A 115343-nucleotide genomic window follows, 5' to 3' on the forward strand; every position below is an offset into this window, starting at 1 on the left:
CCTCGAGACCATCGGCGACGGCACCTACCGCGGCAGGACGTCAGCGCCGTACAACAACATGGTCGGCCCGTTCGGTGGCCTCACTGCTGCAACGTTCGTTCGAGCCATCGAACTGCACCCGGAATGCCTCGGATCACCGGTCTCGCTCACGGTCAACTTCGCCGGTCCCGTCTCCGAAGGCGAATTCGAGATCTCCGCACGTCCGGTGCGAACCAACCGAAGCAACCAGCATTGGTATCTCGAACTGACGCAGAACGGTGCGGTGGCCACTACGGCTACAGCGGTGTTCGGGGCACGACGTGACACCTGGGACAACATCGAGGCGACGGTCCCTGACGTTCCCTCACCCGCCGACACCAAGCAAGGCGGTCTACCCGACGCCATCGCGTGGGCTCAGAACTACGAGATGCGTTTTGTTGCAGGCGCACTGAGCGATCAGGAGTCCGCAGACTCGACCGAAACTCTCTGGATCCGCGATACACCGCCGCGGCCGATGGACTTCGCAGCCTTGACCTCGCTGAGCGATGTGTTCTATCCACGAATCTTTCAGCGGCTGGGCAAGTACGTTCCGGCGGGCACCATCTCGTTGACGACCCACTACTTCGCGACGCCCGAGGATCTCGAGCAGCACGCCGACGGGTACGTCCTCGGCACCGCACGTGCACGCCGATTCCATCAGGGCTACTTCGACCAGACCGCGGAATTGTGGACCGAGGGTGGGAGTCTGCTGGCCACCAGCCACCAGGTGGTCTACTACAAGATCTGAGCAGCCGACGACTGCTCCAGCACCCGACGCACCGCACCACGCGCACCGCTGTCCTGCAGCGAACGCTTGGCTCGCTGGTACGCGCCTCGTAGTCTCGGGCTGCCCGCAAGATCCCCGAACACCGCCCGGTTGGTCAGAAACGCGCCCGGGTTGTCGTGGTCTTCCCACGACAATCTTTGCAGGCGTTCGGCATCGGCGTCGATCATCGGAACGTCCCCGCGCTCGTACACTGCACACCAGGCGGCGAGCACCAGAGCGGCATGATCGACCGATCGATCCTCGGCAAGCCGGTCGCGGATCACCGGCAGAACGAATTTCGGGATTCGCGCGTAGGCGTCGACGATCTGACGTTCGAGAGTGTCGCGAACTGCCAGACTCGAAAATCGTTCCAGCAGCTGCTCGATATAGGCATCGAGGTCGATGCCCGGTACCGGCGCGAGCGTCGGAGCAGCCTCGGCACGCATATACGACGCGACGAATTCGCGCAGGTCAGGACTGGCCATGACGTCGTGCACGTGGGTGTAGCCGGCCAGGATACCGAGGTAGCTCATGGCCTGATGAGAACCGTTGAGCAGGCGCAGTTTCATGTGCTCGTAGGGGCTGACGTCGGTCACGAGCTGCACGCCGACGTCTGCGAAGGGTGGTCGCCCGAACGAGAAGGAATCTTCGAGTACCCACTGCGAGAACGATTCCGACTGGACAGGCCACAGGTCCTCGATGCCGAAGTCGCGTCGCAGGTCGTCGACGACGGTGGGCGTTGTTGCCGGGGTGATGCGGTCGACCATCGAATTGGGGAATGCGGCCGTGGCATCGATCCAGTCGGCCAGGTCGCTGTCGTGGTGGCGAGCGAAAGACGTCAGCGCGGTGCGAGTGACCGTTCCGTTGTGGACGATGTTGTCGCAGGACATCACCGTGAACGGCGGAATTCCGTGGAATCGGCGGGTGGCGAGGGCAACGGTGAGAAACCCGAAGACACTCGACGGCGTGGAGAGGTCCTCGAGGTCGGCGAGCACCGCGGGATCGGTCGGCTCGAACACTCCGGTCACATCGTTCACGCCGTAGCCGGCCTCGGTGATGGTGAGCGAGACGATCATCGTGGCGGGTGAGCTGAGCACGTCGAGCACTCCCTGCGGATCGTCGGGTGCAAAGACGAAGTCCGCGACCGAACCGACAACTCGCGCGTCGCGTCGGCCATCGGGGTCCACGGTCACGACGGTGTAGAGATGATCCTGAGCATCGAGGATCTCCCCGATTCGCCTGTCTCCCGGCAGAACTCCCACTCCGCACAGCGCCCAGTCGAGGTGACCGGCAGCGAGAAGGCGATCGAAGTACACGGCCTGGTGTGCGCGGTGAAACGCGCCGACCCCGAAATGCACCACTCCGCAGTGCAGTTCGTCCGCGTCGTACTCGGGCTTCGCAACGCCCGCAGGCAGGTCTTTCGATGTGGTGCGACGAAGCTCGATCATGACGGGTCCTCGGGGTCGGACGAACGTGGTGAGCGGTGGCGCTCCCGGGCATGTTCTGCCACCAGGAGCACCACCGCAGCTGAAGGGGTTACACGTCGGGGATCAGCAGGACGACTTGTAGACGTACTGCGCACCCTCGCCGTCGATGTTGTCGGCGGTGATGACATGGAAGCCGGTCGAGATCTCGGCGGTCACCGGCTGGTCGTCGATGGCGGCCATCGCCTGCGCGACGCCATCGGTACCGATGGTGTCGGGCTGCTGCGCGATCAGTGCCTGCACCGTTCCTTCACGAAGCTGCTTGACCTGCGCGGGGCCTGCGTCGAAGCCGATGATCTTGACCTGATCCTGCTTGCCCGCCTGCCGAACTCCGGTCGCGGTGCCCTCGGCTGCGAACGTGTTCGCGGCGAAGATGCCGGTGATGTCGGGGTCCTTGGCCAGGGCGGCCGAGACCAGACGAGCAGCTTCGGCCGGGTCGTTGTGGCTGTATTGCACGCCGAGGTAGTCGAAGGCCGGGTTGGCACCGACAGCTTCCTCGAAGCCCTCCACTCGGGCGTCGGCAGTGGAGATCCCGGGATCGGTGGAGATGACGAGCACCTTGCCGCCGGCCGGGCTCAGCCGCTCTATCGCGTTGAACGCCTCGGCCCCACCGCCCTTGTTGTCGGACGAGATGGAGGAGACCGCGATGGACGGGTCTTCCAGGGTGGTGTCGACGAGAACGACCTTGATACCCGCCCTGGAGGCTGCCTCGAGGGGCGCCTGCATGGCGGCCACGTCGGTGGGCGCGATGAGGATCGCCGAAGGCCGTGATGCGACAACCGAATCCACGATCGGCTTCTGCAGGGTGGGATCGAACTTGACCGGGCCCTGCGTATCGACGGTGACGCCTGCATCCTTCGCCGCAGCTTCGATTCCGCACTGCATGCTGATGTAGAACTCGTCGCCGCTGACGCCCTGAATGAAGGCGATGTTGCCGCTGCCGCCACCGCTTCCGGAGTCGGACGAACAACCCGCCAGGAACATGGCGGAGACCGAAGCGACACTCAGTGCAACGACGGCGGTGCGTGATGTGATCATGGTCGACTTTCTTGTAAGGGGTGTGCGATAGAGGGAGTTTCGAGACCGGCCGAGGCTAGGGACTTCGGGACCAGAGTTTCTTGAGTGAGCTGGGCGATTGACCTCGGCTCGCTGCGTCACGTCGACGCTGATCGAAGTAGACCGCTGCGATGAGGACAGCACCGACGGCGACCTGCTGCCAGAACGGCTGGACTCCGACGATGACGAAGCCGTTCTGCAGCACGGCAGGGATGAACAGTCCGACGACGGTGCCGAACATGGTGCCAATGCCGCCGAACAGGCTCGTTCCACCGATGACCACTGCCGCAATGACATTGAGGTTGGTCTGCGACTGCCCGGCGATGGCGGTGGTGCCGTACTGGGACAGCGACAGAATCCCGGCAAACCCGGCGAGGGTACCGGAGAGCGCGTAGACCTTGACCAGGTGCATGTCCACCTTGATGCCGACGCGTCGAGCAGACTGCTCCTTGGAGCCGACGGCAAAGGTGTACAGACCGAACTTGGTCCGATGCAGCACGATTCCGAAGATCACCACGAGCACCAATGCGATGCTCGAAATCAGGGGAATGGTGGTGGCCGGGAAGTTCCCGTAGCCGATCGTGTCGACGAGAACCGGTGGTACGTCGCGGATGTCGACGCCCCCGGTGATGACCTGCGAGAGCCCGAGAGCGCCACCCAGGGTCCCGAGAGTCACGATCAGCGGAGGCACGTTGGCCTTACCGATCAGGAAACCGTTGAGCAATCCCCAGCAGAGGCCACACCCCAGTGCCACCACGATTCCGACGGCGGCTACTCCCCACCCGTCGCCGCCGATCGCGGCCATGGTCTTGGCCGAGACGACGCCGGAGAAGACGAGAACGGAGCCGACCGACAGATCGATGCCACTGGTGACGATGACGAACGTCATGCCGATTCCGAGAACGGCCAGGATGGATACGTTCTGGATGATCTGGCGGATGTTGCCCCACTCGGGGAAGCTGCCGGGAGCCATGATCGAGAACACGAGACAGATCGCAGCCAAGACGAGCACGATCTGGAACACCTGAACCCGGGCCAACTTACCGAGCGCTTCGACGAGATCGAAGGAGTGGCGAGACGGTTTGTCGCCGGGCGGCATCGGCTCGAGGGAGGGGCTGATGGTCTGGTTGGTCATCGTGTGGCTCCGGTGGTTGCGCCGGTCATCGCGCCGACGAGTTCTTCCATGGTCGTGTTCTTGGCGTCGAGGGTCGCCACGCGCTTGCCCATTCGCAGCACCTGAACCCGGTCGGCAACTTCCATCACGTGCGGCATCGAGTGACTGATGAACACCACGGCCACTCCCCTGTCCGCTACGCGGCGAATGGTGTCGAGCACGTTTCGGGTCTGCACCACGCCGAGCGCTGCGGTCGGTTCGTCCAGAAAGACAACACCTTTGGCCCAGGCCACCGCACGCGCGATCGCAATGGCCTGCTGTTGGCCACCCGACATGGCTCCGACCGGAACGGTGAGGCTACGCACGGTGGCTCCGAGTTCGTTCAACGCGTCCTGCGACTGCTTGCGCATCGTCGAGACATCGAGAAAGCCGAGATGGCCGAGCAGCCCTTTCGCGGGAAGTTCCCGGCCAAGGAACATGTTCTGCTGCGCGTTCAGGTGCGGCGCGAGAGCGAGATCCTGGAACACTGTCTCGATGCCGAGTTCGGCTGCGACGGTGGGGCTGTCGAGATCGACCGCGGTGCCGTCGAACAGGATCTCGCCGGTGTCGACGGCCAGGCTGCCCGAGAGTGCCTTGACCAACGTCGACTTGCCTGCACCGTTGTCGCCGATGAGGGCGACGACCTCGCCGGGGTAGATGTCGAAATCGGCGTCGTCGAGAGCACGCACGTTTCCGAAGCTCCTCGACAATCCCCTCGCTTCGAGGATCGGTGTCGCAACAGGTGCAACGCTGGCCATGGATACTCCTAGGTCGAATCGAGAAGCTTGGATGCGGGATGTCCACCCCCACCGGTGCCGGTGCAGCACGGTCGGTGACGTGGTCTGCGAGGCAGGTCGAGCTCCCTGCGGGGCTCGTTGTGTAAACGAGTGTGACCCACGCAACCCGCATTGTCACGTGTTTCGCGAAAATTCATGTCACCGGTGACATGACACAAACTCTGCACACCGATCGAGCCGCACTGCCGGCCGGCTATCGGACCGAGCGGTACCGTCTCTGAACTGCAGGTATTTGCGATATGGCCGATTTCTACGCTGACGCAACCGGGCTGGGGTACCGTCCATGACACCGATGACATACACGGCCTCCGAGAAGCCGATGACATCGATGACATGACCATTCGGAAACAGTGAAGGTAGAGCCCCATGGCGAAGTTCGACGGCCGGAAGATCTTGGTGACAGGTGCCAGCGGAGGCATCGGGTCGGCGACTGTGCGGCGGTTGATGGCCGACGGTGCCGACGTCGTCGCCGCGGGCCAATCGGTCGATGCACTGAACAAGCTGGCCGACGAAACAGGCGCAACGCCCCTGGCCTTCGACCTGACCTCCGAGGACAGCGTCCGCGAGGCTGTCGAAGGCCTCGAGCTGTACGGCGTGGTGAACTGCGCAGGATTCGGCGGCGAGATCGCCACGCCTCAAGACACCGACATCTCGATCTTCGACAAGGTCATCGCCATCAATGCGCGCGGCGCACTGTTGGTCATCAAGTACACCGTCCCGGCCATGATCGCGGCGGGTACCGGTGCCATCGTCAACGTCTCGAGCCAGGCCAGCCTGGTTGCACTCACCGGCCACATCTCGTACGGCTCGTCGAAAGCGGCTCTGGACAACATCACTCGTGTCTCTGCACTCGAGCTCGGCCGACACGGAATTCGAGTCAACGGTGTCAATCCGACCGTCGTGATGACGGAGATGTCTGCGTTCTACTGGGGTCGCCCCGAGATCGAGGAGCCCTTCCTGGCTCAGATGCCGCTGGGACGGTGGGCCACCGAAGACGAGATTGCCGCGCCGATTGCCTTCCTGCTGAGCGATGATGCTTCCATGGTGACTGGAGTGTCGTTGCCGGTCGATGGCGGCTACACCAGTCGCTGACGAGACGATGACGAGCGGACGGGGGTAGATCATGACCACCATGCAAGACGTCGCGGCGCTGGCCAAGGTCAGTGCCAAGACCGTCTCACGGGTGTACAACAACGACCCTCACGTCGACCCCGATACCCGTGCCCGCGTCACCGAGGCCCTGAATTCGCTGAACTACGTGCCCAATACGATGGCCACGTCGTTCCGCAACGGTCAGGCGGCGGCCATCGGAGTCGCCGTCCCCGATATCGACGATCCCTTCTTCTCGTCGATCGCACGAGCCATCGAGGAACGCGCCCGCGAGGACGACATGGCCGTTCTGGTCACCAGCCTCGGTCATGACGGCGATCAGGAGCAGGCTCTGGTGGAGTCACTGCTGCGTAGGCAGCTGAGTGGTTTGATCATCGCGCCGACCGGTGCACATCACTCCTACCTGGAGCGGTGGATCGACAAGACCCCCACGGTGTTCGTCGATCGGGCTCCCGATGGACTCAAGGCAGACAGCTTCGTCGACGACGATCACGGCGGGGCGGTGTTGGCCACCGACCACCTCCTCGACCTGGGACATACCCGCATCGCGGTCATAGGTGACAGCGCCGGCATCCCGACCAGCCGAAACCGGCTCGAGGGTTATCGGGAGTCGTTGCACGCACGCGGAATCGACTTCGACGACACTCTCGTCGCTCTGGGTGTGTTGGACCGTGAGGATGCCCGGGTGGCATTGACCGACCTGACCGCCCTCGAAAGTCCGCCTACCGCACTGTTTCTGTCCAACGCGCGAGTGGCGATGGCATGCGTACCTGTTCTGCAGCAGATGAATTTGCTGCATCTGGCGTTCGTCGGATTCGGCGACTTTCCCCTTGCCGATGCAGTGATGCCACCGGTGACGGTGATCGATCAGAATCCCGCTCGTCTCGGCCGATTGGCCATCGAGCGACTACTGGGACGGATCGAAAATCCGACCAAGCGCTACAAGCGCCGCAACATCCTCGGCGTCGAGCTGATCGAGCGTCGATCCTGCACGCCCGGAAACGATCACCGCTGCGACTGATCCTCGAGGGCGTGCGCGACCAGGTCGACCTGCAGCGGGGTCGACAGTTCAGCATCGACCCGCAGATGGGGAACGAGCGGCTTCTCTGCCGGGGCGTCCAGCGACCGATGTGCATCGCGCTCCGCCCCACGCGCAGCGCGCCTGCGCGCCAACAGCTCTGGCGAGCCGTCGACGTGCACGACCAACGTCGCAGCGGGGGCGAGCTGCACGACCAGCCGTTCCCACTCCGCGCCTGCGGTCAATTCGCGGGTGAAGGGTGCGACCAGAACAGGCCGCTGACCGATCTCCACGAGGTCGTGCGCAGCAGCGAGCAGCACTGCGTATCGGCCGGCTCGAATACGTTCCGAGTGCGGGCCCGCACTGTTCCAGTGCGGGCCGTCCAACACCGAATCCAGCTCGTCGAGAAGCGGATTGGTGAGACTATCCAAGTCGAGTAGGGCGGTTCCGAACCGTCTCGCCAACTCTCTACCGAGTGTCGTCTTGCCACTTCCCGCAGCACCGGCAACGACCAGAACCGGCAGCCGTTCGCGATCGATCACGGAAACGTCTTGACAGACATGAGGCATAGCGGCAATCATACAAGACAACGTTGTCTCGCACCCACCCCAGAGCGGACACACCCCCTCCGATCGAGAGTTCACGTGACCGAGCGCGCAAGCATCAAAGACGTCGCCGCATTGGCAGGCGTCAGCTTCAAGACCGTCTCACGCGTCGTCAACGGTGTGGATACGGTCTTGCCCGAGCTCCGCGAACGCGTCGAAGCCGCTGTGCAGACGCTGAACTACGTCCCCAATTCGGCCGCACGGTCACTGAAGTCGGGATCGGGCAACACCATCGGTATCGTCGTCGACTCCATCGACGATGTGTTCTTCGCTTCCCTGGTCAGTGCCGTCGAGGATCGAGCCCTCGAACACGGACTCGCGGTGATCGTCGGCAGCACCGGGTTCGACGCCCAACGCGAACGTGACCAGCTCGCGTTGCTGGCCGGCCAGCACGTCCGCGGCATCATCCTGGCGCCGGTCGGTGACCACAGCGATTTCCTCGTGCCGCGTCGTCGAACACTTCCCACGGTGACCATCGACCGTTCGATCGAAGGATTCGATTCGGTCATCGTCGACGACTACGGCGCTGCCAAGCGCGCCGTCGAGAAACTGGTCGAGGGCGGCCACACCCGAATTGCATTGCTCGGCTTCGACGATCGACTGCAGACGGCACAGTTGCGTCGTGAGGCCTACTTCGATGTTCTCGCGGACCTCGGCCAGAAGCCGGACGCAGCACTTGCTCCCCCGGTGTCCCACGCCGCGGATTCGGTGCGGCCGGTGGTCAAAAAGCTGTTGGCACTACGTAACCCACCCACCGCCTTCTTCGTCGCCAATGCACGACATGCCACGGCCGTGGTCTCGGTGCTGCACGAGATCGATCGCACCGACGTCGCGATGGTGTCATTCGGTAACTTCTCGCTCGCCGACGCCGTCAGCCCGTCGGTGACCTGCATAGACCAAGACCCGTATCGCATCGGCACACTCGCGTTCGATCGCCTGGTCCAGCGGTTCGACGATCCGTACCTCGAACCGGAACAACAGGTCGCACCGACCACGCTGGTGGAAAGACTCTCGCATGCACTCCCCCTACCCGTACAGAAATGAGACCAACTCCGTGAACCCCAGACTTGTTGCGGGACTGGACCTCGGAAGCACCGGCGTCAAAGTACTCGTCACCGACGATGCCGGCACCGAACTGCTCATCGAGCAGAGTCCCACACCGTGGCGACACGGCCCGGGCGGAACCACCGACCTCGCTGCCGAGGACTTACTGACCACCATCGGGCAGTTGCTGTACGCCGTCGCGCGTCGACTGCCCGACGTAACCGGTGATTCGGCTGCCCGCATCGACGCCATCGCGGTGTCCGGAATGGGCGAGACGGGCTTCCTTCTCGATGAAGACAACGTTGTCCGCGCGCCGGCCTTCGCTTGGTTCGATCCGCGCGGTCAGCAGCAGGTCGACAACCTGCCGTCCGGATTGCGCGATCAGTTCGCCGGCAAGACTGGCCTTCCCGTCGGCGTGCAGGTCTCCGTCGTCAAGATCGCACACCTTCGCGACAACGGACTGAGCTTGAACGGACTTCGCTGGTTCAACTTGCCTGAGTTCGTCGTACTGTCCCTCGGCGGGCGTGCCGTGGCCGACTACTCGCTGAGTTCGCGCACCGGACTACTGGATCAGGACACGGGTGAGCCGTGGGCAGAGATGTTGGCACACTTGGGCGTCGGTCCCGACTTCATGCCGCCGCTGGTCGACGCCGGAACAGATCTCGGAACTGCCGACGCGACAACACTTCCCGAGACGATCGCCGGCGCTCGATTGACCGTGGCCGGTCACGATCATCTCGTCTCCGCCGTATCCGGCGGAGCGATCCCCCACGACCGGTATCACGTGTCGATGGGTACCGCCGAGGTTCTACTGCGGGTACTCGACACCCCGTTGACCACCGCCGCACGGAGCAGGCTGGCCGAACATCTCATCAATTCGGTGCGCCACGTGGTGCCGGGCCAACACGTCCTCGTTGCCGGAGTCAAGACCGGACTGTTGATGCGACGGGCATTGCAGCTGTGCGACATCACCGACAGAGCCGGGCGCGATCTGCTGGATCAGCGAGTGTGCGCCTTGCCTGCGGGTGGGCCGTTCACCGACGGCGGTATCGACATCGCGGGTGCCCGCAACGACGACGGCGTTCTGTCCATCACGGTCCGCACCGACGGAATCGATTCGGCCGAGCTGTTCCGTTCGATTCTGTTGCACGGCAACGATGAAGTGGCTCGACTCATCGAGACACTGGACGCAGAGGTGCCGCCCGCCCGGACGACATTGCTCACCGGCGGCTGGGCCGGGATGGCCAGCGTTCGAGACGCGCGAGCTCAGGTGTTGCCCGGCGTCTCGGTCTCGACCCGTTCGCAGGACACCGCCTACGGGGCAGCACTGTTCGCTGCCCGCCTACTGACGCTCATAGAAATATGAGCCCACATTTCTGCAGTGAGACAACGTTGTCCCACCTGCGCTCGACCCCAACACCCACCAGGAGAAGAAGATGAACGAACTCACCACACTCGAACGTCGCGGAATGGCTGCCATCTCCACCGCAGACGGCAACATGCTCATCGTCGCCGGAGATCAGCGCAACGGCATGAAGGCCGTCATGAAGGACGCCACCGACGGACCGGGCTCGATCACCGTCGAGCAGCTCGCCGAAGCCAAGGCCGATCTGGTTCGCTACCTCGGCAATCACGCACCGGCGATCCTGCTGGACCCGGAGGTGGCACTGCCGAAGATCGTCGACGACGGTGTGCTTTCGCGGGGCACCGCTTTGGTGGTCGGCATGGATGCATCGGGCTTCGAGGAGACCGATGGTCTGCGCTACACCCGCTTCGTGGACGGCGTCACCCCCCGCGTCGTGCGTGACCTCGGCGGCGACGTCGCAAAGATGCTGTTCTACATGCGCCCAGAGAAGCAGGGCGTCGATTCCCGCGTGGCCGAGGAGATCCGCGACCTCGTCAAGGCGTGCTCCGCCGAGGGTCTACTCCTCATCGTCGAGATCCTCACCTACCAGCTCGAGAACGAGTCCGACGAGGACTACAAGGCCGGATTCGGCAAGATCATCGCCGACTCCACGCGCATCTCGGTCGAGTGCGGTGCCAAGGTACTCAAGCTCCCCTACCCCGGTTCCGCCGAGGCCTGTGCAGCCGTTACCGAAGCAGCACAGGGTGTTCCGTGGGCCGTGCTCTCGGCGGGCGTCGATCACGAGACGTTCATCGAGCAGGTCCGCATCGCCGTCGCCAACGGTGCCCGCGGAGCGATGGCGGGCCGGTCGCTGTGGAAGGACAGCATGGCGTTCTCCGCCGAGACCCGCGAGGATCTACTCACCAACCGCGCACTGCCCCGACTGCGCGAACTGAACGAGGCCGTCGACAACTGATCCACGTTCTTCGACCGAGCCCGGACACCCCGTCTCGGGCTCGGTCGACGCCGTTCTGGGTAGCGTGAACCCATGAACGACGTCTCGAAGCACATTCATATCGTCGCCGCGCCTGGCGTCTTCGCCGATCTCGCGACGGCGCAGGAATTGGCAAATCGGGCTCTCGCTGCTCGTGGTCTGACCGGTGAAATCGTCGATGCCGCAACCGGACCCGATGAGGTGATCGTCGTTCCCGGTGACGGAATCCCGATCGACATGTCTCCGTACAACAGTGCAGTTCGGGTCGATCTGGGTCAGTGCACACCGGACAGATCACCGGGCATCCGCACGCACATTCGCGGCCGCGGACTCGACGGTCTGCGGTTCGCGATCGACAGCGTGTACTTCCACCGCTTCCACCGCGGCACGATCCTGTCCTACGGAGACCACCCCGAGCAACGCGTCGAACTTCGGGTGCCCGAGGGCGACGGCCCGTTTCCTGTTGCCGTGCTGATCCACGGTGGATATTGGCGGTCGCGGTGGGAATTCGACCTGATGGACGCGATGGCCGTCGATCTGACCGCGCGGGGCTACGCCACGTCGAACGTCGAATATCGTCGCCCCGACGAACACGGGTGGGATGTGATGACCGGCGATGTCGCGTCCGCGATCGCAGCGTTGGAGACGGCACCCGGCGATCTGGATCTGTCCCGCGTAGTCCTGTTCGGACATTCGGCGGGCGGTCAACTCGCACTGCGAGCCGCGGCCGATTTGGTTGGAAAGCCGGTCGTTCCTGCCCTAGCGGTCGGCTTGGCCGGCGTGCTCGATCTGCGGGTCGGCGATGAGCGCTGGCTCGGCGAGGGTGCGGTGTCGAATGCGATCGGTGCGCGATTCGCCGGTGCGCAGGAGACGTACGAGGCATCGTCGCCGATCTCGAGGCTTCCGCTCGGCGTCCCGCATCTTGTGGTGAGTGCCCTGGACGACGATCCCAATCTGCTCGAGATCAGCCGGGCGTACTACGCCGCGGCGTCGGCCGGTTCCGACTCGGTCGCCTCGATCGAGGGCCCAGGCGGCCATTTCGCCGTTATCGATCCCGCGTCGGACATCTATCGTGACACCGTTCGCGAGGTCGACACCCGAATTCGAGGTACCCGCGACCACGCGTCCGAGTAAGTCCGTATCGTGCAGGGTGTGACGCGCAGCACACCGATGTGATGCCGAGACTTCAGGAGCGAGATCGATGAAGAGCACCATGCAGGACACCCCACTGTCCATCGGCCAGCTGGTTCGATTCGGGACGTCCATTCACTCCTCGGCCGAGATAACCACCTGGACCGACAGCGGACCCACCACGGTGACCTTCGGGGAGTTGGGAAGGCGGGCAGCGCAACTCGCGCACGGTCTCCGGTCGATCGGCATCGACGACGATCAGCGCGTCGGAACCTTCATGTGGAACAACGCCCCGCACATGGAGGCCTACATGGCCATTCCCGCGATGGGCGCAGTGCTGCACACGCTGAACATTCGGCTCTTCCCCGAGCAGCTCACCTACATCGTCAATCATGCCGAGGACCAGGTGATCATCGCCGACGCGAGCCTGCTCCCCCTGCTGACGCCCCTGCTGCCGACGTTCGAGACCGTGCGACACCTCGTTGTCGTGGGGGCCGATCCGGCGCAGGTCACAGCGCCCGACGGTATCGAGGTGCTGGGCTACGAGGATTTGCTGAGGAGTCAGCCAGAGGAGTTCGACTGGCCCGAGCTCGACGAACGATCAGCTGCCGCAATGTGTTACACCTCGGGCACGACCGGCGACCCCAAGGGCGTGGTGTATTCGCATCGCTCGATCTACCTGCACTCGATGCAGGCCTGCATGACCGACGCGATGGCAATCGCGCAGTCCGACAAGGTGTTGGCAATCGTGCCGATGTTCCACGCGATGTCGTGGGGTTTGCCCTACGCAGCGCTGATGGTCGGTGCGTCTCTGATCATGCCCGACAGGTTCCTCCAGCCTGCCCCGTTGGCGGAGATGATGTCGACTCTGCGGCCGACAGCCGCTGCGGCCGTTCCGACCATCTGGCAGGCTCTGCTCTCTCACCTGGACGAGCACCCGGCGGATCTGTCGAGTCTGCGTGACGTGGTGGTCGGCGGTGCCGCGTGCCCACCGAGCCTGATGAAGGCATTCCACGAGAAGTACGGCGTGCACATCTCGCAGGCGTGGGGCATGACCGAGACCTCGCCGCTGGGCACCTCCGGCAAGCCCGACGCCGGCCTGTCCCCGGAGGACGAGTTCGACTTGCGCTGCACGCAAGGACGATTCGTTGCCGGCGTGCGAGCACGACTCGTCGGCGATGCCGGTGAGGTGTTGCCGTGGGACGGCAAGACCGTCGGCGAACTCGAGGTGCGTGGCCCATGGATCACCGGCAGCTACTACCGAGCCGATGCGGACGACAAGTTCGACGACGGTTGGCTGCGCACCGGTGACGTGGGAACCATCTCCGAGGGCGGCTACCTGCGCCTGACGGATCGCTCGAAGGACATCATCAAGTCCGGTGGCGAGTGGATCTCGTCGGTGGAACTCGAGAACCAGGTGATGGGCCATCCCGCCGTACGCGAGGCCGCAGTCATCGGCGTGCCCGATTCGAAGTGGGACGAACGGCCTCTGGTCGCCGTCGTCGTGCGCGAGGGTGCGTCGGTGACGGCCGAAGAACTGAGAGAGTTCCTCGACAGTCGCGTCGCGCATTGGCAGTTGCCCGAACGTTGGACCTTCATCGACGAGGTCCCGAAAACCAGTGTCGGCAAATACGACAAGAAGAGGCTGCGGAGTTCCCATGCCGACGGAGCGTTGGAGGTCATCGAGTTGGTGTAGCGACATCACCTCACTCTTGTGCGACAAGCCCGGTCGATGCGATGTGTCAGCAGCGACCGGGCTTGTATCGTGTCGAAGACTATCCGGTCACTCCGGTCAGTTCGTTGGGTGTGTGAGCGAGTTCGCCGGTGGCCGTGACCGTTCCCGTAGCCAGGTCCACAGCATGCACTGAGTTGTCGGCAGGCTCGGACACGTAAGCGGTGTCGCCCTGGACGAACAGAGCCGGCCGCGGCTCCTGCCATTCGGTGGGCTCTTCCCACGCGTCGACCACCGGAATGGTGCGTGTGACGGCCTTGGTGTTCACGTCGATGACGTGCAGCGCACCATCGGTACCGAGGACGATGGCCTCACCGGCCGGGCCACGCCCGAGAGAGCGGAACGTGTAGCTGGTGCCGAGGTCGACGAGCGACAATTCGCCGGTGACCGTGTTCGTCAGCGACACGCGGGTGGGACGCTCGAGTTCTGCATCGGGATCGACCTTGTAGTCGCCGAGGAGGATGGGTGACTCCTCGTCGCCGGCCTGGTTACCGATGCGGCCGTAGGCATCCGGGCTCTGCACCTTGGTGATGGCACCGTTGCGGTAGATCAGCAATCCGTCCTCGCAGCCGACTACGACGGTCTCGTCGGCGGCCACGGCTTCGCCGTGCACGCCGGGGCATTCTTCGTTGCGAGCGATCTCCTTGCGGTCGGCGTCGAGCACGACGATGCCGGTGCGCTCGTCCTCGTTGCCTACTGTCGTCAACAGCGATCCGTCCGAGAGCTCCACGGCCACGCCGTGATGCGCCTCGGGCGTGGTGTAAACCTCGGTCTCGGGCTTGCTACCCGTGAGCAGTGCCGCGGAATCGAACGCCTCGACCTTGCCGGTGCCGTCGTCGAACAGGACGGTCTTACCGTCGTGACGGACGACGTGTCCCGGAGTTGTGGCATCGAACGCGATGTCGGTCAAGGCGGGGGTCGAGGTGTAATGCTCCGAGCCTTCGGTCCAGGTGCCGGCATCGAGCGCCGTGAATGCGCCTGAACCGCTGACGAACACATGGCGGCCGTCTCCAGCCGGGTTGAGACGAGTGAATCCCTCGATACCGCTGATGTCCTCGACGGTATCCAGAGTCTGGGCGTCGAGAATCAGTACTCCGCCGTCGTAGCTGGTGGCAATACGCGGCGTCGTTTCCGAGACGCTCTGCGCTGCTGCGGTTTCGGCAGTTGTGGTGGCTTCTGCTTCGGTGGCCGAGTCCGACGAGCAGGCCGCAAGGAGGGCCACCGAGGCGCCCAAGGCGATGACTGCGCCGACAGTTCGTTGAGTGCGATAGTTCTTCATGACTCAAAGAAGTACAGGTTTTTGCAAACGATTGTCAAAGAGCTTGATGCGCACGATTGCATGTGTCACAACGCCTTTCGACTCTAGGACAGACCGATGGCGATGGCGGCAGTGTTGAACTCCATCATGTCGAGATATGTCGGAGCCTCGGAATTCTCGTCTCCGAGCGATTCGGTGTACAGCGAGACGACGTCGATCCGAACCCCCGCCTCCGACGCCATCACCTGCGCCAGTCGATCCGGTTGCGAGGTGTCGACGAAGATCGTCCGAACGCCTGCCTTCCGTACGGTGTCGGCGAGCTCCGACAGGTCGGATGCACTGGGTGACGCAAGAGTGGTCCCGCTGGGAATCACAGCCCCCACCACCTCGAATCCGTAACGCTCCGCCAGGTAACCGAACACGTGATGATTGGTCACGAGCTTGCGCTTCTCGGGAGCAATCGCATCGAACTGCTCGGCCATTCGGGCGTCGAGTTCGACCAGTCGCGAATCATATTCGGTAGCAGCAGAATCGACATCAACGCCGTCGATGTTGTTCGTGATCGCGTCTCGGATCAATGCGACCACGTCGCGCATCCGTTCCGGGTCGGTCCAGATGTGCGGGTCCTGCGTCCCAGTCGATTGCCCGCTCACATACGGAATCGGGTCGGCGGCCGGGCCGGCCTCGACAATCGGGATCCCCTCCGCGCGGGCCGCATCGACAGTCGACACGATGCCCTCCTCCAACCCCAGCCCGTTTGCTATCACCAGATCGGCTCGCGAGACGCGCGCGGCGTCCGAGGCCGAGATGTCGAACGAATGTGGGTCGGAGTTCGGCGGCATGAGCACCATCACCTCGGCCTGATCGCCGACGATGTTCGAGGTTATGTCGCCGAGAATGTTGGTGGTCACCACTATCGTCGGTGCCCCCGAGGTCCCGGAATCGGAGCACGCGCTCAGCAGCAGAAGCACCGGCAATGCCAATACCAGAGCCCGTTTCACGATCCGACCACACCGATCGAGGCGGGCATGAAATCGAAGTCGAATGTGCGCGCAACGCGGCCGCTGTCTCGATAGTCGATTTCGATCACGGCCTTCCCAGCAGGGTCTGCGACGTAGGCGCGGGTGCCTGCCACGTGAAGCGACGGCGCGGGGTCGGCCTCGTCGTAGGGTGCCGACAGCACTGGCGTCGAGGACATTTCGGCCCCGGTGATGGCGTCGAACACTCGAAACGTGCCGTCGGCCTGCAGAGACAGAATGGTCTTGCCGTCGCTCGACACACCGGTCGAGAGCGACTCGAGCTCAATGCGGGCCTGAACCCACTCGCCGGTTCTGGTGTCGAGCACCAGCACGCCGGTCTCGGTCGGGGCCGCGACCAGCGAGCCGCGCGTTCCTTCGGCGAAGGTGAACGCGCGAGCGTCCGGGTTCGGATACGCGAACTTCATGGTGGAGAACTCGTCGTTCGTCGCGTCCACCTTGACCACGCCGTCGGCGCAGGCCACCACGAAATAGCTCGAGAACACCGCCTCGCCGTGCATCTCGGGGCACGAAGCATCCAGCGCACGAACAGGATTGCCCGCGGAGTCGCGTAGCTCGAGCCCGGTGGGCAGATCGTCCTCGGTGCCACCGGTCGAGACGACCACGTGATCGGACAACGGGACGGCAATGCCGTGGTGGGGATCGGTGTCGACGGTTGCTGCGACCGCCGTGTCACCTGCACCGAGAGAATCGAAATCGACGACATCCGCCGTACCGGCACCGTCGAAGAAGACTGCAACCTTCCGATCTCCCGCGATGACGTGGGCGGGGCTTTCTCCCTCGAGTGCCCCGAGATCGACGGGATCCTTGGTGTACGAGTGCGAGTGGTCGCCGTGCTCGATGGTCCACGAACCCGGGTCGAGAAAACGTGCTCGGTCATCGTCTGTCGCGACGATGTAGCGGCCGTTGATCGTCGTGACGCGCGATGCATTCTCGACGTCGAACGAATGCACGGTCGCTTCGGTGGCGAGATCGAGCACATCGATCTTGCCGGAATCCGCATCGGCCACAACGAGCCTCGGCTGGGGACCTTGCACTTCGGTGGACCCGGCCTCGGCCGCCAGGTCGCTGCCCGGCTGAGCGGAACCAGTCGACTCGACGGGCGAGTCCTGGGCGGTGTCGGTACTGCCGCACCCGGCGACGACCAGTCCGACGACTCCGAGGGTCAAAACACTTCTACGCACGCGCACCCACTCCAAACAATTTATTGATAACGATTGTCGTTTACGTTAGACCATTCTTCGGCTTATTTCCGAATCGACTCCCGAGCCGATCGAGCAGCGGCCACGACGAAGAACTGCAGCACCGCAAGGCCGGCGATTGTCGCACCGGCCGCGGTGTCGGCGTTCCAGGACACGAGTAGGCCGAACACCGTGGCCGACCATCCGAGGAGCGTCGCGATGATCATCGACACGGCAATGGACCGGCCGAACAGATATGCAGTGGCAGACGGGGCCACCAGCAATCCGAACACCAACAACGTCCCCACGATGCGGAAGGAGGCGACAACCGCCAACACCACCAGAGCCAGCAGCACGATATGCGCGAGGCGAGGCCGGAACCCGAACGTGTGAGCTTTGCGCTCGTCGAACACCAGAGCAACGAACGGTCGGTACGCGAGCACCGACACCGCAAGTGCAACCGCCGATGCCACGACCAGGAAGACCAGGTCGGCGTAGGTCGCCGACAGCACATCGCCGAACAGGAACGACGTCAGATCGTTGGCGAACGACCGCGCCCGCGAGACGATCACCACCCCGAGAGCCAACATTCCGACGAACAACAAGCCGATTCCGGTGTCCTCGGACAATCGCGAATTGCGCGTCACCCAGGCCACTCCCCCGATCATCGCGACCGCGCTGATGGCGGCTCCGACGAGGAGGTTGGCACTGAGAAGATACGCGACGGCGACCCCGGGGAGCATGCCGTGCGACACCGCCTCGCTCAGAAATGCCATGCCGCGCAACACAACCCAGGTTCCGACGAGGGCGCACAGAATCGAGACGAGCATTCCCGCAACAAGGGCACGCTGAACGAACGAGACAGCGAAGGGGTCCAGTAGCCAATCCACGAGACCGAACCCTATGCGATAATGATTATCGTGAGCGAATCAGTAGTCGTGCAGTCCCTTTCCGTTCGGTATCGAAACACGACCGCTTTGCACGACGTGAGCGCCCTTTTCGAACCCGGTTCTCTCACAACTCTTGTCGGACACAACGGCTCTGGAAAGTCGACGCTGCTGCAAGTTCTGGCCGGAATCGTGGAGCCATCGACAGGGTCTGTGCATACCGGCATGCGACGCGTCACGTACGTACCCCAACGCAGCGAGGTCGACGACCGGATGGCTCTCAGCGTCGGCGAGGTCGTCGCCATGGGCACCTGGCCTCGGCGCGGCCTGCTTGGGCGTGCGTCCGCCGATGATCGCCGATCCGTGGACCTCGCGCTCGAGCGACTGGGACTGACCGCGCTGCGCTCACGACGACTCTCGGCACTTTCCGGCGGGCAACGTCAACGCGCGCTACTCGCTCAAGCACTCGTCGAGCAGGGTGAACTCGTACTGCTCGACGAGCCCACCACCGGCCTCGATGCCGAGGCGCGACAGATCATCGACGGAGTGATCGACGAGGAGGTCGGTCGCGGCGCAGTTGTGGTGGTCGCGACACACGACGCAGACAGTGCGGGCCGCGCCGATACGACCATCACCCTGGCACGCGGTGAGGTCTTGTCGATCACTCGGTAGTGTCGCGCTACCCGCTCCAACCCCAGTTGTAGGGGTTCACAACGATTCGGTACCACGTATCGGTGTTCTCGACGTTGGTGCACGGCACCACGATGTAGGACTGTGAGGCCTTTTCGAGCGACAGCGCCTTGTTGCAGAAGTACTGCCCACCTTCCCCGGACTGCTCGGCGCGATAGACGGGACCGTAGTGCCACTCGGCGGCACCGGCGGTCGCAACTCCCATCGTGGCTCCGGCTGCAATCGGAAGCGCGAGGAGTCCGGTCATTACTGCAATGCGTCGGCTGGTGCGGTTCATGGAGGGCCTTTCGTCGGCGGTACGGGCTGCACAAACGTCGGAGGCCGTATTCGGTCACCGACTCGATCCCTTCATGGGTGACGTCGCGCAAGCAACGAGTCGCGTTACCACTTCCGAGTGAGGAAGGTCAGCTAGCTGTCGACCTCGACGCCGTAACGCACAGCCAGTTCCGCCAATCCGTCGTCGTAACCCTGGCCGATGGGCCGGAAGCGCCAACCGCTCCCCCGGCGGTAGATCTCGGCGAGCAACATCGACTGTTCGGTCGTGGCCGCGTCGAGCACCGCCGTGGCGACAGTCGACTCGACTCCATCGAGCGATACCGACACGGCACCGACGTCTCCGAACGTCTTGTCGCCGTCTATGGCTGCGGCAATGACGATGCGGGCGCAGTCCTCGGGAACGAGTGCCAGGTCGATCCGCACACCCTGCTCACTGTCACCGTCGATCGACATCGACACAGCACCATCCGAAGTGGCCGGAGCGTTGTAGAACACGAAATCCTCGTCACTGGACACCAATTCGTCGTCGTCGACCAGGAATGCGACGACGTCGACGCCGACCTGATCGGAGTCCTCGGCGCGCCAGGAACTGTTGACCGTCAGCATTGTCTGATCAGGGTCGAGGTCGACGACGCCACCCCGTGGCACCAGCGGGGCAATTCGGGACCGCCGCGCCGGAAGCGGAGCAGGCACCTCGATATTCAGCTCTCGGTCTATCGCCGCTGGTGTCAGCAACGTGAGATCCCGTTCTTTCACTTTCGGCATCCGGGGGTCCCCATCGCCGCCGTCCAGAATCAGGATGTCGGTCACGCCCGCGCTGAGGTTCACAGCCGGTGTCGCACCGAGTTGAATCAGACGGGAACGCATCAGCACGGACTCAGCGTGCGAACCACCCATGACCAGGATCCTTCTGGCCTGCCAGGGCCTGGCGACGGGATCGGGCTGCTGCACGGGTGGCTTCGGCTGGACTTGCGGCCGAGTACCTTTCGACGTTCCTGGTTGCACATCCCGTAGTAGGTCGAGCAGTTCGGACTCCGAGAGTATCCGAAGTCCATGGGCCCGAGCGCGCTCGACCTTCCGGCTTTCCGTAGCGGGATCCGAACACACCACCACACTGGTGAATCGGCTGACGGAGTTCATCACGTCCAAGCCCGCTTCGGTGACCTGAGCGGCCAAACGCAACCGCGGAATGCGCGTGTCGCCGCTGATCACGACTCGCATGCCCTGAATCAGACCGCCGTCCTCGGTGAGTGGACCGGGGTTCTCCCACGTGCAATGCGTTCGAGGAACGGTATCCGGATACAGCGTCAGACGCTCGGTGCACGTGACGACGGGTAGGGGAAGTTCGAGCGACCTGGCCAATCGAGCACTGTGAGTGAAAATCTGCGCCAGCACGCGGGCATCGTCGTAGGCGTCGTGCGCATTGGACTGCAGCACTTTCCAGTGCGCGGCCAAAGTGGATAGCTTGTGGTTGGGAGTGTCGAGTTGCAGTCGCCTCGACAATGCCACGGTGCACAATCGTTGCTTCGTCGGCATGTCGATGCCCGCACGCATCGATTCGAGCTTCAGGAAGCCGTGGTCGAAACTTGCGTTGTGCGCGACCATGGTTCGACCGTCGAGCAGATCCATGAGCTGCGGGGCGATCATGTCGAACGTCGGCGCGCCGGCAAGCCGTTCGGGCGTCAGTTTGTGGATGTGTACCGGACCCGGATCGCAGCCCGGGTTGACCAGAGTCGACAGTTCGCGTCCGACGCGTCCGTCCTCGTCGACCGTCATGGCGGCCACGCTGAGCACCCGATCACGGGATGCCTTCAGACCCGAGGTCTCGACATCGACGACGACCCACTTGTCGCTGCCGCTTCTGAGCGCGTTCCTCACAGAGCTTCCCCCTTCGACCGCGTCGGACAATGGAGGTCACTATGCCGTACGGACTGCTCGTCACGAGTCGAATTGGGCTGGCGCAGCCAGTGTGAGCAGATCGCGCCTTAGGCATGGGAACGCATGCATAAGCACCCGGGATGCATGTCCGATGCCACATTCTGCTTGCTTACGCCTTAGACAGAAGGCATAAGCGCAATCCACGCTGCACCGAGCTGTCCTGACCCTGACGCCTAGAACACCGACTCGTTCTTCACAGACCCAACATGTCGCGTAGTCGACGCACGCTCATCGCACCAGCTCGCTCTTCTTCCGGGAAAGAGTCGAGAAGGCGCGAGCCCCCGCGTCTTCCATAAGATGTGCGTGTGACTCCGCACCGCACAGATCGCGACCTCGCCGAAGTGATTCCACTGTTCGGTCGCCGGGAATCTCGTACCACCACGGCGGACTTGGCCGACGATGTCGAGCCAGCAGTCGAGTCCCCGGTCGAACGGGTGACGCCCCACGGCATCGAGCCCGCAACGCCAGACGCCGACGAAGAGTTGGCAGCGCTGACCGCGTCGAAGCCGATAGCGCAGCTTCGCTCGCTTCTCGTCTGGCTCGGTACGTCACGACCGATCACCGGCACGGGTGTTCCGCGGCCAGGGTCGGTTCGCGAGCTCGCGAAAGCCGTCGGCGTGGAGTTGGATGGGCGGGCATCGAGGTCGAGATCGATGCTCGAGATCCCAGGGTTGATGACACTGTGGGATGCGGCGAAGGCGGCCGGACTGATCGAGTTGACCTCCACCACAGCCGTTCCCGGTCCACATGCCCATCAGTTTGCCCACTCACTTGCCAGCTCCCTGGCCGCTCACCGAACGGCACTCTCGCACGTCATCGGTCGTCACTTCTTCAGCGAGGATCCCCTCCGTCCGTCCCCGGCCGTCGATGTCGTTGCCGGACAGATCGTTCTCGCCGCGATGACGAGCACTCCGCGGACGCGGCTCCCGGCAGTCGGCCCGGTCGGTGCCGGGGATCTGTACGAACACATCGCGGCGTTGATACTTCGCGGCATGCTGGAGCAATTCATTGCCGACGGGTGGTTGGTCTGCGACGGCAAGTACACAGTGCCGCACCCTTTTCGCCCGGCAGTTCTGGATGCGATGACATCACTTCCCTACTACGAAACGGATGACACCAGCCGATGATCATCACCGGGTTGTTTTTCGCGGAGTACGCACGGGTCAGCGAAGACATGCTCGACATTCTCGGCGGCGTCTGGGATACCTGCACGGTTCCACGCGACACCCGCATGCTCGAATGCCGACTGGTCGCGCTGCTGCAGACGGGACCCGACGACATCGGTAAGGACTTTCCCGCGACACTCGAAGTGCTCGACGCGAACGGCGAACACATCGTCAATCAACGTGGCCTTCAGATCCCCGGTGCCGGCTTCACCGGGGAGAATCGCTTCTGGTTCCTACCGATGCAAATGGTGTTCCGCGACGAAGGACGGCACAACTTCATCCTCAGCGCCGGTGGGGCCACCGCGAGCGTCGGGCTTCGCATCGCCTTCGGCTGACGTCGGAACGCAATGCTCATGGCCGCGCCGACATCCGATCTCGATCGCATTCTCGGTACCCCTTGCTATGGGAGGCACCCAGGTCCTTTCGAGGACACGAATTGAATACGCTGTTTTTGAACACCGAGGAGAGCATGTGAACAGTCCATTGCGCGGAGACCAGTACTTTCTCGCACTTGCACTCGAACAGGCGAGGATCGGTTGGGAGGAGGGCGGGGTTCCCATAGGCGCGGCACTCGTTCACGATGGCGAAGTTCTTGCGGTCGGTCGGAACCGCCGAGTCCAGATGGACAGCGCAATCCGTCATGGAGAAACCGACTGCATCGAGCGAGCGGGGCGGCTTCCGGCGTCGGTGTACCGAAAGTCGGTGCTCTACACCACGTTGTCGCCATGCTTCATGTGCGCGGGAACCGCTCTGCTGTACGAGATTCCTCGGATCGTCGTCGGTGAGAACCGCTCGTTCGAGACATCGGAGAGCTTGCTACGCGAGCACGGCGTGCAGGTCGACGTCGTCGACAACGTCGAATGCATGCAACTGATGGAACGCATGCTCGCGGAGCGCCCGAGCTTGTGGCTCGAGGACATCGGGGAGGACGCATGAGCGGTGCCGCCGAACCGGTTCCGTCTGTGCTCGGGTGACTCAGCGAACCAGCGCCTGCCAGGTCGCCTCGCCCGCGCGGTACCCCGCCTCGAACAGCCATCGCCACTCGGAGAAGTCCTCGGGATCGACCACCACAGTCTCGACACCGCCGTTCCCTCGCCGCTTCGGCATGTTCTCGGGGTGGAATGGGAACCGATCCTTCAGGTACGCGGGCTCGAGACTTTGTCGGAATATCATCCACGTCTGCGGCGTGAAGCCTACTGCTTCAGCACGTTTCGCAAGGTCGATCCAGGCTTCGGCATTGGCGTACCTGCCTTCGAGCACCAGCCTTCGCGTCTCGATCATCGGGAGCACGCCGTACCAGATCGGCGGGTAACTCAATAGCGTCTGGCACCAAGTACGACGGCGCTCCGGCGGAATGGGTTCCCACTTCGCCTGCGCTGCTTCGAGTTCGTCACTACCGGACATCGTTCACCTCGCCCCGGAGGTGCAACCCTCCATCGACTTGCACGCCTGCGGTTGCGGGACGCGCCGGTTCTTCCCCTGGGGCACCCTGTCGATGGAGACGGGGTTGCCGAACAGCCGGCCAGGTACCTACGGCTATTGCTCTTGAACCTTCATCGACAATAGCCGAGGGATACGGCTTGGACAACGAATTTCCATCACTGTCGACGTTCAGCTCGAATACCGATTCAGCGTCTGGACAGAATCTGCTCAACCACCCAGCGGCACCGATCGACTCGGACCTCAGCACGAGATTTCACTTGCCCAGACCCTCCGCGATCTCCCCGATGGACTGCAATGTCCGCTGATCGGCGTACTCGGCTTCATCGAAATAGCGCTTGAACACGGACCGCATCAGTTCGATGACCTCGATATGTTGTATCAACACGACGCGCAGTGATCGATCACCACTGAAGGCAATCCTCTCGAACTTTTCACCGAGCTGCCGGGCCGAATCCAAGGTGCCGAACGCGGTGACGTCGACCAAGTACTCCGTCTTACGCGCCATGTCTCCTAAATGCCTGATGTAGGCAGCGCACACCTCGTCGCACTGAAACGCAACACCTTCGGGAATCTCGAGCTGCCCGGACTCGGCCTGCATCGACAGCGACTGCCACTGCTGCATCGAAGCCGCCAGCTCGTTCGTTTCTGACCCCATCAGTTCCTCCCCAACTAATTCGATGAAGGCATGGATGGCCGGAGCGAACGCGCCAACCGTTCAACCTCGACACACGGATCTCCAAGGGGCTCGGTCGCCAGAAAGCCGTCGAGGACGAGGTAGAACACGCCATTCGCGTGTTCGAAGGCGATGCCGCAGTTGACCTCGTCGTACTGAGTAGTCCGGCGGAACCGCAAACCGTCGAGGCCCTCAGTCGGCTCGAACTGCCCGAAACGTCTACTCCCACGTAGATAGTCCAGGCTCTCAGTGGACGAGAAGATTCCGAGGTGATACCACGGCGTCGGCAGAGGGTTCGTCCAGATACACGTCATCCAGTCCTCCGAAATCGGCAGATCCCCCACCAAGTTCGAGGACTTCGTCTCCACGGCCAACCCCGCGTCTTCGATGGCAGCGTCTGGGATGGTGCACGGATCCCACGCCCCGTTCGCCGGAGCGGTTGTCATCACCGATGTCGTCGACGGTGCCGCAACGGGTATGCCTTCGGTCGCCCCTCCGCATCCGGTTGCCACCAGCATCACGCCGACCGCACTCCCGATCAGCAATCGCATGTTGCTCACAGCACTCCGTCCATCGGAACCCATCCTTGATGTTGGACGCAGCTACCGATACATCGGTTCCATCGGATCGGACGCAGTTGCACCTGGCGTTTCCCGATCGGTGCGACGATTGCCCCGCTCGAGTGAACACCGTGCCACCCCAGGGCGAATCCGCGGCAGGGTAAAAACCATCCTTTGGCGACCGGGCAACACTCCGGCCGAATTCTCTGCGCCGATCGGACATCCGTCATCATTGACGCGTGATCAAACAGGGAAGTGGTTTTGCTTTGCTCGGCGCGGTGATTGCGGTGCTGGGTCACTCGGCGACCGCGACTGCGGGGTACTCGGCGTACGTCTCCGGCGGGTCGTTCTATGGTCCGGACACCACGCTGGGGCCGTGGGTGCAGCCCATTGTCGCTGCGTCAGTCGGCGCGGTGGTCGGCATGCTCGCAGGCCTGGTGCTGTACCTGTCCGGCTTTCGATTCGCCGTCGATCCCTCTCGGCGAGTAGGGCTGGTCGCCGTTGCCGGTCTGATCGGAGTGACGCTGGGGATGACGCCCGTACTGATTCTGGTCGGAACAAGCTTTTCCGGTCTGAACTCGAGCGTCTCGACCGAGTACTTGCTGCCGATATACGCAGGCACCGGAGTTTTGGCCTACGCGCTCGGAGTCGCCTCGGTTCGGTTGCTGCTCAGGGTAAGTCACGATCCGTTGTCGTCCCGGACGACCAAAGTCGTGGCTGCGTTTCTCCCGGTAGGAGGTGTCCTCGCCACTCTCGTCGGAACGGGGACTGCCTGGATTCGCGGATTCTCCACGACGGCTTCGACCTTCGTCGCCGTGATCGTGGCGGTGCTGTGCGTACTCGTGGCAACCTTTGCGCTCGCGCGGGCGTGGGCATTGCGGACGACAACGTAGAATCTCGAGTGCTTTTATCTCGTTCGCAACTTCTTGGGCGTACGTGCCTGTCGCAAGCTGAATGTGGCGATGTGGTTCTGGGATGCTGGATTGATGGCGACTACGTACCGGGACTACCTATGGTTCAGAGACGAAGAATTCGGCGGATGGCGATCCAACGGACATGTCGTGAGCTTGATCCGGGATGCCACCGCCGACGGTGTTCTGGATGCATTAGGTGCCGTCGGTAGGCGGCGCACCGGTGTGGGCTATGCCGGCTTCGATCAACGGTCGACGGAATTCGAGAGGCTGGGGCTGGTCCGACCGGACCCGAGCGCGGATCAGACCGTGCAGACCGTGGGCGTTGCCGACATCGGGAAGGGGTGGGTGCTGTTGATCCAGCAGAACAGTGACTACCTCGGTGTCGATGACAAGCTTTTCGGCCCCGTGACCGAGCACCACGAGGTGGTCAGCCATTTCAGCAACGTCAACGCCCTCACAAGGTTCATGTGGTGGCGTGATGGGCAGCTCAAGGTCTCGTTCGAGCCGATGATCCCCACGGGGGACCTCGAGCGTGCTCGCACAGCTTCACCCGCCGAGGCTGCGACCGTGCTGGCACTCATCACCGAAGTCGGTGGCATCGATCTCGACGACTATTACGGAACCAGGACCGAGTTCTTCCATATCGAGGGATCCTTTGCCCTCGCTGAACGACTCACCGGAGTCGAAGTGAGCAAAGAACTACTCCGATCCGCCGTGTTCACCGTCGCCATGGTGCCTACCAGCGCCGAACCGGAGGACCCATACGCTCACGAACTGCCCCCCACGAACCCCGCTCCTCGGGAACCACACAACCTGGGATGAGGTACATCGGCTCTACCGATCCACGGCCGACGCGACTGTTCACGCAACGATGGTGCTCTCCGAAACCCAAGGCGGTGCCGAGGAACGCCACGAAGTCGAGTTCTGGTATTCGCCCTTCGACGGCACACGCCAAGTCGACGCTCACGGACTGCTGTCGGTCGTCAGCAACGCCGACCACTGGCACCGCGGCCCCTTCAACCCCGTCACCTCGCCCGAGGACCTCCTAGCCATACACCGTCGCTGGGAGCCAGAAGCACCATTTCACGTCGTCATCGACCCCACCAGTCAGGCGACGCCCACCAAGGTCAACGGCAAACGAGCGTGGGAGTTCGTCTTCCCGCCCGGGTTCTGGGGCGGGCCACTCACGATCGCTTTCGACGCCCACACCGGCATCCCCCTACGCGCTGAAAGCACCCATCGCACCGAAGAACTCAGCAATGTGGTGCTCTACGAATCATTCAGCAACGACCTGTTCATAGTTCCCGACTGACACGCAATGGCCACCCGCACAACGGAAGTCGCCACCGCTGGTTGCACTGGTCGCGATCAAGCGGCAGAGAGCGTCGTCGAAACAGACGAACTTTGCCGGGCCCACTGACACCCTGGATCGGTTCGCATCACGATCTCAGGATTGCCTCGGTCGAAGCGGGCGGCCAGGCCGTTTTACCTCAAGACAATTCATGAACGAGAGAGGAAGCCGATGATCATCACCGGGTTGTTTTTCGCGGAGTACGCGCGAGCCTCCAACGACATGCTCGACATTCTCGGCGGCGTCTGGGATACATGCACGGTCCCTCGCGACACCCGTATGCTCGAATGTCGGCTGGTTGCGCTGTTGCAGACGGGACCCGACGACATCGGTAAGGACTTCCCCGCGACGCTCGAAGTACTCGATGCGAACGGCGAACACATCGTCAATCAGCGCGGCCTTCAGATCCCCGGTGCCGGCTTCACCGGCGAGAATCGATTCTGGTTCCAGCCGATGCAGATGGTGTTCCGCGACGAAGGAAGACACAACTTCATCCTCAGCGCCGGTGGAGCCACGGCGAGCGTCGGGCTTCGCATCGCCTTCGGCTGATTTCGGCCCACCATGCTCATGCCCGCGCCACCATCCGCTTCCGACTGCGTTCTCGGTGCCCCTCGCTATCGGACTTCTTGTGCCAGACGCCGTCCAGCGTCGATCAACCACCGTCGTGGATCCGCCATGGCTGCCTCCCCACTGCCGGCAAGGTCCGTCAGCGACACGGTCCGCACTTCGACGTCCGAATCCACCGCCCCGGCGACCACCGCCACCGGAACCGAAGCGTCCGAACACATCTGGACCATATGTCCGACGAGTTTGCCCGTCAGCGACGTGCGGTCGAACTTGCCCTCACCCGTCACCACGAGGTCCGCTGCAGGAACCGCAGCCGACAGTCCTGTCAGCTCCGACACCCGTTCCGCCCCGCCGGATACACGAGCCCCCAACGCGCACAGCCCAAATCCCACTCCGCCCGCAGCACCGGTCCCCGGCATGAACGGGTCGGCCGGCAAGCCGGCGTCGGCGAGCAACCCGGCCCAGCGCTGCAATGCCCCGTCCAGCATCTCGATATCCGCGGCCGACGCACCCTTCTGCGGCCCGAATACCTGCGCGGCACCGTCGGGTCCGAACAACACCGCGCGCGTATCGGTCAGCAATTCGATGTCGGACGGCACTCCCGCGAGGCCCGACGCATCCACCGATCGGGCGGCCAGCAGACCGGCACCGCCCTCCGGAACGTCCCGACCCAATTCGTCCAGCACCCGAACACCGAGTGCCCGAAGCACTCCCAGTCCGCCGTCGGTGGAGGCCGAGCCCCCAAGTGCCACCGAGATTCGCTCCGAACCGCTTTCCCTGATCACCTCTCCGAGCCCGCGCGTCGTCGCAGCCAATGCATTCAGCGACTCCATAATCGCGATACCCGAGGACTCCGCCAGCTCGATTACCGCCCGGCCGTTCTCGAGCGTCAACCATCGCGCGTCGACGGGCCGACCGTCCGGGCCGCAGACACCGGACACCGACGACCACGTCGAGCCCGCCGAGCACGCTGCGAGCACGTCGAGCGTCCCTTCGCCCCCATCGGCCTGCGGCATCGACACCAGGTCGTCACCGCTGCGGACAGCCGCCCACCCCTCGATCAGCGCCGCGGCGGCATCGACAGCGTCGATGGTGCCTTTGAAGGAATCGGGGGCGAAGAGAATTCTCATGCGATCAGACTGGGCAGAACCAGATCGCGGTAGCGCTGCTTCATCGTCTCGATCACCTGGTCCCCGTCGGTCGCCCACACAGCAGCGTTGAAGATCTCCACTTCCACATCACCCCGGTATCCAGCGCCTCGAACCCATCGGCCGATGGACTCGAAGTCGATCACACCATCGCCCATCATTCCGCGCGAGAGGAGGGGGTCGGCTTCCATCGGCACCAGCCAATCGCACACCTGGTACGAGCTGATGCGGCCACGCTCACCAGCAATTCGGATCAGTGACTCCAGATCCGGATCCCACCACACGTGGAAGGTGTCGACGACGACGCCCACGGCCTCCACCGGGTGCGGCTCGGCCATCGACAATGCCTGTCCCAGTGTGGAAATGACCGCGCGGTCGGCCACGAACATCGGGTGCAAGGGTTCGAGCGCAATGCGCACCCCACGCTCGAGTGCGTACGGAACGAGCAGAGCAAGCCTCTCCTCCCCCCGAGCCCGAGCTCCGACGAGGTCGCGATCGGGGATGCCGCCCATCACCATCACGAGCTCGGGTGCCCCGAGTTCGGCGGCTTCGTCGAGAGCGCGACGGTTGTCGTCGAGGCCGTCGTCGTCGATCGCCGTGAGGAACCCGCCGCGACACAGGCTCGACACCCGCAGACCGGCGTCCGAGATCAGCTTGGCCGACTCACTCACACCGGCTTCCTGAATTCGATCCCGCCACGGACCTATTGCACCCAGTCCGGCTCGAGCGGCACCGTTGACGGCTTGCTTCAGCGTCCAGGCGTTCGTCGTCTTGGTGTTGAGAGATAGTGCTGCGTAGGGGTTGTCGAGGTCGAACGGTGCGATACTCACGACGCTGCCCCGTTCAGTTCGAGGTAGAGCCCCATGCGGTGCGCGGCCAGCGATGGATCCGCCAGCAACCCTGCGCGATCGGCCAGGACGAACAGCGTCGTCAGATGCTTCACGCTGCGTCCGGATGCCAAGCCGCCCACCATCGAGAACCCAGGTTGCTTGCCGTTAAGCCACGACAGGAACGCAATTCCGGTCTTGTAGTAATACGTGGGAGCGCCGAAGATGTGCCGGCCGAGTTCCTTTGTCGAGCGCAGAATATCCTCGGCGCGAGCGGTATTGCCGAGGTCGAGTTCCTGCAACGCCGTCGACGCCGCGGGGTATATACCGGCGAAGATGCCGAGCAGCGCATCCGAATGATGCTGTCCGTCACCGATGATCAGCTCGGGGTAGTTGAAGTCGTCGCCGGTGTAGAGGCGGACGCCGTCGGGCAGCCCGGCTCGCAGGACGATCTCGTGCTGGGCGTCGAGCAACGACACCTTCACGCCGTCGACCTTGGCTGCATTCGAATCGATCAGCGAGCGGAACGTGTCCGTTGCGGTCGAAATGTCTGCGCTCCCCCAATACCCGGCGAGCGCCGGATCGAACATCGTTCCGAGCCAATGCAATACGACTGGCTCATCGACCTCGTCGAGCAGGGTCGAGTAGACCGACAGATAGTCGTCGGCAGACGTCGCGACCCGAGCCAGAGCGCGTGAGGCCATGATTATGACCTTCGCGCCCGACTCGGTGACCACCGCGATCTGCTCGCGGTAGGCGTCGAGCACAGCAGCGAGACCGTCCTTGCCCGACGGAAGCGAATCCAGGTCGAGTTGGTCCGTGCCCGCACCGCAGGCGAGTGACCCGCCGACGCCAGCGGCTTCGGATCCGGAGCGGCGGATCAGCTCGGACGTCGCGGCCCAGTCCAGGCCCATGCCACGCTGGGCGGTATCCATCGCGTCGGCGACGCCCAGTCCGTAGGACCAGAGTTCGTGGCGGTAGGCCAGGGTGGCGTCCCAGTCGATGTCGGCGGGAGCCCCAGGAGTGTTGTCCCCCATCGCACTAGGGATGACGTGTGCGGCGGCATAGGCGACGCGTGAGGTGATGGGTGCGGTGGGTTTGATCCACTCGCCCGGTTCGCCGAGCGCGTAGAACCCGTGGCCGGGGAGGGTGATAGACACCCGGGAGTCGACGGCGGTCACAGCGCGATCTCCGGGACGTCGAGGCGGCGGCCCTCGGCGGAGGAACGCAAACCGAGCTCGGCCAACTGCACACCGCGGGCGGCGGAGAGCAGACCGTAGCGGTGCGGCCGTTCGGCGACGACGTCACGCAGGAACTCTTCCCATTGCAGCTTGAAACCGTTGTCCAGGTCGGCGTTCGCGGGGACCTCGAGCCACTGTTCGCGGAACGGTTCGGTGACGGGCAGATCTGGATTCCACACAGGCTTGGGGGTGTGCGAACGATGCTGGGCGACGCAGTTGCGCAACCCCGCGACCGCCGATCCGTGCGTGCCGTCGATCTGGAATTCGACCAGTTCGTCTCGGAACACTCGCACCGCCCACGACGAGTTGATCTGGGCGACAACGCCGTTCTCCATCTCGAAGATGCCGTAGGCGGCGTCGTCTGCGGTGGCGGCGTATTCGTTGCCCTGCTCGTCCCAGCGCGTCGGGATGTGAGTGGCGGTCTTGGCGGTGACGGTCTCGACCTTGCCGAGTATGCCTTCGAGCACGTAGTTCCAGTGGCAGAACATGTCGACGACGATGCCGCCGCCGTCCTCGGCCCGGTAGTTCCAGCTGGGGCGTTGGGCGGGCTGACCGTCGCCCTCGAAGACCCAGTAGCCGAATTCGCCTCGTAGGGAAAGGATGCGGCCGAAGAATCCTTCGTCGACGAGCCGCTTGAGCTTGACCAGTCCGGGAAGGTAGAGCTTGTCGTGCACGACGCCGGCCGTGATGCCCGCGTTCTGTCCGATGCGGGCCAGTTCGATGGCTTGTGTCAGTGTTTCGGCGGTCGGCTTCTCGGTGAAGATGTGCTTGCCGGCCTTCATCGCCGACGAGAGTGCCTCGGCGCGACGCGAGGTGACCTGAGCGTCGAAGTAGATGTCGATGGACGCGTCGTCGATGACGGATGCGCTGTCGGTGGTGTACTCGGCGATACCGTGCCGGGTGCAGAGCTCCTGGAGCTTGGCTTCGTTGCGGCCGACCAGGATCGGCTCGACCTGGATGCGCGTGCCGTCGTCGAGGAGGAGTCCACCGGCGTCGCGGATGGGCAGGATGGACCGAAGGAGATGCTGACGGTAGCCCATGCGGCCGGTGACGCCGTTCATGGCGATGCGCAAGGTACGGGTTGGTGTGGGCATGAGAGATTGCCCTTTCTGTGCACTGATGACGAAGGACGTGGGACGACGGCGCGCCATGACGGATGAGGCCGTATCGACGGTGTGGCGGAAAGTCCACTACGCGTCGTGGGGGAAAGTCAGCTTCGGAATGCGCTTTCCAAGCTATGCTGTCGGAGTCGATCGGTCAAGAGGTGACCGTCGATCGCAATGATTTCGCAGGGGGTGAGTGTGCATGGCCGCAGTACGACTCAGCGATGTGGCCGCGGCGGCGGGCGTCTCGCAGGCCACAGCGTCGCGGGTGCTCAACGGCTCGTCACGAGTACCCGGCGAGGGTGTGGCCGATCGCGTGCGCGCAGCAGCGGCCGATCTCGGCTACATCGCCAACGCTCAGGCCCAGGCGCTGGCCCGGTCGTCGACGGGCTTGATCGGGCTCGTCGTGCACGATGTGGCCGACCCCTACTTCTCGTCCATCGTTCGCGGCGTGCAGAACGAGGCTCGCGCGGCCGACAAGCTGGTACTGCTGGCCAGTACCGAGCGCGATTTTGCTCTCGAACGGCAGTCGGTCGCCACCTTCATCTCGCACCGCGCCGACGCCATCATCCTGGCCGGCTCGAGGCAGAGTGGCGACTTGGACCGAGCGTTGGAACAGGAGTTCGCGGCATACCGCGACAACGGCGGCAGGGTGGTGGTGATCGGGCAACCGGTGCCGTTCGCCTCTGCGGTCGAACCCGAGAATTTCGCCGCATCGGCGGCTCTGGCGCAGGCCCTGCACGAACACGGCCATCGCCGCTTCGCGATCATCGGCGGACCGGGAAATATCCGGACCTCGACCGATCGTCGCAACGGCTTCGTCGAGACACTGTGCACACATGGCGTCACACCGGAAATCGAAGTGGCCGGGGACTTCTCGCGAGACGGTGGCTACAGCGCCGCTCGACGCCTGGCGGCTGCGCTCGAGCTCTCCCCCGGCCACGGCACACCTCCCTGCGTATTCGCGGTCACCGACGTCATGGCCATCGGGGCAATCGCAGCGTGGCGTGAGCTTGGCCTGAGCGTGCCGGAGGACGTCTGCGTCGCGGGATTCGACGACATCCCCACCCTGCGCGATCACTCCCCGAGTCTGACGACAGTCGCTCTGTCGTTGGTCGACATCGGCGAACGAGCCGTGCAGCTCGCCCTCGATCCGCAGAGTCGTCCCGGAAGCCGGGAGTGGGCACCGGGCACCGTCGTCCTGCGGCGCAGCACTGCCCTGAACAGCTGATTGTCCGAATTGCTTGACACTGTGGGCGCAATCACACTACGTTGGGCGACAGCTTCGGAAAGCGCATTCCAGCGGGAGTAGACGGACCCGCTCTCCTACTAGCTCGAGGACTCCTTATGACGACAACATCGTCGGTCGAAGTCCGTTCTGCCACTGCGTCGGTTCCTCAACCCGCACCGACCCGTCGTCGACGGTTCCCTTCGCTCCGCAATACCTGGTCCGGTCTGTGGCGACCACTGGCCCTCGTGGCTGTGCTCGTCGCCGCCTGGTGGGCCGTCACCGCCTCCGAACTCGTTGCGCCCTACATTCTCCCGTCACCCGGTGACACGTGGTCGACGATGGTGGACAACGCCTCCTACCTCGCCGGCCACACCTGGGTGACCACCTACGAGACCATTGCCGGCTTCGTCATCGCCTCGGTGGTCGGCATCGCCGTCGCGGTGGTGATGATCTATTCGTCCTCGATCGAGAAGACGATGTATCCGCTCATCCTGTTCGCACAGGTGATCCCGAAGATTGCCATCGCGCCGCTGTTCGTCGTGTGGCTTGGCTTCGGTCCGAGCCCCAAGATCCTCGTGGCCGTCCTGATGGCGTTCTTCCCCATCGTCATCGCCGGAATGGCGGGATTGCGTTCCGTCGATCCCGAGATCCTCGAACTCACCTCGACGATGGGTGCGAGCAAGTGGAAGACGTTCTGCAAGGTACGTTTTCCCGCGTCGCTGCCCCAGCTGATGTCCGGCCTGAAGATCGCCGCAACACTCGCGGTGACCGGAGCGGTGGTCGGTGAATTCGTCGGCGCCAACGAAGGTCTGGGGTACGTGATTCTCCAGGCCAACGGAAACATAGACACGGCAATGCTTTTCGCTGCACTCATCATCATGTCTCTGCTCGGCATCGTGCTTTTCCTGATCATCGAGATCGCCGAGAAATTCCTCATTCCATGGCACGCATCGCGTCGCTCCACCGCGTCCGTCGGCGCTGTGTGACCCGCATGCTCTCCCTACATCGAAGGACACATTCCATGAAGCTCAAGAACGTTCTGGTGGCGACCGTCGCGTCGTCCGCTCTGGTACTCGCCGGATGCAGCGGCAGCGGTGGCGGCGAGGAAAAGGCCCCTGGCACCGACGGTGAGACCACCGCAACCTCGCTGATGCTCAACTGGTATCCCTACGGCGAGCACGCCCCGTTCTACTACGGCGTGCAGGAAGGAATCTTCGCCGAGCACGGTATCGACCTCACCATCACCGCCGGCCAAGGATCCACCAAGACCGCCCAGGCAGCGGGCTCGAACCAAACCGACTTCGGCTGGGCCGACACCGCGGCCGTGATGTCCAACATCGACAAGGGCGTGAAGGTCAAGAGCCTCGGCGTATTCCTGCAGACGACGCCGTCGGCTGTGCAGGTCTACGCGGACGGACCGATCCAGACCACCGCCGACCTCGCAGGCAAGACCATCGCCGTGTCCGCCGGTGACGCCCCCACCACCACATTCCCCATCTTCCTCGACCGCGCCGGCGTTCCCGAGGACCAGGTTCAGCAGCAGAGTCTGGACTCCGCAGGCAAGATCGCCGCGATGCTCTCGGGTCAGGTCGACGGTCTCATCGGCTTCGCACACGACCAAGGGCCCAACATCGCGAACAAGTCCGGACGCGAGATGCGCTATCTCCGCTACTCCGATGAGGGGCTGAACTTCTACAGCAACGGCCTCATCGCCAACACGTCGACCATCGAGAACTCGCCGGAGCTCGCTCAGGCCATGGTCGACGCCACCCGCGAGTCGTTCGAGGCAGCCATCGCCAATCCGGAAGCGGCCGTGGCGTCGATGGTCGGTAAGGACCCGCAGACTCCGCCGGAGTCGGTGCTGCTGCAGCAATGGCAGGAGACGATCCCACTGCTCACGACCGAGAACACCGAAGGAATGGCACCGGGCGTCAACAGTGACGAGGACTGGGCCAACACCATCAGCATCCTCAGCGACGCCGGACTCACCGAGACCGGAGCCGAGGCGTCGACGTACTGGGACTCCAGCTTCACCTCCAACGAGGAATGAGACGCAATCATGAACACCATCACCAGTGAACGGCCGACAACGATGACCGACACCGCGGTATCGGTGGACAACCTGACCGTCCAGTTCTCCTCCAAGCGAGGTGACGTCACCGCTCTCTCCGACGTCGACCTCCGAGTCGGCAGGGGCGAATTCGTTTCCATCGCAGGGCCGTCCGGCTGCGGCAAGTCCACCCTTCTCAAGGTGGTCGCCGGCCTGACCGGTGCCTCTCGTGGTTCGGTGGAGCTGGCAGGCAAGGAGGTGCACGGCCCCCAGCGCAACATCGGTTACGTCTTCCAACGCGCGGCCCTGCTGGAATGGCGGACGGTGCGGAAGAACATTCTGCTTCAGGGTGAGATGCGCGGAATGAACCGGAAGGCCGCGGCCGCGAAAGCCGATCAGCTGATCGAGATGACCGGTTTGACGGGCTTCGAGGGAGCTCTCCCCCACGAGCTGTCCGGCGGCATGCAGCAGCGCGTATCCCTGTGCCGTGCCCTGCTGCACGAGCCGGAGGTGCTGCTCATGGACGAGCCGTTCGGCGCTCTGGACGCTCTCACTCGCGAGAAGATGAACGTCGAACTGCACCGCATCTGGCGAGAAACCGGCACGACGGTCATGCTCGTCACCCACTCCGTCGCCGAAGCGGTCTACCTCGCCAACCGGGTCGTCGTCATGAGTCCGCGGCCGGGTCGGATAGTGGACATCCTCGACGTCGACCTTCCTGTGCATCGGGACTACAGCGCCACGATGGAGAAGCCCGAATTCATCAGTGTTGCAAACACTGTGCGTGATCTGCTGGGAGCGACGACGAGCGCGGACTGAGCGCCACCGCAACAGGCCCTGCAGACCTCGATGGTCTGCAGGGCCACTTGCCTTCGTGACAGCCGGATTTCACGTGTGACTTGTTCTCCGACGTCGAGCTTGTCAGCTCCGCGCCATCGTCTCCCGCACGGCTCCTCGCTCCACCACTCGGCGAGCAGTTCGGGCAACGGCCTCGTCGATCAGGAATCCCTTGCTGTCCACGGCCACACCCGAGGTGGCACGTTCCAGGTCGGCCAGCAATTCCTCTGCTTCCCGTACCTGGTCTTCGGACGGCACGAACACCGTTCGCACCGACGCGAGTTGAGCCGGATGTATACACGCACGTCCGACGAATCCGAGACCGGCCAGAGTGCGAGTATCGGCCTCGAAGGCTTCGGCATCGCGGAAGTTTCGCGACACCGCCGCAGGCGGCGGATCGATTCCTGCCGCCACGCTGGCTGCCACCACCTGAGCACGCACGAACGACAATGACTCCGCGGAGCCGTCGACGCCGAGATCGGCGGCCAGGTCCACCTCCCCGATCTGCAAAAACTTGACCCGAGGCGCACGGGCAATCTCGAGAGCGGCGAACACTCCGGCGGCCGTCTCGATGAGGGGCGAGACCACCGCGCCGGTGCCACTCAGTAGAGCATCGGCCTGCTCCACCTCGCGAGCCGACGACACCTTCGGCAACCAGATACCGGTCAGGTTCGGGTGCAGCACCGCGCGAATATCTTGCTCCTGCAACGGCCCTGGGTTCACCCGCACCCAGATCTGCACGTCACCAGGATCGCAGGACGCGACCCACTCGGCCACCGTCGCGCGGGCGTGATCCTTGTTCGCCGCAGTGACGGCGTCCTCGAGATCCAACACCACCGCGTCCGCGCCCGATGCCAGTGCTTTGTCGAAGCGCTCCGGCACGTCCCCGGGAACGTAGAGGTACGTCAGAGCCGTCCTCATCCGATGACGCCCGTGCCCGCGACGAGAGACTTGGCGATCACGGTGCGCATGATGTCGTTGGTGCCCTCACCGATGGCCATGAGCGGGGCGTCGCGGTAGAGGCGCTCGACGACGAACTCGGTGGAGTAGCCGTAGCCACCGTGGATACGCATGGCTTCGAGGCTGGCGGTGATGGCGGCTTCGGAGGCGAAGTACTTCGCCATGCCGGCCTCCATGTCGACGCGCTTACCCGAATCTGCCTGTGATGCAGCCCAGTACGTCATCAGGCGTGCGGCCTGCAGCTGGGTCGCGATGTCGGCGATCTTGAGCTGGATGGCCTGGAACTCGGCGATGGGCTGACCGAATGCGGTGCGCTGCTTCGCGTATTCGAGCGCAGCATCGTAGGCGGCCTGTGCGATTCCGACGCTGCGGCCGGCAATATTCAGACGACCGATTTCGAGACCGGACAGCGCTTGCTGCAGACCACGCCCCTCCACACCACCGAGCACTGCGTCGACGGGAACACGCACGTCGGTGAACGTGATCTCACACGATTCGGTGCCCTTGTAGCCGAGCTTGCCCATGTCGCGCTGCACCTCGAAACCGTCGGTCGTGGTGTCGATCAGCAGCAGCGACATGCCCTTGTGGGCCGGCGTGGTCGTGGTGTCGGTCTTGACCAGTACCGGAAGCACATTCGCGTGCCGGGCGTTGGTGATCCACGTCTTGGCACCGTTGACGACGTAGTGGTCGCCGTCGCGCTTGGCGGTGGTCTTGATGCCCTGCAGGTCGGTGCCGGCACCGGGCTCGGTCAGACCGACGCCCGTTCGCCATTCACCGGACGCGAGCTTGGGCAGCAGAGTCTTCTTCTGCTCCTCGGTGCCGTGCTTGCCGATCATCCAGCACGACAGGTTGTGGCTGCCGAGAATGCCGGCGACGCCCATCCATCCGCGGGCCAGCTCCTCGTACACCAGGGTGAACGAGACCTTGTCGAGGTCGAGGCCGCCGTACTCCTCCGGCGTCGTGATCCCGAACAGGCCCATGGCCTTCATGTGCTCGACGATCTCGGTGGGGTATCGGCCCGTCTTCTCCCACTCGTTCGCGACGGGGATGATTTCCTTGTCGACGAAGGTGCGCAATGCTTTCCGGAAGGCCGTCTGCTGCTCGTCGTACGTGAAGTCCATGATGATGTCCTGTCGGTTGAAGTGTCAGGGTGCCGGCGCGATGGCTGCGGCGAGGTCGAGGATGGCGGTCAGGTCGGTTTCGTCGACCAACCCGAGGACGCGGTCGGCCAGCTCGGTGGCACGAGAGTCGTTGCCGCAGTTGCCGAGGAACTTCTCCAGCAGACGGTCGTCGCTCAGCGGGAACCCGGCGCTTCCTTGGCTGCCGCCGACGGAGGCGTCGAGCACTCGTCCGTCGGTGAGTGTGAGAACCGCCCTGCCCGACGCGGCCGCCGCGGGAACCTCGGACGGTAGGTTCGTCACCCGTACCTTGCGGGCGGTGACGAGGACGTTCTCGCGTGCGATGGATTCGTCGGTGTACGTCGAGACGGTGATCGCTCCGTCGTGCAGCAGAGCTGCCACACTCCACGGCAGGTCGAATTTGCCGTCGTAGGTACTGCGCGGTGACGCGACGCCGGTGTTGGGTCCGCAAACGAACGGACTCGAATCGGGGTGGACGAAGACCTCGATGTCGGCGACCTCGCTCGCCTGAACCGCACTGTCGCCGAGCGCCTTCGTCACTGCGTCGAGCGTGACGTGCATCAGCTGGCAACTGGGGTACGGCTTGATGCCGATCCGGGTGGCTTCCCACCGCGTGCCAAGTCCTTCGGTCAGTGACGCGAAGTTCGTCGGCCGGTCGGTCAACGCTGCGTAGATTCCGCGTCGACCTTCGAGAACCGACGACGGGCCGGTGGCTCCGGCGGCCGCGAGCCGAGCGGCAAGCACACCGTTCATGCTCGCCGATCCGGGATGCAGCGCCTTGGTGTCGGCGTCGGTATCGAGAAACTCGAGCAGCCCCGAGCTGGACGACCCGGCGATGCCGAGGGCGTTGACCAACGTCTCGGTGTCGAACTTCGACAGATGTCCGGCAACGAGCGCGGCCGTCAACGGTCCCACGGCTGCCGTGGCATGCACGCCCCGAGCGTGAAATCCGTGCGGACTGACTTCACCGAGGCGACAGGCGGTTTCGAGCCCGAGAGCCGCGGCGGTCAGCACATCTGCACCCGATGCCGACACTTGCTGTCCGACGGCGAATGCCGCAGGAAGAGATACCGCCGTCGCGTGCACCAGAGCGCCCGCATGCGTGTCGTCGAAATCCAGAGAGTGCAGCATCACCCCGGTCGCGAAGGCGGCTGCCGGTGCAGACAGCCCGCGGGTTCCGGTGAGAGGCCGCGCCTCCGGTGGGCCGCCGAGGGCGTCGGTCACTGTCCAGCCCGGTCGGCCATAGCCGAGACGTTGGGCCGCAACGGTATTGCCGACGCCGTCGAGTAGGTGACGCGCGGCCGCGTGCCGGACGTCCTCGGACAGATCGGCGACGGTGACACCCGATGCCCACTCCGCCAGGATCGTCGAGGTCACGCCCGCACCTCGTCCTTCGCCGTACCGAACGCACCCTCCGCCTTCAGTTTCGCGACCCGTTCGTCGTCGTAGCCCAGTTGGTCACGCACGATGTCGTCGAAGTGCTCGTTGCGCTGCGGCGCGCGGCGGTACTGCTTGGCCTCGGAACCGAAGTTGACCGGGGACGCGACCTGACGCACCGTGTCGTACACCGGATGCTCCGTCTCGACCACCAGATTGCGGGCGATCGTGTGGGGTTCGGTCAGCGCATGCTCGACATCGTTGATCGGCCCGGAAGGCACCCCGGCCGGGCCGAGCTTCGAGAGCCAGTGATCGACGGTGTTGGTGGCGAACACATCTTCCAGGATCGGCAGCAGCACGTCCTGATGCTTGCCGCGCAGCGAGAAGTTGCTGAACCGTGGATCGGCACCGAGGTCCGGGCGATCGATGGCAACAACCAAACGGTCCCAGAACTTCTCCTTCGCGCAACCGACGATGAGCCAACCGTCCGTTGCCTCGAAGGCCTGGAACGGAACCAGAGACGGGTGAGCCGAGTTCTTCGTACGGATCGGCTCGAAGCCGGCGTTGAGATGCCAGGTCGCGGGATAGGTGAGCAGAGACATCGCCGTGTCGTACAACGAGACGTCGCAGTCCCCACCGATGCCGTCGCGTCGGGCAGCGTGCAATCCCGAGAGCAGCGAGATCGCGGCGACGAATCCACCGGAGTAATCGACCAGGGACAGTCCGGATTTCGTGGGCGGGCCGTCCGGGTCGCCGGTGACGCTCATCCAGCCGGCGAGGCCCTGCAGAATGTAGTCGTAGCCGGGCTCTTTCGCGCGAGGGCCGGTCATGCCGAACCCGGTGAGGCTGCAGCACACGATCGCGGGATTGAGGTGCTTGAGCTGGTCGTAGGTGATGCCGATCTTCTCGGGCACGTCACCGCGGAGGTTGGAGTAGACGGCGTCGCTGGTGCGGACGAGGTCCTCGAACACCGCTCGACCGCTCGGGGTCGAAAGGTCCAGTGAGAGAGAGCGTTTGTTCCGGTTGAAGCTCTCGAAGAACAGAGAGTCCTCGCCCTCGTTGTACGGCGGGACGTAGCGGCCGACGTCGCCGCCGACACTCGGGTCCTCGATCTTGATGACATCTGCGCCCAGATCGGCCAGGTGCAAGCTGCCGAACGGGCCTGCGCCGTACTGCTCGAGGGAGATGATGCGGACGTCTTCGAGTGGCCTCATGCGTCGGAGTCTTTCGTCTGTAGTTCAATGTCGGTGGGGAGTTCGAGCGGTCCGTTCTTCGCTTCGGGGAAGTAGTTCTGCCCGATGCCACTGTCGCGGGTGGCGACCATGACCGAGCGCTTCCACGAAATGACCTCCACGCCATCCTGATTGAGGCCGCGGGTGATCATCGAGACGATACCGGCGTAGGGGCGTGACTCGGACTTGCGCAACCCGGTGCAGATGCTCTCGGCGTACAGGGTGTCGCCTGCATAGACGGGGTGAGACATCTTGATGTCGGTGAAGGCGAGGTTCGAGATCGCGTTCTGACTCATGTCGATCACCGAAAGTCCCAGCACCACAGAGACTGTGAAGCCGGAGTTGACGATGACCTTCCCATCGGTGATGGGGTTCTGCGACGCCAGATGCGCGTTGAAGTGGTTCTGGTTGGTGTTGAGCGACAGCAGTGTGACCCACGTGTTGTCGGTCTCCGAGATCGTCCGCCCGAAGGGATGTTGGTAGACGTCCCCCACGGCGTAGTCGTCGAAGAAGCGCCCCAGAACGGCCGGATGGATTGCCACCGTGTCTCCTCGTGTCAGTTTGGCGAGTGCCTTACCTAGACCATAAACATCAGATGTTTATGGCGTCAAGGGTTCGACGAAACCGGTCGACGACAAGTTTTGCGGCAGATCGCCCCGTAAAGAGCAGATGTTTCAGGAGGTGCGCAGTCGGTCCATCTGTCGGTACGAGTCGCCGAGGTGGTCGAGGTGCTTGCGCATCAGGTCCATCGCAGCCATGGAATCCCCAGCTGCCACCACGTCCAGCAGACCGCGATGGTCGCTGTCGACGCACTGCCAGAAGCCCTCGGGTGCGTGGTCGCGGCCGAATCGGCCGGACAGCACTCGGAACACGGGAGCCGTGATGAGCTCGAGCAGCGGGTTGTGCGCTGCACGGAGCAGGACCAGGTGGAATTCCTGGTTCTTGGTGAACGTTTCGGGGCCCTGCACGTCGTTGGGGTCGAAGATCGACGCGTTGAGCTGCTCGAGATGCTCGTCAGTGCGACGGAATGCAGCGATGCCGGCGGCCGGCACCTCCATCAGGTTGCGCACTTCCATCAGCTGATCGACCGTGACGGTCTCGGCGGCGGCCATCAACGCCACACCGGTTTCCAGGTGCTCGCTGATGTGCCCGACGCTGGGGACGGCCACGAAGCTCCCCCCGGTCACTCCCCTCGTCGTCTCGATCAGATTTTGGCTGGCCAGCGACCGAAGCGCTTCTCGGATGGTGCTGCGTCCGACGCCGAATTCGGCAGTCAGCTCTGCCTCGCCGGGTAGCCGCTCACCTGGCTGCAGTTCACCGGACAGAATGCGGGTACGTAGATGTCCCGCAAGAACCGCATACGCGGGGACGCTCTTGGCTGTTGCCTTGAGCGGTGCCGATTGGGCCACGTCTTCCCCCTGGTTGTCGCTCGACTGCTTCTACTGACCGGTGGGTACTGGTCGGCTCGAGCTTAGCCTGGCCGATGCTCCGAGATGCGGGGATCTCGACCGTCGATACATCCGCTTTTTAGCGAGGATTCGTCGGCATGGGCTCGGAACAGGCCGCGAATCCTGAGAATTCAGCCCCAATACATCAGAGGTATTGCTTTTCTGGCCGATCATCAGCACTATGACTCATGTCACCTCAGCCGTGACCACAACGACTTCGTAGGACAGGCGGAGCACGCCTTCCCGCTCCACTCGGGCACCGACAGAACGGACGCAACATGAAACGAATTGGAGTCGACGTCGGCGGCACGTTCACCGACCTCGTCCTGTGGGACGACGACGGCACCGTCGTCGTGCACAAGACCCCGTCCACCAACCACGACCCCTCGATCGGCACGATGGACGGAATCAAAGTCCTCGCCGAACGCGCCGGGATCGACCCGTCCGAGATCGACATGTTCTTCCACGGCACCACCGTGGCCACCAACATCGTGCTCGAGCACAACGGCTGTGACGTCGGCATGATCACCACCGAGGGTTTCCGCGACCTGCTGCACATCGCGCGCAAGAAGCGTCCGCTCAATTACTCGAATTACCAGGATCTTCCGTGGCAGAAGTGGCAGCTCGTGCCGCGACGCAACCGTCGGGTGGTCCCCGAACGCATCGATGCCGCGGGAAACATTCTGACCCCGCTCGACGAAGGTGCTGTGCGCGAACAGGTTCGACTGCTGCGCGAGCGAGGCGTGCAGGCCATCGCCGTCGCATTCCTGCACGCGTACCGCAATCCGACTCACGAGCAACGCGTCAGAGCCATCATCGAGGAGGAGTTCCCCGGCGTCTTCATCTCCCTCTCCAGCGAGGTGGCCCCGCAATACCGGGAGTACGAACGCTTTTCGACCGCAGCGCTCAACGCATTCATCGGACCGAAGACCTCGAAGTACATCGAGAACTTGGCGGGTAAGGCCAAGGCCGCGCAGGTCGGCGAGGACGTGCACCTCATGACCTCCGCGGGCGGGCTCGTCACCTCGCGCAGCGCCAGCGAAATCCCGGTCTCGCTACTGACCAGCGGTGTGGTCGCCGGCCTTCTGGGCGGCTGCGCCATCGGCAAGGCGTCCGGGTACCCCAGTGTCATCACCCTCGATGTCGGCGGCACCTCCGCGGACGTCGGTGTGGCACCGGACGGCGCGCTGCGGATGAAGCATCTGCTCGACACCCGAATCGGCGACTACCACGCGATGGTGCCGATGGCCGAGGTCGACACCATAGGTGCCGGCGGCGGTTCCATCGCCGTGGTCGACGACGGGGGCATGTTCCGCGTCGGACCACGTAGTGCGGGTGCCGTTCCCGGTCCCGCCTGTTATGGGCACGGCGGCACCGAACCGACCTCCACCGATGCCATGGTGATGATGGGATGGCTGCGCGAGAAGAGCTTCCTGTCCGGAACCATGGAGGTCAAGCCCGAGCTGGCACGTCAGGCGATTCAGACGCACATCGCCGACAAGCTCGACACCCCTCTCGACGACGCCGCCATGGGCATCTTCAAGATCCTCGCCCATTCCATGACCGAGGCGATCAGCCTGCACTCGGTGCGCAAAGGCTATGACCCGCGCGACTTCTCACTGATCGCCGAAGGTGGTGCCGGTCCGCTGTTCGCCTGGCAGATCGCCGACCAGCTCGGCATCCCACGCGTCATCGTGCCCGGTCACCCCGGCATCACCTCTGCCGTCGGGCTGCTCACCACCGACATCCGCTACGAGGAGCCGACGACGGTGTGGACGTCGTCTGCCGACCCGAACATCGAACTTCTGCAGGAGCAGATCGAGCGTCTGTCGGTCCTCGCCGTCGCGCAGCTCGAGAAGGACGGTGTTGCAGCCGAGAACATTTCGCTCGAACGCAGCGTCGACTGCCGGTACGTCGGCCAGGGCTACGAACTCCGCGTCGCCGCGCCGGACGGCAACATCGACGACGTGTGGGTCAAGACCGTCGCCGAGGCATTCCACGACGTGCACGGACGTACCTACTCACAGCGGTTCGACGACAAGCCCGTACAGCTGATCAACGTCCGTGTCACCGGCGTGGGTGCGGTCCCCCACGTGCAGATCGCCGACATCGCCGTGGGTACCGCCGACTCCTCGGCCGCGATCAAGACGACCACGCAGGCGCTGTTCTGGCAGGACGAGACGTCCGCGCCGCAATGGGTGGACACCCCGGTATACGAGCGGTCGTTGTTGTTGGCGAACAACGAGATCGACGGTCCTGCGATCGTCGAGCAGTTCGATTCCACCACGATCATCGGCATGAACCAGCACGCCACCGTCGACGCCGTCGGCCACATCATCATCGAGAGGAACCCCGCATGAGCAAGGCGCTGATGCCCACCACCGGAGTGTCACTGGCGGGCGAATCCACTCGAACCTGGAACGACGTCGAGGTCGATCCCATCACGCTGCGCGTCATCGGCGGAGCACTGCAGTCGATGGCCAAGGAGATGGCCCAGGTGCTCTACCGTATGGCGTACTCCTCGCTCATCCGAGAGTCCGAGGACCTCGGCGCGGGCATCTTCGACATCAACGGACGTGAACTGTGTGAATCGGATTCGACTCCGATGCACTGTGGTTCGATTCCCGCCTACATCAAGGGTGTCAACCGTCGTCTCGCCGGAACGTACAAGCCCGGAGACGTGGTGCTGCACAACCATCCGTACCACGGTGCGGCTCACTCCCCCGATTACGGCGTGATCATTCCGATCTTCTGGCAGGGCGAGCACATCGGCTTCGCCGGGTGTACCGGTCACGTGTCCGACGTCGGCGGCAACTTCCCCGGCCTGTGCATGGACGTCGTCGACGTGTGGGCCGAGGGCAAGCTGATGGACTCGATGAAGATCTACGAGGCCGGGGTCCGCAACGACTACCTGATCCAGCACATCCTCGACAACGTCCGTACCCCGGAGCAGAACCGCGGCGACCTCGAAGCCTTGATCGCGTGCTCGCGAATCGGCGAGAAACGATTCACCGAACTCCTCGAGAAGTACGGCCTCGACACCGTGATGAGCGCGGGCGAACGCTGGATGGACTACTCCGAATCCATGCTGCGCAAGAAGATTCGAGAGATTCCCGACGGCAGCTACACCGCACCCATCGGGTATCTCGACGACGACGGCAAGAACCGCGACGAACCGCTCAAGGTGGCCGTGCGGGTGCAGGTCGAGGGCGAGGACATCCTTATCGACCTCACCGGCTCGAACAGCCAGGTGCCCACCGCGTTCAACGTCCCGTTCGAGGGTTCGGTTCTACCGGTGGCCGTCTCGGCCATTCGCACGATCCTGCTTGACGAGGATCTGACCGAAGAATTCGTTCCCCAGAACGACGGGTGCTTCCGACCCGTCAAGGCCTATGCCCCCGAGGGCACGATCTTCAACCCGGATTTCCCCGCATCGTGCTTCGCGCGGTTCTCGCAGGTGAACCGCGTGTTCGACTCGATCAATCTGGCTCTGGCCCCGGTACTTCCGGATCACGCCATCGCGGGATCGTCCGCCGCGCTGTGCGCCATCGCCTACTCCGGTATCGCGCCGGACGGCGAATCCTACTGGGTCTACATCGAAATCAACGAGGGCTCGTACGGCGGCCGCAACGGCAAGGACGGCATGGACGCCGTCGACGCCCTGATGGCCAACACGCGCAACAACCCCATCGAGGAGCTCGAGCTCAACCACGCCATGCGCGCGTTGCGCTACGAGCTGCGCGACGAAGCTCCCGCACCGGGGAAGTGGCGCGGCGGTATCGGCAGTGTCCGCAAATGGTTGATGGAGACCGATACGTTCCTCGGCTCCGAGGCCGACAACCGGTCGGATCCGCCGGCCGGAGCCCTCGGTGGCCACAACGGTGTGTCCGGCTCGTTCACCAGGAACGCCGGGACCGACCGCGAGGAAGTGTTGTACTCCAAGGTCACTCAGGAGACGATTCGTTCCGGTGAGACGCTGGAGATCAAGCTGCCCTCGGGCGGTGGCTTCGGAAACCCGTTCGAGCGTGATCCCTTCCAGGTACTCAGCGACGTCTGGGACGAGTACCTCACCGAGGACGATGCTCGACGCGACTATGGTGTGGTCGTGAACACCGATTCGTGGACGGTCGACGAGGACGCGACGGCCGAGCTCCGCGCCCGGAGCGCAGCCTGATCGAGGACGGGACCTTCGGCGGTGTAGTCCGGTGGATCGACGACCGGAACGACACCCCGGGGCCCCTGTCCGGCCTGCGCATCGGCGTCAAGGACAACATCGACGTGGCCGGCGTCGAGACCACCTGCGCGTCGGAGTTCTTCGAGAACAACGTCGCCGACGCTGATGCAGAGGTCGTCGTCCGCCTGCGTCGCGCGGGCGCGTCGGTGGTCGCGAAACTGAACATGGCCGAGTTCGCCGTCGGCGTCACCTCGCAGAACTCGGCCGCCGGCCCGTCGTACAACCCGTGGAATCGCACTCGGGTGCCCGGCGGGTCGAGTGGTGGTTCGGGGATCGCCGTCGCTGCCGGGTTGGTCGACGCGTCGCTGGGCACCGACACCGGCGGGTCGGTGCGCCTCCCTGCCGCGGCATGCGGAATCACCGGCCTTCGCCCCAGCTGGGGATCGATCAGCAACGACGGCGTGTTCCCGGTAAGCGAGCAATTCGACACCGTCGGCCCGATGGCGCGGTCGGTCACCGAGGTGAAAGCCCTCTTCGATGTCCTCTCCTCCAGCCCATCCGAGCCCTCGGAGGTCACACGCATAGGCGTGCCCACCGTGTTCCTCACCGCGGACGTGGACCCCGGCGTTGCGCAGACCGTCGCGGCCGCGGTGCGCACGTTCGCCGAACTCGGGTACGAGATCGTCCCCATCCAACTCGAGCACGCCGCCGACGCACAAGACATCGTCTACACGATCGTCTACAGCGACCTCGCCCGCTGCCATCGACATCGGCTCGACACCGAGCCTTCCCGCTTCCAACCCGCCACCCGTGAGCGAATAGCGTTGGGCCTGGGCATCTCCGACGCCGATCGCGCTCACGCCCTCACTGGCCGCGACCGCTTCCGCGAGGCCACGGCCGCGACGTTCGAGATGGTCGACGTGGTGTTGACCCCGGCCATGCCCGTCGACGTTCCACCGAGGGACGGGGGTGACGACGTTGTCGCTCTCTCACGCCGGATGGGTCAGTTCACGTATCCGTGGTCGTTGCACGACGGTCCGACGCTGGCTCTGCCGGTCGGGTTTCACCCGTCCTCGGGTATGCCGGTGGGAGCACAGCTGACGGCCGCATCGCGCCGCGAGGGCGCACTGTTCGCCCTGGGTGAGCGCTACCAGTCGGAGACAGACTGGCATCGGACAACTCCGCCGCATACATCAGATCTTTAACCAACATGCGGGACTGATTCCCGGCGATCCAGGCTGAACTAGGCCGTCTTGACGCCCTAAACATCTTATGTTTAGGTTGAACACAGTTGTTACGTACGTCTCACCATGAGTGCTCGTGCGACAGCCGCCACTCCCACTTCGGTAAGCGCTAAGCCGATCATCCAGCGAGGACGCAGATGCATTTACGCCGAGCCACGTCCATCATGGCAGCACTGACGCTGTCCACCGCATTGGTGGCCTGTGGATCCGATCCCGGTCCCGACGCGGACCCCGCCAATCCGGTCACGATCGACGTCACCGTCTCGGCAGCGGCCGAAATCTACAGCATCCCTTGGCTTGTCGCGCAGCAGCAGGGATTGTTCGAGAAGCACGGTGTGATCGTCGAGAACATCGTCCCGGGCAAGGGCGGCAGCGCGACAATGCGAACCCTGCTCGACGGCAACATCCCCATCGGCGAGGTCAGTTACCCGTCGATCGTGCAGGCGGATGCGGCCGGCTCCGAGCTGCGCATCGTCGGCGGCGGCACCCAGGGGCCGTATCCGATGAACTTCTATGCGCTCGCCTCGAATCCGAACATCAACACCATCGAGGACGTGCGTCGCTGGGCCTACACCCGGCCCAACTCGGCGTCCGATGCGCTGACGCGGTTGCTTCCCTCGATCGCGGGCGTCGATCCGAGCCGGATCGAGCGGGTTGCCTCCGGCGGAATCGGCGAGGGCTTCGCACTTCTCGAAGCCGGCAACGTCGATATCGCCCTCGTCCCCTCGATCGTCGCCGAACAGCGACCGGAGGACTTCAAGCTGATCGTCAGTAGTCCCGACTACATGTCACGGTTCCTGCAGTCGACGATCACCACGACCAAGGACTACGCCGCGAGCAACCCCGGGGTCGTGCGCGCCATCAACGCCGGCTACACCGAGGCGGTCGCGTCGATCGAGGCCGATCCTGTTGCCGCTGCCCAGATCTACGCGAACTACACGGGATTCGACGTCGAGTCGGCCACCGCAGTGGTCGAACGCGCGTCCTCGGTCGGCACGTGGGGCGGCGGCTTCGACACAGCGTCCGTCGAATCCGCCCAGGACGGCGTCGAAGCGTCGGGGAGCGATCGCGTACCCAATTTCTGCACCCTGTTCGACCCGGAGTTCCTCGCCGAAGGAGTCGAGAACGATGTTCCCGGCGACTGCGACTCCTGACAGCATTTCCCACCACCAGAAGGTAGCGACGTGACCCAAGCAGCGACTCGACCCCGCCCCGACACCACCTCCGCCATCGCCGTCGCATCGTCAGTGTCGCGGCGCTTCGGTGATGTGACCGCCCTCCACGAGATCGACTTGTCCATCGGCCGAGGCGAATTCGTCTCCGTCGTCGGCCCCAGTGGCTGCGGTAAGTCCACTCTCCTCGAAGTGTTCGCCGGATTACAGGATCACGACGGCGGCACCGTGCACGTCGACGGCCAACCACTGACCGGACCTCGGTCCAAGACAGCAGTGATCTTCCAGGAATCGGCGACGCTGCCCTGGCGGACCGTCCGCGACAACGTCGCGTTCGCTCTCGAAGTCCGCGGCGTCGGTAAGAAGGAACGTCGGTCCCGCGCCGACGAGTTGCTGAACACCGTGGGGCTGAGCAAGTTCGGCGACCACTACCCCACCCAGTTGTCCGGCGGTATGCGCCAACGTGTGGCCATCGCGCGCTGCCTGTCCATGGAACCCGATCTGATTCTCGCGGACGAGCCGTTCGGTGCACTCGACGAGCAGACGCGACTGGTGATGTCGTACGAGCTACTCAAGATCGTCGAAAAGCTCACGTGCGGAGTCTTGTTCATCACCCACAGCATCCAGGAAGCGGTACTGCTCTCCGATCGGGTGCTGGTGATGAGTGCGCGGCCCGGCCGATTCATCGACGAGGTGGACATCGACCTCCCGCGTCCACGATCCGAAGACGTACTGGCCAGTCCCGAGGCTGTGGCTTTGCACGAACGTATTTGGTCGCGGCTGCGGGACGAGGCCAAGAAGACGATGAGCATCGAGCCATGAGTGCCCCCACGCGCGAGAGCACGCGCGCCTCTGTGGTTCCCGGGTACATCCGGCCTGCCCCCTCCAGACAACTCGGTCTCCCCGCATGGGGATGGACCGTGCTCATCCTCGTCGCGGCACTGGTGGCCATCGACATCTCCGCACGGTTCTTCGCCTCACCGCTGGACATCGTTCCGGTGACCGACATGATCTCGACGTCGCTGAGTCTGCTGACCGACCCTGACTTCCTGATCGACGAGTTGGGACGGACGCTCGGGATCATCGTTCTGGCGTTTGTGCTCAGCTCTGTGCTCGGTGTCGCCGCCGCCTACGTTCTGTGGCGGTATGAATTGTGGGACAGGGCGTTTCAGCCTTATCTGAACGTCTACTACGCCGTCCCGACGTTCGCGCTCTACCCCATCATGGTGGTGTTGTTCGGTGCCGGCGTGGCCCCGATCGCCATTCTGTCCACCATCTTCGCCTTCGGCGTAGTCGCGTTGAACGCACGTACCGGCTTCAATGCGGTGTCGCCGATCGTCACCAAGCTCGGCAAAACACTGATGCTCACACGGTGGCAGTACTTCCGATCGGTTCTGCTTCCGTATGCGTTGCCGAGCATCGTGACCGGACTCAAGCTGGGGCTCTCGTACGCCGTCATCTCGGTGTTGGCCAGTGAGTTCATCCTGTCGACGCAGGGGCTCGGGCACTTCATCTCGATCGCCTACGACGGGTTCGACATCGCCGACATGTATGCCGGGATCCTCATCGTGGCGCTGATCGCTCTGCTCTCGACCTCGCTGATCTCTCTCGCGCTCAACCGATTCGATTGGAGGCGCCGCTGATGAGCAGCACCTTGGACAGAGTAGCCACCGCTCCCACCACTCCCGCAAAGGAGACCTCGTCCGCGGGCCGCGACAACGCCCGACGGTTCCTACCTCCTCTGGTCGTGGCCGTCGTCGCGGTCCTGATTTGGTGGGTCGCGGCCGTTCTCGTCGACAGTCTCATCTTCCCGACGCCGGCCGAGGCCATGGCCTCGCTCGTCGAAGACCTGGGTAAGGCAGACTTCCGAGCCAACGTCGGTGACTCGCTGCGCATTCTCGTGCTCGCGTTCCTGGCCAGCACGATCGTGGGTTCCCTGCTGGGTCTGACGCTGGGACTGAGTCCGTTCTGGACCCGAACCATCGCCCCGATCGTGTACTCGATCAACAGCATTCCGAAGATCGTGCTGTACCCGATCTTCCTGTCGTTCCTCGGCATCGGCGCACTGAGCCGATTCGGCTTCTCCTTCTACGCCGCCTTCATCCCGATGTTCCTCGTCGCGGTCGAGGCGACGGCATCTGTCCAGAGAATCCACCTGAAGATGGCGGCCTCATTGCAGGTGAGTTGGCCGCGCCTGATTCGTCAGATCGTCATTCCCGCAGTGCTCCCGGCGCTCGCAACGGGTATGCGCATGACCTTCGGCTTGGCGTTCCTGGGACTACTTCTCGCCGAGATGTTCTCATCCTCCAGCGGCATCGGATACGAACTCCTGCGCAACGTCAGCCTGGTGCGCATGGAAAACATCATGGGCACGGTTGTGCTGATCCTGGTGATGGCACTACCGCCAACCATCGCCCTGCAGTGGTTGGAAACTCGCATTACCTCGAAATACGGCGGTCGGTGATCTCCCTAATCAGGGAACCTGACCCGAGGTCCGGAAGACTCGTCCGTTCCGAGTTCGGATTGGCACCGTTGGGCAAGTAACTGGAACCTACCGCCTAAACCAAGTGCCTGGTCCCGGTGTCGAATTCGGTGTGGGCAAGTCCTTTGCTCACACCGCCAATCGCCCAGCCCGTGCGCGATGCCTCAGGCCTCTGCGGAGGGTCTTCGCGTCGACCCGAAAGAAGATGCCAGTGTCACCAGAATTGTTGCCGACGTAGAGAACATCATGGTTGTTGTGCGGGCCCCAACCCGAGCTCGCTGTCACCGCTAGCAGGTCGCCGACTTCGGGATAGTAGAACCACATCCAGGCATCTCCTCCGCCGCCGCGGCTGAGATTCGTAAGAACCACCTTGCAGCCGCGTCCATTGCGCGCTCGCTGGTAGACCAGTTCGACTCGGACTACGTCCACCTTGTTCGCCGCTACGCACGCATCGAATTGATCAAGAGTTAAAGCACTGCGTCGGTCCGCTTTTCGCCAAAACATGCAGCACAGACTATAGGACGACGGGGCTTTTCGAGCGTCAGATCTGGCGGTCTGTGGATCTACGGCAACGGGGTGATTCCATCCCTCCCGCTTCGCCTTCCGACGGCTTCACGGGCCGAACGCTCCGAGCTCACTTGCTGAGGCCATGCATCGGGACTTCGGCGCATTCGATACGAAACACCCCCGCCGGTCCAGCTTTCTTCAGTCCCAGACTGTGAGCCCGCCGCCGGCCACACTGACCGCCTTGAAGCCTTGGGGTGCCGCCACAGTCCAGGCTTCGAAATCGGGGTCGAAAGGAACTACAAGGCTTGCACGGTCGGCAAACTCGATTCGCAGGTCGCCGTCGTCGGAAGCGTGCGCACGCGCAACCTGTCTGCCCTGGAGACGCCTGACAGCGGTGTTTTCGGAGAGCGATGCGTCCGGCACACCTCGGAACCCGTCGGACCCAGGCTCATCGAGCCGAAAAGTCGATTCGATACGCAGTTCGTAGTCATGATTCGTACGCAGCGCGAGGGAGAACCCGAACTCCAGAGACGCGATCACTTGACCTACCAGAGGAATGTCCACGTGCTACCACCCTCTCGGGACTGAAAATGAGCCGTCCAGCTCGATGGGAAAATGGGTCTTAGGGTTGAGCCCCGGTTTGCCGTCAATGTTGATTGGCTGACCGTGTTCGTTGTAGTAGCGAACATACCCGTTCGGGTACCGCGCAGTCGGATCCATGATACGCATTGAATCGGTGCGTCGGGCTTCGCATCACGTTCGGCTGACACCAGACATCGGCCATCTGCCTCAACTCCGCAGGCACTTATCAATCTCGGACTACGTATCCGATCACGATGTCAGTCAACATCTTTCGCAGACGTTCACGATTCTCGGGAGCAACGGGGTCGAACTGGAACAACCAATCGAAGGTGTACTGATTGGAAATTCGGAAGAAGCTGAAGCTCGTGATGGTGAAGTGCAGATCCACAGCGTCGACGTCATCTCTGAATTCTCCCGATTCACGTCCGCGCTGCAAGATGCTGGACAGCAGATCGAGCGCTGGGCCTGCCAGCTCGCTTCGATCTCCCGATTGGCCTAGATACGCAGCCTTGTGAGTATTCTCGCTTGCCATCAGGCGTACAAAATCCGGGTGACGTTCGTGGTAGTCGAACGTCAACTCGACCACACGCTTGAGCGCGTCCACCGGACCCAACTCGCCGACGTGCACCTGTTGCTCCTCGGCGCGAATGTTGATAATCGCACTCTCTAGCACCGATCGATACAGGCCCTGTTTGTCCCCGAAGTAGTAATAGATCATCTTCTTCGTCGTCTTCGTTTGCAACGCGATGTCGTCCATTCGAGCACCGGTGAAACCTTTGGCCGCGAACTCCGCCGTCGCCACCGTCAGAATGTTTCCGCGCACCTCACCACCGCGCGCCCCCCGGCGCCCCCCAACCTCGGACGCTGTCGACATGAAATCCAACCCCTTCAACAATCCGTGGCGATTAACACCAGACAGTGAATCATAGGTCGGTCAACGTTCGAAGCTTATCGCCGTTCAGTCGTGATCTGCAGCGTCCACTGCCACCGAGTATTGACATCGACCGATTCAATCTCGGTATTACTGCACTTCAGTAGGTTTGCACATTGCCACCTGATTGGAGCATTCACCTCACACCCCTCGCCTCCCCTGGACGTGTCCTCGATCACGTTGTACGGTTCGCTCAGTTCACCAAACAGTGACATTGTTGTTCATCGACAACGAAACTGACGACGACCGACTGACACCCGGCGGCGCTCAGAAGAGCCGCACAACCATGTGGAGCGGGCGAATCGACCTGCCTTCGCCCCACCAACACCGATCAGAACGCCGATTTTGCCTCGGCGAGCCAGCCTCGTTGTCCGCCGAGCCGGCCGACAACCGACCTCAATCCCCTCACCCAGGATGGATCGTCATGACAGCATCTGAGATGCAGACAACCCCTTCAGTTAACGAACCTCCGGCCACGAGTGAACCCACTCATCACGTCACCCGCAGGCTGTGGCCTCGTCGCGACTCTCTGGTCACCGGCATCAAAGCAGTCGTCGGCATCGTCGGCTTGCTGGGCCTGTGGGAGCTGGCAGTTGTGGTGACCCGCCCTCCCGAATACATTCTGGTCGGGCCAATTGCAGCCTTCGCAGAGCTGTTCGCCCGTTTCGACTACTTCACGACAAACGCCTGGGTCACGATCGGCGAGGCCTTGGCCGGCTTCGTCGGCGGCACTCTGCTCGGCGTCATCTGCGGCGCACTCCTGCATTATTCGCCGACGATACGATCCTTCCTGTATCCGGCTTTGGTCGCCATAGACACGATTCCGAAGGTCGCTCTGGCACCGCTGTTCATAGTGTGGTTCGGGTTCGGGTTCGAGTCGAAGGCGTTCGTAGCCATGGCAATAGCCTTTTTCCCGCTCGTCATCAACACATTCGACGGGCTCAGCACCGTCCCGCACGAACTGAAGGAACTAGCGCGAATCAACAGGGCGTCGACGTGGAAACGGCTGACAAAGATCGAGTTCATCTACGCGCTGCCGTCGATCTTCTCCGGTGCCAAGATCTCGATCTCGCTGGCCGTCGGTGGAGCTGTCGTCGGAGAGTTCATCGCCGGCTCCAAAGGCCTGGGCTACGTGATCATGCTCGCCAACAGTCAGGTGGATCTGGCAGCGATGTTCGCCGCCTTCTTCGTGCTCGCAGCGATCGCGCTCGTTCTCTTCTTCATAGTCGATTTCGTCGGCAAGAAGCTCATGCCATGGAAGTCCCACGCTAAATGACCACCCGACCGGGAGACCACCATGTCTAAGACTCACATAGCTCGGGTAATGATGGCAGCAGCTGTGCTTGTTCCTCTGACAGCCTGCAGCGCAACAGATTCAGAGAACTCGATGTCCCTGATGGTCGACGTCGGCTATCTGCCGAAGCATGCACCGTTCTTCGCCGCGGTCGATCGAGGATTCTTCGATGAGGAAGGACTCGACGTGACGGTCATGCCCGGTTCCGGTTCGGGCAACACGGTCGCGGCGGTCGATACCGGCAAGGTCGATGCAGGCTGGGCCGATTTCGGTGTCACGGTATTGAACCAGGGCCGCGGTGCCCAGGTCACACAAGTCGACCTCCTGCAGGCCAGATCCGCATACGCGGTAGTAGCGATGTCGGACGGAAACATTCACGCCTGGGCAGACCTCAAAGGTAAGACCATTGCCACCGAGGGTGCCGGTGCCATGACCGCCATGTGGCCGTACGCACTCAGCAAGCTGGGCCTCGCCGACCAGGACGTCGACATCATCCATGCCGCGAGCAGTGCCAAAATTCCAGGTCTGCTCTCTCAACAGTGGGATGCCAACTTGGCTCTGTCGGTCTCCGACGGCCCAGCGATCGACGCGCTCGGCAAAGTGCCGGTGGTATTGAAGTGGTCCGATCTCGGCATCGACCTGTACGGCAACGGCATCATCTTCTCCAACGAGGAGTTGGAGACCAATCCCGACAAGGTCAAGCGATTCAACCGGGCGATGCAGCGGGCCTACCTGTGGTCGTGCGACAACCCCGAAGACGCTGCCGACTCGTTCCACAAAGAAGTTCAAGGATACGAAACGAGCACCGTCGTGCTTGCACTCGACGAGCAGTGCGCGCTCAACAACCGCATCGGCGAGGAATCCGAGCCCTTCGGACTGATGACCGACGCCGGCGTTCAGCAGATGATCGACGTGTCGCGCGAGTTTCTCGGACTGGATCCGAACTCGACGATCACACCTGCGCAGGTCTACAGCAACGACTACATCGACCCACTCCCCACCGACGAGATCGCCGCACCATGACCGCCTATTTGACTGGGAGACAACGATGAACAACAACGCAGTCGAAGTCAACAACGTCGGAGTCTCGTTCCGATCTCGCGACGGTGACACCAACACAGTGTTGAAAGGCGTCGACTTCGACGTCGAGCACGGACAGTTCGTATCCATCGTCGGCCAGTCCGGCAGCGGCAAAACGACACTGCTGAAAACCATTTCGGGACTGCAGATACCCAGCGAAGGCGAAGTACTCATCAAGGGTGCGCCGATTTCTGCCGGTGTCGAGGAGATCGGCATGGTGTTCCAAAGTCCCGTACTCCTACCGTGGCGCAACAACCTGGACAACGTCCTGCTGCCACTCGAATTTCGTGGCACTCGCGACCACGCATCGAAAGCGAGGGCGCTCGAGCTCCTGGACATGGTGGGACTGAAAGGCAAAGCCACGCGATATTCCTACGAGCTCTCAGGCGGCATGCAACAACGTGTGGCCATCTGTCGAGCCCTGGTCTCGGACCCGGAGCTGCTGCTCATGGACGAGCCCTTCGGCGCACTCGACGCAATGACCCGCGACACGATGAACTTCGAGATTCAGCGCATCTGGCAGAAGGCCGGTTGCAGCGTCGTTTTCGTCACCCACAGTATCTCCGAGGCCGTCTGGCTCGGAGACCGCGTGGTCGTGGTCGGTGACCGACCAGGGCGCATCATCGCCGACATCTCCATCGACCTGCCTCGACCGCGCGCCAAGGAACACCGCTATACCCCAGTGTTTGCCGACTACGTCAGTGAAGTCGAATCGCACATTGGTGTCACCGCCGGCATCAGCTGACCTCACGCACACACCCGTTCTACGACAGGACTATTTATGTTGCGACTATCCGCAAATCTCGACACGCTGGCCACCGACTTCGCCCTGTACCCGCACACAAGCTTGCTGTTCACCGCCATCCGGTTGGATTCGCATCCACTCGTGCGACCGCTGATCGCTCATTCGGACAGTACCGATCCGGTCTTGTTGGTGCGTCAGCAAGAGCAGGGCAACGTTCTATCCGCGGGGGTCGCGGCCGAACGAATTCGCTTCTACGCCCCGTGGGTGACACTGGATCCGCGACCGGTTGCGGGAGTCGAGGTGGCGCAGTCGTTGACCTCTCTGGTCGGCGAACTGGCTCGGGGGGAGACGGTTCGGCTCGACGCAGACGTGGTCTACAGCCACCAGATGACGCTAGCCGAAACCCTCACGGTGGAGATTGAACCTGCGATTTCGAGTCCTGTTCGAGTGCATACTCTTTCGACATCGGAGATCGTCGCCCGTTTCAATGAGTGGCGTCGACGCGGCGCTCGGGCGGCTGCAGACCTGATCTCCGAAGTACCGCATCTGCTGGGCCTCGCCGAACACTTCGGGACTTCCGACACCCGCTTCACAGGTCTCGAATCCCTGGCTGCCGAACGCGGTATCGATGGGCTCGTGCTGCTCGCCCCGCCGAACTTCTCCGAGGTGACCGGTAGAGCCGGCATCGGCGATTGCGCTGTGTGGATCCCGGGGAGCGATCAGGTCTACGTCTTGACCAACGACGCCGTCCACGGGGGCCGATACGGCGACGCGATCGGCGAGTACCCATCGCTCGCCGATGCCGTCGCTGCACTCGCACCAGGTGAAAGGATCGGAATCGAAGAAGAGTTCATTTCAGTCGGTGTCGCCGGACAGCTCGTCGACGCAGGCCTCGATTTGATTCCCGCTTCGATCGATCTCGCGCACTGGCGCGATATCCGCGACCACGAAGACCTGCCCTTCCAGGTCATTGCGGCCCGAACGAGCGTGTATGCGATCGAGGAAGCCCTGTCCTGGGCCGAGCGAAAGATCGATGCCGGAGACGAGTTCACCGAGTTGGACATCTACCGCCGCTACGTCGAGTTCATCGATGAGTTCAAGAGCGACAACAGTATCGACCTCGAGATCGAGCCGTATTTCACCAATCTGCACTCATCGAACCGCATGCTGTTTCCGGGTCCTCCCGTCGACTTTCCGATCAACGACGAAACCACGTGCATCCAGCTCGACGCCGGTGTGCAGGTGACAATCGACGGCGTCGTCGTCGCGACGTCGGACATGGCTCGTTCGCTGCCGCGCACGCCGGCAGCGAAGGAAGCGTACGAATTTTTCTTCACGGTAGTCAGAGAGGGCATCATTGGTCAGCTCAGGCCCGGCGTCGTCTGCGAAGACGTGCACGAGGGAACGCTGCAATTCCTCGCCCCTCACCTGCCGCGCATGATCGAGATCGGAATGCTCGGACAGGACACGGATTTCGACGGCATCTACCGAGGCCGCAACGTAGGACACTTGATGGGCAAACAGGAATCCTTCGCGAATGAGCTGCGTCCGGGATACAAGCACACACTCGACATCGGGTCCTTCGGGGCGGCCGAGATTCCCTGGCGGTACGGCGACGTCGCTATCGGCACCGAAGATCTGTGGTTCATCGGACGCGACCGAACTTTCATTCTCACCCAACGCGACAGGACTCGATCATGACCGACATCAGCCTCGTCGACCCGAAGACCCGCCTGTCGGCGAGAAATTTGACCCTGCCCAACCTCGGAGCCCCCGCCTACTCCTACGATGCCTGGACCCGGCACCGAGACGTTCTGTACTTGTCCGGGCAAATATCACGCACAGCAAACGGCGACGTAGTCACCGGTCTAGCGGGTGAGGACGCCACGACCGCTAACGCGGCCGCTGCTGCAGAAATTGCTGCTCTGAACTTGCTCGCCAGAATCGACCAGGCCGTCGGACTCGAAAATGTAAAACAGGTTCTAAAACTGAACGTGTGGATTGCCAGCGGTTCCGATTACACAGATCAACCCACCGCCGCCGAATCCGCATCTCAGCTGTTGATCGACGTCTTGGGTGACGCAGGCCGACATGCGCGAACAACTCTGCCGACCCACGTGCTACCGAAGAACGCGTTGGTGGAGCTGGAAGCTGTTGTTGCCGTAAAGGAGTAGGGAACACGCACGCAGGTACGGCAGCACCGGGAGCTCGATGTGAAAACGACACCACTCGCCGCGATGCATACCGGGCCGCACTACTATGCACAAGCGCTGAACCCCCATCGGTTGTCGAGCACGAAACATACTGTTCGACAACCGATGTCGAACTCTAACCGGAAACGGGATGCAATGCCGGTTGAGCTTGCCGCACGTCGAGGCCGCCGCCACGCAGGCATCGTCCGTCTCACCTACTCCCCTCGCGCGCGTCTGCGGTCCTCCGGGGTGAAGGCCGACACCGAGCACGCATCGACGCCTGCCGATCGCTTTCGATCCTGGTAATCCGCCACCGAATCGAAGGCTGCCGTCACACCCACCGACGTCGAGACGTATGTCATCGACTTGCCGCGCTGGAAGCCCAGATCGGCACCCACCTCGACGGCGTCGTGTTCGATCCCAAGAAGACGAAGTCCCAGCTGTACTCGGATTCCTGCTGCTGGATCAGCTCCCGCACAGCAGCATTCGTCCACTCTTGGCTCGAATTCTCGTGACCGTCGGTCATCACGAGAACGGTCACCGAGCCGGGACGCTCGTCCTCCGGTGTCGCAGCCAGACCCGCCCCGACCTCGCTGACGAGCCGGCCGATCGCGTCGTTCAACGCGGTGCCACCCCGCGGCTCGAGAACGAGCGGAGCGACGTCCTCGATGGGCGCGTTGTCGTAGACCCGCTCGTACCGGTTGTCGAACTGCGCGAGCGTGACCACGGTCCGGCCGTCGGCCTCACGTTCCTTGGTGATGAACGAATCGAATCCGCCACGGGTGTCGTCGGCGATGGAATGCATCGAGCCGGATCGGTCGAGCAATGCGGCCACGAGAGAGAGCTTCGGGTTGATCATGTTTTCCTTCCGTAGGACGCAGCCGGAACTGCGTCCAATGAATTTGGTTTGAGAGAACGGAAGAACGATTGGCGACGGCTACCGCAGCGCAACCGTCGTACCGCCCGAGAACGCCGAATCATGCAACTCGATCTCGGCAGGCACGGTCCCGACAGGGACGTCGAACACGACGGTTGTATCCAGCGCATTGCCTGGGTTGATCTGCTCGTAGCCGATGCCCTCGTCGAGATAGGCAGTCGCGAGGCTGTCGACCGAGTACTGCTTGCCGTCCGCGTCGAGCAACTTCTGCGAGGACGCGTCCAAGCTCTGGGCACGATCGCCGATGTTGCGCACGGACATCGTCACCTGGACGTACTCACCCTGCGCAGTCTGCGTCAGGTACTCCGAACCGACGGTCGCGACGGGTGGTACGACGGCGGTGACGACGAACTCGAACTTGCCGTCACGCACCGGGACACCAATCCCCGGCTGCGCCGGCTCGGCCGGTGCTGCAGGAGCCGCTTGTTCTGACGACGGGGATCCGGCCGGCGCGGGAGCTGTCGGGCTCTCCGACGAACCACCACCGATGAGCCGAATGAGGACACCCAGCACGACGATCGCCAGGATGGCCGTCAGGATCTTGTGGCGGGCAAACCAACTCTTCTTCTGCTCGGGAGCGGGCGGGGCGTACTGCTGCTGGGGGTTCGGGTTGTGGTTGGTCATGTCGATATTCCTCTCGTTCGGCGATGCATCAACCACACCGCAGTCGGCCCGGTCCGCGCCTCGGCTGACTGGTCGGTGCCCCTCCTCCTTTTGGTCGCATCCGATCGGCCATGCGGGCCGTTCGGACGATTCGCGGTGTCGGTGCTCGGCCGTACGCTTGCGTCCGTGAGCACCCACCGGACAGGCACCCTGCGCCGCAAAGCCTGGACAACGGCGGCGGTGGCCTTCAGCCTGTTCTGCTCGTTGATGACCGCAGGCTTGGCGGGTGCGTCCGGCACACCCGGGTGGAACCTGGGCCTCGGCGTCGCGCTCAACCTGATCGCTGGCGTCGCCTTGATCTGGCGACACGAACGGCCATGGGTGGTTCTGGGACTCGCGTTGGCCGGGCCACTGTTCTTCGCCACCGATGCGACGGCGGCGTTGATTGCCCTGTTTGCTGTCGGTGCGTTCGCACGCACCAGGCCGCTCGTAATTGCTGCCGTCGCTGTGTACGTCGCGTGCGGGGTGTCGTTGACGTACGACGCCCATCGCAGTCGGTACTACTCCGTCCTGACCATCGGTTCGACGAAGGCCGAGGATGGGTCCGTGCCGGTGGAATGGGACGTCCCGGCGTGGATTCCGTGGGTCGTCGCGGCGGTACTGGTCGGGTTGGTCGTGGGCGGAGCACTGCTGCGCCGCACCCGATCCGACCTGACGGAGGCTGTGGTCACGCGAGACAAGGTGACGGTGGAGTCCAACGCTCTTCGTGAGGAGATGCTGCTGAATGCGGAACGTGCCCGCATCGCCCGCGACATGCACGACACCCTCGCTGCCAGCCTCAGTCGCATCTCGTTGTTCGCAGGCGGAATGCAGGTCAACAGCACCGATGGACCCGAGAAGGTAGCCCAAACTGCGTCGATGATTCGGCAGACTGCGCACGACGCGCTCGATGAGTTGAAGCGCATTATCGGCGTGCTGCGGGGATCGGCCGATGCTTCGAGCGGTGGCCGGCAGAGTGTCGAGGGCATCTCCGATCTTGTGCACTCGGCGCGGGACGCGGGCTTGCACACGTCACTGATGCTCGACGTGACGCCCGGTGAAATTGGTGCTGCGAGCAGTCATGTGGCGTATCGGGTAGTGCAGGAGTCGCTCACCAACGCGCAGAAGCACGCTGGCGGTTCCACCATTCGGGTGGCGGTGTACGCGTCCGATCAGGCGGGCGTTCGGGTGGAGGTGCGCAATCAGCTGATGGGGCAACCGGCCTTTGCGCATGGGTCGGGTGCGGGTTTGGCGGGATTGGCCGAACAGGTCCACGGGGTGGGCGGCACGTTTAGTGCCGGTGCTCAGCCGGGCGAGTTCGTAGTGGCGTGCTGGTTGCCGTGGTACTCCTGACTGGCATTGTCGGAGTGGCGTTCTAAGCTCAGCGAACCATGACAGCGCCAGCCGTGATCACCGTTCTGATCGTCGACGACGACCCCTTCGTTCGGCGTGGAGTGACGGACATCTTCGCCAAGACACCGGACATTTCGGTGGTGGGCGACGTGGAGGACGGCGACCAGGTGCCTGCTGCGGTGGCGGCGTTCCGGCCACACGTGGTGCTGATGGATCTTCAGATGCGCCGGGTCGGCGGATTGGATTCCACCCGCGAGTTGATGACGCTGGCCCATCCCCCGAAGGTCATTGCGATGACGGCGATGGATGTGGACGATCTGGTGGTACGGGCGATCGAGGCAGGGGCGCACAGCTTTCTGAGCAAAAGCGAGGCACCCGAGACGTTCCATCAGTCGGTTCGAGCAGTGGCATCCGGCAACACGTTGTTCAGTGAGGATTCGCTCCGGAAAATTGTGGCGACGTCGATGTTGCCGGCAGCTCCGGCAACGGTGTCGATGGACGTGCTGAGCCCGCGGGAGCGAGATGTGCTGCGCATCTTGGCTACTGGTTCGACCAATGCGGATATCTCCTCCGAGCTGTACCTCAGCGAGACGACGGTGAAGACCCATATCTCCGGGATCTTCGTGAAACTCGGTGTGCGCAATCGAGTCGAGGCGGCACTGGTTGCCTTCAGAGCGGGAATGGTCACGTGAGCGAGCCGAGCCAGAACCGCTAATCACCAATTGAATTCAGTGTCCACGTATCTCGCGTCCTTATTGGTACCTTCACTCTGCCCGTATCAATCTGCACGAGGAGCCACGTGACCACACCGGTTACCGACCAGACCACAACGAGCACGCTGACCGGACATGTGTTCGTAGTTCGCGGTCTTCTCGAATCCATTGCGTGCGATGCGGTCATCGTGCCCACCAGCTCCAGCTTTCGCCCGCGCTACACGTGGTTCTCGGTCCTCGGTGTCGAGGACGGCACGGCACCGTCCGGCGCAGTCGACGATCGAGTCAGATCCTTCCCCACCGACTCGAATCACGGCCCCGCGTGGCTGCTGAATGTGGCTCACGACGGTCACAGATCGGTCGACTGGTTGGTCGACGGTCTCAGAGCCGCGTTCGATCGAATCGCGGCCGAACTCGCATCGCGCAGCCTCGGTGATGGTCGGGTTCGTCCTCTCATTGCTCTTCCCACTTTGGGCGTAGGTCAAGGCGGGTATGAGGGTGTCCGAGGACAAGTGATACGCGCTCTTCATTCGACGGCAATGGGCTTCGTCGCTCATTCGGACTTCGACGTCGTGTTCGTGGTCGAGAATGCAGCCGACTACGCTGCCTTCCAGTCCATACGCAAGGCCGCATCGAACGAAGGGCGTGATGAAGCCCGACGGCTGGCCGAGCTCATCGCAGGCGGTGACGTCGCACTACTTCTCGGCGCAGGTGTCAGTATTTCCGCCGGTCTGCCGACCTGGGACAACCTGTTGGGCCAGCTCAAGGACACACTCCTTCCCGATCTCGATCCGAAAGTGTTCTCAAAACTCGGAGTGCTCGATCAGGCACAGCTGCTCGCGAACTCAAGTCCGTCGAAAACGCTGGGGCACAGCGTCTCGCAGCTGATCAAATCGGGTGGAGTCAAAAAGCCGACGCTCTCGCATTGTCTGTTGGCTTCGCTGAATGTCGCCAAAGTCGTTACCACAAACTACGACTCGTTGTACGAGGACGCATTCAATGCAGCCCACCGATCTGCATCGATCTCCGTTTTACCTCGAGGTGACGTGGTGGCACATCAGCCGTGGCTCTTGAAGATGCACGGCGACGTCGAAGATCCGGACAGCATCGTTCTCAGTCGGCGCGATTTCGTGCTGTACGACGCGGAGCGCCGCCCTTTGGGTTCGATCGTCCAGTCGCTGATGTCCACCGGTCATCTCGTGGTCATCGGTGCGTCGATGACCGATGACAACGTGCTCCGGCTGGCGCACGAAGTGCTGGCCATGAATGCCAAGTACGACCAGGAGAGAGTTCTCGGAACAGTAATCACTCTGCGGCCCGACGCGATCCGCAGCGCGTTGTGGAAGGGCGACTTCGACTTCATTCCCGCGTCGACGGCTCCGACTGACAAGATCGCCGCGCGCGACCTCGAATTTCTGCTCGACCGAGTCGCCATGCACGCGAGCGAACAATCTCGCTATCTCTTGGACCCCAGGTACGCCGAACTCCTCGGAAAGGACGAACAGCGTCTCGCCCGCACACTGAGGGAAGTCGCCGGTGCAATCGACGGACTGTCGACAAAGTCGAAGAACCGATGGACGGCACTCAGCACCGTTATCTCCAAACTCGGGCACACACTGAACAGAGACGAACAGCCGTAGCGCGAAGCGTTGCATACGCGGACACGGATGCGCGAAATCAAATCGCCGTCGGGTTCAACGTCAACTTTGCCGACTTTGTCGACAACTTTAGAAGGTGAAGTACCTCAACAACGAGACCACACGATGTCCTCGGCAGGGTTCTGCTGCAGTCCGCGAAGTTCTCCATCGTCCGATACTCCAAATTTACGGCGAGCGGGATTATTCGGTGAGAGTGCCTCGTTCACTGGGGACCAACGAGTCTCTACGAGATCCTGAAGGTCACCTGGACAGATCGAGTCGTGGAATACTCGTGTGCCGCAAGCACAAGGCAGGGCCACCGAAAGTGCTCCGAGCTATTCGTGCAGAATCTGGGTATGAGTGACTTGGTTCCGGCAAATCAAAGCCCGGATGACATGGTGTTCGTGTCGGAGGACGAATTCGGCACGGTGGTAGCAGGGTCGAAGTCAGCCGTCGCAGAGTTCGTCGCAGAATGGCAGGCCGACTTCTCGATCACGCAGCGCGAAACAACTCTGACTTCATCGGCACTAGACAAGGTTCGGTCGGCATGCGCCGGGATCTTGAGGTCACCGGACTCCGCGTCCTTCCTACTCCGAAGTGAGTCCTCACTCCGTGCACCCGTCGAGAGCGTGAGCTATCGACGGGTCACGAAGTCATTGGAGACCGGGCGGTTCACCAGCAACACACCCATTCCACCCGAGTTGCTTGCTGGCAGTCCACAAAGCGCTCTGGCAGCCGCCATGGTAATTTCTGCGCTCGAGTCCATGATCGAACCTCTGCAGCAGAGCCTCGATCGAATCGAAGATATGACCGCCGACATCCTCAGGCTTGCCGACGCTGAGCGGACCGGCGATGTGTTCGGGCGCAGACGTGTCCTGCGACGCTTGACCGGCGAGTTGGACAACGGGGCGGTGCTGACGGAGACCGATTGGGACAGTGTTGCCGGACTCGGACCCGACCTTGAGATCGGAGTAGAGCGTCTGCGGCACTACAGCACACGCCTGTTGCTCGACTTGCGGGCCGACGTCGCAGCGGATGATCGCGCGGACCTTCTGGCGAAGGCTGTTCAGAAGGATCGCTTGGGTGAGACCCTTCAACTGCTGCTGATTGCCCAGGAGTCTCTCTTTCTCTGGCAGCGAATCAGGGTAGAACGAGTCGAACTTCGCGAGGCCGAGTATCTCCCACAGGTTTTGGAGAGCGCAAAGGCAACTCTGAGAGAGCATCTTGCAGCGGACGTCGCGCTGGTCGCAGATCTACGCAGCACACTCGACACGTACGGAACCTTGCGAGTCTCGGAATTCCACAGGAAGCTATCCGCTCGACGCCTCAAGAAAAACCTCACGCCACTCCGCACAGACATCGATTCGTTCGTCACAAACCGAGCACTCCAGGTCGCCCAATGGAACGAACCCAAGAACCCGGGGGTACTGGATGCTCTGCGTGCGTTGAAGGTTGCAGGGGAAAATGCAGTCGATGCAAGCGTTGAAACAGTCGGCAGAGCAGCTGAGTTGGTACAGCGGAGTACCGAGTCTTGGTCGGAGCGAAGGGCACAGAAGTCTCATCAAGAGGGTTCGGCCGGTGACCAAGACATTGAGAAATAGTTATCGAACGTTTGCAGCGATAGCCTTGGCTTGTTCCCACTGGACAGGGCGGGAACCTAGATTGAGTTCTGATGCTGTTGGAGACGAAGTTCGAGGACTCGGGCAGACGAGCAGTCCCATGGACAGCGGAGTTCACATTTTTAGGGAATACAACGCTTCCTGCTGCGCGGAGACGAATCTGGAGCAACCGGGCCAGCGCGGCAATTTCAGTCGCCTAGTCGGCGGGTCACCAGACCTGCAGCGGCCTCGATCCGCTGGCACCCCAGCGGTCGAGCAAGACTTCTTTGATACTCAATCCGCTGTCCATCCTGGCGGTGGAGCAATGCTGGCGATCACGCGTGCAGTTAGATGCTTTCACCGTCAAAACACCAATTTTGTAAATGTCAACCGACCTGGACAAGCAAGAATCAGTCAGTTGAACAACTCGGCGAACCCGTTTTCCACGGAGCGAAGTAACGATGCCGAACCCGATCCATCAGGATAGCGGATGAGCGCTCCGTTTGCATTCGCAGTGATAAAGCCAGTTGCAGCGTGGGTCGCCCGCCTCGTCGCGAGGATGATCAAGTCTGCATTGCGCGCATGGTGCCTCAGGGCGGGATTGCCGTCCTTAGCTGACGATAGTTCCACTTGAACGTTAGGCCACTGAGACTCAAGTGTCGTCTTCACTCTTGCAAGTGCCCCGAGATCGAGGCTGTACAGCAAGACTCGGCCACTCACGACTGCTCGGCTATCAGACTTCTCGACAGCTTCCGATGTAGCAGCGGACCAGTCGTAATCAAGTTTGATGTCTTCTGTAACCAGACTAGCTAGCTTACGGAGCGACTCAGATAATCTGTGCCTTTGCTGGTTGAGAGGAGACAGCAGTGCCGTTACGAAATTGGCTCGTGCGGCGGCGTCACCCCAAGGACCACATACAACCACGTCTGCAAGGTCGATTGCGCGCGTTGCGTTCCCTATCGCTACCCATCTATCCGCGAAATCCTGGACATCGCCGAGTAACTCTCGGTAAGCGCCAGGCGGCGGACCACTACGCAGGAAGATTTCGAGTAGCGCGCAGATTGCTCCCAAATCAACAGGACTAAACCGTTCCGCTACGAGATACCGACGCACGAGCGCAGATGCCGTGCGTGCAGCAGGGCGGTCCAGTTCGTCGGCTTCGAGAAGTGCTGCTACACCGGACAAGAGATCGTCCGTGGCGACTTCGGGCAGGGCGTCGACCGCGTCAGCCAACTCGGCATCGACTTGCCAAGCCGGTGCCCAAGCCAACGCCTGCCCAGCATCAAGCGGCACCCCCTGATCAACTGCGAGACGACCTACCCAACTCAGCCAGGAGTCGACCGGTGTCACCGCCGGTGCGGGCACTTCTGGTTCCGGTTCCGGTTCCGGTTCTGGTTCTGGTTCTGGTTCTGGTTCTGGTTCTGGTTCTGGTTCTGGTTCTGGTTCTGGTTCTGGTTCTGGTTCTGGTTCTGGTTCTGGTTCTGGTTCCAACGATTGTTTGGAGACCAGCGTTTGGGTGACGGGCACCGAGTCGGCTGTCGAACCTTGCGAGTCAGTAAGCAGGCGCAGGCGTACGTTTGGGTCGACAGTCGAGTTAGCTGCAAGCACGGACTCCAGGGGTGGATCTCGGCGGGCTATCGCGACGAGGGCGCAAACTGTGCTTACGTCAGCATTATTGGTCGTCGCGACCACACCGTCGACGAGCATGGCCACATCGGGTCGCGCGTCCGCGATCGCCGTCAACGCAGCATCGACGTCACCCACAGCCAATGGAAGTGAAAGATTTACTCTTGCCCATGCTGCCAACACGCCTTCGCGGACGAGCCTCGGAGGATCGACGTATACCAGGGTCGGCAGCGAGCCATGCGCGAGTAGTTCATCGTCCCTACCCAATTGAAACAAGCGTCGAATCTCAAGAAAAGCGACGTTCTCATGCGAAACTCCGCCAAAGGCCTTGATCTCTCGCAGGAGACTTTCGGATGATTCGACCGCCCCAGATGCAAGAGCAAGATCGAACTCACGGAGCATACGGCCAATCGGCCGGGGCACCTCAGGGATACGCAGCGGAGCGTCGCCGACCGCTGCGGCGAGTCTACGGAGCGCGGTGAAGGTTCCGGTTTCGGTATTTGCCGACGGCCGTAGGACAAATGTGGTCCCCGGGCCGACTAAATCCAAGACTGCGCGATCGACAGCATCCTCAGGATCGAGTCGCGCGACCCGCCCGTCGAATTTACACCAGTGATGGGCGACTGCCGCCTCGAGTAGAGGCCGGACACGGCCGGCATGTGCGACGTCCCAACACACCACGTAGATCACAGTTGGCTTCGCTCTATCGCGACTCCGTGGAACTATTACCGGGCATTCTCCGCGATCTGAAAGGGATACGAGAAAGGGTTGGATGGTGGCGGCGACGGAACTGGCGGGATCAGTGTTCGGCCAAATTAAGTTCGGCGGCGCGAAAAACCGCTCAAGAAACACCTCGGAGGATATCGCCGCGGTCACGTGAGATCGCCGATCCATCGAGTTCGCAACTCAAGGCGGTGCCGGGCCGCTTCCTCTTGGTCAAGTTGTAATTCCATACTCTCCTCGTTCACCTGGGTTCCATTCCAGGTAAAATTCATCGAACCAGTAAGTAACCAGTCTCCGCCAACCAAGAGTTTCTCGTGGAGGTACTCGCTGGCGTACAGGTGAAGTGATGTGTTAACCGCCGATCGGCGCAAACGTTGCACGAATACTTCATTGTGATCGACCTCGCGCACAGCCACATGAATCTCGGTCCCGCGGCGCGAGAGTTCTCCGAGCACCGCGCTCAGCGTCATGTCCGATGGCGGGTCGACGCCGAGGACAGCGTCGAACTGTCCTGTCCCGTTATCGATCACAACGACGTCGGAAACCCATCCACTGACAAGCCAGAACTCGTCACTCGGCGAGCACAACTCAGACAGCAATGCGGTCGCCAGCACATCACGGATAGCCAGGCCATTACGTGGTTTTGTTCGGATGGTTCGCCGCGCTGTCACTGCAACTCCTCAGCTAACGAAACCGCGGCAGTCATCTGGCCACGGCGCTGCGAAATGGCTTTTAGCCGGCCAAATACTCGAAGCCCACCACGCTCGATTGGCCTGGTCGTCACTTCCCTTAGCGCTTGGGCCAGATCTGCACGACGCGGGTACGGCGCTGTCAGCAGAACCCGCGCGTCCCCGCCAATTGCCCGCGCATAATCGTCAAGCCATCCAGGCTCCGTCACGTCGATGATGGCGGCCCCGTCCCGAACAGCCTCGTTGAGCATCAAGCGTTCGATAACCACGTTCCGGCGGTACGGATGCCAGTGGTTAAGGCGTTGCGAACGTGCCTGGGCACCGCGTAGCCACAACAGCGAGAATACCGAATCGACGGAAAGTGATTTTAGATCGATTCCTAGTCTTCCCTGGGAAGCATGATAGGCAATTGTACGAGCGTCAATTTCGACGCCCAGCCGTGCCTCTAAGTCCACCCAGGCAGTGGCCAGATCAGAAACGACGCGATCGATCTCTGGCCTGGACCCGGGCCGCATAAATCGTGCTGCGAAGGTGGATATCAGCAGATGATCTGGTGGGCCGTCGGACTCAGTCCATATGGCACGAACACGTTCAAGGGAGTAGTCCATGGCAGCGACACCTTCGGCGCTTCGGAACTCAGCGACAGCCGTCGAAAAGTCCGAGCCTGGGGTGACCAAATTAGCGAGTGCCTCTCGCATCGATTCATCGACCTCTTCAGCGTCGGTTGGAGAGCACGCGCGCGCAACTGCATCCCAGAACCGTCGCGGATCCAGTCCGTACTCCCTGTGCAGCGATTCGATCAGACCGAGGCCACCGATAGCCGTCTCCGACACGAAAATTCGGTAGGCCCGGGTGTTCTCGTCGAATTCCACGTCGCAAGCCAAGTCAGCTTCGTTTGCATCAGAGAGAGATTCGCTCACCGCAGCAAGTAGCGCGTTGGCAAACGTATCGAGGAATACCCGATCGAGCAGGTCGCCGGTTTCAACCCGTAACTCATCGACACCAAGCAGGCGGCCGTGGTCTTCGATCACGGTCCGAACCAGTGGATCGGTAGCTAGTTCTGCCAGAGTGCGCTGCATTCTGCTCTCGTCCTCGTCCTGCCCGTCCGTGCGATATGCGACTGCAAGAAACTCAGGAAGATTGATTGCCCAGATGCCGCCAGCTAGTTGGTCGGGTATGACTTCGACAGGGCTGCCCCCTAATCCTCTGGCCACAAACGCTTCAAGATAGACGCTTGACAGCCACTCGCGCTGAAAAACGTTAGCCAGGTCGTCTAGTCGTTCGTCTTCCAACACCCGCGAGCGAAAGGCGAGCGTCCTCCACGGCGGGGACGATGTGAAGCCTTTCAAAAAAGATGGTCCACCCGCGGACAGTCGACCGGTTACGACCATCGCGTCAACTTCGAGTTCAAATCCGATCGCAGCAGGCGCGCCATCATGTTCGTATCGGACGTGAACCGGAGTCCGTTGGCCCGCAAGGTAAGCCAGTTCGCCGTCGGAGCCAATAGCCATCCGCCGGACCTTCAATGGGCCGCCGCCGAGATGCAGCGCGAAGGCACAGGTTCCGACAAGCGTTGCCCAGATCGACGGTGTAGGTATATCCACGTGATGCAGGGCCTCGTCGACGTAATCGAACGCAGACCTCCACAACGGCATCGCACTAGAACTGTCGGTGATGTCGGGCGGTGGACTACAGAGGCGAAGGGCAAGTGGCCGCACCACCGTGTACTGCTCGCCGGCAGGTGTGTCCCAGATACCGAGGCCATGGCCGGCGGCGATCACGTCGGTCAACTCAAGTCCGCTATCGTTGTCTGGCACAGGGAGCCACGTACTCAGCGAAGCGTGGGCATGGCCGAACCTGCGACTCACACGGCCCGGTACCGCCTCGCGCAACGCCTGCATGATCGGCATTCGCGGTGAATCCTCCCCGAAGTTGGTGGGCAACTCAAAAAGAACGTCCGGCGTGTTTAGCGAAGCAAACAACGTGTCCGACATGAATTCAGGGAGAGGCTTACGATCTTTTGCTCCTGGGTCGACTTCGTCGGGGATGGTCGTCCACTCCGCTTCGAGGCGGCGCAGTGCTGTTGGCACCACTGACAGAATCAGAGATCGTGGCTCCTCCCACAATGCGGCACTAACCTCATCTGCAGGTAGGGCCATCGACCGTCGCAGGTGGTCGGCTAATTCAAGTTGGGTCTGGCTTTCGGAGAGGACAGCACGCAGCACCGAAATCACCTGGGCGGTCTTCCAAGGCACCTTGCCTCTCCAAGGCGGAGACAGTACTGAGCGAACGTCGGCACCTGTCTTGCGGGCAATCCAGTCCAGCAGAGAGTGTGTCGCCTGCATCTTTACGACAAACCGATTATTGATGGGCAAGGACCGGGTGTCGATTTCGGGGTCCAAGAGTTTCTCGTACGTCTGGTATGCAATTCGATCTCGCCCGTAATCGGACAGCACGACGACGGTCAATGGCCGCATCTCCAATCGTCGCCCGGCACGGCCCCGTCGCTGCAGAAAGGATGCGAGGTCACGCGGAGCCTTGTGCTGGATTACAGCGCCGACCCTAGGGTCGTTGAAACCCACCTCCAGCGAGGAAGTCGCGACGATGACGTCCGCGGAAGTGTCGACTCCGGAATCCTGAGAAGATGTGCGTGCAATTCGGAGTGGCTGGTTCATCCGCTGCAAGCGGTAAGGCATATCCCAAGACTGCCCATCCGGGTAGCGGGCCCCAGATTGTGGTCCCGCCGGACTACGAAGGTCGGCAAGCACTTCGCCGGCCATCCGTCCGCGGGGTTGCGCCCCTTCAGCGTCCCTAAGGTTGTCGTATAGCCGATTGATCACGTCTAGGTCGTCGGTGAACGCGAACGAAACCGACCCATAAATACCTGGATTGGTGTCCAGCACGCGACCAAGTAGCATCGCTGTCTGAATGGTCGTCGACAGTAGAGGACTGCCCGATACAGGGTCGCCGCGGAGCACGATTCCGTACTCTCGACTGATCGGCAGTAATTCATCGGGGCTCGGGGCAATGACCTCAACGTAGTGCCGTTCTGCCCCCGTCAATGCCGCGAAGAAGTCACCGGCGTCGCGCAGCGTTGCTGACAACCCCACCATGATGGGGCTATCGACCCCCCACTGACGATTTGCGTGGCGCCAGCGCCGGAGCATTAGGGCGACCTGCGCACCATGCACGCCGGTGTAGGTGTGCACCTCGTCGAGGAGCACCATTTTGGTGCCGTTGGGGCCTTTCCAACCCAGAAGTGGTGCCAGCCTTAGGTTCGTTGACTGCTGACTCAACATCTCCGTCGAGCTGAAGAGGATATCGGGCGGATCCTTTTCCATGGACTCCCGTGTGAGCGCGATCGTTCCAGGCAGCGTATTAAAACTGCACGTGGAGCATGCGAGTCGCTCGCGTCCGGCCGCCCGGTCTGTGTCCGACCAGACGAGGCTACCCTGGCAGTTCTCGGTCAGGCACGGGAAATATGGCGCAGACCACCCGTAACTTCGCCGCTTCCAGGCGCGCCAGTCGTGATCACTATCAAGGTCACGAGCATGCGGAGTCTGACCGTAAAGAAGTCCGATACGCGCCGATCGCCCACCCGGCCTCGCATTGAGTGGACCAAGATCGATGACGACCCGAAGCGCCTCCCGGGCCTGGTCTCGCAGCAACTCGTTGCGCGGATACAGTGCAAGGGTGTGCGGGCCACTGCGCTTCTGCCCATGGGTAGCAGCGATGTCCAACAGGGCAGGTATGTAGAAAGCAAGCGTTTTGCCTGAACCCGTTCCCGAGGTCACAATTCGGCCTGTCAACTGAGGTTCTCCGAGCGCGGACAGAATAGACTCTGTGGCGTGGATCTGAAAGCGTGCGAGTTTGTTATTGCCCACTAGTCGCAGGAACACGTCGGAGTGCCGATCCGTCCATCCTGTCAGACTCCTGAGTTCCTCGATTGCAGCTTTCGGCGTAGTTTCACGACGGGGGTAGCGTCGCGGCCCAACCTTAATCCGATAATCAGCCACCAAAGTTCTCGAATGCCGCCACCAACCAGGCGAAGATGTGTCTTTCTGTGGAAAAAGTTGACGAAGGTAGCGCAACAGTCGCATTGTCTCGCCCAAACGAGTGCGGTACTTCGGTGTCGATTCTGGGAGACGATGCAGCAGATTGTGGTTAAGCAAGTAATCGAGGTACTCCTCGACGGTAGCTAGTTCCGCCTCGATCTCCTCTGCGTCCTTGTCGAGTTGGACGTCGATGGCATCTTCAACCTCGGACTGACTCAAAAAGCCGTCGACAACGCCCCATGCAAGCAGTCTAAGTTCTTTGTCCTCCAATCGGCTGAGTAGATCCGGCACACCCGCCCACCTGACGCCGGTCATGGGCGGATACGAACGTACAACTGGTCGGCCAGCGATAAATCCCCTCGCAGCATCTGCAATTCATCGTCTGACAGATCGGCAAGCAAGATTTGGCCATCACTGAACCGATTCAATAGTGAGTCAATACCGGAGTCGCCAACTTCGCTGAAATCATCTTTGACACGGTCCAAATCCAGTAAAAATTGGATGATGTCAGGGATGCTTGGCTTTTTTGCGCTCAGCGTATGCATCGCAGAGATCCGTTTCTTCGTCGCATCACGACGAGAAAAATGAACCCGTGGAAGAAGGGCCACTGGCAGACCGTCGACTATCCGACTTGACCATATACGCCATGCACTATCGTTGGCGGCATCGATAGCGACACGCGCCGCGTCGACATCTCTGAAACGTACCTGAAGAAATTGTGACGTCGGTCGTCCCAGTTCAACCTGCTCCTGCAGTCTTCTGACGGATTGCTCCAGATCGACCGCAGTATCGACAGGAACGCCGACATCTCTGAGTTTGCGACGAGTACTCAGCGTGCTGCCGAGCGAAACCAATCCCTGATCCAACCGATTCAAAGCCGTCTGGACCTGACCACGGGTTTGCGACTCGTCGCGACCGTCCCTCTTCACACGCGCAAGGGCGGTCAGCTGTTTGGCCCGTGTCGCGAGACTGCGGGTCTGTGCGTCGGGGTTCACAAGTTTGGCTCCTTTACGATGTTAAGCCAGTTGTTGATGGTCTCGGTTAGCTGAGTGTCGACGTCGGCTATGGTCCGATCACTACTCTCCGCCGCCCGGATGCCGGCCTCAACCCATTTAGAACTTGACTCAAGGAAGCTCCCAATTTTCACTAAATCTCCGCCAACTGTTGCGCCAAGGCTACTCAACCGCGCTGTCCCTCCGAGGTCGTCCGCGGTCGCAAGTATTCGCTCCACCTCTTTGATGCAACGCGAGTCCCAACTTCGAGCTTCTGTGTTTAGCGCACCCAAGGCCTGCAAATCGTTCACCGGAATTAGACCAAGGTCCTGGCCGTTCTTGACGCATTCAGTAACAGCGTCAACAGTCTCGGTGAAACTAAACTCTTCCGGCAAATAAGTTCGAATTCGATCAATCTCATTTTTCCAAAATGCCATCTGCCGGCTATTGGTACGCAGCAACGCTTTCAGTTTCCGATGGGCATCAACACACCATTCGGGAACGTCAGGATCATCCTCGGAGTTTACGATCTTCTTGGCCCGACGTACAACCGAAAGCAACCTCTCGAAGTCGATGGCGTAGACGCCACCACCACCTTGTGCCGCACCGATACCGTCTAGGAGGACGTCTACCGCTTTACGCCGCGCCGTGACGTAAGTTTCATAGGCCGAATTCCATTCGGGCGCACGTACCATTGCGTCGCGGCGCACGGATTCATTCCGCCAGAGGCACGCGTTCACGTAGTCAATGTCCCTCGAACTGCTGGGCAATTCTCCGCATGCCGCGGCACCGTTGATCAATGATGCAACCGCTTGAGTAAGAGCGTCATCTCCAACAGATAGTTCGGAAATTATGCGCTGTTTGGCCTCGTCTACACTTCCTGCCACTAGGGCGCTAAGTCGGGCAAGTGTGTCACTACCTTCCGAGGCGTGGCCGCCCTCAATAAGCGCAAGGCCCTTAAGCGTTGTTGCGTTTCGGGGTGTGCGCTCGATCCGCACAAGGGGAGGCAAGACCAGAGGGAGGTTTTCGTTCGCGCCTTCGATCGACACGCCGCGAGATGAATCAGGCACTGCTCGAGAGAGGATAGCCGAACTGGGCTCCTTTATGACCAAGTCATACCAGTCAATGCGCGACACTAAGGCATCGCGAACGACTTTCCTAAAGAAGGGTGCCAAATATTGCGGCAGGACCTGTCCACGCGACCACGCGTCAATTTCGTCCAGTTTCTTCTGAAGCGACCGCGAATGGCCCGTTTCCGAAGTAGATCTCTTCGCATTACCTGCCCCGTCATCGCTACCCGGCGAATCCTCCTGCCGCGATTGGTACTTGATTCCGGAGAGATCGGGAAGAGAAAACGCGGTCACGATATCATCGCTTATCCTCTCCGCCCCGGCCCTGCCCCAAAAGTCAAGAAGCGATATCACACGGCCCTCATCCTCTGCCGAATAATCTTCCGCGATATTCTCCACGATGTGGTTTGCGAGTCCCGGTAGACGCATTGAAGTAGACTCCTCAGCCAGAAATTTCGCCGGAGGAAACTGACCACGTTCGATGACCTCGATGTTGTTGTTAAGAGCATCCCGAACGGCGCGTGATAGAACCTTTCGCGGGTTGAACGACACTCGTTCCCCGTCGCGAGTCGCACAAGCACGAATCGCACGCAGGATGGCGTGCTGATTGTACGGATAAAGTCCATACTCCGCGTCGCCCGACCCTGAGGTCCCGAATGTTGCGTGGCATGACGCACGGAATTCGCATGGTTGGCACCCGTTCGGCACGCCCGGCGTGCTTGACTCTAGAGCGAGTTTACCAACGCGTGCCGCGTTTAAATAACGACCGAAAAAGTCGATGAGCAGTGCGTTTTGTTCGCTGTCTTCTCGTTCAAGATCGAGGTCGAAGTCCACTTGGTAGATCGGCGAAGATGCCTCCGCCCGAGTGCGAAACGTGTCAGGAAGATCTCTGTAGTAGCCCGAAGTCACAGCCATCATGGTGCGGACCGTCGCGTACTTCTCCTGGCCCTGAATGACCCCGATCTCAATGATCGCATCGAGCAGGTCGCGTCTCACCCCTTGAATGAGCGCGACATCCTCGATTAGTAGAACTATTTCTTGACCAACCAGTTTCTCCCGGATCTTCTTGAAGGCCTGGCCGATATCACCGACATTTAAGCTCGCCGCCTTCGTCACCGCCACGTCAAGATACTCGTTTAGAAGGCGCACCGCTTCGAGTTGCATCGGCGCACTCGCGACCAGGCGACTGAAGAGTCTCCGCGTCGCTGCGGCAGCGTCGTCGATATTGCCATTATCTACGATATCGAGGGGAAGCTCTTCGGCGGTAAATTCAAGTGGTATGTCGGACTCGTCAGTCTCCCGGCCATGCAACGCATGCCTAGCACGACGTTTGATGAACGATCCTGGCCTTAGCAGATGCTGCTCAAACAGCGGGTCGGTAAAGAACAGGCGTAGCCCGTTCTCGCCAACAAGGGCTTTGCTGTATGCGTTGTCGGCCTTCGCAGTTCGGAGTGCTTCAGCTAACTCCGCGAGGATCTTATGCTCCATCTCATCCACGGTGACGCCGGAACCCAAGCTTGAGACCTTGCGTCGGAGTTCATCCAACTCGGGGTCGTGCTGGCCGATCAGCAAAGCTTCGATAACATCTCTGAGACTGGTCTGAGTTTTTTGCAGATAGATTACGTGTCGTCCGACTTTGTCGGCGATCGTAGCGTTTACCCATCGGATCAGATGTGACTTGCCCGCCCCGGAGGCGCCTAAAACCGGTGCGACCACAACACCATTGCTGGAATCGCTGTTTAGAAACTCGTTCAGGACGCTCAGTTCGGTGACAACGTTTACCGAGGCATCGTCTCTCGCATCGGTCTGTCGTCGGATACGAAGCGGGGCGTGAGTTGCGAGCAGGACCGCGTCAGACGGTGTGGCCGCTTCTGTAGGAATGGTGGCGGTCACATTCTTGGACGTCCAGCATGCGTAGTTGACCTGAATACTCATCGTCGTCATACCTTAATAGTTACGTGAGAGACATAACGGTTGATACGAAAATTTTGCGCGTCCGGTAACGCGAGGACGCCAGAAGGGTCCGACTGATAGCCCATCGTCAGAAGTTGATGCTGCTCCGCCGTCGACAAGGCCAACCCAAGAGCAGCGTTTGCCGGTTGACCATCTTCCTGGAAGCCGTCATACGTCGCGCTACTGTCTCCGGGGAGAACGGGGATTTCCGAACGTAAGAATTCTAAGACCGTCGCCACCGGTATCTGCTCGCCACGCGGAAGTCGGTCGCCAAACGGATGCTGCAATGCGTCTATCACTGCAACCGACGGATCAGGAAAAATCTTCGCTTTCGAGTCGTGAGTGGGATCGAGGATCTTGATAGCCTCCCGCCCAAACCCGAGTGCTTGACTCCACCACCGGAATCCATTCCATCGGGTGTCGTTGATGAATAGACCCTCGGGCATGTTGGTCTGCACATTAACCGCATAGTGCAGGGCGGTCATTGGGGGTTGCCGCATCAACCAGACTAGAGCGGATCGCAGGTCTGGCGCACCCACAAAATCTTCACCGATCGAGGATGGAGGCAGTACCAAACGCCTTCTCAACACACGCAGAAACGACCGCGCATCGGTAACCTCGTCGGCCGTGTTAAGACAACCCTTAGTCTCATGCACCATCCCAAATTCTTGCAATGCTGCCAAAGCACGCTGGGCATGCGCCCCCTGCATGGGCGCAGCAGATCGCATCGACCTTGGCGTCACTAGATCAAGAACATCGTCTCGCCCGAGGTCCGACTTTGCCTTCACGACGCGATAGACAAGCCACATGGCCTGGGGTAGACAAAGCGCTGGAGACGGATTGAGAACGTCCACGTCACAAACTCCTTATCAGGGCATCCGCAGATATGCTGCGATCACCGGTATCACGCAAGAGATGACCAGGCTTGTAAGGGTTATCTGTTGAAACTGGCCCCAAAATATAGGAAATTAGGCCGAAATTTATTCGGTCTTGAATCGCACTGCTGATCTCTCCGTTCTCAACGATAAAAACCATAGGGCCCTGATACGTCTCCGCCAGTGTGTGAACTGCATTGGGGTCATCGAGAATGATTGGAGTCTGCGGCACAGAGCGTTGAAGTCTGTTGGCTCGATCCGTTTTCAGTCCGGCGAACACCCGCAGGTTGCGTTGGGCCAAGCGGACAAGGAGTGGTTCGAAGTCGGCACCGTCTTCAAACCACACAAATAAGGAAGGTTTGCCTGCGCGCCACTCTGCCAGCGGATCCTTCAAAACGTGCGGAGTCGGCAGTAGCGGACTTGGCTCTACGGGTTGGGTAGGGGACGTCTCCGGCGCACGGCGACACGATGGGCAACCGCGACAGACCGGGAGAGTTCGCAATATTCCACCGGCGTGCGAGACCTGATAGTGACGCGCGATCATCCTGCCGATACATTGGCTTCCGTCAAGCAAATCTAGCGCCGTACTCAGCGCACGTCGCTGTGCCTCGTCGACCTTGTTTCGGACATCTCCAAGTTGTCGAATCCAAGCGTCATGCGACAAGAAATTTCCGTTGAGAAGTTCAAACTCGAGCAAATCCTCAACTTCACTGTAGAACGCATCGCGTGACTGCTCGGCTTCCTCTGGGCTGGCACCATCCGTCAGACTCCACTGCGGTACTTTAAATTGAATAATCCCAGCTTGCGCCATCAGGGTCAGTGTTCGAATATTCCAGCGTCTGCTCCTTCCGAATCCTTCCGATAAATACTTCGGGAGGGAACTCTTACGTACACGGTATCGAAGACCACCTAGTTTCTCCCCCGTGCTGAGAAGGCTTTGCCAGCGCTCCCACCCACGTTCGTTGCCGATCATCGTGATTGAGTTCAGCGTCTTCGCGATTTCTCGGTCGCCAGGCCCGCTGCACAGGTAGGCGACGGATGGCCTCCCGTCACGCCCGCCGCGACCAACTTCCTGATAGTAACGATCGATCGTCTCGGGTAGACACGCGTGGATCACAGTGCGCACATTGGGCATATCAAGACCAAGACCAAATGCCGACGTGCCAACAATGACATCCAGGCCCGTCCTGGAATATTGCCCAGAAGGTTGCACGCCACGCCAGCGTTCCATGACGGTACGTCGGGCATTCTCGCCCGTCTTACCAGTCACACTGGCTACCCGAAGCATGCCGTGAGTGCGGAGTCGATCGGCCCAGTCCTCGGCATCAGCGACCTTGCTCGTGTAGAGGATCAATGGCCGCGGCAATTGGCTGACGGCCTCCAACACGGCATCCCGGCGTGACTGCTCGTCTTCGTGCGAGGCAACAAAGTAAGCGGGTTCCGTGCGCAGTTCCGAACCCCACACCAGGTCTACCTCAGCGCCTCCGACACTAAATAGCTTAGATATCACATCGACTGCGCGTTGGGCGAGCGTGGCACTCAGCAGCAGCACGGATGGTTTTTTACCCTCCGGTGAAGACGAGTGCGCGTCCCTTATCAGTCCAGGCATGGTTTGGAACTCTGAACGGAAGTCAGATCCCCATTGATCCACGAGGTGCGCCTCATCGATCACGATCTGTTGCAGATTGCCGGCACGTGCACAATCCAGGATGGCCGGTGCAAGACTCGACACGAAGGCCTCCGGCGAGGTGTACAGGAGTCGCTGGTTTCCCGAACGAACTGCTTCGCGAAGCTGCTTTTTGTCGTCAGGGTCCAGCGATCCGATGTAGGCGTACCGCGCGTGGGGGCTGAGTCTACGATTGAGACGTTTGGCGGTATCCGATGTTCGCCGCTCCATGTCGAGGGCGAGCACAATCGTGGGAACCACAACGATGGTCACCCCTGAGGTCGTCAGCAACACCTTGGACCAGGCGATCGCAGTTTTGCCGCGCCCAGTCGGTAACGAGACCAGCACTGCGCCACCGTCATTCAGAACCGCAGCACGAGCTGCTTGACGCTGCGTCTGACCGCGGTACGTCGAGTAACCGTGCGCCTCTTTCCAAAACGGGTCCGGGTCGAGCAATCCAGTTCGTTTGATTTCTACGTCTCGGTACAGGTCAAACACCTGCCGCGCGGCCAATTTTTGCTCGTCCTCGGTAGGATCCATCGAGGATGGTGGGCTCCACTCGAGAGCGCGGATGGACCAACCTCCGCCATCCAACGGCGAAGACGTGCAATTGATCTCTTCCCACTGCTCTGGACTTGGCCAAATGGCATCGTTCGGGACGGCGAGGGACGGATTCCCACCGTATGTCACTCCGCTTGTCAGCAGTACCTGGCGAACGAGAGCAGCCACGTCCCGCCAACCAGAGTTGTTGTCGGTCATGCCGCTTATAGCGTCGAGAAGACGACGACAAGCGTCGCTGATCACCCGGGAGGGTTGAAGCGGAGCCTCCCCCGGCCAGGCGGTCAGGGCAGCCTGGGCGGATACCATGTCGTCTCTAGACATAATCGACCCACGACTTCGGCGAAACCACAACACAACTCACGCCGCTCAGGCTGATCGCGGGTTCCGAAACGCCGGCCTCGAGTGCACGCCCGATGGCAACCTCATCGTCGAGTGAAGATGTATCAGCGACTAAACCGCCCGCTTTAGCGCGCGCCCGACTTTGAGCAAGAACCACCTCAGTCTCCGCGCGAATTCGGTGCGTAGCGAACTTGGCCGCTCCAGCAGCATCTATCACCTTCCCAACATTCTCCCTCGCCGCCGTGAAGCAACTATTGGCAACGGGTTCCAAATTGCGCTCGCCGCCCAGTAGAGAGTGCAACGCGCGAATCCGGTCCGAGTTGAGATTCTGGTCTGGACCCTTCTTATAAGGTCGCGATAGATATTCTGCAAATTCTGGATCAGACACTGGTGCAAGGGTATGAGCAGGAATCCAAACACGGCGACGTTGCGGGGCCAGTGCTGCATCCGCGCGACGCCGCGCGATGGGTTCGACCTCAAGTTGCCCTTTCAATAGTTCAAGCATTGGTCGCAGGTCCGCCTCGATGAGGAAATCGAATCCGAAGAAAATCATGGGATCAGCAGTCCAGCGCTGGTTTAGGCGCCACATCGCCACGGCTTGCCCTCGGTCGTCGATACCCAGAAGTTCCTCAAGCCCATCAATGAACGGGTTGCCTCGACGAAAAATCCTTCGCGACGGCTTCTTCACGACCTCCCCACGGTCGAAGAAACCTGTGCGACTCTCCATAGATGTGTCGATTTTCCCTTGCAATCGAGGACTCAACAAAGGCGTGTCTCGAACATCGCGATCAAACGTCGAACTGCCGTCTGCATTCGACTTTTGCGTCAAACGAAAACCTTCCGCCCCTACAATCAATTTCGTGAAATTCGATTCAATAGCCAGCGTGTCGTTCTCGTACGAACCTATTGCAAGTGCCATCTGCTCGCCGTCGGTACGAACTCCATACCCGGACTCCAAGGCATCCAATTCATTGACGCGCCGCTTCTCCAGACGCAATACCTCGACTATGGAATTCTGCTGGTCAGCGAATCCCTCAAGCCCGTCCGTCAACGCCGATGTCCACAGACCGCCGGCGAGATCATCGACCGCCTCCTGCAACGCCGAGATGGAAGTACTGAAGACCTCAAATCCGGACGCGAGGAGTTTGGCCCAGGCAGTCAGCAGTCCGTCCGGGTCGAGATCCGCGATGATGAACTGTTGAGCGGGTCTGTGGCGGCCATACCGGTCGACGCGGCCTATCCGCTGCTCGAGGCTGTTGGGATTTGCTGGCAATCTGACGTGGAAAACACGATCTGATTCCTGAAAATTACGGCCAACTTCCCCACTCTCGTCGACGACAAGTACGCCACCATTGGCGCGCCATCTGGCGGTGGCGACTTCTCTCTCCATTTCAATCTGGTCTGCAAGATGGCCGTAGGCGCTGATTGTCCTTTTTTGCAGCTGGCCGACCAGTGCAGCAGCAACAGTGCCTCGACCGCAGAATACGACTGCGCGAAGTTTCCCGCGACATTGTTTTCCAATGGCATCCGCGAGCACCTCGACCGCGTCCGGACTCACGCTGCCGAGTGTATTGAAGATGTCGGCCTCGAATGCGAAGACTTCCGTCGAATTGAGGATCGCCCTTTCCTGGGGCAGGAGGTTGTCGTCGTTAGCTCCAGTGAGTCGATATCGCAAAGCATTCCGGAGGTCCTCCACCGAACCTCCGACACGGGAGACAAGCACGCTGAGGATCCTGCCGTAGGGCACCGGATCGAGTGAATTGTCGATGATTTTGGCAGCACAAAGGTTCAACCAATCGGCAACCGCATTCGCACCCGCCGAGGCTTCCTCACTCTCAAGGCGTATGACCTTTGGGCGAGTTCTTCCAGTTAGTTCGAACGGTGCGAGTAAGCCCTCGTCGTCTAGTTTCTGCTTCTCAATCGCGTGCCGGCGGTTCCTGATAACACGGTGATGTAACCGGTACGTCTCGGAGATGTGCGTTCGGACCGCGACGACAGCACTCTTCAACGCCTCCAGATCGACGGCGTCGGGATTCCCGCCTGCCGTACGCGCCACCATCAGTGCTTGTTCCATACCATCTCGCAGTGTGTCATCCGAGGGCAGCAGTCTCTGAACCTCCTCGAACTGCAGCTCCAGCAGTTCTATGTTGTCGGGGTCAGGTTCCTCGTCGAGGCCGAAGACTGCGAGGGCAAGTTCGTGCCGAGCAGTGAGTAGTTTCTCGAAACCCTTTTTGTCCTCCCACCGAAACAATCGCGGGTCCAGCAGGTGCAGCAAGGCAAGATGCGTTGTGACTCCACGAGAAAAAGGTGTCGCTGACAGCATCAGAACGCGAGGAATCGCGTGTGCCAAGTCTGCGAGTTCTACGTAAGGCGACTCAGTCCGCGACTCGGTTCGGACTAGGACATGCGCCTCATCAACTGCTAGCAAGTCCACGCCCTGTAACTGTTTCCATTGGTGTGGCGCGCTGTGGGGAAGTATTTCAAATGGCAATTCCCCAGCCTCGTCCGCAAAGTCATCTAGGTAAAATTTCCCGAGCAACTCCGAACGCCATTGGGTAATTAGGGCATCCGGAACGATGATGCCAATCCGGCGTCGTGGGTCGTCGATGAGCAATTGTCGCATCACTAGACCGGCCTGGATGGTCTTGCCCATCCCCACCTCGTCTGCCAGTAGGTAGCGCTGCACGGGGTCTCGAATGATCCGCAGAGCAGCACTGACCTGATGGGCGTGGATCTCCACACCCGACGACATGATGCCGGTGGCCGAACCTGTTGCTGCCCGCTCGGCCAGCAGCAATCCTCGAACTGGCTCGCGCGCATCGCGATATAGCGGGGTCTCGTTTGCTCCGCTCAACAGAACCTGGAGTGGATCCTTCGGCGGAATTTCCCAACGTACCCGCAGGTCGCTCTCTGGAATATCAATATCCCACTGACGATTCGGCACTCGAACGTAGTAGACACCCAGGTCGTCGTCACCAACAACACGGCCCGTTCTCCACCGGCCGTCGCTGGACTCAAAATAGACACGGGTCTGCTTGCCAAGGCGCACGCGCCGAACGTCTGCCACGTTTCGCCACAGTGATCTGGCAACAGGCTCAGCGGCGGACTCGAAGTGCTCAATCTTCGCTTCGGTCCCGTTCACTTCGACGACCCGGCCGATGCCTGGAGAAGTGGGGTAGGTGACCATCTGTCCGATACGCAACGCCAAGATTCGATGCTCCTTCTGGACTGCTCGGGCCTTGGTTCACACCCTATCCGTACGGTTAAAGGATGTTCTCGAAACAAAGCACTTTGGAAGGAGTTCGGCGACAACGTGGCATTCGTTACAAGCGGAGGCGAGGCCTGGGATATCAGATCCAAATGCCTCGAAGCCGAGGACCAGGGTCTCGACTCAGGCCACGTCTTGACCACTGGCAACACCGGGACTTGTGGACAAGCCTGTGGAACTGTGATAGCCCTAAGGGAATCCATTCAGTGCGAACGTCGGCTTCGCTGCGGACGGTTTCCTATCCGCTACATCTCATTCGATCGCAGCACCGGACAGAATTTTGCGGCCTCGCAGCAATCCGAGGACTCGACGTGCCAGAGATTCACGCCCCGGCGGTTCCGATATTGAGGACCTAGCGACTAATCAGGACATCTATCACTCCGGTGATTTTGCGCTCTAAGCTCCCTAGGAGACCCGCCAGACGTTCGGTCAGCGGTTGCCCAACTCTCCGCGCAGTAACCGACCCGGTCGAATGCGCATACGTTCTGCCAGTTAACGAAGCGCCCTAAGCAGTAGATTCGTCAACAATTTCACGTCGTTAGGTGTGTTCTGGAGACCGTTCCACCTGCGCTCGTCCTGTGGGCCAAGTTTCCAGGTGCCACTGGACCACGCGACGACCTCGTCCAGCAAAGCGAGCGTTTTGTCAAGACCCAAATCTACGACCATCTCGACGGGCGTTCCTTCGGTGGTCGCGTCCATGACATACCCGAGTGACTGGATGCCGACGCCGTGAGTAAGTCGCGACTTGCGAGGCTGCAACTTCCATTCCACCGGCCACGTGTTCTCTACGATTGTCCAGAACAGCTTGAGATGGAGCACCATCTGGTCCACATCGCCGAGTCCGGTCTCGGAATCTCGGTACTGGTAGAGAGCCCCGTCGTACAGGCTGTTCTCGATCATCTTCAGGACGCTGTTGTCCTTGATGTAACCGTCCGGCGATGTGGGTGTCGAGATCGTTCCCCTGAACGGCGAGTCCTCATCGACGTTCAATCGAGTCATAACCTGAGCAGGGAGTTGCCGCTTAGCCAGGCGGGGCGGCAAGTGTCCGACTGCGCCGGGCAGGAGTTCGTGGATCAGTCCCTTCGGTAGCGGCTTGGTGTTGTTCACCAAGATGAACTGCGAGCGTTGCTCGTCATCGCCATCCGCCAGGAAGCCCACAGCCGCGACCGGGAAAGACTCAACATCTGCGTCGCGTATCGCGGCCGTGCGCTGCTGGCCGTCGACAAGTAGTGCTGGCTTCTGTGACTCCGACTCAGTGAGGTCCACCGGTATGACCAGTTCGCCCGGGGTCGAGTACGCAACAGGACTGCGCCTGCGATAGGGCGTGAACTCCACACGTTTGTCGAAGGCCAGCACGACTGCGTTCGGAAGCATCGCCCCGGGGGACTCAAGGTAGCGCTGAATCGCGCGAATATGGCTGAGCACTTCTGGTCGCTGGTATCCCCGCAAGATGCCCTCCGACCGTCCAATGCGTGACACAGCCGTGAAGTCGAGCAGGTCTTTACCGTCGACCGCGAAGCAATAGATCTTTCGATCTCCTTGGTTGATTTCAAGTGCGGGGACGGTGATCTCGTATTGATCAGACACTGGTCGTCTTCCTCTTAATGGGCTTCGGGAGGGTTTTCATCTTGGCTGCGAGGACGGCCAAGTTATGAAATCCCCGGCGCTTGTTGCGTTCGGTTCCGCGGAAAATGGCGATGTCGATTCCATGCTTCTCGCACAGACCACAGGGGCATGACTTCCAAGGAGCACTACTGAGAGTCTCCTCGTAGAGCGTCAGGTAACTTTTCTTGACTGCGATCACTTCCTCGTACTCTGCAAGCGCTTCTAGCGCGTGGTGCAGAGTGCATGTACCGACGTCGAACTCGCGCAGTGCTTTCAGGGCGGACCTCTCTGACCGTATTGCCTGCGCCTGAGAAACTTGTCCGGACAAGATTGCACGCTTGAGCATCAAGTTGCCGTCGACCTGAGGGACCCGAATCGCAGTGAACGCACCGGTATCGGTGTGATAGTTGTCCCGGTCGTCCATGAATGACTGACGAAACGCCGACGTGCTGTCGAAACTCGTGACTCCAAGGCGAGCAAACTTGCTAATTGCCTCGAACCGAGTGACGCCGAGGAGATGCAGTTCGACGTCTGTGCTCCTGATTTCGTCGATACTCATCAAGCAGTCGAGTATGTCTGGCGTCTTCAGCGGAACCATGCCGCCGAGCGCGATCCGCTTGTAGCCGAACGACTGAAGTTGTTGCACACTATCGGCGTAACTCTCAGGATCCCATCCCTGCGCGGCGCCGACTGGTTCGACAGTCGACTTTCGAGCGCGCGCGTTGTCGATGAAGTCGAGACCGTTCTTGAGGGATATTTCTCGTCTCTCGACCCACTCCGGCGGAGGCGGCTTCGCGATCATGGCCGGCCTTTGGTAGCCCAGAATGACGTGATCGATGCTCACGCCCGAGTCGAAGCCGCATTCCTCGTAAAAGTCCAAGACCTCATCTGTGGTGTACGGCGGAGTGTGCTCGTTCACGTACGAGAACGCCCCGCAATCTCCGATCGTCGTAACGTCGTCGGGCAACCGGAAAAAACCTCGCACGCCTAGTCTGAACAACCGCTGCCGCTGAGCACCGGTGTATTTACCAACACCGCCAACCGAACCGTCCACGATTGCTTTTGAGACAAGGAGACCCTGGTAGGCCGGCTTCGTCAGGACCTCGTGCGCGTACTTGTCGTCACGTTGCCTGACCCTGAGTGGCGAGTACTCGTCGCGCTTGAAATCATAGCTCGGGCTGACCAGATCCTGGCTGTCCGGGAAATAGAACTTCACTGGTCGACCGTCCTTGCATCCACGTACACGCGTGCCAGGTAGTTGGACAGCGCGGAGATGTGACGAGGAGTGTTCTGCAGTTCGTTCCAGGGCAAGCCCAATTCCTCCCACGTTCCAGATATCCAGTGACACTTGTGCGCTACGCGCGCGATTTCGTTGAAAGCTTGGTCCTGAGCACTTGGTGACTTCAGATCGACCTGCGGCATCACCCGGTCCATCAAACGGGCCATCGCCCTGATCCCGACTCCGCCCATGAGTCGAGACTTGGTTGTAGGTTGCCCCCAAGCGGAAGGAAATGTCGCCTTCACTGCAGACCAGTAGGTCAGCAAAAGGTGCCGAATGCCCTCTGTGTCGGTCTGTCCGGTTGCAACGTTCCGGTACGGGAATAGAACACCAGAGGGGCTCTCCAGGGACTCTTTCAGAGCGTCAACCAAGCTGGTATCAGTAATGACGCTGATCTTGCGAGTCTCCGAATCTGTCGAAGCTCGCTTGACCAACCCACGAAAAGGAGACGCCGGGTCTTGGTTCAACATGTCGACCAGGGCAGACGGGAGGCGTTTCGCTGACAAGCGAGGAGAAGGCGCGGCGAACACCTCCGGCAGGAGTTCGGTTACCAGATTCGACGGAAGTGGCGCGACAGTGTTGACACGGAGAAACTGCTCTCGCTGCATGGCGAGCGACGTCGCTACAAAGGCAGCAACAGGTACCGGCAACGACTTGTTCGACGTCCGAGAAAGCGCGAGGCTCCTTTGTTGGCCGTCGACGATCCACGCGGGCCTCGGGTCGTTCTTGTCGGCCGGTATCGGAATCTCCAACGTCCCTGCTGTTGACAGGCCATCCGTCGCGCCCGGGCCTCGGCTCGACTTGAATCGAATCGAGTCAGGGAGCGCCATAATTATTCCGTTGGGAAACAGAACTTCTGCACCGTTGAGGTAGTCCAATATTTGCTTGACATGAGTCTTCCGCTCCGGCCGTTGGTAACCGATCAGTTTTCCAGCATCATCACGTGAGATGCGTGCAACATCGGCAACAAGATCGATGTCTTCGGCGGCCAGCGCGAAGAGGTAGACGGACAGACCTGGGCTTTGCTCGATTTTCAGAGCACGGCGATGTATCCACTCGGGGGCCTGATTACCCATCACTGAACTCCTGCCGAGTGGAAGATTTGGCCAAAGCGCTTTTGCTCGCAAGCGATCCCCGAGTCTCGCACCACTCGCAGCGCCCTTGACGCCGACATGGTCGGGTCGCTCTCTTTGAGGGTTGCAGCAAGGTCTGACAATTCTCTGTCTGTCGCGGGGCGACGTCCCCATGACTCGACTACCCGAACCGAAGTACGCCACCTGGTCCATGTTTCGTGGTCGTCTGGTCCAACGAGCGCCGAAGACTTTCTCTGCGCCCACCAAGATCGCGCCATACGGAGGTTGAGGCTACTGACTGTCCCTCCGAGAGCTGACCGCAGCGCTCGGTCTGCCGGAACTCGCGACATGCCATCTACGTCCTTCCAACCGCCGACGATCAAGCAGTCAGCGCCCTTCCTTGCGACACGAACCAGATCCTGATGAATCGCGCGCGCATACCCATCAGAGAGTACAAACAGAACCGGACTCGAACCGACCTCGTTCAACTTGGAGGCCGAGTCAAGTGAGTTGATAAGCGCCCACCAGTCCTGAGACTCCGCCGGGTTGGACACAACCGAGTCAGGCTGGCTCGACGCAAAGGTCGCTGCATAGGACGGAGTTCGATCCGCAACAGATCGCAAACCCAGTCCAGCGGATGCGACCAGCAGATCGACCTCGACGCCGCTGGCCGTTATCTCTCGTCGTAGTTCCTTGACCTGAGCCCACGCTTCGCCCTTGTAGAGGTCATCCAGTGACGATTGCGCTGGTTCGGACCTCAGTCGCCGTGACCACTCTTCGACCCGTTCGGTGACAGACCCTGCCGGTAGGTTTCGAACGCTCGTGTTTGCGCTGGGGCGAACCGACTTACGTTCAGTGCAGTTGACGACGAGTGTCAGTTTTTCCACGCCACTTCCGATCTACCGATGCAGAAACTACATGCTTTCGCGATATGCTCATGATGTAGTTAAGATAGGCCACACATCAAGATGGGACAACAAGGGAGCCACATGGCAAAGGCAGCAGTCGTACTTCTGAGCGGCGGACTCGACTCGACAACGGTACTGGCCATGGCTAAGCACCAAGGTTATGACCCCTACGCACTGTCTTTCAGTTACGGCCAGCGGCACAGCATCGAACTGGAGGCATCCGCACGTGTCGCCAAGGTATATGGCGCGGTCAGGCATGTGGTGGCGAACATCGACCTCCGCGTATTCGGCGGGTCGGCGTTGACATCTGACGAAGCCGTCCCCAAGCACGACTCCCCCGAGGAACTTCCTGACGACGAGATCCCGTCGACGTATGTGCCAGCAAGAAACACAATTTTTCTGTCCTTCGCCCTTGCTTACGCAGAAACTGTCGGGGCCAAAGACATCTTTATCGGCGTGAACGCACTGGACTACTCCGGTTACCCTGACTGCCGTCCCGAGTACATCGAGGCCTTCGAGACCATGGCCAATCTCGCCACGCGTGCCGGAGTTGAAGGTAACCTCCTCAAGATTCAAGCGCCGTTGATGAAAATGACCAAGGCTCAGATCGTCGAAGCCGGTCTGGCTCTTGGAGTCGACTACGGACTGACCTCGTCTTGCTATGACCCGGACAGTGCAGGGCGGCCCTGCGGGCACTGCGACTCTTGCCTGCTCCGACTGAGAGGGTTTGCAGATGCCGGTTCTAGCGACCCACTCGAGTACCAGGCGGTCTAGCGTGGCATACAAGGTTAAAGAAGTCTTCTACACACTCCAAGGCGAAGGCACCCACGCGGGCAGGCCAGCGGTCTTCTGTCGCTTCACCTCGTGCAATTTGTGGACGGGCCACGAGAAGGATCGCGCTAGAGCGATATGCCAATTCTGCGACACAGACTTCGTTGGAACGGATGGCCCGGGCGGCGGCAAGTTCGCCGATGCCGACGCGCTAGCCGACTCGATCGCAAGCCACTGGCCAGAGGGTGCCGGCAACCGCATGGTGGTGTGCACCGGCGGTGAACCGCTCTTGCAAATGGACACACCCCTAGTTAACGCGCTACACGACCGTGACTTCTATATTGCAGTTGAAACGAACGGTACGCAGACCCCGCCCCCAGGCATCGATTGGCTGTGCGTAAGCCCCAAGCTTGGCGCTCCCCTTGTTGTTGAGGGTGGTGAGGAGTTGAAACTCGTTTATCCACAGGTTGGTGACGATCCAAGCAGATATGAACACCTCGGTTTCACAAGCTTCAAACTTCAGCCTATGGACAGCGATCAATCTGCCGAAAACACCGCCGCCACAGTGCAATACTGCCTGGATCACCCGAAATGGCAACTCAGCTTGCAGACACACAAGTACCTAGGGATCGCCTAAATGACTACTGAAATCTACCGCGAGTTCAATTTTGAGGCGGCGCACCGTTTGCCAAATGTCCCGGAGGGGCATAAGTGCTCGCGCTTGCACGGTCACTCGTATCGATTCGAAGTCCACGTGACTGGCCCAATCGACGAAAAATTTGGTTGGGTTGTTGATTTTGGAGACATTAAGGCAGCGGTCAATCCAATTGTTGCCCTACTAGACCACTACTACCTCAACGAGGTTGAGGGCCTTGGGAACCCCACCAGCGAACTCCTGGCGGAGTGGCTTTGGATTCGGATTGAGCCGGAACTACCCCTCCTCAGCAAGATAGTCGTTCGGGAAACGTGCACTTCGGCTTGCACTTACACTGCACTACCTCGGTGAAGAACCTGATGCGCTGAACCATCCATCCGGAGACGTGCGGTCCCCACTCGCCTCTGCAAAGGATCTCTCGATCGTTGAATTAGCAATTCGGCGCGACCAACCCGTTTCTTTACTATTTTCGACTGATGATCAGTGCAGCATGCCATGAGATTGTCAAAAATTGAAGAGCCTCCCTCTGCTGCTGCAACAATCATCGTTGGTATTAGCTCAGAATTTTTTACGGTTGCCGAACATTCATGGAGTTCGCAACCACCAGCAGCTCTCGCTAGGACGCAATACCTCAACCTCGATGTCATACGTCGCTCAAGGTAGGGTATCCCCATTTGCCATAGGGGCAAAGAGCCCTTCCCGAGGTTACATCCTTGGCACAACAACTGTAGGTTGTCGAGTGAATCTTCACCACCGAGGGCGATCGGCCATCGGTGATCCACATGAGGCTTGCTTTCCGCGTCGAGAAAGCGACCGCAAACACCGCACCTGTCATTCTGTTGCCGCTCTAGAGCAACCCGTTCTTCGTCTGAGATATTTAGCGTTCGCGGTTGTCGACGCGTAGATTTAATTTGACGATCAGTGGGTTCACAGCCGAGCACTAAGTGTTGATACGCCCGGGCCTGCTGCTCCGAAAGATGATGCGCTGGAATCAACCGAATGAACGCTCGCCCCTGAACCTCCACTAACTTTTCAGTCAGAAAATCATCGAGCGAATACCCAATCTTTGCGGCACCCTCCGCTATTAAATCCAAAATCTCAGGGTTGACCATTGTCAGCCATTCCGGGCGGCCGTCATATCCAACGTAACACTTTCACGAGATAAGAATTGCGATAAGGCCAGAATGTCCTGGTTCGTGTTTTGCTTCCCAGATATTTGCTCACGCCAGTTCTTCTTCTGCGTCGCCGTACCCGCAGCAGAGGCTGTGTCCGTCCAGACAACCCGAGTCGCGAGCCTGTTAAGGCTTTGGTTAAGGCGGACTTCAACATCCGGGTCATCAAGTTCGATACCTGAGGTTAGGTACAAGGTCAGTTTGTCGATCAGGACCTGGGTAACTGCACGCAGTCCTGCACCGTGCATAAGTTTGGAATCGGCCGGCCTAAGCCCCCAGGAATCCGACCACACATCTCGCACGACATTAAAAGCGTCCCCTACGATATTCGCCAGTTTGACTGCAGTGTCAGTGAGGTCATTAGGTAGCTCCTTACGAAAAGACGTGACAATCCCGAACAAACTGTTATAAACAACGACGGCACCACTCCCCCGAGACCCGGGGTAGCGAACGATACCGTGAAACGGCGAGTCCGTGTCGTCCAAGGACAAAATGCGCACCGCCTCGGCCGTAATTTGCTCATTCTTAAGATAACCAGGAGCAGATTCCATCGAAGCCAGCAGCGCTTTCGAAAAGTCCGTCGAAATCTTAATCGAGTCGTTGGCGACTTGAAATACGCGCTTCGCTTCCTCTTCGGATGCCGAGACAGCACTGACGCCAATATCGATGAATGGGACTCTCTCGACACTGATCAGACTGAGCGCGGCTGTGCGTTGCTGTCCATCGACAAGAAGAATTGACTTCTCCTCATCAAAAGCAGCTTTTCGCCACGGGAATGAGATTTCCACGATCCGCGAACGCTGAACAACCGCATCGCGTTCATTTAGCACTGGTTGGAACTCTTCAACCGGTCGAATAACTACAAATGACTGCGGCAAGTCATCAGGTACCGACTGGCCAACATCGAGAATCTGAGTTGTACCTTCGAGTAGGACAAGCAGGACGGGATTCGGCACCTGAGTGCCGGCAGATATTCCATCTCGGATTCTAAGAACATGACTTTTTATTTCGTCGCGCTGATTTCCAGTTCCAGCTAAAGAATCAAGTCGATCGATACGAGCTAAGCCTCGGACTAACCGGCCCTCCATCGAGAATTGGTAACGACTATCACCGGACTCAGTCTGCGATTCGATCGCTGTAAGCCGCAATGTTTGACTGGAATTCACTGCCCGACGAAAAAGCTCCGTGCCTACAGGATCGAACGGCCGCTGGGTCCTTACCGAAGTTTCGAGATACTTATCTTCAACCAGCGATTTCAACGCATCCCTGATTGCCGCCTTGCGCGCACCGTCCCCCCACAAAGATGCCACATCCTCGGCTGAGAGAAGGGGATCATCCAGCACATCGAAAATAGACCTGCAGAAGTCGGTCGGCGTGACAGACGTGTCTTCGCGAAGTGCGGCAGCCAAACCGCGTTCCTCGTCCGTCAACGTTGCCAACAGATATTCGCGCACTATAGGTCTCCTGGTCGTATGGATCGATTACATCGATTGTTACACGTATATCGCACAATTTTCTTCAAGGCATGCTTCTTGAGAGTACCTAAGCACCTTCCTTCGACGCGTCACAACTCCAACCAGGCTGGGCTGGACTGACCACAATGACCCCGATGACGCCACTTGACCCAGTTTCGCAGGACTTTCGCAGCCTCCCTCCCCAGCAACTTCACCCCCACTTTCAACAGTGCCCAGACGCAATACGAGTGCTGAGGACTCTGTCGGTGCCCGATGCTTCGATGGCGGTATGTCACGACTCGACGAGGGGTTCCCGCCGCCCACGGCCTGTGTGCAGTGGTGTCAGCACCGCAGCTACGACCTACACGTCCTCGACGACGGTGTGGAGGTGGACCTGGATTGGTGGAACGGCCACCTCGACAGGGCAGGCCACGATCTCCGACTGCGCGGTCGCAACCTCGACGGCGAAATCGTCGAGTACGGCGGTGCCACGGTGCAGCGCAACGATCTTCGGATCGGCACCGATCTGGCTGTAGGCGAACACGATTCGCTCGGACTGCTGTTTCTCTGCGCAGCGTGGCAAGGCAGCCACCGGCACCGCCGAGCAATGCGACGGTTCCCGGACGTCATGAATCCGCACCTCAGCCGTCCCGACGAGAACCCGTCGCGAAGACTCTTGCGGTGCTCGACAGCTGCGTCAGAAACCGCGCAGTGCCCGACCACCCGAACTCGACCTGGTCCGGCTGGCCCGACGCACCGGGCGTCGGGATGTCCCTGATGGCCACGTTCCTGTGGGCGGTCAAGGCGTCGGTCTACGGCGGCCCGGCGCAGCTGATCGACCAATACGGAGTCTCGACACTCATCCACGAAGGATGGCTCGAAGACCCGTCCGTCACCGGCTTCACCCGTCGCCGATACGACCGCTACGTCAAACTCATCACCGCATGGGCCACCGACATCGGCACCAGCCCCGAGCTCGTCGAAATGTGGCTCGTGCAGCGCTGGAGCGCCCGACTCAACGAAGCACGACACGGTCGCTACACCGCACCCACGTTGTTCTGAACGGTCGAGTACCCACGCACCTCAGACCGACGTCCGCCCGCTCGCGACGACGTCCCCGCCGGCGAGCGGCCATGATGTAGCGATGAGCATGCAGTTGCACGGGCGACTCGGTCAGGTGCATCCCACATGGTTCACCACGGCATTCTGGGTGATCCTCGTGGTTTCCACGTATTGGTTGGTCTTCAACTCGGATTGGCAATGGTGGCTTCTGCTCGCCGCATTCGGCGGAGCGGCCAACTACTGCTGGTGGCGGGTGCGACGGCCGCAAAAGCTGCGCACACTGTGGGCACTGGCCTGTGGCCTGATCGCTACTGCCGCCCTGCTTTCCGCCGGGTGGGCCCTGCTGACTCCTTTCTCGGTGTCCACCGAAAGCGTAGGAAACAACCGAGTCGTGTGCGGCTCGATCGTCAACAGGATCCAGGGCGACGACCTCCGCGAAACCGACGGCACGTCGGGAGAACTCATCGTGCGGGATCGACCGATCCCACAGAGCGAGTTCGTACGCGTATGTGCCAACAATGCGGACTACCGCACGAGCGACGTAGTGGGGGCCACCGTCATCGGGCTGTTGTTCGCCGTTCGCGCGACCGGCCACCTCGTTCGGCGAGCTGACAGCGCGACGCACGAGGCGGCACAGTCGTTCAGGTCGTGAACCGTTCACGGCGTCCTCGGCAGCCTCACTTTCCTCACCCGACTGGCATCAACAATCGGTACAACATCTCGCGCGAAAGCAGTCCGTACGGAGAGGGTTTCGACAACACGACACCGGCGGACGTGGCTGCGGGTGTTACCACGTAATCCCCACCGATGCTCTGTCGGCGCTGACCGGCATCGGATGGAGATCAGAAGCGGGGTTGTCAGGACACTCGACCATCTTCTATGGTTATCCGTAATTACGGAATAACGGTAGGAGAACTCGATGCGACGCTCGATCTGGATCTCGACGACCTGCGCGGCCGTGCTGTTGGTGAGCGGATGCGCCACCGCCGCCGACTCGAATGCCGCCACTCCAACGCCGGAAAACTGCACCCCCGTCACCTCGACGGACCTCACCACCGAGGACGGGTGGATCGGACTGATCGATCAAGCACCCGACACCGTCAGCCTCGTCATCGACGACGGCCGCGGCAGAACCGTCGAACATCGTGCCGACGAGGAACAGGTGCTCGCATCGGCGATCAAGGTGGTGCATCTCGCCGCCTACGCCCAGGCGGTCGCGGACGGCACCCTCGACCCGAACGAGCAAGTGCCGCTCATCGATTGGGAACGCTGGTACGTACCCGGTACCGATGCCGGCGCACACCCGGCCGCGTTGGACAGGCTGGGCATCGCGAACGACGGCATCGCGGCCACAGATCCCGGGGCCACGGTACGCATCGACGACATGGTCACGGCCATGATCCAGGAGAGCGACAATTCGGTTCCCGACTATCTCCGGTATCGACTCGGCGACCAAGCGATCGTCGACGCCGCCGCGACCGGAGGGTGGGAGAACTTCCAGGTACCGAGTCTGGTGACCGACATTCTGTCGCTGTACGACCCGGCCGTCGCCGACGGTGACCGATGGGAGACCGCGCAGAGGTGGGCGTTCGACCCACAGTTCCGGGCCCAGGTCAGCGCCGCCATCCAACCCTCGACCTACGAGGAACAGGCCAACCGAGTGCAGAGCACCTTCCGCGGCGGCTCGGCAGAACAACTCAACGGGATGTATCGCGCCTTCACCGACGGCACCTTCGGCGATGCGTCCGACACCATTGTGCGCCAATTGGAATGGCAACCCGCGGGCGACAGCGTTCTCGGCATCGGCTTCAAAGGCGGCAGCCTCGCGGGCGTTCTGACCCAGGGATTCGAGCTGCGCCGCGACGACGGAACGGTAGCGACGGCAGTGTGGCTGATCGATGGCCTCCCCGCGGACAGATTCGATCAGGCCACGACTCAATTCGGCGTACAGCAGCAACTCATCGTCGAGGCGATGCTCTCGCCCGAGGTTCTCGACCGGATAGCCTGCGTGGTGTGAGCGCAGAGTTCGAGTCGAGACTGGCAGGGCTGGAGGCGCGCGTCGCCGAGCTGGAACGACGCGACGCTCCCCAGCAGCTCGAGGCCGCCCCGTCGACGGGCGGCATGATCGCCTACCAAGGCGACGTCCATCTGCACGGCACAGTCCGCTGGGACATCGGCTACTCCCCCGACGCCATCGTGGAACTACCGGTCCCCTCCGCATCCGAAGTGCTTGCTGCTCTGGGGCATCCGGTGCGACTGCAGATCGTGCGGACACTGCTACGAGGCCCCGCGAACGCGGCAGATCTACACGCAGCGGTCGGAGTCGGCTCCTCCGGCCAGATCTATCACCATCTCAAGACGCTGAGTTCGGCAAATATCGTCGAACAGCACGGCCGCGGAGAGTATCGAATCGCCGCCAAACGAGTTGTGCCGCTACTTGTCTCGATGCTCGCCGCCGCGGATATCGCTGGCGATCTGGGTACGTGACCCCGTCACGCAACCGTCGGGTCACGGCACGAACAACACACCCAACCCGGGGATCAGAGCGTTCGATGCCGGCGGGGCTTGCCACTGCTCCCGATTGTGAGTGACCGTCACGACCACCGGGCCCGCCCCGGTCTGCGCGGTCACTTCGAGAGGCAGATTGACCGGATATCTCGGCTCCGCGTTGATCGGTAGCGATGGGTTCTCGAGGGCTTCCCAGTGCCGTAGATCGACTGCTCCGACGGCTCCGGTGTCGAGATTGCGCCAGTTCACCGTCAGGAAGCGGTAATTGAACTGGTAGTAGTACGGCCTGATGGCGGCGGCTGCGAAGCGCACCTCACCCGGCTTCTCACCTACTGTCGCCTTGATCGGAATCGTCTGAACGAGTCCGCCCGGGACACCGGCCGGACCGAACTCCGGCCCGGTGACGACAGGAACCAGAAGCTCGGACGTCGTGGGTGCCGCCGTTGCCGTACCAGCGCCGACACCCAGAACCAGTGGCACGGAGAGCGCCAGCGCAACTACTCCGCGTCGTAAAGATGTTCGCATTGTGTGCCTTTCGATACGCGTTCGGATCAGGGGACGTAGATCAGACCCTTGCCCGGGATCAGGGTGTCGGCGTATGGCTCGCCGTAGTGGTAGTCGCGGTAGTGCGTCACGGTGATCTCGACCCAGCCACTTCCGGTGGGCAGAGCTACTTCGCGCGGGTACTGCTCACTGTGTAGCGGCGGCAGGTCGTTGGGCGGGCCCGGGTTGGGGTTGTCCTGCCAATGCCGCAGTCCCGCGCTTCCACGGAAGCCGATGTCCCAGTTTCGCCAGTTCACACCGAGACTTCGGTACGGATACTGGTCTGCATACGGCGCGATATTCGCCGCGGACAACAGCAGAACACCCGGCTCGGTACCGACCGTGGCCTTCATCGGAATGGTCTGAAACAGCCCACCGGGCACTGCGCCCGGTGCGATCTGAAAACCGGTGACCACCGGAATCTGGAGCAACGTGGTCTGCGGCGCTGCCACGGCCGTTCCCGCGCCGAGACCCAGAATCAGGGGAATCGTCAGTGCGATCGATACGACCGCTCGCCGCAATGACTTTCGCATTCAGCACACCTTTCGCTCATGTCGCACAACGAAATACCGGATCGTTCGTGACATCGAATAAAGAACCCCAGGTTGAACCTGAAACATCAAGTGGTTGTTGAGTCTTTACCCGACCCACCCTCGCAGCCAGAGCGACAAATGGACCGCTCGTATACCGATTCGTGACGGGGTCGTGACACGAACGACGTTAACAGACCACTTGGCCCGTTCGATTCAATGATCAGAGGTGATGCACTCCGCAGCCACCGGTGAGGACTATCGAATGAGGCAAGTCCGCACAATCGTGGCCACCTCCGCAATGATTGCGGCGACTGCATTCGCAGTCACCGCCTGCGGCTCCGAGGAGCAGCTGAGCGCCGAAGCAGCGCCGGTCACCAGCTCGGCTGCTCCGTCGGCAAACGGGTACTCCGACTCCGACGGTGGAAGCGGCGCAGGCGGAATCGCACAGGCTCCAGACGTAGTCACCCCAGCACAAGCAACACCCACCGCCGCGGGCACACCAGCTGTACCGCCCGCCCCGAACCGCGACGACGTCAACGTCGATGCACGCGACTTCGAGCAGGCCGGAGGGCAGTACTTTTTCCAGTCCCCCAGCGGGAACGTGTTCTGCGGATTCAACTCCTCCAACGCACCGGGGACCATCGTGGGCTGCCAGGTCCGCTACTCGGTGCCGGGCAACACCGGCCGCGAGTGCCTCAACACCGAGAACAACACCTACGGGGTGAAGATCAACCAAGACGGCACCGTCGATCAGATCTGCACCAATCAGGGCATCTTCGTCGGCGGACCTGAACGCCCTCGAGTCTTGGAATACGGCCAGGTCATCGGAGTGACCGGCACATTCTGTCGCTCCACCGAGGCCGGCATCACCTGCTACGACGGCGACCGAGGCTTCATGATCTCCCGCGACGTCAATATCGCATTCTGATGAGGAAGTTCTGGAAACTCACGCTGACCGCAGTGCTCACCACTGCGGCACTGACGGCATGTGGCAGTCAGGAAGCACCCGCTGCTGATCCGGCCCCATCCACCAGTGTGGCCGTGGAGATGCCCGCGCCTCCGCAGGTGACCATTGCTGCGCCGACCGACTCCACCGATGGCGACGCGGAAGGTGTGACAGAAGCACCACAGGCGACCGAATCGAACCCGACCGTCGCCGATACCGCGAACAACACCGCACCCATCACCCCCGTCGACCCTGCCCGATACAGCGCGTACGGCAATCAGGTGGGCTGGAAATCGCCGTCGGGCAACATCTATTGCAAGATCGGCGACAGTGAATTTTCGTCCGGTTGCCAAGCAGCGGATGCGCCGATACCCGATGGCGCGAACTGCGTCACCCCGTCGTTCACCATCGACCAACTCGGTAAGGGCTTCTACATGACCCCGGGGAAGGTGACGCCGACCTGCTTCAACCAAGGCGAGTTCGGGGTCGAGAACGCACAACCGTTGGAATACAACACATCCATCACCTTCAATGGGTTCACGTGTTTCTCCCGCGTCGAAGCGATGATCTGCGACGCGGGCGGCGGACACGGATTCGTGCTCTCGATGCAGCAGGCGACATCCAACTGATCAGCGAGCCTCATCCAGACGGGGCTCCACGACGAGGTCGCGGCCCGCCGCGTCCCAGTAGTCGATCTACCCGACCGCGGTGCCCTCGAGTTCGACCAGCAAACTGGGGATCGCGAGTCGGGTGACCCCGAGCAGGGTGCTGGTCGGCTTGACGCCCGCCGAACCCAGTCGCGCTGCCAAGTCGCCGTAGTGCGGCAGCAACGCGTCGACATCGGTGGTGTAGACGTTGAGCCGAACGAGGTTCGCCAGTGACATATTCGCTTCGGCGAGAACGGCTTCCAGGTTGTCGAGGCACAGGGACAACTGTGCGCCCATGTCGTCGGGGTGCTGAGGCGAACCGTCATCGCTCGTCGCTGTCTGGCCGGAGAGATAGAGAGTCCGAACCTGCCCCGAGACGACCTCCCCCTGGTTGAATCCCATGTCCACCGACCATCGCACCGGGTTGACTGCCGTTCGTTCCATCGCCGCGCGCTCCATTCGATCGTTCGGGTGAGTGTGCACCGCCGAGCCTTGCATGGAATCCGGACATCGTCGGCGTTATAGGCCCATACGGTCTCGGGTACCAATGGCGTTCAGTCGACATCCACCCGATCAGCGAGCCTCGTCCAGTCGAGGCTCCATGACGAAGTCGTCGAGATCAGCCCGCCGAGTCATCTCCCAGTAGTCGACGATGCGCCACGGCAACGTCGAGACCACGCGTCCGGCGTCGTTGCGGTACCAGTTGTCCATGCCGCCGTGCGACCAGATCATCTTCGCGTGCGCCTCGTCGTGCTTTCGGACGTACTCCTCCTCCACGTCGGCCTTGCACTCGATGGCTCCGATTCGCCTGTCCACCATGTCGATCAGCACATCTACGATGTAGCGCACCTGACATTCGGCGATGGTGATGTAGCTGCCCCCATGCCCCAGCACCGTGCCGGGTCCGCAGGTGATGAAGAAGTTCGGGAAGTCGGGAACAGTAATGCCGAGATACGCGTGCGCATCCTCCGGGCCCCAGATATCGCGTATGGACTCACCCGATCGTCCGCGCACATCGATCGGCGTCAACAGCTTATGCGTCTCGAAGCCCGTCGCGAGGATCACCACATCGACCTCGGTCGCCATACCATTCTGCGCGACAACCGAGTTGGCGGTGATGGACGAGACTGCGTCGGCGATGAGGGTGACGTTGTCGCGCTTGAGCGCTGCGTACCAGCCGTTGTCGAGAAGCATTCGCTTGCCGAAGGGCGGGTAATCGGGAAGCGATTTCTCGATGAGGTCGGGTCGGCCGTCGAGCTCGGCTTCGATGTAGCGAGTGAAGACCCGTCGATGGGCGTCGTTCATCGGGTTGATCGAGCGCTTCGGATGCTCCCATTCGGGGTCGACCTGCAGCGAGCTGTGCACCCGATCGTTGAAGTTCCAGGCGAGCCGGGTCCGGTACCAAAGGCGATACAGCGGAACGACATCCATCAGGTAGTTGGCGTCGTCGCCCATCTCGGTGAAGTACACGTCACTCGACGACACCCATTGCGGCGAACGCTGAAAGACCGTCGCATGCCCCACCGTCGACGCGATGGCCGGCAGCACCTGCATGGCACTGGCCCCGGTTCCGACGATGGCGACGCGCTTGCCGGTCAGATCCAGATCGGCCGGCCAGTTCGCCGTGTGGAAGATCGGCCCGTCGAACGACTCGAGCCCGGGAATGTGAGGCACCTTCGGCCGATTGAGCTGACCGGTCGCGGTGATCACCACGTCGGCGGTCAGGGTTTCGCCATCGACGGTACGGACGGTCCAGCCCTGCCGCTGCACGTCGTACTCGGCGGTCGCCACCTCGGTGTCGAAGCGAATACGTTGGCGCAGATCGTGTTCGGACGCGACATCGCTGAGGTACTGCCACACCTCGTCGCGCTTGCCGAAGTGGGTGCTCCACGCCCGCGGCGCGAAGGAGTAGGAGTACAGGTGACTGGGGGTGTCGACGCCGGCACCGGGGTAGGTGTTCTCGAACCAGCCGCCGCCCACGTCGGAGTTCTTCTCCAGCACAACGTGGTTGATGCCTGCCTCATGCAGCTTGATGGCGGCGAGCATTCCGGAGACGCCGGCACCGATCACGATGACCGACAGATCGTTCGGCGCAGCCACTGGAGTGTCCGCGGCGGTGAAGCCCATGTCCTCGGCGACCATGACGCCGAACTCGGGCGGAACCTGCTCACCGACGGCCACGCTGATCATCTCGACGAGGTGCTCCGAGTCGGGTGAGGGCACCGCCATGGGCGTGCCTTCGTGGAATGCGCAGATCGCGTCGAGTGCTGCGGAGCGGATGCGGTCGGCAACTGCGTCGTCGAATCCTCCCGTGTCATTGTTGTCCATCCCCCGACTGCGCGTGGGGCGATATGGATCGGCGAGCCACATGGGGTCGCCGGTCAACTGATAGAGCACCGCCATCAGCGTGGGCAGGTTGGCCGCGGTGAGAGCCCGCGAGAGTCGATCCCGATCGACTCCACCCACGGTCTCCGCTGCCGTTGCTGCGTCTGTGGACACCGGTACCTCCTGTTGCGCGCTGCTCCATCCGACTCCGACAGCTCAACTAACCACGGTTAGGCAATACGGCGCAAGGGATTGGTGGTCTCGAAATTCGCAGCACTTGAACCCTTGACAATGTGGCCCGCGCCACACGATGCTTCATGGCACTACCTAACAGCGGACAGGCGAAGGGAAACACCCATGGAACTCACCGAGGCGATGCGCACCACCGGCACCTGCAGGCGGTACCTCAGCGATCCTGTTCCCGACGAGGTATTCAAGGCCGCGTTCGACGTCGCCCGCTTCGGCCCGCAGGGCGGGAACCGTCAGCCCGTGCGGTGGATAGTCGTACGCGACGCCGCCCGCAAGCAGGCCCTCGCCGATCTCTACCTCCCGATGTGGGACGCCTACTTCGCCGGCATCACCGGCGGAACCGTCGCCGTCGGCGCATTGCCCAAGACCGTGCAGGACGCCGACTACTTCGCCCGCCACCTCGCCGAGGTGCCCGCCATCGTGGTGGTCTGCGCCGCGTTGGACGGACTGCACCCCACCGACCACGAACTCGGCCGACTCTCCGTCGTCGGCGGCGCGTCCATCTACCCGACGGTCCAGAACCTGTGCCTGAGCCTGCGCGATCAGGGCGTCGCCACCGCGGTGACGACATTGCTGTGCCACGAGGAGCCCGCCATTCGCGAACTGCTCGGCATCCCGGACGACTACATCACCGCCGCGCACATCGCCGTCGGGTATCCGGAGAAGTCGTTCCCGCGCAAACTCACCCGTGATCCGGTGGAGCAGATCGTTGCGGCAGAGACGTTCTCGCAGCCGATGTTCGACACCGCTGCTCTCTCGCCTGCACTGTAAAACCACAGCATCTGAAGGAGTCCGCCGTGCCCGGTACCGCCATCCACCACCGCTCCCCCATCGGCCGCGCCACCATCGGCGATCAGCTTCGTCGCCATGCGCGCACGCAGCCGAACAAGGTTGCGTTCATCAGCTACGCGGCGGACGGCACCCGCGAGGTCACCACGTACGGCGAACTCGACTCGCGGGCAAACCAGTTCGCCAACCTGCTGGTCGATCTCGGAGTGCGCTCGGGTGACCGCGTCGCATCGATGGCTCGTAACAGCGTCGACGTGGTGGTGGCGTACTACGGAACCCTCAAAGCGGGTGCGGCCTTCACCGGCATCAACGTGATGTATCGCGCCGCCGAGGTGAAGCACCAACTCGAACACGCGGAACCGACTGTGGTGGTGGCCGATCCGACCTACACCGAGATCATCTCCTCGGTGAAGCCGGACACCACCACTCTGGTGACATTCGGGTCCGAGTACGCCGCACTGACGGCGAACACCCCGTCCACCGAGCCCGACGTCGACATGGACGAGAACGACGTTGCGATGGTCATCTACACCTCCGGAACCGAAGCGGCGCCCAAGGGCGTGATGATTCCGCACCGCAACTTCCTGATCTCCACCGCGCCCGCGTGGAGTTGGGGCCTGCGCACCGGTCCGGAGGACACCTGGCTGTTCGTCATGCCCTTCCACACCATCGCCGGACTCGGCTCGATGACCACGCTCACGTTGATGGGTGCCACCCTCGTCCTGCCCGCGACAGTCGATCCGGCTCAGTCACTGCGCATCATCGCCGCCGAGAAGATCTCCGTCATCGCGCAAACTCCGACGTTCTACCTGGCCCTGGCCCGTGATGAGCAGTTCGGCCCCGAGACCGTCAGCCAGGTCCGGCGCTGCCTCACCTACGGTGGCCAGGTGTCACCGCACACGATCAGCGCCTGGGCCGCCGCGGCACCCGAGGCCATCTGGGGCACCTACTGGGGACAGTCGGAACTCTCCCAGCTCGGCTCGGTCGGCTGGTTCTCGACCCTCGACGACATTCCCGACGGCGACGCGTCGTGGATCGGCAAGCCCGTCACCCACCTGGAGATCAAGGTGGTCGACCCCGCGGGCAACGAGAGCGAGATCGGTGAATTGCTCTGTCGCACTCCGTCGGTGATGCTCGGTTACTTCAAGGACCCCGAGCGCACGGCCGAGGTCTTCCGGGACGGCTGGGTACATACCGGCGACATGGTGCGCATCGACGCCGACGGCAACCTGTTCTTCTACGATCGGATGAAGGACATGATCAAGTCGGGAGGGATGAACGTGTCGTCGCAGGAAGTGGAACGCACCATCCACACTCACCCGGACGTACTGCGTGCCGCCGTCGTCGGAGTGCCCGACCCGTACTGGTCCGAGGCCGTCACGGCCTTCGTCATCGCGCGCGACGGGGTGACCGCCGACCCAGCCGCGATCATCGAGTTCTGCCGCACCGAGTTGGCGTCGTACAAGGCTCCGAAGTCGGTGCACATCGTGGCCGAACTACCCGTCGACCCGCAGGGCAAGATCCTCAAGCGTGAACTGCGACTGCTGGCGGCGGTCGAGGAGACGGTATGACGCAGCCATCCGAGGTCACCGCTCTCCCCCGACAGCAACGTACTCGCCAACGGCGAGACGACATCGTGGCCAACGCCGCCAATATCTTTGCGCGTGAGGGCTACTCGAACGTGGGGATGCGCGATATCGCCGACGCCGTCGGTATCAAGGGTGCCAGTCTGTACCACCACTTCCCGTCCAAGGAAGACATACTGTTCGCTATCTGTCTGACGGTCACGCAGGAGCCGGCCGAGGAGAACCTGCCGCTGCTCGACGCGGCCGGAACGCCTACCGACCGCCTGTCGTCTCTGGTGCGTGCGCACCTGGTGCACCTGAACCGGCGACGGGTGGAATACATCGTCGGCCTGCACGAGCTCGCCTCGCTCACACCGGAGCACCGCACTGTTATCGAGGATTACCGTCGCCAGTACCAACGACGCGTCCGCGATGTCATCACCGCCGGAATGCGCAGTGGTGAATTCACCGTCCCGGATGCGCGGCTGGCGTCGTTCGCCCTGACCGACATGCTCAACGGCATCAGCAACTGGTTCCACGACGGCGGCGAACTCAGCATCGAGGACGTCGCCGACAACTACGTCGAATTGGCCGTTCACCGCGTTCTGGGGGCATCCCATGGCAATTGACGGTCACTGCGAGCCCGAATTCGCGGCGGTGCGTGACGCGCTTGCCACCAACGTCGAGAGCGGAGCGGAACTCGGCGCGTCTGTGGTGGTCGACATCGACGGCCACACTGCCGTCGACCTCTGGGGCGGGTATCGCAACACCGAGCGCACACTGCCGTGGGAGTCGGACACGATCACCAACGTGTGGTCGACGACGAAGATGGTGACGTGCCTGGCGGCGTTGATGCTGATCGACCGCGGCGTGCTCGATCCCGATGCACCGGTCGCGACGTACTGGCCCGAGTTCGCTGTCGCCGGCAAGGAGAACATCGCGGTTCGGCACCTGTTGTCGCACACCTCCGGGGTCTCCGGCTGGGATCGACCGTTCAGCGAAGAGGACCTCTACGACTGGGAACTCTCGACCTCGCGTCTGGCAGCGCAGGCTCCGTGGTGGGATTCGCGCACCACATCGGGGTATCACGCGGCCAGTCAGGGCCACCTAATCGGTGAACTCCTCCGCCGCGTCACCGGAAAGCCGTTGCGGCAGTTCGTCGCCGACGAGATCGCCGGTCCCCTCGGAGCCGACTTCCAGATCGGTGCCGCCGAGGCCGACTGGGATCGAATCGCCGACGTCGTTCCGCCGCCCCCGCCGACCGACGATGCCGTGCCCGATCCGACGATGGTGCGTCGCAGGACGTTTCTCGGACCGTTGGTGCAGGCCTCGTCCGCGAACACCCCGGCGTGGCGTGCCGCGGACATGGGCGCACTGAACGGGCACGGAAACGCGCGATCGGTCGCGAGAATCCTCTCGGTCATCTCCCGAGGCGGAACCGTCGACGGCGTACGTCTGCTGAGCCCGGAGACGATCGACTCGATCTTCGAGGAGCAATCCAACGGAGTCGATCTGGCCCTAGGCATTCCGTTGCGCTTCGGCCTGGGTTTCGCTCTGCCACAGCACGAATCGATTCCCTACATCCCGGACGGCAAGATCTGCTTCTGGGGCGGCTGGGGCGGATCATTGACCGTTCTGCACCCGGAGTCGAAGCTGACCATCTCCTACGTCATGAACCGAATGGGGCCCGGAATCATCGGCTCCGACCGAGCGGAGCAGTACGTGCGCGCGGTGTATAACGCCCTCGCCTGACTGCACTCAACGGGTCCAGGGTGTGTCTGCTGAAGGTGAGACGGCATCGCGTCCACCACCGCTCTTCTCAATCGATGTCGAGGATGATTTTCCCGTAGGCGGTGCGCGCAGCCAGCTCCTCGTGCGCTTCCCCGGCGCGATCCAGGGCATAACGCGAGTTGATACGCGGGCGCAGCACCCCCTTGCCGACGAGATCGAGCACAGTACGCATCTCGTCACGCGTCTGGGTATGCGACGAGATGTAGGAGATCTGGCGGCGGAAGAACTCGACGATGTCGAACTCGACGACCTCCCCCGCGTGCGCACCGATCGACACCAGACGCCCATACGGACGCAGCATGAACATCGACTCGGTGAAGGCTGTCCCACCTACCCCGTCGAAGACCAGCTCGACCCCTCGGCCTCCGGTGATCTCGTCGACGGCGGTGCGCACATTGGTTGTCGTGTAATTGATGACGTGATCGGCACCGTCAGCGGTCGCCTGAGCCAACTTGTCGTCTCGGCTGGCCGTACCGATCACGGTCGCGCCGGCAGCCTTGCAGATCTGAAGTGCAGCCGATGCAACGCCACCCCCGATCGAATGGATCAGCACGGTCTCTCCCAGCTTCACCTCGGCGCGGATCATGAGCGCGTGCCAGGCGGTGCCGAATGCACTGAGTGAGGCCGCCGCCTCACCGAAGTCGACGGTATCGGGAAGTGTCAGGCAATGGTCGGCGGGTGTCAGGATCTTCTGCGCGTACGTGCCCGGTATGTGCTCGCCGAGCAGTTTGCGGTTGACGCAGATGTTCTCCATGCCCCGTTGACACCACTCGCAGTGGCCGCAGGTGCGGATGTAGGAGACGGCTACGCGCTCGCCGATCCGAGCGGGGTCCACACCGTCGCCGACCAGGGAGATAACGCCGGCACCCTCCAGGCCCAAGGTGTGCGGCATCGCGAAGTCGAAGCGCGAGACGCCCTCGCGCACATCGATGTCGACGTGGTTGAGCGCGGTCGCCTTCAGATCGACCACCACTTCACCGAATCCCGGAATCGGATCCGGAAGCTCCTCGATCTTCAGGACTTCGGGGCCGCCGTACTCGCGGAATACCAGTGCTTTCATGCCATCTCGTCTCTCCTAGTGCGCGTGTTCAGAGTACGGGAGGGCCACCGGCGTAAACGAGGCAGCGGTGGTGGTCGGTCTCCGAAGTCGCACTGTCGATTCAGCCGGCGATGTCGAACCAGCGATGGCGCGCGAAACTATCTGGCGGGAACCGTGATTCCTCGCGCGTCGAGGATAGGTCGAACGCCTTCGGCGAAGTGGTACGCCTCCTCGAGATGCGGGTAGCCCGAGAGGATGAACTCATCGAACCCGGCATCGTGGTACTCCCCGATCAGGTTCGCGACCTCCTCGTGCGAACCCACCAGAGCAGTCCCCGCACCGCCACGAACCAGTCCGACACCGGCCCACAGGTTCGGGTAGATCTCGAGGGAATCCTTGTTGCCACCGTGCAACGCGGCCATTCGACGCTGCCCTTCGGACTGCGAGGACGAGTGCAGCGCATGCGTCTGAGACACCTGCTCCTCGGGAAGCTCGTCGAGGAGCTTCTGCGCGACGGCCCAGGCCTCTTCGGACGTGTCGCGGCTGATGGTGTGCAGGCGAATGCCGTAGGTGAGCTTGCGGCCCTCGGCGTCCGCGAGCGCCTGCACTTTCTCGATCTTGGCGCGAGCGTCGGCCGGCGGCTCGCCCCACGTCAGGTACGTCTGAACCCGCTTGGCCGCGACGGCCAGAGCCGGCTCGGAGGAGCCGCCGAACCAGAACTCCGGCAACGGGTCCGGTGCTTCGGACACTCGTGCATCGGCGACCTTGAAGAACTCACCCTCGTGGTCCACCGACGTCTCGGTCCAGATGCGTTGCACGAGTTCGAGGAATTCGTCGGTGCGGGCGTAGCGCCGGTCGTGATCGATCCAATCCCCGAAACGACGCTGTTCGATGTCGTCGCCCCCGGTGACGATGTTGAACAACACTCGACCCTCCGAGAACCGCTGCAACGTCGCCGCCTGCTGCGCCGCCAACGTGGGCGGCGTGAGGCCAGGACGAAACGCGACAAGGAACTTCAACCGTCGGGTGCTCTGCAGCAAAGCAGCAGTGGTCAACCACGCGTCCTCGCACCATGTTCCGGTCGGAGTCAGCACCCCCTCGTAGCCGAGGCGGTCCGCGGCCTGAGCCACCTCGGTGAGGTACCGCAACGACGGGCGACGAAACCCGGCCGGTTCGCGGAGGTTGCCGGATGCGTGGGACGCGCCGACGATGGAGCGGCCGTCGCCTGCGGTGGGAAGGAACCAGAAGATGCGTGCGGTCACGAGTGAAACTCCTACGACGTGGTGGGTGATCAGTTGGTCGAGGCGGTCGCGTCGGCGACAGCGTCGTTGTAGCGCGTGTCGACGAAGTCCGCGAACGTGTTGCCGCCGGGGATACTTCCGCTCTGGACGAACGCATCGAAGAGCGCCTGCTCGGACTCGATCACAGTGTTGTCCAACGCAATTGCGGGTCGCTGGCTTCGTCCCTGCGCCAATTCACCCGCAGCCGGGTCGATGCCGACGGCCGCGGAGTACGCCGCCGCCCACTCGGCCGGATTGGCGTCCGCCCATGCGGACGCCTTGGCAAGACGAGCCACGAAGTCCTGCAACGCCGTGTTCTTCGCGGGATCGTCCAGTGCCTTCTGCGAGGCGATACCGAAGCCGTAACCGTTGGCCACACCCTCGGCGGTAGTCAGCGTCTTCGAGCCGTTCTGCACCTGCGCAATCGCGGTGAACGGATCCCAGATCGCCCAAGCATCGACCTCACCCGAGGTGAATGCCGTCAGCGCATCGGCAGGCTGAAGGAAGACCAACTGCACGTCGTCGGTGGTCAAGCCTGCCTTCTGCAACTGCAGCAGGACATGACCGTGCGCGGAACTTCCCTTGCCCACTGCGATCTTCTTGCCCCGCAGGTCTGCGAATGACGCGAGAGTCGAATCGGCAGGCACGAGAATCTGATCGCCACTCGCATCGTTGGTGTAGGCGGAGACGACTTTGATGCGCGCGTTGGCTGCGACGCCGAACACCGGCGGTGTGTTGCCCGTGACCGCGAAGTCGATCTGGCCTGCGGTTGCGGCCTCCACCTGAGGCGGGCCGGAGGTGAAAGTGGAGAACGCGACATCGTAGGGAGCCGAGTCGAGCTCACCCGACGCACGAAGCAGGGCTTCGGTGCCACCCTTCTGGTCGCCGACGTCAAGAGTGACTGTGGCGAGCTGGTCGTTGGAAACGAGCTCGGGGGCTGCGGTGGCCGTAGTATCGCTGCCACGGGAGACGCAACCGGTGAGCCCGGCGACCGTCAAGGTCAGGGCAGCGAGAATCCCGACTGTCCGCAGCGATCGAGAACGAGCGTGTGACGACATGCGTGAAAGATCCTTCTTATCAGTGAAATTGATGGCGTCAGTGGACGCCGAGGGCACCGAGCAAGTGAGTGCGAATGCGAGAGAATCCGGCTGTTCCCCGGTCTCGGGGACGAGGCAAGTCGACGGGGACGGTCTCGGCCACGGCACCCCCGTCGAGCACCACCACTCTGTCCCCCAACGCGATGGCCTCGTCCACGTCATGGGTGACCAGCAAGATGCCGAAGCCGTGCCGTCCCCACAGATCGAGCAGGAGCGACTGCATGGTCAGTCGAGTGAGTGCGTCGAGCGCGCCGAACGGTTCGTCCAAGAGCAGCAGTTCGGGCTCCCCCACCAACGCCCGCGCCAGCGCAGCGCGCTGAGCTTGCCCACCGGACAACGTGAGTGGCCAAGCGTCACGCTTGTCGGCAAGTCCTACCTCATCGAGAGTCGCGTCCGCAGCAGTCAACGCGTCGTTGCCGGTGACTCCCGCTGTGTTCAGACCGTAGGCCACGTTCTGACGAACCGACCGCCACGGGAACAGGCGTGGTTCCTGGAAGGCCACCGCGGGGTGCCCATCGACACGCCGCTCCCCTGTGTGACCCGTCGACAGTCCCGCCAGGACACGCAGAACAGTCGACTTGCCGGAGCCGGATCGTCCGACCAGCGAGACGATCTCACCACGCTCGATGGACAGGTCGACGCCCTTCAACACGTGACTGGATCCGTAGAACTTGTCGATGCCGTGCAGGGTGGCGACGGAGGTCGTCGTCGTAGTCATGAATCAAGCATCCAATCGGTAACGGAGGGCTCGTTTTTCGAGGATTCGCACGATTCCGTCGGTGGCGATTCCCATCAGTGCGTAGACGACGAGTCCGAAGATGATGGTGTCCACACGCAGGAAGTCCCGCGCATTGTTGATGATGTAGCCCAACCCGGATTCGGCGTTGATCTGCTCGGCCACGATCAACGACAACCAGGCGATGGCCAACGATTGCCTCAATCCCACCAACAACTGTGGGGCGATGCTGGGCAGGATGATCGTGGTGAACCGCTGACGCCACGAGAAACCGAGTACGACGGCCGTGTCCAGGAAGTCACGATCGATCTGACGGATGGCCGAGAACGTGTTGAGGTACAGCGGAAATGCGACTCCCAGAGCGACGAGGAGGATCTTGGGAGTCTCGCCGATCCCGAACCACAGAATGAACAGCGGGATGAGGCCGAGGTGCGGTAACGCGCGAAGCATCTGCAACGGCGGGTCGACCGTTGCCTCGGCGAGCTTGGACAGTCCGACGAGCGCTCCGAGCGCCACCCCGATCAGCCCGCCGAGCAGGAGTCCCTGAACAACACGCGTTCCGGAAATAGCCAGAGCGTCGGCCAATTCACCGTTACGCAGCAATTCCAGACCCGCATCGAAGATCAGTGACGGTGCGGGCAGCACTCGTTCGGAGAGGACTCCGGCAGCACTGGCGATCTGCCACAGGACGAGGAGGACAACGGGCGACAGGGCGCGCAGGACGGTCCATCGGTACCGCTGCCACGCAGAGTCTTTCGGCGAGACGGGTGCGGAGCCGACGTCGGAGGCGTCGCCGTCGCGCGTGTCCACGGGTCCCGCGGGAGCGGCGTACGACGTCATGACCATGGGTACGGGCCTTCCGGTTGAGTGCGAGCGGTGTCGAGTACTCACACTCGGTCACGCCGGGCTCTACGACCAGGGTTCGAATCAGCGTGAATGCAAGTCGGGCAGAATTGCTCTCATGACCGTCGAGCCCATTCACACCGAACGCCTGACGCTGCGTCTGTACGAACCCGACGACGCAGACAGGGTTCTCGCCTACTACAGCGATCCAGAAGTCTGCCGCTATCTGCTCCACGAAGCGTGGACACACGCCGATGCCGTTGCGGCCGTGGGCAAACGGATGAAGCGGCAAGGATTGCACACCCAGGCGCTGGCGATGGTCGTCGAACACGAGGGAACGGTGGTGGGCAACGTCGAAGCGTGGTTGATCGACGGTTCCCCGGCGCTCGTCGAGCTCGGTTGGACGTTCTCCCCCGCCGTCGCCGGCCGCGGTTACGCCACCGAGGCGGTCAACGCGTTGATCGAGCACGTGTTCTCGCTACCTCAGATCCACCGCGTCAGCGCACAGCTGGACGGACGTAACGACGCGTCGGCCCGGTTGGCGGCCCGCGTCGGGATGCGTCAGGAAGCGCACTTTCGCCAGAACTGGTGGTGCAAGGGTGAATGGACGGACACCCTCGTGTACGCGATGTTGCGCGAGGATCGCTGACGTCCATCATGCAACGTTCACCTCTGCGTCGGTTCCGCGACATCGGCCGGTGACCGCGGTGCGACAGTCTGCGGGGAACTTCACTCGAACTCATGGGAGTTTCACCGAATGGTCTCGCGTCGCAGAGCTGCTCTACTGGGCACACTGGCATTGATCTCTGTTGTGTCCACGTCGATGGGTGCCGTTGCCACGGCTGCCCCGGTTCGGACCGCATCTCCGCTGTGCCAGGTCGCTGATCTGCTCCCCACCGGATCTTCGGCGGGCCTCGGTTACCAATGTGCCGAAGCGGGTGAGCTTCTCGATCTCCCGATCGGAGAGGTGCGCGCGACGCAACCGTCGCTCGGGTACGACGAGGTGTACTACAAGCTCGGTCGCTACACGCTCGGCAAGGACGAAATCAACAAGAAATTCGACGACTGGTGCGAGGCCAACGGTCAGGAAGAGGCCGCCTCCGCGTTACCCGATGCACGACTGGACAATCCGTCGTCGTTCACCTGCACCGTCCCCGTCGGCCAGGAAACGCCCGACACCATCGCGCCGATGAAGACCGTTGTCATCGGGCCGGGTGGCGTGCCGTACCTGACCGACGGACACCACACGCTGACCTCGTTCTACGAATCAGCCGACGGTGGACCGAACCTGCATTTGCGTCTGCGGGTGGTCGCAAACCTCAGCGACCTGAGCACTGCCGATTTCTGGGCGCGAATGAAGGCCGAGAAGTGGGTGTGGAACTACGATGTCGACGGCAACGAGGTTCCGGTGGAACAACTGCCGTCGGGAGTCGGTCTCGCCAAGTTCCAGAACGACGAGTACCGCAGCCTGACGTACTTCGCCCGAGACATCGGCTTCACACCCGGCTCGATCCCGTTCCAGGAATTCTATTGGGGCGCATGGGTTCGTGACTCCGGTGCCGTCGACATCAGTGGGTGGGACAGTAACAGCCTGGCGAGCTACCTGAGCACGGTGGAGTCGGTGTCGCGCGCTCAGGTCGCCGCACCGAAAGACGCGGTGATCGACAGTGGCCGCACCGCAGCGGAACTCGGCGCTCTGGGCGCGTGGAACGACGGCAAGGCAGCCTCCAAGGGCGAATTCGGAAAGCTGTCGGCACCGTACTCGGACGACAAGCCCGGCAAACTGGCCTACGCATTGCAGTACAAGATGGGACTGCCGAGGTAGTTCGTCCTTCGACCCGACCGGTGCCAGGTCAGGTACGACAGTTCGAGGTCGCGTGGCCTAGTTGGTTTCGATGCGGTCCAAGTATGCCTTTCGAGCATTGTTGTCGATATCCTGGAGCAGGACGTGCTCGGCGCGCAAGACTTTGATGATCGGGGCGAGCATTCGGCTCGGCAATATGTTCTGAAGCTGACTGACCTTGCCGGCGAGACGAGTCACCCGAACCTGTGGCTTCGGGTGGGAGATGAGATCGGCGATCGCGTCGGCAATCTCCTGAGGTTCCGCGTTGCGCAGCAACTTCGGCTTGCCGGCACCTGCCGCCAACTCCGTATTCACGAATGTCGGCATGACGCAGGAGAATTCGACTCCACTGTTGCGGTATTCCCGGCGCAGGGTCTCGGTGAGTGCCTTCACCGCGTGCTTCGTCCCGCAGTACGCGGCCACACCGGGGAAGTAGCCTTCCCCGGCCAGCGACGCGATATTGATGACGTGACCAGCGCGGCGCGGCAGCATCCGTTGCAGAGCCTGCTTCGAACCCCACATCACGCCCAGGACGTTGATCTCGACCTGACGTCGGGTGATCTTGTCCGACTCCTCATGGAACCAGCCGGTCGGCATGATGCCGGCGTTGTTGACCAGGACGTCGATGGGACCGAGTTCGGACTCGACCATATCCAAGAACTCGGCAAACGATGCGGGGTCCGTGACGTCCAGTCGCGCGTACGCCGTGATGTCGAGTTCGGTGACAGTCTCTTTCATCTGCACTTCGTCGATGTCTCCGATAGCGACGCGGGCACCGTCTGCGACCAGGCGCTTGGCCGTGTCGAAGCCGATACCACGGGCACCGCCCGTGATTGCGATTACCTTGCCGGAAATGTTGCTGCTCATGCGTGGTCCTTGTCCTTTGTGCGGCCGAGGATTCGGCCGAGGTCTCGTGCAACCAACATGCGCAGCAGTCCACCCACTGCTTTCATTTTGGTCGGGCTGTAGGGATACCAGAGTGGTTCGGCATGCAACGTCGGAATGCGCGGTGCCGTGATCGACTGAACCCGGCAGTACTTCCGAACGCCTTGTTCCCCACCCAAACGCGCTCCGACGCCGGAGTCCTTCCATCCGCCGTGCGGCAGCCCGAACTCGAACAAGTTGATGAAGGCGTCGTTGATGTTGACTGCGCCGGCCTCGATCTGTCGCGCAACGGCCATGCCGCGTTTGATATCACTGGTCCACACCGTTGCGGACAGGCCGAACGGTGAGTCGTTCGCCAGCCGGATCGCCTCGGCCTCATCGGCCACTTTCATCACCGGGATCGTCGGACCGAACGTCTCCTCCCGCATGCAGGCCATCGAATGGTCAACGTCGACAAGGACAGTGGGCTCATAGAACGTGCCGGTCGAACCCGGTTTGCCTCCGGTCACAGCACGCGCCCCCGCTGCGATGGCCGAGGTGACTTGACCGTCGACGATTGTCTGCTGATCCGTAGTCGCCAATGCGCCCACGTCGTGGGCAAAGGACCGGTCGTCGGCACCTTGGCGTAGCGAGCCGACCTTCCGTGCGAGCTTTGCGACGAACTCGTCGTAGATCGGGGCTTCCACGTACACACGTTCGACAGAGATACACACCTGCCCAGAGTTCATCAGTCCGCCCCAAGTCACCCCGTTGACCGCCCGATCGACGTCGGCGTCGGCCAGCACGATCGCCGGATCCTTACCGCCGAGTTCGAGGCTGTAAGGCTTGAGTTGCCCGGCGCAGGCCTGGGCGATCTTGCGACCCGTCGGGGTGGAACCGGTGAACTGGACGTAGTCGACCGCGTCGACCACCGCTTCGCCAGTAGCGCCCAGCCCGGTGACAATTCTCAGTATCGGCGGCGCGCCGATGTCAGTCCAGCCGCGCTCGATCAGCTGCGCAGTCAGCGGTGTCACCTCCGACGGCTTGATCAGCACGCCGGCGCCGGCCATCAGTGCGGGGATGCCGTCGATCAGCGGCATGACCAGCGGAAAATTCCATGGGGTGATGATTCCGACGACAGGATAGGGCCGAAAAACCTTGAGCATCTTCTTCTGCATCGTCAGGAGTCCATGTGCCCCGACCGACTCGTCGGCCAGGAATTTCGCGCCATTGGAGTTGTAGTAGTTGATCAAATCGGCCATCATCGGCGCTTCGATTCGAGCTTCCGCCCGCGGTTTTCCGGTCTCGGACTGCAATACATCGGCGATCTCGTCGGCGTGATCGAGCAGCCAGTCGCGGAACTTCGCCAACCACGTGCTGCGCCCCTTGGCTCCGAGTGCCTCCCACGCAGGCTGCGCTGCGCGCACGTCACCGACGATCCGTTCCACTTCGGCTCTGCCGACGTTCGGTACCGTTCCGACCGCTCGGCCGTCTGCCGGATTCACGATCTCGATCTGCGGGTCTGTCGTAGTTGCGGACATTGTCCCTCTACTCCTCGATGGCAACAAGAAGTCCATCGTCATTCTTTTCCGAGTGCGTCGATAGAGAGAAATATCCAAGTAGCCGAGTCACGATTGTGCGCGGTGCACAATTGTGGGGTGACCGATTTCAACCCGACGTCCTGGATCGGCGAGCTCGCGGCGAATCTGGTGAAGACGAGCGACGTTGCCGCCGTCATACAACGTCTCAACGACGAAATAGCTGCGGAACTGCCCCTGTTCGACTCCGACCTCGAACTTCGCCGCGACCTCGACGCCAGCACCGCAGGACAACTGCGGGCCTTCGTCGCGTATTTGCTTGCCGATGCCGATGACGTGCG

105 protein-coding genes and 1 riboswitch (1 of these 106 running past the window's edge) are annotated in these 115343 nt (G+C 61.8%); of the genes, 51 read left to right on the plus strand and 54 right to left on the minus strand.

Annotated elements, in window-relative coordinates; all coding sequences use genetic code 11:
- Positions 1–766, plus strand: the 3' portion of a protein-coding gene (locus tag MTX35_RS13075) for an acyl-CoA thioesterase II (protein ID WP_243595390.1). Its footprint begins 26 nt before the window's first position; only the last 766 of its 792 coding nucleotides appear in the window; its start codon lies beyond the left edge, outside the window; it ends in the stop codon at positions 764–766.
- Here the strand turns inward: MTX35_RS13075 and MTX35_RS13080 are convergent.
- The 4 genes from MTX35_RS13080 to MTX35_RS13095 all read right to left on the minus strand — a co-directional run bounded on the left by MTX35_RS13080 (position 754) and on the right by MTX35_RS13095 (position 5235).
- Entirely contained in the window at positions 754–2232 is a 1479-nt protein-coding gene (locus MTX35_RS13080) for a mannitol dehydrogenase family protein (protein ID WP_243595391.1), read from the minus strand. The two genes, MTX35_RS13075 and MTX35_RS13080, sit on opposite strands and share 13 nt — an antisense overlap.
- Before the next feature lie 102 nt (positions 2233–2334).
- A complete protein-coding gene (locus tag MTX35_RS13085) occupies positions 2335–3306 on the minus strand; it encodes an ABC transporter substrate-binding protein (RefSeq protein WP_243595392.1) in 972 nt (323 codons plus the stop codon).
- Positions 3307–3361: 55 nt separating this feature from the next.
- Positions 3362–4459, minus strand: coding sequence for an ABC transporter permease (locus tag MTX35_RS13090; protein WP_243595393.1), 1098 nt, complete (start codon positions 4457–4459; stop codon positions 3362–3364).
- A complete protein-coding gene (locus tag MTX35_RS13095) occupies positions 4456–5235 on the minus strand; it encodes an ATP-binding cassette domain-containing protein (protein ID WP_243595394.1) in 780 nt (259 codons plus the stop codon). The genes MTX35_RS13090 and MTX35_RS13095 overlap by 4 nt, the downstream gene beginning before the upstream one ends.
- Positions 5236–5640: 405 nt before the next feature.
- On the opposite strand from MTX35_RS13095, the gene MTX35_RS13100 reads away from it, so the two are divergent.
- Positions 5641–6366 (plus strand): SDR family oxidoreductase, encoded by a 726-nt coding sequence (locus MTX35_RS13100; protein WP_243595395.1) that lies wholly within the window; start codon positions 5641–5643, stop codon positions 6364–6366.
- A gap of 31 nt (positions 6367–6397) precedes the next feature.
- Positions 6398–7405 carry a LacI family DNA-binding transcriptional regulator gene (locus MTX35_RS13105; protein WP_243595396.1) on the plus strand — a complete coding sequence of 336 codons (1008 nt, stop codon included), beginning with the start codon at positions 6398–6400 and terminating at the stop codon, positions 7403–7405.
- On the opposite strand, the gene MTX35_RS13110 is transcribed toward MTX35_RS13105, so the two are convergent.
- Positions 7390–7944, minus strand: a complete 555-nt coding sequence (locus MTX35_RS13110) for an AAA family ATPase (RefSeq protein WP_243595397.1) — start codon at positions 7942–7944, stop codon at positions 7390–7392. The genes MTX35_RS13105 and MTX35_RS13110 overlap by 16 nt on opposite strands.
- 102 nt (positions 7945–8046) lie before the next feature.
- On the opposite strand from MTX35_RS13110, the gene MTX35_RS13115 reads away from it, so the two are divergent.
- The 5 genes from MTX35_RS13115 (at position 8047) to MTX35_RS13135 (ending at position 14217) form a co-directional block, all read left to right on the plus strand.
- On the plus strand, positions 8047–9051 hold the full coding sequence (locus tag MTX35_RS13115) for a LacI family DNA-binding transcriptional regulator (RefSeq protein WP_243595398.1): 1005 nt from the start codon (positions 8047–8049) through the stop codon (positions 9049–9051).
- A gap of 10 nt (positions 9052–9061) precedes the next feature.
- Positions 9062–10417, plus strand: coding sequence for an L-fuculokinase (locus MTX35_RS13120; RefSeq protein ID WP_243595399.1), 1356 nt, complete (start codon positions 9062–9064; stop codon positions 10415–10417).
- Between the two features lie 70 nt (positions 10418–10487).
- Positions 10488–11372: a hypothetical protein gene (locus tag MTX35_RS13125; RefSeq protein WP_243595400.1), complete on the plus strand. Its 885-nt coding sequence runs from the start codon at positions 10488–10490 to the stop codon at positions 11370–11372.
- Positions 11373–11444: 72 nt separating this feature from the next.
- On the plus strand, positions 11445–12524 hold the full coding sequence (locus MTX35_RS13130) for an alpha/beta hydrolase (protein WP_243595401.1): 1080 nt from the start codon (positions 11445–11447) through the stop codon (positions 12522–12524).
- A gap of 67 nt (positions 12525–12591) precedes the next feature.
- A complete protein-coding gene (locus tag MTX35_RS13135) occupies positions 12592–14217 on the plus strand; it encodes a long-chain fatty acid--CoA ligase (RefSeq protein ID WP_243595402.1) in 1626 nt (541 codons plus the stop codon).
- A gap of 79 nt (positions 14218–14296) precedes the next feature.
- Here MTX35_RS13135 and aztD read toward each other — a convergent pair whose 3' ends face one another.
- The 4 genes from aztD to aztB all read right to left on the minus strand — a co-directional run bounded on the left by aztD (position 14297) and on the right by aztB (position 18619).
- Positions 14297–15532 (minus strand): zinc metallochaperone AztD, encoded by a 1236-nt coding sequence (aztD, locus tag MTX35_RS13140; RefSeq protein ID WP_243595403.1) that lies wholly within the window; start codon positions 15530–15532, stop codon positions 14297–14299.
- An 83-nt stretch (positions 15533–15615) separates the two neighbouring features.
- Entirely contained in the window at positions 15616–16512 is an 897-nt protein-coding gene (aztC, locus tag MTX35_RS13145; protein WP_243595404.1) for a zinc ABC transporter substrate-binding protein AztC, read from the minus strand.
- Entirely contained in the window at positions 16509–17732 is a 1224-nt protein-coding gene (locus MTX35_RS13150) for a hypothetical protein (protein WP_243595405.1), read from the minus strand. Before MTX35_RS13150 ends, aztC begins: the two co-directional genes overlap by 4 nt.
- 62 nt (positions 17733–17794) lie before the next feature.
- Positions 17795–18619: a zinc ABC transporter permease AztB gene (gene aztB / locus MTX35_RS13155; protein WP_243595406.1), complete on the minus strand. Its 825-nt coding sequence runs from the start codon at positions 18617–18619 to the stop codon at positions 17795–17797.
- Between the two features lie 21 nt (positions 18620–18640).
- Between aztB and aztA the strand changes: the two genes are divergently transcribed.
- Positions 18641–19288: a zinc ABC transporter ATP-binding protein AztA gene (aztA, locus tag MTX35_RS13160; protein WP_243595407.1), complete on the plus strand. Its 648-nt coding sequence runs from the start codon at positions 18641–18643 to the stop codon at positions 19286–19288.
- 7 nt (positions 19289–19295) lie between these two features.
- On the opposite strand, the gene MTX35_RS13165 is transcribed toward aztA, so the two are convergent.
- Positions 19296–19583, minus strand: a complete 288-nt coding sequence (locus tag MTX35_RS13165) for a hypothetical protein (protein ID WP_243595408.1) — start codon at positions 19581–19583, stop codon at positions 19296–19298.
- Between the two features lie 131 nt (positions 19584–19714).
- Positions 19715–21460 carry a TerD family protein gene (locus tag MTX35_RS13170; RefSeq protein ID WP_243595409.1) on the minus strand — a complete coding sequence of 582 codons (1746 nt, stop codon included), beginning with the start codon at positions 21458–21460 and terminating at the stop codon, positions 19715–19717.
- Positions 21461–21825: 365 nt separating this feature from the next.
- On the opposite strand from MTX35_RS13170, the gene MTX35_RS13175 reads away from it, so the two are divergent.
- The 3 genes from MTX35_RS13175 to MTX35_RS13185 all read left to right on the plus strand — a co-directional run bounded on the left by MTX35_RS13175 (position 21826) and on the right by MTX35_RS13185 (position 23622).
- Positions 21826–22647, plus strand: coding sequence for a hypothetical protein (locus MTX35_RS13175; protein WP_243595410.1), 822 nt, complete (start codon positions 21826–21828; stop codon positions 22645–22647).
- Positions 22644–23021, plus strand: coding sequence for a hypothetical protein (locus MTX35_RS13180; RefSeq protein WP_032384867.1), 378 nt, complete (start codon positions 22644–22646; stop codon positions 23019–23021). The genes MTX35_RS13175 and MTX35_RS13180 overlap by 4 nt, the downstream gene beginning before the upstream one ends.
- A 136-nt stretch (positions 23022–23157) precedes the next feature.
- Positions 23158–23622 carry a nucleoside deaminase gene (locus tag MTX35_RS13185; protein WP_243595411.1) on the plus strand — a complete coding sequence of 155 codons (465 nt, stop codon included), beginning with the start codon at positions 23158–23160 and terminating at the stop codon, positions 23620–23622.
- 39 nt (positions 23623–23661) lie between these two features.
- Here the strand turns inward: MTX35_RS13185 and MTX35_RS13190 are convergent, their stop codons facing one another.
- The 3 genes from MTX35_RS13190 to MTX35_RS13200 all read right to left on the minus strand — a co-directional run bounded on the left by MTX35_RS13190 (position 23662) and on the right by MTX35_RS13200 (position 25353).
- Entirely contained in the window at positions 23662–24090 is a 429-nt protein-coding gene (locus MTX35_RS13190; protein ID WP_243595412.1) for a mandelate racemase/muconate lactonizing protein, read from the minus strand.
- A gap of 28 nt (positions 24091–24118) precedes the next feature.
- Positions 24119–24237, minus strand: a riboswitch (SAM riboswitch).
- Positions 24238–24382: 145 nt separating this feature from the next.
- Positions 24383–24784, minus strand: a complete 402-nt coding sequence (locus tag MTX35_RS13195; RefSeq protein WP_243595413.1) for a hypothetical protein — start codon at positions 24782–24784, stop codon at positions 24383–24385.
- A gap of 14 nt (positions 24785–24798) precedes the next feature.
- The gene (locus tag MTX35_RS13200) at positions 24799–25353 is read right to left on the minus strand and encodes a DUF3558 domain-containing protein (RefSeq protein ID WP_243595549.1); all 555 of its coding nucleotides are present in this window, start codon (positions 25351–25353) and stop codon (positions 24799–24801) included.
- Positions 25354–25601: 248 nt separating this feature from the next.
- On the opposite strand from MTX35_RS13200, the gene MTX35_RS13205 reads away from it, so the two are divergent.
- The 4 genes from MTX35_RS13205 (at position 25602) to MTX35_RS13220 (ending at position 28176) form a co-directional block, all read left to right on the plus strand.
- Positions 25602–26255, plus strand: coding sequence for a hypothetical protein (locus MTX35_RS13205; protein ID WP_243595414.1), 654 nt, complete (start codon positions 25602–25604; stop codon positions 26253–26255).
- Positions 26256–26348: 93 nt separating this feature from the next.
- Positions 26349–27098 (plus strand): DUF6461 domain-containing protein, encoded by a 750-nt coding sequence (locus MTX35_RS13210; RefSeq protein ID WP_243595415.1) that lies wholly within the window; start codon positions 26349–26351, stop codon positions 27096–27098.
- A gap of 49 nt (positions 27099–27147) precedes the next feature.
- Positions 27148–27588, plus strand: a complete 441-nt coding sequence (locus MTX35_RS13215) for a hypothetical protein (protein ID WP_243595416.1) — start codon at positions 27148–27150, stop codon at positions 27586–27588.
- Positions 27589–27798: 210 nt separating this feature from the next.
- On the plus strand, positions 27799–28176 hold the full coding sequence (locus MTX35_RS13220) for a hypothetical protein (protein ID WP_243595417.1): 378 nt from the start codon (positions 27799–27801) through the stop codon (positions 28174–28176).
- Between the two features lie 65 nt (positions 28177–28241).
- Here the strand turns inward: MTX35_RS13220 and MTX35_RS13225 are convergent, their stop codons facing one another.
- From MTX35_RS13225 to MTX35_RS13240, 4 genes are read right to left on the minus strand one after another with little or no spacing between them, the layout of a single operon-like run.
- Entirely contained in the window at positions 28242–29324 is a 1083-nt protein-coding gene (locus MTX35_RS13225) for a glycerate kinase (protein ID WP_243595418.1), read from the minus strand.
- On the minus strand, positions 29321–30172 hold the full coding sequence (locus tag MTX35_RS13230; RefSeq protein ID WP_243595419.1) for a sugar phosphate isomerase/epimerase: 852 nt from the start codon (positions 30170–30172) through the stop codon (positions 29321–29323). The genes MTX35_RS13225 and MTX35_RS13230 overlap by 4 nt, the downstream gene beginning before the upstream one ends.
- On the minus strand, positions 30169–31350 hold the full coding sequence (locus MTX35_RS13235; RefSeq protein WP_243595420.1) for a dihydrodipicolinate synthase family protein: 1182 nt from the start codon (positions 31348–31350) through the stop codon (positions 30169–30171). Before MTX35_RS13235 ends, MTX35_RS13230 begins: the two co-directional genes overlap by 4 nt.
- Complete coding sequence (locus tag MTX35_RS13240) at positions 31347–32504, minus strand: Gfo/Idh/MocA family protein (protein WP_243595421.1); 1158 nt, start codon at positions 32502–32504, stop codon at positions 31347–31349. Before MTX35_RS13240 ends, MTX35_RS13235 begins: the two co-directional genes overlap by 4 nt.
- A 211-nt stretch (positions 32505–32715) precedes the next feature.
- Between MTX35_RS13240 and MTX35_RS13245 the strand changes: the two genes are divergently transcribed.
- The 4 genes from MTX35_RS13245 (at position 32716) to MTX35_RS13260 (ending at position 36613) form a co-directional block, all read left to right on the plus strand.
- On the plus strand, positions 32716–33744 hold the full coding sequence (locus MTX35_RS13245) for a LacI family DNA-binding transcriptional regulator (protein WP_243595422.1): 1029 nt from the start codon (positions 32716–32718) through the stop codon (positions 33742–33744).
- A gap of 116 nt (positions 33745–33860) precedes the next feature.
- Positions 33861–34730, plus strand: coding sequence for an ABC transporter permease (locus MTX35_RS13250; RefSeq protein ID WP_243595423.1), 870 nt, complete (start codon positions 33861–33863; stop codon positions 34728–34730).
- Positions 34731–34765: 35 nt separating this feature from the next.
- Complete coding sequence (locus MTX35_RS13255; protein WP_222068607.1) at positions 34766–35794, plus strand: ABC transporter substrate-binding protein; 1029 nt, start codon at positions 34766–34768, stop codon at positions 35792–35794.
- A 9-nt stretch (positions 35795–35803) separates the two neighbouring features.
- Entirely contained in the window at positions 35804–36613 is an 810-nt protein-coding gene (locus MTX35_RS13260) for an ABC transporter ATP-binding protein (RefSeq protein WP_243595424.1), read from the plus strand.
- 102 nt (positions 36614–36715) lie between these two features.
- On the opposite strand, the gene MTX35_RS13265 is transcribed toward MTX35_RS13260, so the two are convergent.
- From MTX35_RS13265 to MTX35_RS13290, 6 genes are all read right to left on the minus strand, one after another.
- Positions 36716–37552, minus strand: coding sequence for a CoA ester lyase (locus MTX35_RS13265; RefSeq protein ID WP_243595425.1), 837 nt, complete (start codon positions 37550–37552; stop codon positions 36716–36718).
- On the minus strand, positions 37549–38712 hold the full coding sequence (locus MTX35_RS13270) for an acyl-CoA dehydrogenase family protein (protein WP_032393088.1): 1164 nt from the start codon (positions 38710–38712) through the stop codon (positions 37549–37551). Before MTX35_RS13270 ends, MTX35_RS13265 begins: the two co-directional genes overlap by 4 nt.
- A 24-nt stretch (positions 38713–38736) precedes the next feature.
- On the minus strand, positions 38737–40107 hold the full coding sequence (locus tag MTX35_RS13275; protein ID WP_243595426.1) for an MmgE/PrpD family protein: 1371 nt from the start codon (positions 40105–40107) through the stop codon (positions 38737–38739).
- Complete coding sequence (locus MTX35_RS13280; protein ID WP_243595427.1) at positions 40104–41321, minus strand: CaiB/BaiF CoA-transferase family protein; 1218 nt, start codon at positions 41319–41321, stop codon at positions 40104–40106. Before MTX35_RS13280 ends, MTX35_RS13275 begins: the two co-directional genes overlap by 4 nt.
- The gene (locus tag MTX35_RS13285; RefSeq protein ID WP_243595428.1) at positions 41318–41881 is read right to left on the minus strand and encodes a MaoC family dehydratase; all 564 of its coding nucleotides are present in this window, start codon (positions 41879–41881) and stop codon (positions 41318–41320) included. Before MTX35_RS13285 ends, MTX35_RS13280 begins: the two co-directional genes overlap by 4 nt.
- A gap of 132 nt (positions 41882–42013) precedes the next feature.
- Positions 42014–42748: a FadR/GntR family transcriptional regulator gene (locus MTX35_RS13290; RefSeq protein WP_243595429.1), complete on the minus strand. Its 735-nt coding sequence runs from the start codon at positions 42746–42748 to the stop codon at positions 42014–42016.
- Between the two features lie 317 nt (positions 42749–43065).
- Here MTX35_RS13290 and MTX35_RS13295 point away from each other — a divergent pair, with 317 nt between their 5' ends.
- The 7 genes from MTX35_RS13295 to MTX35_RS13325 all read left to right on the plus strand — a co-directional run bounded on the left by MTX35_RS13295 (position 43066) and on the right by MTX35_RS13325 (position 51841).
- On the plus strand, positions 43066–45147 hold the full coding sequence (locus MTX35_RS13295) for a hydantoinase/oxoprolinase family protein (protein WP_243595430.1): 2082 nt from the start codon (positions 43066–43068) through the stop codon (positions 45145–45147).
- Positions 45144–46961, plus strand: a complete 1818-nt coding sequence (locus MTX35_RS13300) for a hydantoinase B/oxoprolinase family protein (RefSeq protein WP_037148397.1) — start codon at positions 45144–45146, stop codon at positions 46959–46961. The genes MTX35_RS13295 and MTX35_RS13300 overlap by 4 nt, the downstream gene beginning before the upstream one ends.
- Positions 46907–48166, plus strand: coding sequence for an amidase (locus MTX35_RS13305; RefSeq protein WP_243595431.1), 1260 nt, complete (start codon positions 46907–46909; stop codon positions 48164–48166). Before MTX35_RS13300 ends, MTX35_RS13305 begins: the two co-directional genes overlap by 55 nt.
- Positions 48167–48342: 176 nt before the next feature.
- The gene (locus MTX35_RS13310) at positions 48343–49359 is read left to right on the plus strand and encodes an ABC transporter substrate-binding protein (protein ID WP_243595432.1); all 1017 of its coding nucleotides are present in this window, start codon (positions 48343–48345) and stop codon (positions 49357–49359) included.
- A 30-nt stretch (positions 49360–49389) separates the two neighbouring features.
- Positions 49390–50199 (plus strand): ABC transporter ATP-binding protein, encoded by an 810-nt coding sequence (locus tag MTX35_RS13315; protein ID WP_094623208.1) that lies wholly within the window; start codon positions 49390–49392, stop codon positions 50197–50199.
- Positions 50196–51020: an ABC transporter permease gene (locus MTX35_RS13320; RefSeq protein ID WP_243595433.1), complete on the plus strand. Its 825-nt coding sequence runs from the start codon at positions 50196–50198 to the stop codon at positions 51018–51020. Before MTX35_RS13315 ends, MTX35_RS13320 begins: the two co-directional genes overlap by 4 nt.
- Positions 51020–51841 carry an ABC transporter permease gene (locus MTX35_RS13325; protein WP_243595434.1) on the plus strand — a complete coding sequence of 274 codons (822 nt, stop codon included), beginning with the start codon at positions 51020–51022 and terminating at the stop codon, positions 51839–51841. Before MTX35_RS13320 ends, MTX35_RS13325 begins: the two co-directional genes overlap by 1 nt.
- 723 nt (positions 51842–52564) lie before the next feature.
- Here MTX35_RS13325 and MTX35_RS13330 read toward each other — a convergent pair.
- A complete protein-coding gene (locus tag MTX35_RS13330) occupies positions 52565–52930 on the minus strand; it encodes a DUF6188 family protein (RefSeq protein ID WP_243595435.1) in 366 nt (121 codons plus the stop codon).
- 244 nt (positions 52931–53174) lie between these two features.
- Complete coding sequence (locus MTX35_RS13335) at positions 53175–53822, minus strand: TetR family transcriptional regulator (RefSeq protein WP_243595436.1); 648 nt, start codon at positions 53820–53822, stop codon at positions 53175–53177.
- A 274-nt stretch (positions 53823–54096) separates the two neighbouring features.
- Between MTX35_RS13335 and MTX35_RS13340 the strand changes: the two genes are divergently transcribed.
- The 5 genes from MTX35_RS13340 (at position 54097) to MTX35_RS13360 (ending at position 59172) form a co-directional block, all read left to right on the plus strand.
- Positions 54097–55155, plus strand: a complete 1059-nt coding sequence (locus MTX35_RS13340) for an ABC transporter permease (RefSeq protein ID WP_243595437.1) — start codon at positions 54097–54099, stop codon at positions 55153–55155.
- 111 nt (positions 55156–55266) lie between these two features.
- Complete coding sequence (locus MTX35_RS13345; RefSeq protein ID WP_243595438.1) at positions 55267–56196, plus strand: ABC transporter substrate-binding protein; 930 nt, start codon at positions 55267–55269, stop codon at positions 56194–56196.
- A 25-nt stretch (positions 56197–56221) separates the two neighbouring features.
- Complete coding sequence (locus MTX35_RS13350) at positions 56222–56998, plus strand: ABC transporter ATP-binding protein (RefSeq protein WP_243595439.1); 777 nt, start codon at positions 56222–56224, stop codon at positions 56996–56998.
- 36 nt (positions 56999–57034) lie between these two features.
- Positions 57035–58699, plus strand: a complete 1665-nt coding sequence (locus tag MTX35_RS13355) for a M24 family metallopeptidase (protein ID WP_243595440.1) — start codon at positions 57035–57037, stop codon at positions 58697–58699.
- Positions 58696–59172, plus strand: coding sequence for a RidA family protein (locus tag MTX35_RS13360; protein WP_243595441.1), 477 nt, complete (start codon positions 58696–58698; stop codon positions 59170–59172). The genes MTX35_RS13355 and MTX35_RS13360 overlap by 4 nt, the downstream gene beginning before the upstream one ends.
- A 233-nt stretch (positions 59173–59405) precedes the next feature.
- On the opposite strand, the gene MTX35_RS13365 is transcribed toward MTX35_RS13360, so the two are convergent.
- From MTX35_RS13365 to MTX35_RS13375, 3 genes are all read right to left on the minus strand, one after another.
- Complete coding sequence (locus MTX35_RS13365) at positions 59406–59552, minus strand: hypothetical protein (RefSeq protein ID WP_243595442.1); 147 nt, start codon at positions 59550–59552, stop codon at positions 59406–59408.
- The gene (locus MTX35_RS13370) at positions 59549–60049 is read right to left on the minus strand and encodes a vWA domain-containing protein (protein ID WP_243595443.1); all 501 of its coding nucleotides are present in this window, start codon (positions 60047–60049) and stop codon (positions 59549–59551) included. Before MTX35_RS13370 ends, MTX35_RS13365 begins: the two co-directional genes overlap by 4 nt.
- Before the next feature lie 78 nt (positions 60050–60127).
- Complete coding sequence (locus MTX35_RS13375; RefSeq protein ID WP_243595444.1) at positions 60128–60751, minus strand: DUF4352 domain-containing protein; 624 nt, start codon at positions 60749–60751, stop codon at positions 60128–60130.
- Between the two features lie 135 nt (positions 60752–60886).
- Here MTX35_RS13375 and MTX35_RS13380 point away from each other — a divergent pair, with 135 nt between their 5' ends.
- From MTX35_RS13380 to MTX35_RS13395, 4 genes are all read left to right on the plus strand, one after another.
- Positions 60887–62122 (plus strand): histidine kinase, encoded by a 1236-nt coding sequence (locus tag MTX35_RS13380; protein ID WP_243595445.1) that lies wholly within the window; start codon positions 60887–60889, stop codon positions 62120–62122.
- 38 nt (positions 62123–62160) lie between these two features.
- Positions 62161–62814, plus strand: coding sequence for a response regulator transcription factor (locus MTX35_RS13385; protein WP_243595446.1), 654 nt, complete (start codon positions 62161–62163; stop codon positions 62812–62814).
- A 107-nt stretch (positions 62815–62921) separates the two neighbouring features.
- Positions 62922–64475 (plus strand): SIR2 family protein, encoded by a 1554-nt coding sequence (locus MTX35_RS13390; RefSeq protein WP_243595447.1) that lies wholly within the window; start codon positions 62922–62924, stop codon positions 64473–64475.
- Positions 64476–64828: 353 nt separating this feature from the next.
- Positions 64829–66073 carry a hypothetical protein gene (locus tag MTX35_RS13395; protein ID WP_243595448.1) on the plus strand — a complete coding sequence of 415 codons (1245 nt, stop codon included), beginning with the start codon at positions 64829–64831 and terminating at the stop codon, positions 66071–66073.
- Positions 66074–66484: 411 nt separating this feature from the next.
- On the opposite strand, the gene dpdD is transcribed toward MTX35_RS13395, so the two are convergent.
- The 11 genes from dpdD to dbpB (MTX35_RS13450) form a co-directional block, all read right to left on the minus strand.
- The gene (dpdD, locus tag MTX35_RS13400) at positions 66485–68590 is read right to left on the minus strand and encodes a protein DpdD (protein ID WP_279395924.1); all 2106 of its coding nucleotides are present in this window, start codon (positions 68588–68590) and stop codon (positions 66485–66487) included.
- Positions 68569–69090: a phospholipase D-like domain-containing protein DpdK gene (dpdK, locus tag MTX35_RS13405; protein ID WP_243595450.1), complete on the minus strand. Its 522-nt coding sequence runs from the start codon at positions 69088–69090 to the stop codon at positions 68569–68571. Before dpdK ends, dpdD begins: the two co-directional genes overlap by 22 nt.
- Positions 69087–73454, minus strand: coding sequence for a protein DpdJ (dpdJ, locus tag MTX35_RS13410; RefSeq protein ID WP_243595451.1), 4368 nt, complete (start codon positions 73452–73454; stop codon positions 69087–69089). Before dpdJ ends, dpdK begins: the two co-directional genes overlap by 4 nt.
- 20 nt (positions 73455–73474) lie before the next feature.
- Entirely contained in the window at positions 73475–74158 is a 684-nt protein-coding gene (locus MTX35_RS13415; protein WP_243595452.1) for a hypothetical protein, read from the minus strand.
- Positions 74155–77160, minus strand: coding sequence for a protein DpdH (dpdH, locus tag MTX35_RS13420; RefSeq protein WP_243595453.1), 3006 nt, complete (start codon positions 77158–77160; stop codon positions 74155–74157). Before dpdH ends, MTX35_RS13415 begins: the two co-directional genes overlap by 4 nt.
- Before the next feature lie 5 nt (positions 77161–77165).
- Positions 77166–78032, minus strand: a complete 867-nt coding sequence (locus MTX35_RS13425; protein WP_243595454.1) for a hypothetical protein — start codon at positions 78030–78032, stop codon at positions 77166–77168.
- Between the two features lies 1 nt (position 78033).
- Entirely contained in the window at positions 78034–80601 is a 2568-nt protein-coding gene (gene dpdF / locus MTX35_RS13430) for a protein DpdF (RefSeq protein WP_279395926.1), read from the minus strand.
- Positions 80594–83827 (minus strand): protein DpdE, encoded by a 3234-nt coding sequence (gene dpdE / locus MTX35_RS13435; RefSeq protein WP_243595456.1) that lies wholly within the window; start codon positions 83825–83827, stop codon positions 80594–80596. Before dpdE ends, dpdF begins: the two co-directional genes overlap by 8 nt.
- Before the next feature lie 552 nt (positions 83828–84379).
- Positions 84380–85474 carry a DGQHR domain-containing protein DpdB gene (gene dbpB / locus MTX35_RS13440; RefSeq protein ID WP_243595457.1) on the minus strand — a complete coding sequence of 365 codons (1095 nt, stop codon included), beginning with the start codon at positions 85472–85474 and terminating at the stop codon, positions 84380–84382.
- On the minus strand, positions 85467–86708 hold the full coding sequence (gene dpdA, locus MTX35_RS13445) for a tRNA-guanine transglycosylase DpdA (RefSeq protein ID WP_243595458.1): 1242 nt from the start codon (positions 86706–86708) through the stop codon (positions 85467–85469). The genes dbpB (MTX35_RS13440) and dpdA overlap by 8 nt, the downstream gene beginning before the upstream one ends.
- Positions 86705–87847, minus strand: a complete 1143-nt coding sequence (dbpB, locus tag MTX35_RS13450; protein ID WP_243595459.1) for a DGQHR domain-containing protein DpdB — start codon at positions 87845–87847, stop codon at positions 86705–86707. The genes dpdA and dbpB (MTX35_RS13450) overlap by 4 nt, the downstream gene beginning before the upstream one ends.
- A 986-nt stretch (positions 87848–88833) precedes the next feature.
- Between dbpB (MTX35_RS13450) and queC the strand changes: the two genes are divergently transcribed.
- Genes queC through queD form a run of 3 tightly spaced genes read left to right on the plus strand, consistent with a single transcriptional unit; the run spans position 88834 to position 90529 of the window.
- On the plus strand, positions 88834–89526 hold the full coding sequence (gene queC, locus MTX35_RS13455; RefSeq protein ID WP_243595460.1) for a 7-cyano-7-deazaguanine synthase QueC: 693 nt from the start codon (positions 88834–88836) through the stop codon (positions 89524–89526).
- Between the two features lies 1 nt (position 89527).
- Positions 89528–90160, plus strand: coding sequence for a 7-carboxy-7-deazaguanine synthase (gene queE, locus MTX35_RS13460; RefSeq protein WP_243595461.1), 633 nt, complete (start codon positions 89528–89530; stop codon positions 90158–90160).
- Positions 90161–90529, plus strand: coding sequence for a 6-carboxytetrahydropterin synthase QueD (gene queD, locus MTX35_RS13465; RefSeq protein WP_243595462.1), 369 nt, complete (start codon positions 90161–90163; stop codon positions 90527–90529).
- On the opposite strand, the gene MTX35_RS26275 is transcribed toward queD, so the two are convergent.
- The 3 genes from MTX35_RS26275 to MTX35_RS13475 form a co-directional block, all read right to left on the minus strand.
- A complete protein-coding gene (locus MTX35_RS26275) occupies positions 90508–91290 on the minus strand; it encodes an HNH endonuclease (protein WP_374230293.1) in 783 nt (260 codons plus the stop codon). The genes queD and MTX35_RS26275 overlap by 22 nt on opposite strands.
- Before the next feature lie 2 nt (positions 91291–91292).
- The gene (locus tag MTX35_RS13470) at positions 91293–92804 is read right to left on the minus strand and encodes a DGQHR domain-containing protein (protein WP_243595463.1); all 1512 of its coding nucleotides are present in this window, start codon (positions 92802–92804) and stop codon (positions 91293–91295) included.
- Positions 92805–93165: 361 nt separating this feature from the next.
- The gene (locus tag MTX35_RS13475; protein ID WP_243595464.1) at positions 93166–93396 is read right to left on the minus strand and encodes a hypothetical protein; all 231 of its coding nucleotides are present in this window, start codon (positions 93394–93396) and stop codon (positions 93166–93168) included.
- Between the two features lie 119 nt (positions 93397–93515).
- Between MTX35_RS13475 and MTX35_RS13480 the strand changes: the two genes are divergently transcribed.
- The 4 genes from MTX35_RS13480 (at position 93516) to MTX35_RS13495 (ending at position 96353) form a co-directional block, all read left to right on the plus strand.
- The gene (locus MTX35_RS13480; protein ID WP_243595465.1) at positions 93516–93866 is read left to right on the plus strand and encodes a hypothetical protein; all 351 of its coding nucleotides are present in this window, start codon (positions 93516–93518) and stop codon (positions 93864–93866) included.
- 82 nt (positions 93867–93948) lie between these two features.
- Positions 93949–94518 (plus strand): hypothetical protein, encoded by a 570-nt coding sequence (locus tag MTX35_RS13485; RefSeq protein WP_243595466.1) that lies wholly within the window; start codon positions 93949–93951, stop codon positions 94516–94518.
- 267 nt (positions 94519–94785) lie between these two features.
- Positions 94786–95883 (plus strand): serine hydrolase, encoded by a 1098-nt coding sequence (locus tag MTX35_RS13490; protein WP_243595467.1) that lies wholly within the window; start codon positions 94786–94788, stop codon positions 95881–95883.
- The gene (locus MTX35_RS13495) at positions 95880–96353 is read left to right on the plus strand and encodes a helix-turn-helix transcriptional regulator (RefSeq protein ID WP_243595468.1); all 474 of its coding nucleotides are present in this window, start codon (positions 95880–95882) and stop codon (positions 96351–96353) included. Before MTX35_RS13490 ends, MTX35_RS13495 begins: the two co-directional genes overlap by 4 nt.
- A 21-nt stretch (positions 96354–96374) precedes the next feature.
- On the opposite strand, the gene MTX35_RS13500 is transcribed toward MTX35_RS13495, so the two are convergent.
- Entirely contained in the window at positions 96375–96899 is a 525-nt protein-coding gene (locus tag MTX35_RS13500; RefSeq protein ID WP_243595469.1) for a hypothetical protein, read from the minus strand.
- 26 nt (positions 96900–96925) lie between these two features.
- Positions 96926–97450 (minus strand): hypothetical protein, encoded by a 525-nt coding sequence (locus MTX35_RS13505; RefSeq protein WP_243595470.1) that lies wholly within the window; start codon positions 97448–97450, stop codon positions 96926–96928.
- 262 nt (positions 97451–97712) lie between these two features.
- Between MTX35_RS13505 and MTX35_RS13510 the strand changes: the two genes are divergently transcribed.
- Positions 97713–98378 (plus strand): hypothetical protein, encoded by a 666-nt coding sequence (locus MTX35_RS13510; RefSeq protein ID WP_243595471.1) that lies wholly within the window; start codon positions 97713–97715, stop codon positions 98376–98378.
- Positions 98378–99025: a hypothetical protein gene (locus MTX35_RS13515; protein ID WP_243595472.1), complete on the plus strand. Its 648-nt coding sequence runs from the start codon at positions 98378–98380 to the stop codon at positions 99023–99025. Before MTX35_RS13510 ends, MTX35_RS13515 begins: the two co-directional genes overlap by 1 nt.
- Before the next feature lie 66 nt (positions 99026–99091).
- On the opposite strand, the gene MTX35_RS13520 is transcribed toward MTX35_RS13515, so the two are convergent.
- Both MTX35_RS13520 and MTX35_RS13525 read right to left on the minus strand, forming a co-directional pair.
- Complete coding sequence (locus MTX35_RS13520) at positions 99092–99487, minus strand: RidA family protein (RefSeq protein WP_243595473.1); 396 nt, start codon at positions 99485–99487, stop codon at positions 99092–99094.
- Positions 99488–99616: 129 nt separating this feature from the next.
- Complete coding sequence (locus tag MTX35_RS13525; RefSeq protein WP_374230294.1) at positions 99617–101542, minus strand: flavin-containing monooxygenase; 1926 nt, start codon at positions 101540–101542, stop codon at positions 99617–99619.
- Between the two features lie 183 nt (positions 101543–101725).
- On the opposite strand from MTX35_RS13525, the gene MTX35_RS13530 reads away from it, so the two are divergent.
- The 4 genes from MTX35_RS13530 to MTX35_RS13545 are packed head-to-tail and all read left to right on the plus strand — an operon-like array spanning position 101726 to position 105723.
- Complete coding sequence (locus MTX35_RS13530) at positions 101726–102388, plus strand: nitroreductase family protein (protein WP_094630765.1); 663 nt, start codon at positions 101726–101728, stop codon at positions 102386–102388.
- A gap of 26 nt (positions 102389–102414) precedes the next feature.
- Complete coding sequence (locus MTX35_RS13535; RefSeq protein ID WP_243595474.1) at positions 102415–103977, plus strand: class I adenylate-forming enzyme family protein; 1563 nt, start codon at positions 102415–102417, stop codon at positions 103975–103977.
- Positions 103974–104600, plus strand: a complete 627-nt coding sequence (locus tag MTX35_RS13540; protein WP_243595475.1) for a TetR/AcrR family transcriptional regulator — start codon at positions 103974–103976, stop codon at positions 104598–104600. Before MTX35_RS13535 ends, MTX35_RS13540 begins: the two co-directional genes overlap by 4 nt.
- Positions 104590–105723: a serine hydrolase gene (locus MTX35_RS13545; protein ID WP_243595476.1), complete on the plus strand. Its 1134-nt coding sequence runs from the start codon at positions 104590–104592 to the stop codon at positions 105721–105723. Before MTX35_RS13540 ends, MTX35_RS13545 begins: the two co-directional genes overlap by 11 nt.
- A gap of 67 nt (positions 105724–105790) precedes the next feature.
- Here MTX35_RS13545 and MTX35_RS13550 read toward each other — a convergent pair whose 3' ends face one another.
- From MTX35_RS13550 to MTX35_RS13570, 5 genes are all read right to left on the minus strand, one after another.
- Entirely contained in the window at positions 105791–106822 is a 1032-nt protein-coding gene (locus MTX35_RS13550) for a zinc-binding dehydrogenase (RefSeq protein ID WP_243595477.1), read from the minus strand.
- 137 nt (positions 106823–106959) lie between these two features.
- Positions 106960–108063, minus strand: coding sequence for an LLM class flavin-dependent oxidoreductase (locus MTX35_RS13555; protein ID WP_243595478.1), 1104 nt, complete (start codon positions 108061–108063; stop codon positions 106960–106962).
- A 29-nt stretch (positions 108064–108092) separates the two neighbouring features.
- Complete coding sequence (locus tag MTX35_RS13560; RefSeq protein WP_243595479.1) at positions 108093–109139, minus strand: ABC transporter substrate-binding protein; 1047 nt, start codon at positions 109137–109139, stop codon at positions 108093–108095.
- 37 nt (positions 109140–109176) lie between these two features.
- Positions 109177–109896 (minus strand): ABC transporter ATP-binding protein, encoded by a 720-nt coding sequence (locus MTX35_RS13565; protein WP_243595480.1) that lies wholly within the window; start codon positions 109894–109896, stop codon positions 109177–109179.
- Positions 109897–109899: 3 nt separating this feature from the next.
- Positions 109900–110754, minus strand: a complete 855-nt coding sequence (locus tag MTX35_RS13570) for an ABC transporter permease (protein ID WP_374230296.1) — start codon at positions 110752–110754, stop codon at positions 109900–109902.
- A 121-nt stretch (positions 110755–110875) separates the two neighbouring features.
- Between MTX35_RS13570 and MTX35_RS13575 the strand changes: the two genes are divergently transcribed.
- Together MTX35_RS13575 and MTX35_RS13580 are read left to right on the plus strand one after the other, a co-directional pair.
- Positions 110876–111406 carry a GNAT family N-acetyltransferase gene (locus MTX35_RS13575; RefSeq protein ID WP_243595482.1) on the plus strand — a complete coding sequence of 177 codons (531 nt, stop codon included), beginning with the start codon at positions 110876–110878 and terminating at the stop codon, positions 111404–111406.
- Between the two features lie 108 nt (positions 111407–111514).
- Positions 111515–112582: a ParB/Srx family N-terminal domain-containing protein gene (locus MTX35_RS13580; protein WP_243595483.1), complete on the plus strand. Its 1068-nt coding sequence runs from the start codon at positions 111515–111517 to the stop codon at positions 112580–112582.
- Between the two features lie 57 nt (positions 112583–112639).
- Here the strand turns inward: MTX35_RS13580 and MTX35_RS13585 are convergent, their stop codons facing one another.
- Together MTX35_RS13585 and MTX35_RS13590 are read right to left on the minus strand one after the other, a co-directional pair.
- On the minus strand, positions 112640–113467 hold the full coding sequence (locus MTX35_RS13585; protein ID WP_243595484.1) for an SDR family oxidoreductase: 828 nt from the start codon (positions 113465–113467) through the stop codon (positions 112640–112642).
- Positions 113464–115005: an aldehyde dehydrogenase family protein gene (locus tag MTX35_RS13590; protein WP_243595485.1), complete on the minus strand. Its 1542-nt coding sequence runs from the start codon at positions 115003–115005 to the stop codon at positions 113464–113466. Before MTX35_RS13590 ends, MTX35_RS13585 begins: the two co-directional genes overlap by 4 nt.
- Between the last annotated feature and the right edge of the window lie 338 nt (positions 115006–115343).

Source organism: Rhodococcus sp. ARC_M12 (assembly GCF_022810385.1).
GTDB lineage: Bacteria > Actinomycetota > Actinomycetes > Mycobacteriales > Mycobacteriaceae > Rhodococcoides > Rhodococcoides navarretei.

Coding starts and splice junctions, on each gene's coding strand:
- MTX35_RS13080 (WP_243595391.1), bottom strand. CDS start 2,232: ATGATCGAGCTTCGTCGCACCACATCGAAAGACCTGCCTGCGGGCGTT.
- MTX35_RS13085 (WP_243595392.1), bottom strand. CDS start 3,306: ATGATCACATCACGCACCGCCGTCGTTGCACTGAGTGTCGCTTCGGTC.
- MTX35_RS13090 (WP_243595393.1), bottom strand. CDS start 4,459: ATGACCAACCAGACCATCAGCCCCTCCCTCGAGCCGATGCCGCCCGGC.
- MTX35_RS13095 (WP_243595394.1), bottom strand. CDS start 5,235: ATGGCCAGCGTTGCACCTGTTGCGACACCGATCCTCGAAGCGAGGGGA.
- MTX35_RS13100 (WP_243595395.1), top strand. CDS start 5,641: ATGGCGAAGTTCGACGGCCGGAAGATCTTGGTGACAGGTGCCAGCGGA.
- MTX35_RS13105 (WP_243595396.1), top strand. CDS start 6,398: ATGACCACCATGCAAGACGTCGCGGCGCTGGCCAAGGTCAGTGCCAAG.
- MTX35_RS13125 (WP_243595400.1), top strand. CDS start 10,488: ATGAACGAACTCACCACACTCGAACGTCGCGGAATGGCTGCCATCTCC.
- MTX35_RS13130 (WP_243595401.1), top strand. CDS start 11,445: ATGAACGACGTCTCGAAGCACATTCATATCGTCGCCGCGCCTGGCGTC.
- MTX35_RS13135 (WP_243595402.1), top strand. CDS start 12,592: ATGAAGAGCACCATGCAGGACACCCCACTGTCCATCGGCCAGCTGGTT.
- aztD (WP_243595403.1), bottom strand. CDS start 15,532: ATGAAGAACTATCGCACTCAACGAACTGTCGGCGCAGTCATCGCCTTG.
- aztA (WP_243595407.1), top strand. CDS start 18,641: ATGATTATCGTGAGCGAATCAGTAGTCGTGCAGTCCCTTTCCGTTCGG.
- MTX35_RS13165 (WP_243595408.1), bottom strand. CDS start 19,583: ATGAACCGCACCAGCCGACGCATTGCAGTAATGACCGGACTCCTCGCG.
- MTX35_RS13180 (WP_032384867.1), top strand. CDS start 22,644: ATGATCATCACCGGGTTGTTTTTCGCGGAGTACGCACGGGTCAGCGAA.
- MTX35_RS13190 (WP_243595412.1), bottom strand. CDS start 24,090: ATGTCCGGTAGTGACGAACTCGAAGCAGCGCAGGCGAAGTGGGAACCC.
- MTX35_RS13195 (WP_243595413.1), bottom strand. CDS start 24,784: ATGGGGTCAGAAACGAACGAGCTGGCGGCTTCGATGCAGCAGTGGCAG.
- MTX35_RS13200 (WP_243595549.1), bottom strand. CDS start 25,353: ATGCGATTGCTGATCGGGAGTGCGGTCGGCGTGATGCTGGTGGCAACC.
- MTX35_RS13210 (WP_243595415.1), top strand. CDS start 26,349: ATGGCGACTACGTACCGGGACTACCTATGGTTCAGAGACGAAGAATTC.
- MTX35_RS13215 (WP_243595416.1), top strand. CDS start 27,148: ATGGTGCTCTCCGAAACCCAAGGCGGTGCCGAGGAACGCCACGAAGTC.
- MTX35_RS13220 (WP_243595417.1), top strand. CDS start 27,799: ATGATCATCACCGGGTTGTTTTTCGCGGAGTACGCGCGAGCCTCCAAC.
- MTX35_RS13225 (WP_243595418.1), bottom strand. CDS start 29,324: ATGAGAATTCTCTTCGCCCCCGATTCCTTCAAAGGCACCATCGACGCT.
- MTX35_RS13240 (WP_243595421.1), bottom strand. CDS start 32,504: ATGCCCACACCAACCCGTACCTTGCGCATCGCCATGAACGGCGTCACC.
- MTX35_RS13245 (WP_243595422.1), top strand. CDS start 32,716: ATGGCCGCAGTACGACTCAGCGATGTGGCCGCGGCGGCGGGCGTCTCG.
- MTX35_RS13250 (WP_243595423.1), top strand. CDS start 33,861: ATGACGACAACATCGTCGGTCGAAGTCCGTTCTGCCACTGCGTCGGTT.
- MTX35_RS13255 (WP_222068607.1), top strand. CDS start 34,766: ATGAAGCTCAAGAACGTTCTGGTGGCGACCGTCGCGTCGTCCGCTCTG.
- MTX35_RS13260 (WP_243595424.1), top strand. CDS start 35,804: ATGAACACCATCACCAGTGAACGGCCGACAACGATGACCGACACCGCG.
- MTX35_RS13265 (WP_243595425.1), bottom strand. CDS start 37,552: ATGAGGACGGCTCTGACGTACCTCTACGTTCCCGGGGACGTGCCGGAG.
- MTX35_RS13270 (WP_032393088.1), bottom strand. CDS start 38,712: ATGGACTTCACGTACGACGAGCAGCAGACGGCCTTCCGGAAAGCATTG.
- MTX35_RS13280 (WP_243595427.1), bottom strand. CDS start 41,321: ATGAGGCCACTCGAAGACGTCCGCATCATCTCCCTCGAGCAGTACGGC.
- MTX35_RS13295 (WP_243595430.1), top strand. CDS start 43,066: ATGAAACGAATTGGAGTCGACGTCGGCGGCACGTTCACCGACCTCGTC.
- MTX35_RS13300 (WP_037148397.1), top strand. CDS start 45,144: ATGAGCAAGGCGCTGATGCCCACCACCGGAGTGTCACTGGCGGGCGAA.
- MTX35_RS13310 (WP_243595432.1), top strand. CDS start 48,343: ATGCATTTACGCCGAGCCACGTCCATCATGGCAGCACTGACGCTGTCC.
- MTX35_RS13320 (WP_243595433.1), top strand. CDS start 50,196: ATGAGTGCCCCCACGCGCGAGAGCACGCGCGCCTCTGTGGTTCCCGGG.
- MTX35_RS13325 (WP_243595434.1), top strand. CDS start 51,020: ATGAGCAGCACCTTGGACAGAGTAGCCACCGCTCCCACCACTCCCGCA.
- MTX35_RS13335 (WP_243595436.1), bottom strand. CDS start 53,822: ATGTCGACAGCGTCCGAGGTTGGGGGGCGCCGGGGGGCGCGCGGTGGT.
- MTX35_RS13345 (WP_243595438.1), top strand. CDS start 55,267: ATGTCCCTGATGGTCGACGTCGGCTATCTGCCGAAGCATGCACCGTTC.
- MTX35_RS13350 (WP_243595439.1), top strand. CDS start 56,222: ATGAACAACAACGCAGTCGAAGTCAACAACGTCGGAGTCTCGTTCCGA.
- MTX35_RS13355 (WP_243595440.1), top strand. CDS start 57,035: ATGTTGCGACTATCCGCAAATCTCGACACGCTGGCCACCGACTTCGCC.
- MTX35_RS13360 (WP_243595441.1), top strand. CDS start 58,696: ATGACCGACATCAGCCTCGTCGACCCGAAGACCCGCCTGTCGGCGAGA.
- MTX35_RS13365 (WP_243595442.1), bottom strand. CDS start 59,552: ATGACATACGTCTCGACGTCGGTGGGTGTGACGGCAGCCTTCGATTCG.
- MTX35_RS13370 (WP_243595443.1), bottom strand. CDS start 60,049: ATGATCAACCCGAAGCTCTCTCTCGTGGCCGCATTGCTCGACCGATCC.
- MTX35_RS13375 (WP_243595444.1), bottom strand. CDS start 60,751: ATGACCAACCACAACCCGAACCCCCAGCAGCAGTACGCCCCGCCCGCT.
- MTX35_RS13385 (WP_243595446.1), top strand. CDS start 62,161: ATGACAGCGCCAGCCGTGATCACCGTTCTGATCGTCGACGACGACCCC.
- MTX35_RS13395 (WP_243595448.1), top strand. CDS start 64,829: ATGAGTGACTTGGTTCCGGCAAATCAAAGCCCGGATGACATGGTGTTC.
- dpdD (WP_279395924.1), bottom strand. CDS start 68,590: ATGGATCGGCGATCTCACGTGACCGCGGCGATATCCTCCGAGGTGTTT.
- dpdH (WP_243595453.1), bottom strand. CDS start 77,160: ATGAGTATTCAGGTCAACTACGCATGCTGGACGTCCAAGAATGTGACC.
- dpdF (WP_279395926.1), bottom strand. CDS start 80,601: ATGTCTAGAGACGACATGGTATCCGCCCAGGCTGCCCTGACCGCCTGG.
- dbpB (WP_243595459.1), bottom strand. CDS start 87,847: ATGGGTAATCAGGCCCCCGAGTGGATACATCGCCGTGCTCTGAAAATC.
- queC (WP_243595460.1), top strand. CDS start 88,834: ATGGCAAAGGCAGCAGTCGTACTTCTGAGCGGCGGACTCGACTCGACA.
- queD (WP_243595462.1), top strand. CDS start 90,161: ATGACTACTGAAATCTACCGCGAGTTCAATTTTGAGGCGGCGCACCGT.
- MTX35_RS26275 (WP_374230293.1), bottom strand. CDS start 91,290: ATGGTCAACCCTGAGATTTTGGATTTAATAGCGGAGGGTGCCGCAAAG.
- MTX35_RS13485 (WP_243595466.1), top strand. CDS start 93,949: ATGAGCATGCAGTTGCACGGGCGACTCGGTCAGGTGCATCCCACATGG.
- MTX35_RS13490 (WP_243595467.1), top strand. CDS start 94,786: ATGCGACGCTCGATCTGGATCTCGACGACCTGCGCGGCCGTGCTGTTG.
- MTX35_RS13500 (WP_243595469.1), bottom strand. CDS start 96,899: ATGCGAACATCTTTACGACGCGGAGTAGTTGCGCTGGCGCTCTCCGTG.
- MTX35_RS13505 (WP_243595470.1), bottom strand. CDS start 97,450: ATGCGAAAGTCATTGCGGCGAGCGGTCGTATCGATCGCACTGACGATT.
- MTX35_RS13510 (WP_243595471.1), top strand. CDS start 97,713: ATGAGGCAAGTCCGCACAATCGTGGCCACCTCCGCAATGATTGCGGCG.
- MTX35_RS13515 (WP_243595472.1), top strand. CDS start 98,378: ATGAGGAAGTTCTGGAAACTCACGCTGACCGCAGTGCTCACCACTGCG.
- MTX35_RS13520 (WP_243595473.1), bottom strand. CDS start 99,487: ATGGAACGAACGGCAGTCAACCCGGTGCGATGGTCGGTGGACATGGGA.
- MTX35_RS13530 (WP_094630765.1), top strand. CDS start 101,726: ATGGAACTCACCGAGGCGATGCGCACCACCGGCACCTGCAGGCGGTAC.
- MTX35_RS13540 (WP_243595475.1), top strand. CDS start 103,974: ATGACGCAGCCATCCGAGGTCACCGCTCTCCCCCGACAGCAACGTACT.
- MTX35_RS13545 (WP_243595476.1), top strand. CDS start 104,590: ATGGCAATTGACGGTCACTGCGAGCCCGAATTCGCGGCGGTGCGTGAC.
- MTX35_RS13550 (WP_243595477.1), bottom strand. CDS start 106,822: ATGAAAGCACTGGTATTCCGCGAGTACGGCGGCCCCGAAGTCCTGAAG.
- MTX35_RS13560 (WP_243595479.1), bottom strand. CDS start 109,139: ATGTCGTCACACGCTCGTTCTCGATCGCTGCGGACAGTCGGGATTCTC.
- MTX35_RS13565 (WP_243595480.1), bottom strand. CDS start 109,896: ATGACTACGACGACGACCTCCGTCGCCACCCTGCACGGCATCGACAAG.
- MTX35_RS13570 (WP_374230296.1), bottom strand. CDS start 110,754: ATGACGTCGTACGCCGCTCCCGCGGGACCCGTGGACACGCGCGACGGC.
- MTX35_RS13575 (WP_243595482.1), top strand. CDS start 110,876: ATGACCGTCGAGCCCATTCACACCGAACGCCTGACGCTGCGTCTGTAC.
- MTX35_RS13580 (WP_243595483.1), top strand. CDS start 111,515: ATGGTCTCGCGTCGCAGAGCTGCTCTACTGGGCACACTGGCATTGATC.
- MTX35_RS13585 (WP_243595484.1), bottom strand. CDS start 113,467: ATGAGCAGCAACATTTCCGGCAAGGTAATCGCAATCACGGGCGGTGCC.
- MTX35_RS13590 (WP_243595485.1), bottom strand. CDS start 115,005: ATGTCCGCAACTACGACAGACCCGCAGATCGAGATCGTGAATCCGGCA.